The following is an 85,358-nucleotide window of genomic DNA, read 5'->3' as shown; positions in this document are numbered from 1 at the left end:
GCTATTGCAAATGCTGCAGGCTATACATGGACGCTGCCTTCAGGAGCAACGATTGCTTCGGGCTCAAATACAAATTCGATCACGGTTAATTATTCGGCATCTGCCGCTACAGGAAATATCACTGTACAGGGTACAAATACATGCGGGAACGGAACAGTTTCTGCCAATTATCCTGTTACTGTAAATCAACTCCCGACAGCTAATGTCGGTATAGTATTATCCCCGATTTGTCAAGGTGCTACATCACTAGCAATGGGCGGATCAGTAGGCGGTGGCGCAACTGGTGGAATATGGTCAGGCGGAACAGGGTCATGGACAAATCCAACAGATCTTGCAAATGCAACATATACTGCGGGGTTAACAGAATCTGGTAATATTACATTAACATTAACAACTATTGGTGGTTCATGTGGTACATTATCTGTTACTAAAACAATTAGTGTAAATCCACTTCCAATAATAAGTACACAACCAGCAGATCTAACAATATGCGAAAATGATAATGGTTCATTTTCTGTAACAACTTCTGCGACTAGTCCCACTTATTTGTGGGAATATTCCGCTGATGGCTTGACAAATTGGACAACTACAAATGGAGTAGCAGGTGTTTCTGGATATAATACTGCATCATTGAATTTGAATAATACACCTATTTCATACAGTGGAAATTATGTTCGTGTTACAATAACAAGTGGGGGTTGTTCAACTATTTCAAATACGGCTCGATTAGCGGTTAACCCACTTGCTACATTAAGCTTGACTACCGGTCCAGCAACTCAAGCAGTATGCGCAGGAACGGCCATTTCAGATATAGTTTATACTTGGGGAGGAGGAGCAACAGGCGCAAATGTAACTGGGCTTCCGACAGGATTAACTTCTACTCCGGACATTACAAATAGAACTTTAACAATTAGTGGTACACCTACAGCAAACGGAACATTCAGTGTTTCAACCACAGGTCAAACGGCACCGTGTTCCGCAGTAAGTTTAGGTGGATCGATAACAATAACCCCACTCCCAACAGTAAACCCAATCACAGGTGGAGCAACATCAGTATGTACTACATTAACAACTGCACCGTTTGCAAATACAACTCCATCAGGAATTTGGTCAATTACTAATGGTACAGGTACAGCAACGATCGATGCATCGGGAATTGTAACAGGAGGAAATGCAGGAGATGTAACAGTTGTTTATACCGTTACTAGCGGAAGCTGTTCAAATACAGCTACTATTAATTTAATAATCAAACCGAACTATCCGGCGCCAACAGTTGGAACACCTACACAACCACTTTGTTCAACAAATGGGGCAAGTGTAACATTAGGAGGTTTGCCTGCTTCGGGGAATTTATTCCAAGATAATGGAACGACTGTTGTTAGTGTAGCGTTCAATTCAAGTACACCAACAATTTCAGGATTAGCACCAGGAACGTATCGTTTTGCTTTAGATAATGGTTGTACAGCAACTTATTCAGCACCGGTGGTAGTACTTGCTAACACTTATAATGGTACTGTGTGGCCTAATGGCACTATGTGGTCGTTTGGAGTACCAACTTCAGATGATTACGTCGATTTTGCCAGCAGTACAACAATCTCAGCAGATGCAACATATTGCTCTGTTACAGTAAGTAATACTGCAGTTGTAACAGTAGATACTGGAAAAACACTAACTGTTACAAACGGAGTTCATGTTATTCCTGGAAGTAAATTAATTTTTGAGGACAGCTCAAGTTTAATGCAGACTACTACAATTAAGACTATAAATACAGGAAGTATCGAATATAGACGTAATAGTACTCCAATACGTTTGGCCGATTATGTATATTGGTCAACACCAGTTCTTAACATGACTTTGGGAGCTGTTTCGCCATTAACAGATCCAACAAAAATGTATGCTAATAATGGGGGTGGATGGATCTATAAACCGGGAAGTACTATAATGGTTCCAGGTAAAGGTTATATTATTCGCGGTCCAGAAGGAACTTCAAACACTGTGCGAAATAACTTTACAGCGCATTTTACAGGAACTCCTGTAAATGGTGATATTACAAGTGAGGTAATGACTGGTAATACATTCTATTTAATTGGAAATCCATATCCTTCCGCTTTATACGCTGACGAATTTATAAACAACAATGCAAATTTAACAGGAACACTCTATTTTTGGACTCACAATGTCCCAGTGGTTTTAGGTGGTGCTTATCAATATGGATCAGATGATTACGCTGTTTATAATTTAAGCGGAGGTACAGCACCGGCAGGATCTGGAACTATTCCTGGTTCAGGAAACAACAATAATCCACCTTCTGGCTATATTGGTGCTGGGCAAGGTTTCTTTGCTGGGATTAAGACGACGGGAACTATTACTTTTAGAAATGGAATGCGAAGAGGAGGTAGTCGAAACGGTCAGTTCTTTAAGCCAAGTAATGAAGCTAAAGCGGCAGATGTTGAAAAGAATCGTATTTGGCTGAATATGACAAATACTGAAGGTGCTTTCAAACAATTGCTTGTTGCATATGTACAAGGAGCAAGCAATTCTTATGACGATCGATACGATGGTGAAAGTTTTGACGCTAATAAATATCTAGATTTTTATAGTCTTAATGAAAACATTAAATTAGCAATTCAAGGTCGTGGTTTACCTTTTGTAGATACTGATATTGTTCCGTTAGGTTATCGTTCTGCAATTGCTGGAGATTTTACAATTGCAATTAATAATGTTGATGGTTCTATGACGACTCAAAAAATTTATATTGAGGATAAGTCTACTGGTAAAATTCATGATTTAACAGAAAGCAATTATACTTTTACGACACAAATCGGAACTTTTACAGATCGTTTAGTTCTAAGATATACCAATAAATCTTTAGGAACTGGTGATTTCGAAAATGTTGAAAAAGGTATTACGGTTTCTGTAAAAGATAAAGTAGTCAAAGTAGCTTCTTCAAACGAAGCCATTCAAGATGTTTCGATTTTTGATGTCGCAGGAAAACTGCTTTATAATAAAAAGAAAGCAGGAACATCAGAATTACTAATTTCAAATCTCCAATCAAGCAATCAGGTTTTATTAGTTGATATTACTCTTGAAAACGGATATAAAACAACAAGAAAAATTATTTTTCAATAAATAAAATTATTTTTAAATTCTAAAAAGCCATTTCTCAATATGAGAAATGGCTTTTTTTTGACTTGTAAATATCACTAAAAGTGGGTATTGTGCAAGTGTTACTGAATCTTTAAATTTCAGATTATTCTTATTTTTATTTATTAATCTGATTTTTTTGATTTTGACTAAAAAAATACTTTTAGCAGTCACTCTGACTTTATTTTTTGGAAACTTTGCGTTTTATGGACAGCAGGGAAAAGTTGATGTTACTTTTAATACCCTGGATGATGGTTCAATTGGAGACGGATTCGATAATCCTGTGCAGACTTTGTCTTTGCAGTCTGATCAGAATCTAATCGTTGGAGGTGAATATCTAAACCTTAACGGAATTCCGTCTCCTTATTTGACACGCCTAACACCAGATGGCACTATTGATGAAAATTTTCATACTGGAAACGGTTTTAATGGGAAAATCTATGCATCATGCATCCAGCCAGATGGCAAAATACTTATAGGAGGAAATTTTACTTCATACAATGGCATAAGTATAGGAAGACTCATTCGCTTAAATACAGATGGAAGTTTTGATTCGTCTTTCAATACTTCAACTGGAGCAACAACAGGAATTATATATGATATTGCACTTCAGTCTGATGGAAAAATAATTATTTGTGGCAGTTTCACAAAGTACAATAATACAGCTGCAAATTACATTGCCCGAATTTTGACGAATGGATCATTGGATACTTCTTTTGTAGGTTCAGGCGCATCGACCATAAAAAATGTTAAGGTTTTGAATGATGGCAAAATATTACTTTCAGGAAACTTTACTGCTTTTAATGGCACACAGATCAACAGAATTCTTCGCCTAAATAATGACGGTCGCATAGATGTAACTTTTAACGTAGGAACGGGTTTTGATGGTGAAGTCAGTGCGATGACAGTTCAATCAGACGGCAAAATTATTCTAGGTGGCAAGTTTACTAATTATAATGGCAGTAGTGCAAACAGAATTATCAGAATAATGCGAGACGGAAGTATAGATACCTCTTTCTTCATGGGATCTGGATTTAATTCTGGAGCTGTTCTAGCTTTAAAAATAGATTCTTTTGGAAACATTATGGTTGGTGGATCTTTTTCAGGAAATTATAACGGATCCATCGTTAATCGCGTTTGTCTTTTAGACGGTTCGGGACTTTTAAAAAACGACATAGATTTTGGATCGGGACCGGCAACAGCTTCTGTTTTGGCTTTAGAAGCTGATGTCGAAGGAGCATGGTATATTGGTGGTTCGTTTTTGGTTTTTGATGGTTTGAACCAAGGAAGATTAGCAAAGATTAATGCTGATGGTGAATATGATACAGGTTATTTAGCATCTGGAATAGGACCTGATAATTCAGTTTATAAAATTCTAGCATTAGAAAACGGAAAATCAATGGCATTGGGTAATTTTAAGAAATTTAATGGCAACACTGTTTCTAGAATTGCGAAACTTTTAGAAGATGGATCATCTGATCCTGATTTTAATATTGGGCAGACAGGAGCCAGTAATTTAGTCAAAACAGCCGTTTTACAGTCGGATAAAAAAATAATTTTAGGAGGGAATTTTACAAAATATAATGAAACAGCGATCAACCGCATTGCACGGATTTTGCCAAATGGAGCAATCGACCTCTCTTTCAATGTGACCTCTGGCTGCAACAGTCAGGTTTATGCCGTGGTAATACAACCGGACGAAAAAATAATCGTGACTGGTGGTTTTACTAAATATAATGATATAAATGTTGGTCGAATTGTGAGGCTTATGCCAAATGGTTCCATAGATGCCAGTTTTAATTGTGGAATTGGAGCAGATGCAATTATTGAAGCTGTATTACTTCAGCCTGACGGAAAGATTCTAGTTGCTGGACGATTTACTACTTTCGACCGGGTTCCGTTTGCGGATTTAGTGCGTCTTAATGAGGATGGCAGCATTGATCCATCATTTTCGATTGGTACGGGATTTAACAAAAATATTTATACTGTGGCATTGCAGTCTGATCAAAAGATAATTGTGGGTGGTTCTTTTTTAAGTTTTAACGGTGTCGCACAGAAAAGACTTTTAAGGTTAAATCCAAACGGAAGTTTAGATGCAACATTTGAGTCGGGTTCAGGTTTTAGTAAAGGAGATGTGCGAAGCATTTTAATACAGCCAGACGATCGTATTTTGGTAGGCGGTACCTTTTCAGGAAGTTATAAAACGACTCCGTCATCACGATTAATACGGTTATTAAAAAATGGAAGTGTTGATGATTCTTTCGACGCTAAACTAAATAACAAACTATTCGCAATGAGCTTTTCTTCAGATTACAAACTCTTGATTGGAGGAGATTTCAATTCAGTTTCCGGGATTTCTAAGCACAGAATTGCAAGATTGAAGCTTTGTTTGGAATCGACAGTATGGAATGGAGATTCATGGTCAAATGGTTTTCCGTCAGGCGGAAAAGAATTATTGTTTAAAGAAAATTATCCTGCATTAACAACAGCTAATGTTTGCAGCTGTACTATCGATGATGGTAAAAAAGTTACTTTGTTGAGTGGAAATACGCTTGGAATTGAGTTTTCATATTCTGGTTTAGGAACTTTAATTTTAGAGGATTCGGCAAATTTATATCAATCAGATGATGATATTGTTAATACAGGAATTATTCATTTAAAACGAAAGTCATCACCCATTATAAAATCAGATTACACTTATTGGTCTTCACCTGTAATGAACCAAAGGTTGGTTGATGTTTCGCCAAATACGATCTCAGATAGATATTATTCTTATGATCCTCTACTAACGGTTTGGAATCATGAAAATGGAACAAATACAATGTCAGCTGGTAAAGGTTATATTATTCAAGGACCTAGAGATTTCTCCAATAGTGTTCCTTCAAGTTATCAGGCAACTTTTAAAGGAGTTCCGAATAATGGAAAAATAAATGTCAATTTAAGTATTGGAAATGCAACCTTCAACTTAATTGGGAATCCTTATCCTTGTACACTTGATGCTGATATTTTTTTGAAAGAAAATGAATCAAAGATAAAAGGGACATTGTATTTCTGGACACATAATACTCCCATTTATAATAACAAATATTCATATGACGATTATGCGGTATATAATTTACTTGGTGGGGTTGGTACTCGAGGCAGTTTGGCCAATGGTGTAAATGAAAGTACTCCGGATAACACTATAGCATCAGGACAAGCTTTTTTTATTGGCTATAAAAATCCTGGTACGATTGAATTCAATAACAAGATGCGTATGAAACAACGAAATTCTACCTTTTTCAAACCTAATAAAAGCAGTAAGATTCAAAAAAATGAAATTGAAAAGCAAAGAATATGGCTGAACTTAAAGAATGAAGATGGCCTATTCAAACAAATTTTGATAGGGTATGTTGCTGATGCTTCTAATTCATATGATGAGAATTATGATGCTGAATCTTTGAATGGCAATAAGTTCGTAAATTTTTATAGTATCTCAGAAAATAAAAATTTAGTTATTCAAGGACGAGCTTTTCCATTTGAAAAAACCGATTCTGTTTTGCTTGGCTTTACAACAACAATTAGTGGAGAATTTAGTATAAGTATTGACCACATTGACAGCTCGTTTTTAGATTCAGATATCTATTTAGAAGATAAGGAAAAACAAGTAATACATAATATAAAAGAGAGCTCTTATATATTTAAAACGGAGAAAGGCACATTTGATAATAGGTTTGAATTGAAATATATGGACAAAGAATTAAACAGTACTGAGTTTAAAAATACTTTAGGAAACGTTTTTGTTTCATTACAAAATAAACAGATTCATATTTACGCCCTCAACGAATCTATTGAAGAAGTCGAAATTTATGATATGAATGGAAAGATATTGTATATAAAAACTAAAATTAACTCATCTGATTTAACTATTCAAAAAGTAATTTCAGGGAATGGTGTTTTATTGATAAAAGTAACTTTGGAAAATGGTTTTTCAACTACAAGAAAAGTGATTTTTTAAGGAACGTTTTTATTTAAAAAAAATGATCCGTTTGTGTCTTTGCAAACGGATTTTTTTTGCTTTTTTTTCACAGAATTATGATTTGTCAGACGTTTTTTTAGCCCAATTTCTGAAGTTCATTTGTAATTTCTGAAATTGATTAACAAAATTAAAAAATAGAAATTTTAGAAGTTCAGATGATTTGTAAAATTTAAAAGACCAATTGCATAAAAAAAAATAATTTGAATGAAATTACTTAAAATTTTGTGAATTGAAAAGAATTTTAAATTATAAGTACCTGTTTTTTAAATAGTTGTTAAAAATTTGTAAATTGTTTAAGGATGTTTTCAAACAAATTTACTAACAATTCGATACTTAATTTTTGTCTTTTTGAATTGAAAACAAACCAAAATCAAAATTGTTTTTCACTGCCCCTTCTTCCTAAAATTTAAAATACTGAAGTTGACATTTAAATACCATATTTAGGGAATAGAATTACTTTATTACGATTGCTTTTTTTATTACAGTCCAGGCCTTTTTACTAGTATTCCTGCTAGATGTGGTATTTAGAATTGCAGAATAATTTTTCAGTTAACGCTGAATTTAATTTTTGTTATTTAAAAAGCTACAGTATGAAAAAAACACTACTTATTTCAGTATTAGTTTGCCTTCCTGTTTTTCTTTTGGCACAAACTACAGCAACATTTACATTAGGAGGTACACAAACATTTGTTAGTCCGGCGGGAGTAACTAATATTACCGTGCAGGCATGGGGTGCCGGTGGTGCCGGAGGAAGTTCTACAAACCCGGGATTTAACGGTGCTTATGCCGGTTCTGGAGGGGGAGGTGGTGCTTTTGCCAGTGCCCCGCTCACAATTACATCAGGTCAAACATTAACCGTTAATGTTGGTATTGGTGGTAAAGGTGTTACTAGTAATAATGGTGGCGCAGGCGGATCATCTGGAATAACAGGATATTCAATTCTTGCTGAAGGCGGAAAAGGAGGTTTAGTAAATAACGGAAGTTTAGTTTTAGGTGGAGCCGCTGGTCTAGCTGCAAATTCTACAGGAACAACAAGATTTTCTGGAACTGCCGGAGGAAATGGAGAATTTGGATTTACAGATGATACAGGTTCAATTATCAGTTCAGGAGCTGGTGGAAACGGAGCCAATGGTGGCGGTCTTGGAGGAGCTGGAATTGCAACTGCTTTTACTTCTAGTGTAGGAAATGCTGGAACCGCACCTGGAGGTGGAGGAAGTGGTGGACGATCTTCTTTTTTAGCAGCTGCAAGACGCGGTGGTGATGGCGGTGATGGGAAAGTGACAATCTCCTATAATTGTCCAACTTACAGTTTAACTAGTACAACAGCATCCGCAGTTAATGTCTGTTCTGGAGATGCTTCTGAAGTAACGTTGACAGGAAACCTGCCAGTTGGTCTTTACTCTGTTTCATATCAAATTCAAGGAGTGGCACAAACTCCAGTGTCAATGAATGTTACAACTGCAGGAACTGGAAGTTTTATTGCAAGCGGTTTTACGACGGTTGGAACCAGTTCCATTAAAATAATTGCTTTATCATCGGGATCGAGTTCCATTGCTTCTGAAAATTGTTCATCAACCCTTAACATTGGTAATACAACAACAGTTATAGTAAATTCGTCTGGTACTGCACCGGTTGCTAATGCTGGTACCAATGCAACTTGTAATCAAATTACGGCAAATTGGGAGGCAGTTACCGGAGCAGTTTATTATGAACTTGATGTTTCCACAGTTAGTAATTTTTCAAGCTTTGTTGCTGGTTATAATGCTTTGAATGTAGGCAATGTATTAACCTACAATATTACTGGTTTAACAAATAGTCCTTATTATTATCGTGTTAGAGCATATAATGGAAACTGTGTTAGTGCAAATTCTAACACCATAACTTATGCAACTGCTGTTGTTCCAGGTACAGTAACTTCATCAGCAGCAACTGCTGCAATTTGTACTGAGTTTATCGCACGTTGGGTTGCACTGAATGGAGCAACGAGTTACTTGTTAGATGTATCGACTACTTCTGGTTTTAATGCGGGAACTTTTGTTGGCGCTTACAATTCTTTGGATGTTGGTAATGTAACATCATATGATGTTACGGGTCTAAATGCTAATACTCAATACTATTATAGGTTAAAAGCTAAAAATGGCTGTGGGATGAGTGTTAATTATTCAGCAGTTCAAAATATTACAACATCAAATGCTGTTCCAGGGAATGTGACATCTATGACAGCAAATAATATAAACTGTAATTCCTTTAATGCAAGATGGAATTCCGCATCACAAGCAACGAGTTATCTGTTGGATGTTTCAACATCATCAACTTTTGCTAGTTTTTTGCCAGGATATCAATCCTTAGATGTAGGTGGTAATGGGTATGTCGTTACAGGATTAAATGGAGGGACACAATATTACTACAGATTAAAAGCAAAGAATGGTTGTGGCGTAAGTGCTAATTATTCAGTAACTCGGTCACCAATGACTTCGAGTACCGCTCCTTTGGCTCCTGTAATAGCAACACCTACTTCTTTATGTAATCAAATTACCGTATCGTGGAGCGCTCCTGTCGGTACGCTTGATTATACAGTTCAAATGTCTACTGCTAATACTTTTCCTGCAACTGGAGCGACACAAACAGTTAATGGTTTAACAACAACTAATTATGTTTTTACAGGTTTGCTTTCTGGTCAAACTTATTATTTTAGAGTTTATGCTAGGAATGGTTGCTCATCGGGAAATGGTACAGTTTCTGCTGTCGTTAGCGGAATTACAGGCACTCCGCCGAATGCGCCAACAATATCAATTACAGCAGGAAGTATTCCGATGTGCCAAACAGATAGAGTTACCTTAACATCAAGCGCAGTTCCTGATGCGACATATTCGTATCTTTGGTCTACAGGTCAAACCGGTCGTTCTATTAATGTTTCTTCTGCGGGAAACTTTACAGTACAATTTATCAAGTCTGGGGGATGTAATAGTCCAATATCAGCGCCTATAGCAGTAACGATTGAAGATTTACCAACAGCAATAGCAGGTGGCTCCACAACAATTTGTTCCAATGGTTCAGCTAAGGTAACTGGTGCATCAGCATCTAATGGGACTATTAAATGGACCTTTAGTGGAGGATCTGGATCATTAGATAACGATGCTATAATTGATCCAACTTATACACCTACTCTTGGTGGCGCTGCTAGAACAGTTATTTTAACAATGACAGTCACAAGTATCAATTCCTGTGCACCTCAAATTGCAACAGCTACTTATACCGTAAATATAAATGCAGCTCCAATTGTTTCCATTACTGGATCTAAAATTATTTGTTCCAATGGTTCAGCTACTGTTGGAGCAGGAGAAGCTTCTGCAGCAAATGGGACTGTCTTATGGACACATGATGGTTTAGGTACACTTTCGAATAATACAACACTAACACCAACTTACACGGCAGCAGCGGGCGATGCCGGAAAACAAGTTACGCTGACTTTGACCGTTACAGCTTCACCAGCTTGTGCAACTGCTTATACGGTTTCAGATGTATATCCTATTGCTGTTCGACCTGAGAATACAGTAACTGCAGCTTCGTCATCGCCTACTTTATGTGTAAATACCTTGATGACAGATATAACACATACAACAACTGGAGCAACTGGTATCGGAACTCCTTCAGGTTTGCCATCGGGTGTTACGGCGGCATGGGCATCAAATACAATTACAATTAGCGGAACGCCAACAAATTCGGGAACATTTAACTATATAATTCCTTTAACCGGTGGCTGCGGAACATATAATGCAACTGGAACTATAATAGTAAATTTAAATACTGCTGGACCAGCATCTTCATCTCCAACAATTTGTAATCATACTTTAATGCCTGATATTACGCACACAACAACTAATGCAACTGGCATTGGCGTACCAACAGGTTTACCACCCGGAATTACAGCAACATGGTCAACTAATACAATTACAATTAGCGGCACGCCTACAAATACTGGAACATTCAACTATACAATTCCTTTAATTGGTGGTTGTGGTTCAGTAAGTGCTACTGGAACAATAACGGTTAATCCTTTGCCAGTCACTCCGGGTATTGGAACAATTGTTCAGCCTACTTGTATTAATCCTAAAGGGAGTATAGAATTAAACGGTCTTCTTACGGGAATAAGTTGGATAATTACCCAGTCGGGTTCCGTTTCAAAAACTTATAATACATCCGATCCAAATTTTACAGTGCCAGATTTAATTCCGGGAAATTATACTTTTACTATTCACGACGGTGTAAATTGTCCATCTTTGGCTACAGTTAATATCGAAATTAAGGCACCAATAACAAATGTATATAATGGAAGTTGGTCTAATGGAAGTCCAGTGAATACTGATATACTTGAATTTGCAGCTGATTTTAGTTCAACAGGTGATTTGGAGGGTTGCGCTTGTAAGGTAGATGCAGGAAAAAAGGTCACTATTAATACAGGGCACACTTTAACAATCGAAAATCAAGTTATCGTCGACTCAGGAAATGGAGCAGCTTTAATATTTGAAAATGCGGCCAGTCTTATTCAAATAAATAATGTTGTTAATACAGGTAATATAACTTACAAACGAAATACTTTTCCTATTCGCCAAGCCGATTACGTGTATTGGTCGACGCCAGTCAGTCCTCAAAAGCTTAAAGGTGTTTCCCCATTAACGAAAGCAGATAAAATGTATAGTAATATCGGTTATAATTGGGTACAAGAATCGCCTTCTACTATCATGATTGTTGGAAAAGGGTATATCATGCGTGGTCCTGAAACTTTTTCGAATACTGTGCGAAGTAATTTTACAGCTTCATTTATTGGAGTTCCTAATAATGGTAATATTACGGGTGAAGCTGTAGTTGCTGACAAGTATTTTTTAATAGGAAATCCATATCCATCTGCTTTAGATGCAGACGATTTTATAAATACAAATTCACCGGTTTTAGAAGGAACACTTTATTTTTGGACACATAATACACCAGTAGTTTTAGGAGGAGCTTACCAATATGGATCAGATGATTATGCAACTTATAACTTAACTGGAGGTGTTGGTACAGCGGCAGGCTCTGGTGATGATGCTGTTGGAAACAATGCAAGCGAACCAAGCGGACAAATAGGTGCAGGACAAGCTTTCTTTGCTAAAATTGCAACCTCGGGGAATATTGTTTATGATAATACTATGAGAAATGGAGGAGCAGACAATGGCCAATTTTTTAAACCAAGTAAAGAGTCAAAAACAAAAGGTATTGAAAAACATCGAATCTGGCTGAATATGACTAACTCTGGCGGCGCTTTCAAGCAATTGTTGGTTGGTTATATTGGAGGTGCGAGCAATGAATACGAGAAAAAATACGATGGTTTAAGCATGGATAGTAATAAATATATTGACTTTTATAGTGTTGTTAATGACAATAAATTGACGATTCAAGGTCGAGCATTGCCTTTTACTGATATTGATTTTGTGCCATTGGGATATAAAAGTACTATTAATGGAGATTTTACAATTGCAATAAGTAAAACAGATGAAAACATGAATATGCAGCCGATATATTTAGAAGATAAACTAACGGGAACTATCCATAATTTGAAAGAAAGCAATTATACATTTAAGACTGCAGAAGGAACATTTACAGACCGTTTTGTATTGCGTTATACAAACAAAACTTTGGGAGCCGGCGATATAGAAAATGCAGAAAGCAACGTTTTAATTTCAGTAAAAGATAAAGTAGTAAAAATAACTTCTACGATTGAAACACTTGCCAAAGTTTACATTTTTGATGTTTCTGGAAAACTTATATATGAGAAATTAAATATTGGAGAAAAAGAACTGCAGATTGTAAATCTTCAATCATCTAATCAGGTGTTGCTTATAAAAGTCGCGCTTGAAAACGGAAATTTAACGACGTCGAAAATTATTTTCTAAGCAAATAAACATTTACATTTTTCAAAATCCATTCCTTTTCGGGAGTGGATTTTTTTTGTCTTAAAGTTAATTGAAAAGACGAAGAATAGGGTTTTAACATTCTTTTCTTCGTTTAAAATAATTTGAATAAACAACTGACCTGTAATGTTAAAGTCTAGATTTTAAAGTTAAAGTTTTTTACGCATTGTAAATAAAATCGTACCTTGTTGTTGTTTTGATTCGACAAACAACATAAAAGCCCGTCATAATGCAGATTTAATGACTTCTAAAGAAAACTAATCTAGTTTTTTATTTGCCAAAATGCTGATCATTATTTTTTAAATACCACTCTTTGTAAGCAAATATTATTTTGCACGTCTATCTTAATTTGGTAAAAGTTATAGAACATTTTTTTTAAGTTCTGTATCGCTTTCAGGTATTTAAAATTAAAAATGATTCTACTATCCGCTGGAATTTTTTATTAATTTTTAAAATGCCACCGTATGAAAAAAACTTTACTCAAATCATTATTTTTTCAAATTTCGATTTCATTTTCAGATTATTTAAAATCGCTAAAAAAATCTGCTGGCGGTCAAAAGGTGCAATTGTGTGTTCTTTTAATATTCTTTTACAGTTCTTTATGGGCACAGCCACCACATACTTATACATCAGATAACACTTTATTTGTTCCAGCCGGAGTCACTTCTATGGATATTGAAGGCTGGGGTGCTGGAGGCTGGGGAGGAGAAGCTAGCGGTGCTACTGTGGATGGAAGGAGCGGCGGCGGCGGCGGCGGCGGTGCGTACGCAAAAGGAAAAATTACGGTCGTACCTGGAGTAACATTAAATATACGAGTTGCTGGAATTCCGGCCAGCGGGGCTTCGGGTGGAAACTCTACTATCTTAGGATTTGAAGGTGTTTTTTTAGCTGCCGGAGGAAAAGCAGGTACCCCAAATAACTCTGGAGGAATCCCAGCAGGAGGTAAAGGCGGATTAGCCGCTGATTCATTTGGTTCCATTACAAAAACTTCTGGAGTTAATGGTGGCGATGGAAGCACAGGACTTATTGGATTACTGCAAGGTTCTGGTGCTGGTGGTAAAGGTGGAGATACAGGTGGTGGAGCTGGAGGTGCAGGTATTACAAGTATAGCTCTAGGAAATGCTCCCGGAAAGCCAGGATCACCTCCAGGAGGTGGCGGAAGTGGTGCAATGAATTCTTTATTTGGCGCATTGCAGGCAGGTGGTGCTGGAGCTGCTGGTCAGATAAAGTTGAATTATATATGTCCTTCGTATGGTATTACTGGTGTTTCAGCTTCTCCTGTCTGCAGTACATTAGGAAATACTACGATAACACTTACAGGATCTCAAACTTCTTTACCAGTTGGAGTTTACACAGTTACTTATAATTTAACTAATCCTGTAAATAATGGATTAACAGTTGAAATGACTGTGTCAGCAGCCGGTTCAGGAAGTTTTGAGTTGTCTGGATTTAGCACAGCTGGCAGCAGAAATATTACAATTACTAAATTGACATCGGGGGCTTGTTTTGCTGATATTTCTTCTAATAATACAGCAAGTATCGTTATTTCTTCGCCATCAGTTGGGGGAACGGTTGGTGGAGGAACAACGATTTGCAGCGGTTCTACAAGTGGCGTATTGACTTTAGCAGGAAATACAGGCACTGTTTTAAATTGGGAGTCTTCAGTTAGCCCTTTTTCAGTTTGGACTCCAATTGTAAATACGGCATCAACCTATACTTCGGGTGCATTAACGCAAACAACACAGTTTAGAGCCGTTGTGCAAAACGGGGCTTGTTCTTCAATAAGTTCTGTAGCGACAACTGTTACGGTTAATCAAATTCCGACTCCCACTTTTACAGTTCAGCCGGGAGCTTCAATTTGTATTAATACAGATGTTACTTATACAACTCAATCCGGTCAGACAAATTACATTTGGTCAGTCCCTGGAACAGCTGGAAACGATTATAATATTATTTTGGGCGACCTCTCATCATCCAGCAGTACCGTGACTTTGCAGTGGCTGAGCACTGGCAATAAAACAGTTTCTGTTCAATATTCTTCTAATGGATGTCCTGCAGTTACAAGCGCGACCAATACAACAGCTGTCATAAAAACGGAACGTGGAGTTGTGAATGGCGGCCTTCATATTTGTCAGGGAAATCCAAGTCCTTTATTGACATTTAATAATTATGTTGGCACAATCGTCAGATGGGAATATGCCACTACAACGCCGTATGTTTGGCAGCCAATCAGTTATACCGGAATTACTTATCAGCCAGGAATATTGACTGAAAGTACAAGTTACAGAGCTGTTGTAAAAAATGGAACTTGTCCTGAAGAATTTGCAATTGAAACCAGAATTGATGTAGATCCTGTTCCGTCTGCGCCTAATATTTTAAGTTTTACACAGCCAAACTGTACAACACCTACTGGAAGTATTACTTTGAATGGATTATCTGGTTCAGGAAACATTTTGCAGTCTGATGGATCAGTAATTACACCACGAGCTTATTCAGGAACTTCGTTAACAATTTCTGGTTTGCCACTTGGGAAATATAAATTTGCGATAGAAAATAACTGTTCTATAACTTATTCAGCAGAAATCACCATCCAGCATAATATTTGGAACGGAAGTTCTTGGTCTTATGGAACTGCAGATCCTTCTCTTGATGATATACTAGATTTTCAAGAAGATTACGATTTGGATAAAAATATAAATGCCTGTTCCCTTACGATAAATAATGATGCAATAGTGACTATTCAGCACGGAAAAACTTTAAATGTAGTTAAAGGAGTTCATGTTGATCAGGGTTCTTTAATTTTTGAAGATGGTGCAAGTTTATTGCAGACGAGTTCAGACAATAATTTAAACACAGGCAAAATTATTTATAAACGAAGTACTTTTCCAATACGCCGGGCTGATTATGTTTATTGGTCAACGCCAGTAAGTCCACAAGCAATTATAGATGTTTCGCCATTAACCAAAACGGACAAATTGTACAGCAATAATGGCGATAATTGGGTGTCAGAAGCACCTTCTAAGATCATGGTTCCTGGAAAAGGATATATTATTCGCGGTCCTGAAACTTTCTCGAACACTATTAGAAGTAATTTCACAGCTTTGTTTATCGGGGTTCCTAATAATGGTACTATTACAGGTGAAAATGTAGTTGCAGAAAAGTTCTTCTTAATAGGAAATCCATATCCATCAGCTTTAAATGCAGACGACTTTATAAATATAAATTCCCCAATTTTAGAGGGTACTCTTTATTTTTGGACGCATAATACGCCAGTGGTATTAGGAGGTGCTTATCAATATGGATCGGATGATTATGCAACTTATAATTTAACGGGAGGTGTTGGTACAGCTGCAGGATCTGGTGATGATGCTTTGGGAAATAATAATAATCCTCCAAGCGGCAATATTGCAGCAGGACAATCATTTTTTGCAGGAATAGCAACATCCGGAACTATTGTTTTTAATAATTCCATGCGAAGAGGTGGAGCCGCAAATACCCAATTTTTTAAAACAGATCAAACATTTAAAAGTTCGGCTATTGAAAAAAATAGGATTTGGCTGAATATGACTAATACTGAAGGTGCTTTTAAACAATTGCTGGTTGGTTACATTGAAGGCGCAACAGATGAATACGACAGGAAATACGATGGTAATAGTTTTGACGGAAATAAATATCTGGATTTTTACAGCATAAATAATGACCACAAACTTGTAATTCAAGGACGAGCAATCCCATTTAAAAATACAGATGCTGTTCCGTTAGGATATCGTACAACAATTGCCGGCGAGTTTACTATTTCAATTTATCATGTAGATGGCTCATTGACTTTGATGCCTATTTATTTAGAAGATAAAATCACAAATAAAATACATGATCTCCGTGCAGGAAATTATACGTTTAATACGGAAGCTGGAACTTTTTCTGACCGATTTGTACTTCGATATACCAATAAATCTTTGGGGATTGATGATGTTTCGAATGTGGAGAATAATGTCTGGGTTTCGGTAAAATTAAAAGATATGAAAGTAATATCGAACAGAGAATCAATTCAGGAGGTAGCAGTTTTTGATCTTTCAGGAAGGCTCCTTTATGAGAAAAAAAATATTAACGCAACCGAATTGCAATTGTTGAATTTCCGCTCTGAAAGTCAGGTTTTATTGGTAAAAGTGACTTTAGAAAATGGAAATACAACAACTAAAAAGATTATATTTTGATTAGTTTTAAATAAAAGAGCTGTTAAAGAATTAAAAACTATAACGGCTCTTTTTAAATTTGTTAAATCTTGTTTAAACACTTTTTCTGAGATTTTCATAAATAGTTATCATTGCCTTTTCATTCTTATAATCAATCCATTTTGAGCTTTGAATTTTCGCATCAAAAGATCAAAAGGCGCATAATAAAAAATTGCTTATAACACAGAGGTCATAAGCAATTTTAAAGTATTTAGTCAGATAGTTAAATGCTATAAATTAAATTTTTGATTTAATCGAATGCTCAACATTTCGTTCAATTGTGTGTCCTGGTCTTGTCCATTTTGGTTTTTCGCCTAGCGGAGCAAATTGAGAATCTGCTGCTTCAACCGTTTTTGGCTGTGAAACTTTTGTAAAAGGTTTTTGTGGATTCAATCCTAAAAGCTCAAACATTTTCATGTCTTCGTGAACATCAGGGTTTGGAGTTGTAAGCAATTTGTCTCCAGCAAAAATTGAATTTGCTCCAGCAAAAAAGCACATTGCCTGTCCTTCACGACTCATATTTGTTCTTCCGGCAGACAAACGAACTTGAGTATCTGGCATTACAATTCTGGTTGTAGCAACCATACGAATCATTTCCCAGATTTCAACCGGTTTTTCATCCTCCATCGGAGTTCCTTCAACAGCAACTAATGCATTGATTGGCACTGATTCCGGTTGTGGATTTAAAGTTGAAAGCGCAACAAGCATTCCAGCTCTGTCTTCAATGCTTTCTCCCATTCCAATAATACCGCCGCTGCAAACGGTTACATTTGTTTTACGAACGTTTTCTATAGTTTCTAAACGATCTTCAAAAGCACGTGTCGAAATAACATCTTTATAATAATCTTCAGAAGTATCTAAATTGTGGTTGTAAGCATATAAACCTGCTTCTGCTAAACGCTGTGCTTGATTTTCAGTAATCATTCCCAAAGTACAGCAAACTTCCATGTCAAGTTTATTAATGGTACGAACCATTTCTAAAACCTGATCAAATTCTTCACCGTCTTTTACGTTTCTCCATGCAGCTCCCATGCATACACGAGATGATCCGCTTGATTTTGCACGCAAAGCCTGCGCTTTTACCTGACTTACGCTCATTAAATCATTTCCTTCGACACCAGTGTTGTATCTTGCCGCCTGAGGGCAATAACCACAGTCTTCTGGACAGCCTCCGGTTTTTATTGATAATAAAGTCGATACCTGAACTACGTTAGGATCGTGATTTTGCCTGTGAATGGTTGCCGCTTCATAAAGAAGATCCATTATTGGCTTGTTATATATGGCGATGATTTCGTCTTTGGTCCAATTGTGTTTTGTAATGCTCATTGATACAATGTTTTTTGAAGCTTCAAAAGTAGTTAAATTGTTCTAATCAACCAATCATGTAGTCGGTAAATGAACATTTGACAGTTATTTTCAAAAAAGAAACACTCTAAAATCATAAAAATGTATAATTCTATGATTTTAGAGTGTTAAATGTTACGATTTATTTTGAAATATTAATCGGCAGCATATTTATTGTTCCAATACAGCATCATCATTAAAGTTACGATGACTGAAGAGGCAATTCCTTCAAAAAGTAAACAGATGCAATAGGTTGGTACAGAAGGATTTCCTCCAAACATAAATGTCTCTGATAAGGTTTTTACATAAGCATCTCCACCTCTTGCATAGCTATAAACCAGTAATCCGAAAACACTCATTGACACGCCAACTACCGAAGTTGCCATGGCAGAAACTGCATTCGACACAAAATTGGTTTCTCCTTCACGCAGGTTCATTTGCATTGTTCTGTTCACGCCATAAAAGATAAAAAACACATTCAGCGTTCGTAAATAGAATAAATCTGCCAGTCCTAATACACTCATCAATAAAAAATAAATGCCTATTCCAAGGAATATCAGAAACCCGTTGGTTATTTCTTTAGGTAATTTCATAGTGGTTATTTTTAAAGAAGTTAATAGTAAATATTTGAAGAACAGTGTCCTATATCAAATTTACTAAAAAAATAACTACGATGATTTAAAAAGGCCGAAAAGTATTTATCTGAGGTTCTCTAAAGTTGATTTACAAATGCCAAAGAATTTACTTTATCTTGATTTAATTGTTCTTTTAACAAATCAACGGAACCAAATTTTTGTTCTTCGCGCAGATATTGCAGCAAAGAAACCTCAATTTGTTTTCCGTAAATGTCTTCATTAAAATCAAAAAGATTGACTTCAATGGTTTGTTTTTCACCGCTGACAGTGGGGTTGAAACCAATATTCATCATTCCAAAAACTTCTTTTTGATCTACAATTGCTTTTACGGCATAGACACCTGTTTTCGGAATTAATTTATAATCTTCTTCAATTTGGATGTTCGCTGTTGGAAAACCAATTGTTCTTCCTAATTGTTTTCCTTTTACAACTTCTCCTGTCAAAAAGTAAGCATAACCCAAGTATTCATTGGCCAAAGCCATATTTCCTTCTTGAAGTGCTTTTCTGATTTTGGTTGAACTCACAGAAACATCTTGAATTTCCTGAGCCGAAATTTGCTCTACTTCAAAACCATATTCGGCTCCAAAAGCAATTAAATCATCAATATTGGCTGTTCTGTTTCTTCCAAAACGGTGATCGTGTCCAATAATTATTTTTTGAATCTGAAATTGATCGACTAAAATAGAATGAACGAATTCTTCTGCGGTTAATCTTGAGAAACTTTCGTTAAAAGGATGAATTACAAGATTTTCAATTCCTGTTGCTTCTAGAAGTTTTGTTTTTTCAGCAATCGTATTTAAAAGTTTTATTTCCGATTTCTCTTGTAAAACCATTCTTGGATGCGGAAAAAAAGTAAGTACTAAACTTTCGTATTTGCCATTTTCTGTATTCTGAGTAATTTTTTCCAGAATTTTTTTATGACCAATATGCACGCCGTCAAAGGTGCCAAGTGTTAGTATTGTTTTCTTGGTCGAATGGAAATCGTTTATAGAATGAAAAAGATTCAAAACAAATAATTTAAGATGCTGCAAATTTATACTATCTATTTTGAATTTGATACCAAGGCGAATTGATTTTTTTGAAAGAAGATTGTTTCTTTTTGTGAAAATACGCCAACTCGTCGACTAAAAAGCGTTAAATGTCGTTTATATGTAAGAATTTGATTTAATTCACTTAATTTTGATGTATCAACGCCTCCAATATGAAAAAATATTTACTCTCTTTATTTTTTATCGTTTTCTGTACTGTTTTAAACGCCCAAAACACTGATTTGTGGCAAAAAAGCAGTGCAAATACTGTCTTGAGTAAAAGGATAAACGCCTCAGATTCTGAGAAATTATATTATAAATTAAATTCAGAGCTTCTAAAAATAAAGCTGGCATCGGCCACAGGAAAAGGATCAAAGAATAATACAGCCGAAATTACAATTCCAAATGCTGTAGGAACTTTAGAACGTTTTATTGTTTGGGAATCTTCTAATTTTGAGTCTGAACTTCAAGCTAAATATCCCGAAATAAGAGCTTATGAAGGAAGTGGTTTAGACGATAAATCTGCCAAAATACATTTCAGCGTTTCACCGCTCGGACTTCAGACAATGGTATTCCGTTCTGATAAATCGACTGAATTTATTGAGGAAAATCCAGATGATAAAACCGAATATATCTTATTTGCCAAAAATAGTTCGGCTTCTAAAAGACTTATCTGTAAAACAGATGATGCGATTTTGAATAAAAGTATTACCGGAAAAACGGCAAATACAGCATCAAGCGCTAAAATTTTTAAAACAATGCGTTTGGCTATATCATGTACAGGGGAATACACGGCTTTTTTTGGAGGTACAAAAGCATTGGCACTTGCCGGAATGAATAATACAATGACTCGTGTAAATGGCGTTTTCAATAGAGATCTGGCAGTAAAATTAGTTTTGATTGATAATAATGATGCTGTAATTTATACGGATGCCACTTCAGATCCCTATTCAAATGCGTCTGCAGGTGCAGATGGCGCGTGGAATCAAGAAGTTCAAACGACTTTGACAAATGTAATTGGGAATGCCAATTATGATATTGGACATTTATTTGGCGCTTCTGGCGGAGGAGGTAATGCCGGATGTATTGGTTGCGTTTGTACAAATCCAACAACCGGAGTCCCTTTAGGAAAAGGAAGTGCTTTCACATCCCCATCAGATGGTAAACCTCAAGGCGATACTTTTGATATTGATTTTGTGGCGCATGAATTTGGGCATCAATTAGGTGCAAATCATACTTTTTCTTATGATTCAGAAGAAAGAACAAGCGTTAATGTTGAGCCAGGAAGCGGTTCTACAATTATGGCCTATGCCGGAGTGACGGGCGATTATGATATTCAAAATGTTTCTGATGATTATTTTGCTTACGTAAGTATCAGACAGATTCAAAATGTATTGGCCAATAAAAGTTGTCCGGTAAATACAGCGATTACAAATAATCCACCGGTGGTTAGTGCTGGAAACGATTATACAATTCCGATAAGTACCGCTTTTGTTTTGACAGGAACTGGTTCAGATCCCGAAGGAGATTCGGTTACATATAATTGGGAAGAAAATGATAATGCAACAACGACTTCTGGAAGTACAAGTATAGCTTATGCAACAAAACCAGATGGACCGTTATTTCGTTCTGTAGTTCCAAATGCGAGTACAGTTCGTTATATGCCAAGTTTTAATTATGTGCTTCAAAACAGACTAACAACCACTTGGGAATCGGTTTCATCAATTGCACGTACGCTTCATTTTACATTGACAGGACGAGACAATGCCGCGCAAGGTGCCGCGCAGACATTTACTGATGATATGGTTGTTAATGTTGTTTCAACAGCGGGGCCTTTTGCAGTAACGTCGCATACAAATGATAATGTTAGTTGGTGGCAAGGCTTGAGTGAAACAGTTACTTGGAGTGTAAACAATACAAATACACTTTCGGGTGCTTCAACAGTAAATATTAAATTATCTACTGATGGAGGTGTAACATTTCCTATAATTCTGGCTTCAAATACAGCAAACGACGGTTCTGAAACTATTGTACTTCCTACAAGTGTTCCTTCGTCTAAAAACTGCAGAATTTTAATTGAACCAACAGGAAATATTTTTTATGCCATAAACAGCAAACCATTTGCAGTTGGTTATACTTCGAACTCTTCCTGCGATAGTTATAGTTTTGGAAGCTCGTTTTCGATTCCTAATACAACCACTTTTGTTACAAGAACTATAACTGTTCCAGTATCTGAAGCAACAGTTACAGATGTAGATGTTTCTGTGAATATAACACATGATAAATTTTCTGATATAGAACTTCAAATAGTGAGTCCTGCCGGAACGGTTGTTCGATTATTCAATAAAAATTGTGGATCGACAAAATCTACTTTAGCCATGCAGTTTAATGATTCAGGTGCTGCTTTAGATTGTAATGCAACGACAGAACAAATTGTTTTGCCGGTTGATGTGTTGAGTGCATTTAATGGTGAGAAAGCGCAGGGAAATTGGATTTTTAGAGTTAGAGATGCTGTGGTTGGAAACTTTGGGACATTAAATTCGGCTTCAATTAATATTTGCAGTCAAACTTATACTTTGGGAACACCAAATTTTGACAATATCGATTTTAGTCTTTATCCAAATCCGAATAAAGGGAACTTTACAATTAAGTTTCAAAGTGAATCGGCAACAGGCGTAAAAGTTTTTGTTCACGATATTTTGGGCAAAACAGTTTATTCAAAAACGTTTGAAAGTACTTCAAATTTTGATCAAAATATTCAGCTTCCAAATGCGGTGTCTGGAGTTTATCTGGTAACGGTTATTGATGGCGAAAGAAGAACAGTGAAAAAACTTATTGTGAATTAAATTCAAAACTAAAATTCCAAATTCCAAAAAGTAATCAGTTGGAGTTTGGAATTTCCTTTTTTAAGAGTTTGCCATGGCCATACAAACAATACTGATTTTTGCTCCCGGAATTTTCAGCAGTGCTTTTGCGCAGGCTTCAAGTGTTGACCCAGTTGTCAAAACATCATCAACGATTAAAAAGTGTTTGTTATGATTTTCTTCAGAGAATTTGACATCAAAAAGGCTTTCAATGTTTTCAGATCGGCCAAGAAGATTCTTTTTTGACTGTGTTTTCGAATATTTTTTTCGGTACAAAACCGCATCATCAAAAGTAAGATTTAGATTTTTTGAAATTGCTTTTGCAAAAGCAGTAACTTGATTATAACCGCGTTCTTTAAATTTTTTAGGATGAAGCGGAACAGGAATTACAACTTCAAAAGGGGTTTCTAATTTTAATTCTTTCAAATCTTCGGCATACCAATTTCCAAGAACAGTTCCAATTTCCTCATGTCCTTTGTATTTTAAATTGTGAATCAGTTCCTGAACAATTCCTTTTTTAATAAAATACAATAAAGCCGATGCATGCTCAATTTCAACTTTTCCATAAAACTTTTTTACAGCTTCATTTTCAGAATCGAGATGATATTGCGTCAGAGGTAATTCATGTCGGCAATTGGTGCATAAAACCGTTTCGTTAGTCATTAAAACAGAGCGACATCCGGAGCAAACTTTCGGGAAAAAGAGATTTATTATAGAATTAAACACAAATAGAAAGAATTTAGTTACAAAACTAACGAAATTCAAACTTCAATCTTTATTATTTTTCTTTTTTTTAAAAGTACTTTTTATATTTTTGCATCACTATGGCAAAACAAGAAGATTTATTTAAGAATGTGGTTTCGCACGCAAAAGAGTACGGATTTATTTTTCCGTCAAGCGAAGTGTACGATGGATTGAGTGCAGTGTATGATTACGCACAAAATGGTGTCGAATTAAAAAAGAATATTAGAGAATATTGGTGGAAATCAATGGTTCAAATGAATGAAAATATTGTTGGTTTAGATGCTGCAATATTGATGCATCCAACAACCTGGAAAGCTTCAGGCCACGTTGATGCGTTTAATGATCCTTTGATTGATAATAAAGATTCTAAAAAAAGATATAGAGCTGACGTTTTAGTGGAAGATTTTGCTGAAAAGATTAATCTGAAAGCTAAAAAAGAAATCGAAAAAGCAAAAGCTCGTTTTGGCGATGCATTCAATGAAGAAGAATTTGTAACTACAAATGCTCGTGTAATTGAATATTTGGCTAAAGAAAGAGAAATCAGAGAGCGTTTAGGACGTTCTTTAGGCAATGGAGATCTTGAAGATGTAAAAGCTTTGATCGAAGAGCTTGAAATTGCTGATCCTGAAACGGGTTCTAGAAACTGGACTGATGTAAAGCAGTTCAACTTGATGTTTGGAACTAAATTAGGAGCTTCTGCAGAATCTGCAATGGATCTTTATTTACGTCCAGAAACAGCGCAAGGTATTTTTGTGAACTTTTTAAATGTTCAGAAATCAGGCCGAATGAAAGTTCCTTTTGGAATTGCTCAGACTGGAAAAGCATTTAGAAATGAAATTGTTGCAAGACAATTTATTTTCCGTATGCGTGAATTCGAACAAATGGAAATGCAGTTTTTCGTGCGTCCGGGAGAAGAAATGCAATGGTACGAACACTGGAAAACAACACGTTTAAACTGGCACTTATCTTTAGGATTAGGAAAAGAAAACTATCGTTTTCATGATCACGAAAAATTAGCGCATTACGCAAATGCAGCAGCAGATATTGAATTCAACTTCCCATTTGGTTTCAAAGAATTAGAAGGAATTCACTCTCGTACTGATTTTGACTTAAAAGCACACGAACAATATTCAGGAAGAAAACTGCAATATTTTGATCCTGAATTGAATGAAAATTACGTGCCATACGTAGTAGAAACGTCTGTAGGTCTTGATCGTATGTTTTTAGCGGTTTTTGCAACATCGTTGCAAGAAGAAACTTTAGAAGATGGTTCAACAAGAACAGTGCTTAAATTGCCTGCAGTTTTAGCGCCAACAAAGGCAGCGGTTCTTCCATTGATAAAAAGAGATGGATTGCCAGAAGTTTCTAAAAAAATCATTGAAGATTTGAAATGGGATTTCAATGTGGCTTACGATGAAAAAGATGCAGTTGGACGCCGTTACAGAAGACAAGATGCTCTTGGAACACCATTCTGTATCACTGTTGATCACCAAACTCTAGAAGATGAAACAGTAACGATTCGTCATAGAGATACAATGAAACAAGATCGCGTTAAAATTTCTGAATTGAGAGCGATTATTGAAAATGAAGTATCAATGAAAAACTGGTTGATGAAAATGTAATTTTTCCCAATTAACATTATATAAATCCCAAATTCCTTTTAGGAGTTTGGGATTTTTTTAATTTTGAAAAATGCATTTCATCGAACTTTTTTGCATTTCATCTTTATGTATTAACATTTTAGTGTAATGTGTTAACAATGAATTATTTGCATAAATAAATTATGTAAATTTAATTGCGCATCATCTGCTAAAATTAGAAAATGAATCAAACGAAAAAAAGCTAAGATTCGTTTAGAAATTATTTAAAACCAAATTGAAAAAATATTCCTACATTATAATTGACAATGACGCTGAAAGTGTTTTGAAAACCAGAATCGTTGCAGAAGGTTTTTCAGAATTAACTTTTATAGCTTCGGCTACGAATTATCAGCAGGGATTAAATTTGGTTTTAGAGCACAGACCGTACTTTATTTTTCTAGAAATTGAAGCTGAAGACAGCGCGAGTAATTTATCACTCGCTTTCATTGGCGAATTGTATCGGTTTTTATCTGTGATACCAAAAATCATTATTACAACGGCTAAAAAAGAACTAGCTTTTGATGCCATTCAATACGGCGTTTTTGATTATATCTTAAAGCCTTTGACGCATGTCGATGTCGTAAAAACACTTTTAAAGCTCGAAAAAGTACTTTTAGAGCCAAAAGAGCAAAAATCTGCTGTGATTGAGACACAAGCTAATATTTTAGAAGAAAGTGCCTCAGAGATCAAAATAATGCCTTTAGAAGAGGAGAATCAAATTATAACTAAAGAAGAAGCGCCAATCGTTATTCAGGAAGTGCAAATTTCGCAAATTCCAGAAAAACCGCTTATTCTTTGTATTAAGTCATATGGCGATTATCGCTACATGAATGCGGCTGATATCTGCTATTTTCAGGCCGATAACAATTCGACAGATATTTATTTAAATTCTGGCGAAATGGTTACTGCTTTCAAGACTTTAAAGCATTTTGAAAGTATTTTAGTACATCCGTTTATCCGAATTCACAACAGTTACATCATCAATCAAAACTACATTTCGAGAATTCATAACGGAAACTCAGTTTGTTACATAAAAAATTCCCCGAAAAAGATCCCTTTTTCCAAGACTTACAAAACAAATGTCGATTTAATCATCGCTAATTTTTCTGCGGGTAATTACATAGAGATCTAAAAACTAGATAATTACACGAATTTGACGCCTAGTGACTATCATTTGGGCATGATCTACCATAAACTCCATTTTTCATGTAAATTTTTTTCGTTGATGGGTATAATTTTACCAAACCGAAACGCAAAGTGCGATCGGTCCCAAAAACAAAAAAATCAAAAACCCTCAAATACCTCAGGTCATGAAAAAAACAGCTTTAACATTCGGATTATTTTCTTTAGTAATGGTTGCAACTTCTTTTGCAGCTCCAACGACTTCTTTTGCTGAGCCAGATACAATTGTTGGACAGTCTACTGGACGTGATAGAAAAGTTGACTTTCATTCTACAACTGTTGATTTAAAAAACAATCAAACTGAAGGATTTCGTCAAGACAGACAATCTCTAGGAAACACTATAAAACTTGACTAATAAACAAGTTACATTATACAAAAAAAGGCTGTCATTTTTCGACAGCCTTTTTTTGTGTCTGTAGTTTTATTATTTTTGGTAAAATTCAAAAACAGACATTGAAAAAAACTTCACAAATAGTATTGTTTTTATTTCTCATCTTATTAGGATGCAACAAGAAAACAAACCTAGATAAAGGAATTGTTTCAACAGAAGACAGCTTGACAAGTTATTTGTCTTTAGCCAATGATATTAATTTGTCTTATGAATTGAAACAGAAATACGCAAAGAAAGCCTTTTCTATCATTATTGCTAAAAATAACGATTCTCTAAACAGAGCCAACTTGTTTAAGGTTGCTAATCGCTATTATAACATGAAGGATCTAAAATCGTATCGGGAAATATCAAAATTAGTTTTAGAACGTTCCATTAATGCAAAAGATTCTGTAAGTATTGGAAAAGCATATACCTATTTAGGAGATTTTTACGGCACACAAAGCATTCCTGACAGTGCGTTCTTGAATTTTTTTAAAGCTCAGAAAATTTATCTGAGGATTAATGATCAATACAATCTCGCGCAGACATTTTTAAGCAAAGCAAGTCTTCAGTACAATGAAGGAGATTTTTTTGAAAGCGAAATCGCAGTTTTTAAAGCCTTGAGCCTTTTAAAAAAACAAAAAAACGTAAGTGATTTGCTTTACGATTGCTACAATCTTTTAGGAATATTGTACAATGACAGGGAAGAATATGACAAGTCATTGGAATTTCATAAAAAGGCGATAGCCGTTTTGAAAGACAAAACAATTCCCTCTGAACTGCAATTAGAAGCGACGTCATTAAATAATATTGGTTTTGTTTATCTTAATTTAAATGACTACGAGCAGGCAAGACAGTATTTTCAAAAAGGATTAAATCAGAAAAATTTATTTCAGGAGAAAAATGTTTTATACGCTATGTTGCTGGATAATCTGGCGTATTCCAAATTTAAATTAAGGGATTTTAAGGGACTGCCAGATCAGTTTGAAAGGTCTTTGAATATTAGGGACAGTTTGGGATTAAAGTCTGCTGTAGTATCTAGCCGAATTCACTTGTCAGAATTTTATGCTTTTGAAAAGGATACTTTTAGAGCTATTCAGTTTTCAAAACAGGCTTTGGTATTAGCTAGAAATTTGAATATCGGAAAAAATACTTTAGAAGCACTGAAGCAAATTGCTGTTGTTGATCCAAAAAATGCATCGGTTTATTCTAAAGAGTATTTTAGATTAAATGAAAAAATGCTTAAATCAGAGCGAAAGATGGGAGAAAAATTCTCTCGAATTGAGTATGAAACCAATGAAATAAAAGATCAGAATTCAAATCTTCAGGAAAAAAACAGAACATTAGTCTACGTATTCAGTATTTGTACTTTAGTAGGATTGTTTTTTTATGTTTATAAAACACAGCAAGCAAAAAACCGAGAACTGCTTTTTAAACAGCAGCAGCAAATTGCAAACGAGGATATTTATAACTTGATGATTTCGCAGCAAAATGAAATTGAATTAACCCGAATTAAAGAAAAGAAAAAAGTTGCGCAGGAATTGCATGACGGTGTTTTAGGCCGAATGTTTGGCGTCAGAATAAGTTTAGACAGTCTTGATAAAATCGATGAAGCGCAGGCAGCAGCAAAGCGAAAGAAGTATTTAACGGAGCTGAAACATATTGAAGAAGATATTCGCGAAATTTCGCATGATTTAAATAGAGAAAAATCAGAATTAATTAATAATTTTGTCGCGATTCTGATGAAACTGTTTGAAAATCAGAGAAACACGTATAATTCAAAATTAATTACGACATTTGATTCTCACATAAAATGGGATCTTGTAAGCAATGCCGTCAAAATTAATTTGTACAGAATGATACAGGAGGCGCTTCAAAATTGCAATAAATATGCAGATGCTGATACAATTACAGTTGAGCTTAAAAGTGAAATAAATTATTTAGTTTTGTCTATTGCTGATGATGGAATTGGTTTTAATGTAAAGAGAACTAAAAACGGTATTGGATTGCACAATATTCAATACAGAGCCGCGGAATGTAAGGGAACAGTTACTATAAAATCTGCCAAAGGAGAAGGAACACTTCTCACAATTAAAGTCCCAATCGATCAAAAAATTAACCTGCATAATAATGACATTTGATTTAACAGCTCCACTTTCGCAATTAATCACGCGAAACATTTTAATTGTCGACGATCATCCCTTTATTATTGAGGGATATAAAAATGCTATAACGCGTTATAATCCAAAGCAATATGAGTTTCATATTGCCCAGGCATACGACTGCAGGTCGGCTTATGATTTATTAGAAGACGAATCAACGCCAAAATTTGATGTCGCGTTTTTAGATATCAGTATGCCGGCTTATGAGGAAAAGGAAATATTTTCTGGAGAAGATCTTGCAAAGCTGATTTTGAAGAAAATGCCAGACTGTAAAGTGATTCTGCTTACGATGTACACAGAACTCTTGAAAATAAAAACAATTATAAGGACAATTAACCCAAATGGACTAATTATAAAAAATGATCTGACTTTTGATGAATTGTTGCTTGCTTTTGATAAAGTGATGAAAAATGGAAAATATTACAGTCAGTCGGTGGTGAAAATGGTAAATCAGTCGCCGCATAATTCTATTGAGATCGATCAGTTTGATAAACAGATTTTGTTTCATTTATCAAAAGGCACAAGAACAGAGGATATGTCGCAATACATTCCAATTTCGTTAGCCGCAATTGAAAAACGTAAAGTCAATTTGAAAGAATTGCTAAAAATAAGATCAGGTTCTGATGAAGAGCTTTTAAAAGAAGCGAAAAGCAAAGGACTTTTTTAGAAAGAAATTCTAAAGAAAAGAAATTCCAAATTCCAATGTAATGACTAACAATTGGAATTTGGAATTTTTTATTTGGAATTTTTCAAATTTACTCGCTTAGCGCATCCCATCCACGTGCTTTTAAAGCAATTTTCGTGTTGGCACGGGTCACAAGATGGATTCCTTCATTTTCTTCTGCCATATGGCCAATAATTGAAAAATTCGGATTTCCTTTTATTTTGTCAAAATCATTGATGTCAATTGTAAATAAAAGCTCATAATCTTCTCCACCATTAATGGCAACAGTTGTACTGTCGATATTGAATTCTTCGCAAGTCGAAATAAACTGTGGATCCAATGGCAGTTTATCTTCATATAAGTTACAGCCCACTTTTGACTGTTTGCAGATATGAATAATTTCTGAAGATAATCCGTCAGAAATGTCAATCATTGCGGTTGGTTTTATTTCAAGTGCATGTAAAAGCGTACGAACATCTTTGCGTGCTTCTGGTTTTAATTGTCTTTCGACCAAATAGGTGTAAGGATCTAAATCTGGCTGGCTGTTTGGGTTTACTTGAAAAACCTGTTTTTCACGTTCTAAAACCTGCAAGCCCATATACGCCGCACCGATATCTCCGGTTACAACTAATAAATCAGTTTGTTTTGCACCGTTTCTGTATACGATTTCATTTTCATCGGCTTCACCAATTGCGGTAATGCTGATAATTAATCCTTTTTGAGATGAGGTTGTATCACCGCCAATAACATCCACTTTGTATTCTTTTGCAGCATGTGTAATTCCTTCGAATAATTCTTCAAGAGCTTCTAATGGAAAACGATTAGAAACAGCAACAGAAACCGTGATTTGTGTTGGTTTCGCATTCATCGCGCAAATGTCAGAGATATTTACGACAACGGCTTTGTAACCTAAATGTTTCAATGGCATGTAAGCCAAATCAAAATGTACGCCTTCGATTAATAAATCTGTTGAAACAACAACTTTCTTTTCCTTAAAATCTAAAACTGCTGCATCGTCGCCAATACTTTTTAAAGTTGATTCTTGTGTAACATCAAAGTTTCGGGTTAAATGGTCGATTAGGCCAAATTCTCCTAATTGTCCTATACTGGTGCGTTGCGGATTTTTATCTTCTATCATTTTTTCTGAGTTCCAAAATTATTTAGCTGCAAAGGTACAAAGGTTTTTTTTAAAGATGCTAAGATTCTAAGATGCTAAGGTTTTTAAGTTTTTTTCTAGCGTGTTTATTCTGTAGAGACAAACTGAAGTGTGTCTATGTCGCGTTCTTTCAGCATTGTGTACACATTTTGGTGTGTCTCTACATTTGTCAGATTATCGTTTTAGACTAAAATGAGATCTAAATACTTCGCTGATCTGATCTTGTGTGTAAAAAACCTGAAACCAATAATCTGAGGAAGGAAGCGGGTTTCCGTTATAATTTCCATCCCAGCCTGGACCTGAAGGGCGGAGCTGTTTTATGAATTTTCCATATCGGTCGAAAATATTGATTACAGCATCTGGCTGTGCACTAAGATCTATGATGTTCCAAGTATCATTGTAGCCATCGTTGTTTGGTGTGAAAAATTTGGGATATTTAAGCACATTGGCAAACAGAATCAGATTGTCGCAATTTCCTTTTGTATCTTTTATGGTTACTGCGTGTTCACCTGAATCGACGTTGGAGAATATATTATTGGTCTGAAAATCGCCGTTATCTAATTGATATTCATATGTTCCAAAACCATTAGTTACATTTACAATAATGTCGATGTTATCTTCAAAAGCATCTGTGACTGTTAAAGTAGCAATTGCCGGACTTGACTTTTCGACTTTAACTGTGGTGGAATTATAACCGCAGTCGGCGCCAACAGCCGGAGCTATTTTGTTCGGAACTGCGGTGTAAATTCCTTCTTCTTTTGCGACATAGTTTGGTCCGGTGCTTATTTTATTGCCGTTGAAAAACCAGTCAACAGTATATTCGCTGGGATTAAGTCCTGAGTTTAATTGGGCCGAACTTAGTAAAGTTCCTGTTTGAAAATCGACACAGATTACGCCATTTTTTATTGTAAAATCTTTTAAAGGATAAATCGTAATATTGAAATCATCTTGAGAAAAACAATTCGAATTTGTTGGTGCGACGGCATAAATATACATTCGCTGCGTGCTGGTAATCAAGTCGCCAGGAGCATAATGCACTCCTGTTGCATTTGGTCCGCTGTAGTATTGTCCGGCTGATAAAACAGGCAAAACATAGCTTTTGCAGATAACAACATCTGGAATACTGGTTAATTTTGGCGCAGAAGAAATATTTACCGCAAAACTTTTTTCGCTAGTACAAGTAAGCCGATTTCCTGCAATTGCATAAACATAGATGGTTTGTGAAGTGGTTAAAACTGTTCCTGCCGGAATAATGGCGCCTTTTCCTCCAGGCTGCGAATAGTAATTGCCTAATTTTAAAGGTGGCAGTGTATAGCTGTCGCAAACCGTTATGTTTTCAAAAGTGCCAACATCGATTCCGTTAATATTAATTTTGAAGAAGGTTTCATTACTGCATTTTGTAAAATCAGGCCATTCGTTGTAAATGTAAATGGTCTGAGCGGTGCTTATTACTGTTCCTTCAGTAAGCTGGGTTCCTAATCCATGAGGGCCTCCTGTTGCAGAATAATAGTGTCCGTTTTTTAACCTTGGAAGTTTAAAATTGGTACAAGTGACTACATCTGTAAAACTATCTACAAGAGGCAATGGCCTAATTTCGACAACAAAGTTAGATTCGTTGTTACATTCTGTTCCAACGGAAAAAATATAAATAGTCTTCGTTGCAGTAATAATATCTCTTGCATGAAGTGGAGTTCCGCCGCCATTTGTATCGGTAAAATAATTGCCATTTGTTAAGGGAGGCAAAATATAATTGTTACATTCCAATCGATTAACAGGCTTATCAACTAAAGGCAGCGGTTTTATGGTAATCTGATATTTTAGATCGATTGTACAATTGGGCGAAGTCGTAGTAACAGCATAATAATATACGGTCTGCGAGTTTGTAATTACTGTTCCAGCCGGAATATTTTTGCCTTGACCGCCGGGACTGTCATAATAACCGCCTATCTCAATTGCCGGCAAGGTATAGCTTCCGCATTCTGATATTGGAACAAATCGCTGTGAATTAATAATGTCTATTTTAAAAGAGTTTTCATTGGTACATCTTCCATCATTTGCAAAAACATATAAGGTTCGGCTAGTGGTTATTCGATCTCCAGCGTTTAGCCGATTGCCCAAACCTCCTGAAAGCGCATAGTAATTTCCATTCAGCAAAGGCGGTAAAATATAAGAATCACAAGTCACAATATTTTCGGGTTTATCAACTAAGGGTAAAGGATAAACATTAAAGGGAACAGCTATGTCACTGCAAACTGCTCCATTAATTACAGCATAATAATATATTGTTTGGCTCGCTGTAAACGCTGTTCCTCTCGGAATAGGATCTCCTTTTCCTCCAGCTTCAGTAAAAAATCCTCCTGCAACTACAGTAGGAACTATATATTTGCCACAGGCTTCTTTTGGAAATTCTATTTCATAAATTAAGGTAATGCTAAAAGTGTTTTCATTGGTACAATTGTTAGGTGTGGGGCCGCTGTAAATGTAATAAGCTCCAGATTTGGTAATAACGTCTCCGGCATTTAATCTTGTTCCTGTTCCATTTGGACCAGTATAATAAAAACCAAAAGTTATAGGAGGCAATGTATAGCTGTTGCAGGCAATAACATCTGGAAGATCATTTACTGGCGGAAGCGAATAAATAATAATATTGAAGTTTACAGCTTGAAAGCAAAAAGAATTCTGAAGACTTTCAACTCTAACCCAGATTGTTTGCGGTGACTGCGATAAGGAAGAAGAAAAAACTTTAGGATTTAAAATAGGATTTGTACCGCTGTTTGCTTCTGATTGGCTCAAATGATAACTGATTTTATAATTCGAAGAATTTAAACCATTCAGTATCGTACTTTCCTGAACAGTTAAATCAACCGGAACTCTTCCTGATTTATTATTACAAAAACTCAAATCAGGAGGTTTTATAATGTTGATTGGAGCGGTTACAAGCAAGTCAAATGAAATCAAATTATTGCAAAAAGTACCGTTATTATTTACTGGGACTGCTTTTATGTATATGGTCTGATTGCCAATACTTGTATAAGAATTTAATTGATTTTGAGGTATTGCGGGTCCGTTTGCATTGGCAGCGGCCAAAGTACTGAAATATAAAAGAGAATATTCTGCAGCATCGAGTCCTAAAGTTGTTAGGTTATTCTGAGTTAAATTATAACTGTATATGCCATTTGTGGTGTAACAGGCAATTAAATTTTTGGCAGGCTTAACTATTAAATCCGTAATTTTTACTTCGTCTTTTATAATACAGCCCGAAAGAGTGGCTGTAACGCCATAAGTTCCAGATTTATCAACCGTTAATGAATTGGTTGTTTGTCCAGAAATAACAGTTCCGTCAAGAGTCCATTCATAAGTGTAATTTCCTGTAAGACCAGATTGAAGTGTGATTTTTTCGCCTTCGCAAATGGTTCTGTCTCGGCCTAAATCCATGGCTGTAATAAAACTGCCTCCTTTTATAAAAACTGCCGAATCGTAACTGCTGTCATTGTAATCACCAATTGCCAGTTTTATGCTGTAAGTCCGATTTGGAATTACTGTTGAAGATGCTGTTAAAACTTTGGTTTCGCCTCTCATATTTATTGCTGATGATGGAGGATCATTCACATTATAATGATCAAATAAATTAGCATTGGCTGATAAACACGAAGAATTGTACTGACTGTCTCTAATGTTTTTTACCGAAACTGGTGTCGATGTGCCGGGAAGTACCGCAAGATTTGACGAAACTCCAGTAGTTAAATCGGTTAAGATAAAGGCAAAAACATCACTGAAACCACATTGAAATTCGCCATATTCATTTGAAGCGAAAAGAAAATCGAAACTAAAATTACTTGACAAAGGTGTAAACTCAAACTGAATATAACTCACATCAGTAATGGGAATCATTTGCCCGTTGTTGTCACTGATTGCCTGCAGATCGCTGTCACTGGCATTATTTAATTGACTGCTTTCGTTGGCGCCGGTATAGATTCCTTCCGTATAGCTTGCAATTCCGTTCCGAATAATAATACCTTCTGAAATTGGGAAATTAGGATTTGTATTGGTGAATTTACCGATGCCTTGATGTGACGAAAATTTAAAGTTGGTTTCATTTGCGCAGGCATTTTTCATTAACTCTTCCCGAACAAGCTGAGGTATACTCAAAGTTGTAGTGTCCACTATGATCCCCTGAGACAAAGATATAGTCGAGTAAAATAATAAAAATAGAAGTAGAGATTTTCTCATAGTCCTGATTTTATTAAGTAGGGGGCTTTAAAGGTACGAAGGATTTTCGTTTTAATATAATGAATGTCAATATTTTACATTCTTTCGTTTCGGGTTTAATTGTCTTTGCAAAACCTAATAACATTTTTTTTAAATTATTTTTTTTCCTGCTGACAAACTGTTGTCACCAGCCCATTTTACTTTTGATGTATAGAAAAATTAAAACCTTAAAATCATGAAAACATTAGAAGCACAAGTAATTACTTCAGAAGATTTATTGAAACACTGGCAAGGTCACCGCGCATTGACACGCCGATTGATTGAGTTATTTCCAGAGAAAGATTTCTTCGAATTCTCGATTGGCGGAATGAGACCTTTTTCAAAATTAGTCGATGAACTTTTGGCAATTGCGGCTCCGGCACTTAAAGGAATTGTAAATCGAGACAGTCAGCCTTATACAGAAGGAAGCGAAAAATTGATTTTTAAAGCGCAGTATCTTGAAAAATGGGATGAAGCGACTGAAGAAATCAATAAATATTGGGAACAATTGTCAATTGAAGATTTTAGCGAAAAGTTTAATCTTTTTGGCCAATACGAATTTCCAATTATCCAGAATATTTTATATTTTATTGATAATGAAGTACATCACCGTGGTCAGGCTTATGTATATTTAAGAGCTTTAAATATTGAACCGCCATTTTTTTGGGAAAGATAACCAGCAAATCGTTGTAACTTTATTTAAAATCTAAAATTAACTGCTATGAGTTTAAAAAAGATAATGTCAAATTATGCCGATTATAATTTATGGGTGAATCAGCAATTTGTGAATTGGCTTTCGCCGAAATCAAGCGAATTGCTTTATTCAGAAGTACCTTCCAGTTTTTCAACTATTATCAAAACATTGGATCATATTTGGTCAACAGAAGAATATTGGTTTTCTGTAATTTCTGAAAGTAATTTAGCAGAAAAGAAACCGGAAAATGAATTGTCTAAAGAAGAAATTTTTTCAGGCCTATTAAATTCATCTACAAAATTGAAGCATTTTATTAACTCATTGTCAGAAGAAGATTTGAGTAAAGAAGTTAAAATCGTAAATCCATGGTTTGAATGTGAATTGCCAATTTCGGAATATTTGATTCAGGTTATTAATCACGGCACGTACCACCGAGGCCAGATTGTAACAATGGGCCGAAATATCGGAATTACTGATGCATCAAATACGGATTATAATTTTTACAATGTTGTGAAACAGCAATAAAACAAAAAACTCCCGAAGATAATCTCTCGGGAGTTTTTTTATAAAAGTCTTTGTTTGTTTATTTCTAATAATTCTAATGCTCGAACTTTCAGTCTTTCTGGTTCCAAAATGGTGGCGTAATCGCCAAACATTAAAAACCAGCGCGGAAAACCGCTTTCGATATCACGGCACATAAAGGTCATTTCGATTTTTCCGTCAATTTCTTTCTCAGAAACATAGCCATGGTATTTTTTTTCAGATGCTAAATATCGCGCTATTTTTTTCTCGATTAGGATTCGGACTTTTGTTGTTGGACAGGTTTCTGTTTTAGTCAGATAGGTTTCTAGAGCATCATGTTCAATTGTAAAATCGGATTCCGTTTTTCGAATTCCCTGAATTCTATCGGTTCTAAACTGGCGGTAATCTTGCCGTAAATGACAATATCCCAGGAAATACCAATTGTTATTATCATGAAAAACGCCTACAGGTTCAATATTTCGCTGGGTAGTTTCGTCGGCATCAAAAGTTTTGTATTGAAGTAAAATTTGTTTTTTCTCGGCAATCCCTTCAAAAAGAACCGCTAAAGTATTTGGCGAATTATCGTTGAACATTGGCTCTGCCGTTTGCATCACGATTCTCGATTCAATATTAGAAAGATAATCTTTATCTGTACTTCTCAAAACCGATTTCAGTTTGAACATCGCCGAAGTATAATGATTTCCTAAAGACGGATCAGTGAATTTCTGCATTAATTTTTCTGCAGCAATAAAACTGCTGACTTCTTCGCGCGTGAACATTACAGGCGGTAATCTATAGCCTTCCATCAAAGCATAACCAACTCCGGCTTCGCTGTAAATAGGAACTCCCGAAGCTTCAAGGGTTCTAATATCTCTATAAATCGTTCTTAAACTGCAGTCAAAACGATCTGCCAATTCCTGTGCTTTTACAATTTTCTTGGATTGTAATTGAATCAAGATGGCAACAATTCGGTCAAATCGTTTTGGAGTTTCGTCGAGCATTTTTTTGAAAGGTTCAAAGGTTCAGAGGTTCAAAGATACAAAGGTTCAAAATTTTAGTAAATAAAAAAGCTGTCCCAAATTGAGACAGTTTTGAAATATCAGGAACTATCTTGTTAATTATTTTTATTCCCTTTAGTAGCTGATTTAAAAAAAGATGTATTTTTAATGCGACTAAAAACAAACCAAATGCAAACTGATTTTTCGTATGCGAAGCAAGAAGAAATTAAAAAAAAGCTTCGTGCTGGAACGTTTGATGCTAATCAAGAATTGATAGATTTAATTCGGTTAGGTTATGATCCTGTTACAGCAAAAGAACTTTTAATAAAAGTAATCAAAAGCCATAAAGATGATCTTTATGAAGAAACCAAAGAAGCCAAAGCATCTGAAGAAAGAGGCAATGTTGCTTTTGCTGCCGTGATTATGATTACAACTTTCTTAGGGATGTTTGGCGGAAATAATGGTTTAATAATTCTAATATCTATCGTAGTTGCTTGTTTTTGCGGGTACTATGGAAATCAGGAAAATCCAATTCCTGGAATGGTTGGTTATGCTATAGCCGCAATGATTATGCCTTTTGCCTGTGGTTTCTATTTTAAAGGAAGAAGTACTATTTTGAATTTAGAAATTCTCATTCCGTTATTGTTTTCTTTCGGCCCGGGCTTATTGATTAAATATATTTTATCCCAAATTTTACCTTCAGACTAATTTAAAAACTAAATTTATGATTGAAAATTACTCTTTTAATGAACATTATAAAAGATTTGAACCGCACGAAACCAGATGTACCTACTGCGAACGAGATGATATGAAAAGCATGAATGAGTGCTATTTTGTACCGCTTTTCGTAGAAGCCGACAGAACTAATATCGTCGTTTACCGATCGGTTAAATATTCTAAAATTTTAATCGGAATTCCAAGATGCTCTTCTTGTAAAACAATTCATGAAAAATCAACTTCGAAGTCACAGATAATAACAGGAATTGGTGTTGTGATGGCAATTTCTCTTTTGGTTTATAATTTCATGCTGCTTAACCCGTTTGTTGTAGTGGGAGGAATTTTTGCCATGATTTTTGGCGGAATTTATGGATCAAAGAAAATGACAGAGTCTTTTGTTGTCGGACATGATATTTATACGCTGGAAGATGGAGCGGAAAGAAATGAAGTAGTTCGAGACTTAATCATAGCAGGTTGGTCTTTTACGCAGCCTTCAGCATAAAAACAAAAAACCCGATAACGAAGTTATCGGGTTAAATCTATATTCTTTGTTCTTGATTCTATTTTCTAAAAACTTAGTCGTTCAATTTCAAAACAGCCATAAATGCTTCTTGAGGAATTTCAACATTTCCTACTTGACGCATACGTTTTTTACCTTTTTTCTGTTTTTCCAGCAATTTACGCTTACGCGAAATATCTCCACCGTAACATTTTGCGGTAACGTCTTTACGAAGTGCTTTAATCGTTTCACGAGCGATAATTTTTGCTCCAATTGCAGCCTGAATCGGAATGTCGAATTGCTGTCTTGGGATTAGCTCACGTAATTTTTCGGTCATTTTTTTACCGATGTTGTACGCGTTATCTTCGTGAATCAATGCAGAAAGTGCATCAACAGTCTGTGCATTTAAAAGAACGTCAAGTTTAACTAATTTCGAAGTTCTCATTCCAATAGGAGAGTAATCAAAAGAAGCATAACCTTTAGAAACTGTTTTTAAACGGTCATAAAAATCGAATACGATTTCCGCCAAAGGCATATCAAAATTCAATTCAACTCTTTCTGTAGTCAAATAGGTTTGATTCGTAATTTGACCTCGTTTTTCGATACATAAACTCATTACGTTTCCTACGAAATCAGCTTTTGTAATAATAGTTGCTTTGATAAAAGGTTCTTCAACTCGGTCTAAACGAGATGGTTCAGGTAAGTCAGAAGGATTGTTTACAACAAATGCAGTTTCAGGGTCTTTTTTAGTGTAAGCTAAATACGAAACGTTAGGAACTGTAGTAATTACAGTCATATCGAATTCACGTTCTAAACGTTCCTGAATAATTTCCATGTGAAGCATTCCTAAGAATCCGCAACGGAAACCAAATCCTAAAGCCGCAGAACTTTCAGGTGTAAAAACTAATGAAGCATCATTCAATTGCAATTTTTCCATAGAAGAACGCAAATCTTCGTAATCTTCTGTATCAACAGGATAAATTCCGGCGAAAACCATTGGTTTAACATCCTCAAAACCTGTAATCATATTCGTTGTCGGCGTTTTGGCATCAGTTAGTGTATCTCCAACTTTTACTTCTTTCGCTTCTTTAATTCCAGAAATCAAATAACCCACATCTCCGCTAGAAATCACGCTTTTAGGAACCTGATTTAATTTTAAAGTTCCAATTTCATCAGCAAAATATTCATTGCCTGTAGCCATGAATTTAATTTTTTGCCCTTTTCTGATTTCTCCGTTTACCACTCTAAAAATTACCTCAATTCCACGAAACGGATTATAAACCGAGTCAAAAATCAAAGCCTGTAATGGCTCATCAGGATTTCCTTTAGGAGCTGGAATTTTCTCGATAATAGCTGCTAAAATATTTTCAACACCAAAACCTGTTTTTCCAGAAGCGTGAATAATATCTTCTAATTTACATCCAAGTAAATCAATAATATCGTCACTAACTTCTTCAGGGTTAGCACTTGGCAAATCGACTTTATTTAAAACTGGAATAATTTCCAAGTCATTTTCTAAAGCCAAATATAAGTTCGAAATAGTTTGTGCCTGAATACTTTGAGCGGCATCAACAATCAAAAGAGCACCTTCGCAGGCAGCGATTGATCTTGAAACTTCGTATGAAAAGTCAACGTGACCAGGAGTATCAATCAAATTCAGGATATATTCTTCACCTTTATAAGTGTATTCCATTTGTATGGCGTGACTTTTTATGGTAATTCCACGCTCGCGCTCCAGGTCCATGTTGTCAAGCAATTGTGCTTTTTCTTCACGAGCTGTAACGGTTTGTGTAGCGCCCAATAATCGGTCTGCCAGTGTACTTTTACCGTGGTCAATGTGTGCAATAATGCAAAAGTTACGTATCTTCTTCATTTTAATATATCAGTTCTCTAATCGAGTTTAAGTCTTTTTTGAGGTATAAATTGCACTGCAGCAATTGCTTTAGCGCATGTTATTAAGGCGCAAAGATAGCGCAAAGTTTTGGATTCTGAAATGTAGTTGCCCGATACTTGCCTGCTGAAATTCAAAACGCACTTTAAAATTCAAAATTGAATCCTTTTTCAGTCAGTTTTTTGTAAATATCAGGGTCAAATTTATATAATTTGGCCGCTCTGTGCGAAACGTCCTGTTGTTTTTCATCGAGTGCAACAAGGAGTTTCATATGGAGAATTTTTCGTCGGAAATTCGATTTATCCAATTCAATCCCGAGAATTTCTTCATAAAGATGCATCAGCTGCAATAAAGTGAATTTCTCTGGAAGAAGATTAAAACCAATTGGCGCCTGACGTACACGGTTTCGAAGCTGCATCAAACTAAAATCCAGAATTTCATTATGATCAAAAATCAAATTTGGAATCTCATTGATTTTGTACCATTTTGCTTCAATAACCGTTAAACTCGCCTTGATATTATAATCTTCCCTATTTACTAAAGTGTAATAACCAATGGTTACAACGCGTCGTTCACTGACACGATTTGGATCTGTAAAGGCTTTTAACTGCTCTAAGTAAATGTTGTCGAGCGTAGTAAGTTCATACACAATTCGCTGTGCGGCCGCATCTGCGCTTTCGTCTTTTTTAAGATAACCACCCAGCAAACCCCATTTTCCAATACTTTCTCCTTCGGCATGCTGCACTAATAACACTTCCAGATTAGCTTTGTTGAATCCGAAAATTGCGCAGTCAATCGTAATGCCATCAACGGCTGTACTGCTGTCCGGTTTTTCGTGTTTTCTTGGAGAAGGAAATGTCATTGCGGTTTTTATAAACGGTGTTTAAAATTCGAAATTTAATCCTTTTGAGTTTAATTTATTATAAATCTTAGGTTCAAATTTATACAATTTAAAAGAAAAATAGACATGATATTTTGCCAAAACAGAAAATTAGCATTATACTTGTAGTCTATTTAACCATAAGGTATTGTTGGTTTAATTCTGATGCTTCAATGGTAAGCTTGTTGGATTAACCAAAGCATTATTGCGTTTATAAGAAATAGAAGTCCAGTTGGAAAAGATCATGTTTGGATGTTTTTCCACTATAAACCAAAGCTTTATTATTTAAATATGTCAAACTAACCGGTAGGTGATTGATACAGTCACACAATGGTATGTCTATATTTGTTTTTCAAAAATTTTCAAAAAATTATATCTAAATGAAAAATAAAAGAAAATATTTAAGCGGCAGTCTGGCATTTTTAATGCTGGCAGTAATTACATTATTTATTTCATGCAATAAAAACGAAGAGGCTTTCAGCAGCCGAAAAGTTTCTTTTAATTCAGATTGGAGTTTTCATCTTAATGATAGTATCGTTGATAAAGACACCATTGGAGCATCAACAAAATGGAGAACTTTAAATGTTCCTCATGATTGGAGTATTGAAGGGAAATTTGATGAAAAAAGCCCTGCCGGATATGGCGGAGGTTCACTAAATGGAGGTTTAGGCTGGTACAAAAAAACATTCAAAGTTGCCGCAGAAGACAGCACAAAAATAACTTCAATCACTTTTGATGGCGTTTACAAAAACAGTGAAGTCTGGGTAAACGGACATTATCTAGGAAAACGCCCAAACGGATATATTGGTTTTCAATACCAAATTTCTCAATATTTAAATTATGGAGAAAAAAACAACGAAATAATTGTTAAAGTTGACAATTCAAAACAGCCCAATTCACGCTGGTATTCTGGTTCAGGAATTTTTAGAAATGTTTGGATCGAAACCACAGATAAATTGCACGTTGCACAATGGGGAACTTATGTGACAACGCCAAAAGTTACGGCTGAAAAAGCTTCGGTAGATATCGAAACCACAATTCAGAATCAAAATGCAGCTTCAAAAAAAGCAAGCGTAACTACCACTATTTTTTATGGTGTCGGAAGTGATCTTAGAAGAATACAATCTACTAATCAATATATAACAATTGGTGCAAATGCCAAACAAACTATCAAACAACAAATCGAAGTACCGAATCCGGTTTTATGGTCAGATGATAAACCAGAATTGTATACGGCAGTTACCGAAATTTCGCTTGACGATAAAGTCGTTGATCAATACAAAACCAATTTCGGAATCAGAGATTTTAAGTTTGATCTTGAAAAAGGTTTCCTTTTAAACGGAAAACAGGTCAAAATTAAAGGAGTTTGTATGCACCATGATTTAGGGCCATTGGGTTCTGCAATCAATACAAGAGCGATTGCACGTCAATTAGAAATTCTAAAAGAAATGGGCGTAAACGGAATTAGAACTTCTCATAATCCGCCTGCGCCAGAGCTTTTAGATTTATGCGATAAAATGGGTTTCATAGTCATGGATGAAGCTTTTGATATGTGGAAAACAAATAAAACGAAATACGACTACGCAAACGACTGGGAAAAATGGCATAAAAAAGATTTGATTGACCAATTGCTTCGCGATCGTAATCATGCAAGTGTTTTTATTTGGAGCATTGGAAATGAAATTCCGGATCAATGGAGTGAAACCGGAGTAAAAATTGCAAAAGAATTGGCTGGAATTGTGCGTGCTTATGATAAAACTCGACCAGTTACAGCTGCGATGAATCCGCCAGTAAATATGAATATGGATGAGGTGACATTGCAGTTTGAAAAAAAGAACGTTCAAGTTAATCCAATTGCAGCATCTGGAGTTTTAGATTTAATTGGGTATAATTATGCGCATCAAACCTATGAGCATCACAAAGAATATTTCCCAAAGACACCTTTCATAGCAACAGAAACGACTTCAGGATTAGAGACGCGCGGTTATTATGACAATGTTTCTGATGTTGTAAAAAAATGGCCCGTAAGATGGGATCTTAAATTTACGGATGGAAATCCTGGAAATACTGTTTCGGCATACGATCAAGTTCAAGCGCCTTGGGGTTCTACACACGAAGCAACTTGGAAAGTGGTTAAAAAACACGATTATCTTTCTGGAATGTACATTTGGACTGGTTTCGATTATATCGGAGAACCAACTCCTTATGAATGGCCATCGGTAAGTTCGTATTTCGGAATTGTGGATTTAGCTGGTTTCCCGAAAGATGTTTATTATATGTACCAAAGCGAATGGACAGACAAAACCGTACTTCACATTTTTCCGCATTGGAATTGGAAAGCCGGACAAACTGTTGATGTTTGGGCTTACTATAATAAAGCTGATGAGGTTGAACTTTTCTTAAACGGAAAATCTGTCGGAATCAGAAGCAAAAAAGGAGATGATTTGCACGTAATGTGGAGAATTCCTTATCAAGCCGGAACACTAAAAGCAATTTCTCGCAAAAATGGAAAAACAGTTTTAGAAACGGAAATCAAAACAGCTGGAAATCCTGAAAATTTAAAATTGACTGCAGACAGAAGTACCATTAAAGCAGATGGAAATGATTTATCATTTATTACAGTTGATATTTTGGATGCAAACGGAACTTTGGCTCCAAATGCAAATAACGAAATCAACTTCTCTTTAAAAGGAAACGGAAAAATAATAGGCGTTTGCAGTGGAGATCCGGTAAGTCACGAATCGTATAAAAGTTCAAAACATACTGCTTTGAACGGAAAATGTTTAGTAATTGTTCAATCCGATACTAAATCGGGAAGATTAGAATTAACCGCTAAAGCAAACGGATTAAAACCCAAAACAATTGTAATTACAACAGAATAAGTTTTCAGGCTAAAATAAATAGAAGAATTTGTAGTCTTGAAGTGATGGTTCAATTATTTTAAATATATAGTTGTCTGTTTTAGAGAATAGCCAACAAAAAATAGTTTTTATTGAGTTTCTAAATCGGGCGAAAGGCTAATTTTCGTCCGATTTATTAAAAAATGAATAAAGAAAATATCATGAAAAAAGGTCTAATTCTTTCCGCTTTATTACTTTCTGTTTCGATTGGATACAGTCAAAAAACAAAAAATGCTTACGAATTGGCTTCGCCAAACGGGCAGAATAAAATCAAATTTGAGCTGGTAAAAAATGCTCCAAAATATGCTGTTTCACACGGAAAAAACGAAATAATTTCTTCGTCAGATATGGGATTTTTGCTGAAAGGAAATGAAGATTTAAGTTCAAATTTTGAAATTAAAGGAACAAAAACTTCTACGTTTGATGAAACTTGGGAACAAGTTTGGGGAGAAAAGAAAAACATCAGAAATCATTATAACCAGCTTTCGGTTCAATTACAACAAAAAAGCGGTAACAAACGCAAACTCGAAATTCAGTTTAGAGCTTTCGATGACGGAATTGCATTTCGATATGTTTACCCAAAACAAAATGTAAAAGACAGTATTTTCATCATGGATGAAAAAACAACTTTTAATTTAAAAGAAGACGGAAAAGCATGGTGGATTCCGGCAAACAGAGAAAATCGCGACGAATATCTTTTTAAAGATGCACCGGTAAGTACACTTGATACCGTTTTGACACCACTTACAATTGAAAGCAAAAGTGGTTTAGCCTTAAGTTTTCACGAAGCAAATTTGGTAAATTTTGCCAGTATGACTTTGGTAAATACAAAAGGAACCGAATTAAAATCGGATCTAGTGCCGTGGGCAGATGGCGTTAAAGTTCGTGTAAAAGATTCATTTACTTCTTCTTGGAGAACGATTCAAATTGGAGAAAATCCGGGTGAATTGATTACTTCATATTTGGTTTTAAACTTAAATGAACCAAACAAATTAAAAAACACAAATACTTATTTCAAACCTTATAAATATTTAGGAATTTGGTGGGGAATGCACATTGGAAAATATACTTTCTGGGAAAGCGATAAACAAGGTGCAACAACAAAACACGCCGAAGAATATATTGATTTTACAGCAAAAGAAGGTTTCCATCATTTATTGATCGAAGGCTGGAACAAGGGCTGGACGCCGGGCTGGTATGAAAACCGTATGCACATGTTTAGTTTCACCAAAACCGCTGACAATTTCGACTTAGAAAAAGTCGTAGAATATGGAAAGAAAAACAACATCGAATTAATTGGTTACCATGAAACGGGTTCAAACTTGATTAATTATTTGAAGGAAGTTGATGAAGGTTTTGCTTTATATAAAAGACTCGGAATTCATACCGTGAAAATTGGTCACGTAGGTTCTAAATTGAATATGAAACAAATGCATTTTGGGCAGTTTGGAGTAAATTATTTTAGATACATTTTAGAAAAAGCAGCACAATATGATTTGGCTGTTCTATACCACGAATCGATAAAAGATACCGGCGAACGAAGAACGTATCCAAACATGGTTTCAAGAGAAGCAGCGCGCGGACAAGAATATAATGCCTGGAGCGAAGGAAATCCGCCAAATCATTTAAGTATCATTCCGTTTACAAGATTACTTTCTGGACCAATGGATTTCACACCTGGAATTTTTGATGTTGAGGTAAAACAAGGTTATCCGGGAAAAAGAATTCAGGGAACAGTGGGACAGCAATTAGCATTGTATGTAACGATTTATTCTCCAATTCAAATGTTGGCTGATCTTCCAGAAAATTATGAAGGAAAGCCAGCATTGCAATTCTTAAAAGATGTTCCGACCGATTGGGAAGATACTAAAATCTTAGAAGGAAAAATTGGTGAATACATCACAACGGCAAGAAAAGACAGAAACAGTGCCGATTGGTATTTAGGAACTTTGACAAATGAAAATCCAAGAGAGGTTGAAATTTCACTTTCTTTCTTAGATTCCAATGCAAATTACGAGGCGCAGATTTATGTGGATGCTGAAAAAACTGATCAAAAACACAACCCGGAAGCCGTTGCAATTTCTAAGAAAGCAGTAAAAGCTTCAGATGTTCTTAAATTACAGTTAGGCGGAGCTGGTGGCGCCGCAGTAAGATTCAAGAAATTATAATTAATTTAGATTTTAAAAAAAACATAACTATCAAAAACTAAAAACCACAATTAATGAAAAACAAATTTATATACTTCTCGGCAGCGATGACGCTTATGTTTTTTGTTTCGTGTAAAAATGAAACACAAAATTCAGGTTCTGAAACCGTTCAGAAAGAATATCAAGGAAAAGAAATAGGATCAGAACACGATGCCGAAATAGATAAATTAGTTTCTCAAATGACACTTGAGGAGAAAATTGGAATGCTGCACGGAAATAGCATGTTCAGTACCGGAGCTGTAGAGCGTTTGGGGATTCCCGAATTAAAAATGGCCGATGGACCGCTGGGAGTTCGCGAGGAAATCTCAAGAGACAGCTGGGCGCCAGCCGGATTAACAAATGATTTTGCAACCTATTATCCTGCGGGAGGCGGTTTGGCTGCAACTTGGAATGCAGAAATGGCACACACTTTCGGAAATAGTTTAGGAGAAGAATTGCGTGCCAGAGATAAAGACATGCTGCTTTCGCCAGCAATTAATATGGTCAGAACACCGCTTGGAGGAAGAACATATGAATACATGTCAGAAGATCCATTTTTGAATAAAAAAATTGCGGTGCCTTTGATCGTTGGTTTACAGGAAAAAGATGTAATGGCGTGTGTAAAACATTATGCGGCAAACAATCAAGAAACCAATCGTGATTTTGTAGATGTTCAAATGGATGAACGTACACTGCGTGAAATTTATCTTCCGGCATTTGAAGCTGCTGTAAAAGAAGCAAAATCGTATGCCATAATGGGCGCTTACAATAAATTTAGAGGCGAATATTTATGTGAAAACGATTATATGCTGAATAAAATCCTTCGCGATGAATGGGGATTTAAAGGTATTGTAGTTTCAGATTGGGCAGCGGTACATTCAACTGTAAAATCACTAAAAAGCGGACTTGATATTGAAATGGGAACTCCAAAACCTTTCAATGAATTTTTCTTGGCAGATAAATTAATTGCAGCCGTAAAAGCGGGAGAAATTCCAGAAACTGAAATCGATCTGCATGTAAAACGTATTTTGAGAGTTTTGTTCCAAGTAAAAGCCATAGGTGGAAAAGACCGTGAGAAAGGAAGTATTTCGACAGAAGCACATTATCAAGATGCCTACAAAATTGCAGCAGAAGATATTGTGTTATTGAAAAACAGCAACAATGCTTTGCCTTTAAAATTGGATGGAGTAAAATCTATCGCCGTTATTGGAAACAATGCGATGAAGAAAAATGCTTTGGGCGGATTTGGTGCCGGAGTAAAAACAAAAAGAGAAGTTACACCGCTTGATGGTCTAAAAAACAGATTGCCTTCTTCTATAAAAATCAATTATGCCGAAGGTTATTTAGAGCGTTATGACAAAAAAAATAAAGGAAAACTGGGCGATATTACATTAAACGGTCCTGTAACTATTGATGAACTAGATTCAGCAAAAGTTCAGGAAGCGGTTGAAGCAGCTAAAAAATCGGATGTTGCGGTGATTTTTGCAGGTTCAAATCGTGATTATGAAACTGAAGCTTCTGATAGAAGAACTTTGAAATTGCCTTTTGGACAGGAAGAATTAATCAAAAAAGTATTGGCAGTAAATCCGAGAACTATTGTTGTAATGATTGCTGGAGCTCCATTTGATATTGATGAAATTACTAAAAAATCGCCCGCAGTAGTTTGGAGCTGGTTTAATGGTTCTGAAGGAGGAAATGCTTTGGCTGATGTATTGCTTGGAAAGGTAAATCCGTCAGGGAAACTGCCTTGGACAATGCCTAAAAATATTATGGATTCTCCAGCGCACGCGACAAACAGTTTTCCAGGAGGAAAATCAGTGAATTATGCAGAGGGAATTTTGATAGGTTACCGTTGGTTTGACACTAAAAATATTGCACCGTTATTTCCTTTTGGTTACGGATTATCATACACCACTTTTGCTATAGAAAATGCGAAAACAGATAAAACTTCATATGCTGAAAATGACGTAATTTCAGTTTCTGCTGAGGTAAAAAATACAGGTAAAGTTGATGGAAAGGAAGTTGTTCAGGTATATTCTTCTAAAGCAGATTCTAAAGTAACTCGTGCTTCAAAAGAATTAAAAGGGTTTAAAAAAGTATTGGTAAAATCAGGAAGTTCAGAAACGGTTACGATCCAAATTCCGGTAAAAGAATTAGCGTATTATAATGTTTCGGCAAAAAAATGGACAGTTGAACCAGGAAAATATACGTTGAAAATTGGAAACTCATCACGAGATATCAAAACTGAGATTGCGATAACAATTCAGTAAGAAGAAAACAGTAAATTTACCATATAAGGAATATAAGTGATTTAAGTGTAGCCTCAAGAGGTTAGCTTAACTTTACTTATATTCCTTATATGGTTTAATTTTTTATATTAGAAAAAATGAAAAAAATCACAGTCTTTTTTTTACTTCTATGTGGCATAATTGCAAATGCCAATGTCAAAATGCCTCTGCTATTTTCAGACGGAATGGTATTACAGCGTAATAAAACAATCCCAGTTTGGGGTTTTGCTGATGCCAATGAAAAAGTAGAAATTCATTTCAACAAACAAATCAAAAAAACACAGGCTGATAAAAACGGAAAATGGATCGTCAATTTAGGTGCTGAAAAAGCAGGCGGACCTTTCGAATTAGTTATCATCGGAAAAAATAAAATCACGATTAAAAATGTTTTAGTTGGTGAAGTATGGATTTGCAGCGGACAATCGAATATGGAATTTCAGGTTTTTAAAACCATAAACGCTGAAAAAGAAATGAACAATGCTGATTATCCAATGATTCGCCATTTTGGTGTCGAGCGAGATTTTAGCGGAAAACCAAAAGAGGATTTAAAAGCAGGAAAATGGGAAGCTTCAAGCAAAGAAACAGTTGGTAATTTCACCGCTGTCGGATTTTATTTTGCCAGAAAACTGTATGCCGAATTAAAAATCCCAATAGGAATCATCAATACTTCTTGGGGAGGAACCAATGTCGAAACTTGGACAAGCCGTGAAGCATTCGAAAAAAGCCCTGAATTTAAAAACATGATCGCCGATGTTCCCGTTATGAATGTCGATTCTATTTCAAAATTGTACGCAGAACGAATGAAAGAAAGAATCGAAAAAATTCAAGGAACCGCAGTAAGTACAGCAAATGAAGATACATTCAAAGAACTTTCTTTTGACGATACTTCATGGGGCGAATTAAATACGCCTAGTATATGGGAAAGTCAGCTTCTTGGCGATTTAGACGGCGTAGTTTGGATGCGAAAAACAATCACACTTTCGGCAGAAGATATTAAAAATAAAGCAACGCTGCGTTTAGCCAAAATCGACGATGAAGACATTACGTACGTAAATGGAATTGAAGTTGGAAAAAATTTTCAATATGATGCCAAACGTATTTATCAAATACCAGAAAATGTTTTAAAAGAAGGAAAAAACGTAATTGCCGTGAGAATTGTCGATAACGGCGGAGGCGGAGGTATTTATGGAGAATCGGAAGATTTAAAACTAACTATTGGCACCAAAGTTCTTCCGCTTGACGGAAAATGGAAATTTAGAGTAATTGCTGTAAAAACGTCATTATCGCCAAATAGTTATCCGTCATTATTGTACAATGCAATGGTAAATCCGCTAGTTCCTTATGCAATTCAAGGCGTTTTGTGGTATCAGGGCGAGACGAATGTCTGGAGAGCCAATCAATATAAAAAAGCATTCCCATTAATGATCACAGATTGGAGAACCAAGTTCAAACAAGGCGATTTTCCTTTTTACTTTGTTCAATTATCGACTTTTGATGAATATGGAGGAAACAGTAAAAAAGGAAGCCGCTGGGCAGAACTTCGCGAAGCACAGTCCGAAACTTTAAAATTAAAAAACACCGGAATGGCCGTTACCACCGATGTTGGAAACGCAAAAGACATTCACCCAACAAACAAACAAGATGTTGGATTACGTTTGGCGGCAATTGCACTTAATAGCGTTTACGGCAAAAAACAAATTTTTAGCGGACCAACTTATAAATCTCAAGAAATAAAAGGAAACCAACTTATTCTGACTTTCGATAATATTGGAAGCGGTTTAACAACTTCAAATAACGATGAATTAAGAGGATTTGAAATCGCGGGAGCCGACAAAGTTTTTCATGCCGCGAAAGCGATAATTAAAGACAACAAAATAATCGTTTCGAGCGATGAGGTTCAAAATCCCGTTGCCGTTCATTACGGCTGGGCAGACGACGACACGCAGATTAATCTTTTCAATAAAGAAAAATTCCCTGCATCTCCTTTCAGAACTGATAATTGGGAAATGATTACGGCAAACGAAATATATAAGGTTAGTAAATAGTTTCTGGGCGTGACCGCATCCTGATAAGCGGGCTAACTTTCTTTGCGCTTATTCGCCCACTTATCAGGATGCGGTCGGGCTATACGCGCTACTTCGGTAGCATGCTTCTATCCCTCACGCGCATAAAATGTCTATAAACGCAGCAGGAAATTCTAGGGGAATGATTAATATTGTAAAAAGTACACTTATAAAAATAAAAATGCGGCCATGAATTCAAACCTCATAAAAAAAACATTTCTCATTTTACTTTTCACATCTTACGCCATAAACCTTTCGGCACAATCCAAACAGGTTTTATGGTACAATCAACCCGCAGAATTCTTTGAAGAAAGCTTAGTTTTAGGAAACGGGAAAATGGGTGCGACAGTTTATGGAGGTGCAAATTTAGATAAAATCGATCTTAACGATATTACGCTTTGGTCCGGCGAACCGGTAAATGCAAATATGAATCCGGAAGCTTACAAAAACATTCCGGCTATTCGCGAAGCATTAAAAAACGAAAACTATAAACTGGCGGAAGAACTCAACAAAAAAGTTCAAGGTAAAAACTCCGAAACGTATGCGCCTTTAGGAACGCTGGAAATCAATAATTCTGAAAAAGGAAAAGCGGTAAATTACCATCGGGAACTTGATCTTTCGAATGCCATATCAAAAGTAAGTTACGAAATGGCCGGCATAAAATATACTCGTGAATATTTTGTCTCAGCGCCAGATCAAATCATGATCATCAAACTGACAGCCGATCAAAAAGGAGCGTTGAATTTTGATATCAATTTAAAAAGCCTCTTACAGTCAACTGTTGAAGTAAAAGGTAATATCTTAGTAATGACCGGTGCCGCGCCAATTCATGAAAATGCTGGATATACTGTTTTGCCAAAATATCTTAGCATAAAAGAAAGAGGGACAAAATTTACGACTTTGGTCCAAATCAAAAAAACAGACGGAAAAATTACAACTTCCAGAGAAGCTTTAACCTTAAAAGATGCAACAGAAGCCATTATTTTTGTTTCAGTTGCAACGAGTTTTAACGGCTTTGACAAAAATCCTGCAGTCGAAGGTATAGATGATATTACAAATGCATTGCAAAATTTGAACAAAGCGTATGCAAAACCATTCGACAAATTAAAAGAATCTCATATTGCCGATTATCAAAAATTCTTCAATCGTGTCAATTTAGATTTAGGAAAAACCACAGCACCAGATTTGCCAACAGATGAGCGTTTACTGCGATATTCAGAAGGAAAAGAAGATAAAAATCTAGAGATTTTGTATTTTAATTTTGGACGTTACTTATTGATCAGTTCATCAAGAACAATGGGTGTTCCAGCAAATTTGCAGGGATTATGGAATCCGTATTTAAATCCGCCTTGGAGCAGTAATTACACGATGAATATTAATCTGGAAGAAAATTATTGGCTAGCAGAAAACACCAATCTTTCAGAGATGCATTTGCCTTTGTTGAGTTTCATTAAAAACCTTTCAGTAACTGGAAAAGTTACGGCTAAAACTTTTTACGGCGTTAAAGAAGGCTGGGCAGCGGCGCACAATTCTGATATTTGGGCAATGACAAATCCAGTTGGGCAATTTGGAAAAGAAGAACCAATGTGGGCGTGCTGGCCAATAGCAGGCGCGTGGCTGAGTACGCATATCTGGGAACATTATGTTTTTAGTCAGGACAAAGCATATTTAAAGAAAGAAGGTTATCCGTTGATGAAAGGTGCTGCCGAATTTTGTCTGGGCTGGCTGACAACAGATAAAAGTGGAAATTCAATTACATCGCCGTCAACATCACCAGAAAATCAATATAAACTCGCAGACGGATTTGTGGGAGCAACACTTTATGGAGGAACTGCAGATTTAGCCATGATTCGCGAATGTTTTGATAAAACAATAAAAGCGTCAAAAGTGCTGAATGTTGATGCCGATTTCAGAGATAAACTTGAAAAAGCATTGGCTAAATTTCATCCGTATCAAATTGGCAAAAAAGGAAATTTACAGGAATGGTATTTTGACTGGGATGATTTGGAGCCAAAACACCGTCATCAATCGCATTTATTCGGACTTTTTCCCGGTAATCATATTACGCCTGAAAAAACACCAGATTTAGCCGAAGCAGCAAGGAAAACACTTGAAATAAAAGGTGACGAAACTACAGGCTGGTCAAAAGGCTGGAGAATTAATCTGTGGGCGAGACTTTGGGACGGAAATCGTGCTTATAAAATGTACCGTGAATTATTGCGTTATGTAGATCCGGATAAAAAGAAAACAGATAAACCAAGACGAGGAGGAGGAACGTATCCGAATTTATTTGATGCGCATCCGCCTTTTCAAATCGACGGAAATTTCGGAGGTGCTGCCGCCGTTGCCGAAATGCTGGTTCAATCTGACGAAAACGAAATTAGATTGCTTCCTGCTTTACCAGATGCTTGGGAAGAAGGGTCCGTTAGCGGTATTTGCGCCAGAGGCGGATTCGAAATCGAAATGAATTGGAGTAACAAAATAATTCAAAAATTGATAGTTTCTTCTAAACTTGGTGGAAACACAACGTTGATCTTCGGCGATAAAAAACAAAATATTACACTGAAAAAAGGAGAGAAGTTAGAGGTAAAATTCTAAATGTTATTTTGAAAAAGAATGTCATTCTTGACAAACTATAGTAAACCCGACAGGTTTTTAAAACCTGTCGGGTTTGATTTTTTTAATGGACTTCGACTTCGTTCAGGATGACAAACTAAATTACTCTTTTTCGGTTTCTGATGTTTCATCCGTTTTTTTGGCATTCTCTTTTTTAAAACTTTCGTACCATTTTTCAATTGAAGGATATACAAACGCCGCCACTTTTTTTACCGGATTGTAAAAAATAGATTTGTCTAAAGTTTCTTGTTTGGCAAAAGTATTATTGAAGTTTATTTTTTCGAATAAAGCAATAAAAATACTCATGATCAGGATGGTTTTTAAAACTCTGAAAAAGCCACCACCCAATTTATTTGCCCATCCGAGAAAAGCAAAATCAGCAATTCCGGTTAAAATCTTGGCTAAAAAATACACACCAATGACAACAAGAATAAAAGTTAAAATGAAAGCTGTAATCTGAATTGTATTCGGATTCCACGAAACATGTTTCATGATCATTTCTTTCATTATAGACGAAAATTTAATCGCAAGATAAATTCCTAATAACAAGGAAATAAAAGAAGCAACTTCTACAAAAAGTCCGTTTTTAATTCCTTTGTATAAACTATAACACAAGATTCCTCCAAAAATAATATCAAAAAGGCTCATAGATTTTTATCTTTTTATTGAGGCGCAAATATAGATTTTTTTTAGGTTCAAAGGTTCAGAGAGACAAAGTGAGAGCCGTTTTATATTTCTCGTGTTTAATATTTTTACGAGCATTGAATTTGAAGTGCGTATCTTTGCAAACTAAAATTTATGTTTTGAAATTTATAATTCACAATTCATAATTCACAATTATAAAAAATGTCTAGAGATACACAATTAAAAGAGCGCTGGGAAAAGCTCGTCGATATACTTTCAAATCAATTTTCGCAAGGAGAAGATTTAGATTTGGATGCCATAATTTACCTAATTGGAGTTCAGGAATTCGGGAAAATTCACCGAGAATTCAAAAAAGATGAAAAACTGAACCTAATGCACATTGCCATCTGCAGATTATTAGAGCCGTACGGTTTTTATGAATTTGAATATTTTGATGAAGACGGCTGGCCGCATTACAAAGTAAAAGAGCAATTACCGCCATTAAAAGCCGGCGAACAATCGGTTTTGATGAAAGAAGCTATTGTAAGTTATTTTTTAGAAAGAAACCTTCTTGAGTAGTTTTTAGTCACAATAACAGTCTCCGTTTACAGAATTATTGATTTGAAAACTGAAAACTGCGACTGTGACTGTACACTTTAAACTAAAAACACTAAATTTGTATTCTCAAGAACCGAATGAAAATGATAGATAAGATTAAAGATTATATTGGGGAAGCCCAATCTTTTTCAACTGAAAACAAAGAAGAGCTAGAAGCATTCCGTATAAAATTCTTAGGAAAAAAGGGAGTTTTAAACGATTTTTTCGCAGAGTTTAAAAACGTGCCAAATGATCAGAAAAAAGAATTTGGTCAAGTTATAAATGCATTAAAAAATGCGGCTGAAGAAAAAGTTAAAACTATTGTTGAGACTTTAGAAAGCAAAGAAGAGACAAAAGGTATTTTTGGTGATTTAACGCGAGCTGCAGAACCAGTAATTGTTGGTTCTCGTCATCCAATTTCGATTGTTAAAAATCAAATTATAGATATTTTTGCCAACATTGGATTCAATGTTTCTGAAGGTCCGGAAATTGAAGATGATTGGCATAACTTTACTGCGTTGAACTTGCCAGAATATCATCCGGCGCGTGATATGCAGGATACGTTTTTCATTCAGACAAATCCAGACGTGCTTTTGCGTACGCATACATCATCGGTTCAGGTGCGTTATATGGAAAATCATAAACCGCCAATTCGTACCATTTCACCGGGACGCGTTTTTCGTAATGAAGCTATTTCATCTCGTTCGCACTGTATTTTCCATCAAGTGGAAGGATTGTATATTGACAAAGATGTTTCTTTTGCCGATTTGAAGCAGACATTGCTTTATTTCACAAAAGAGATGTTCGGGAAATCTAAAATCCGTCTTCGTCCGTCTTATTTTCCGTTTACAGAACCAAGTGCCGAAATTGATATTTACTGGGGTTTAAAAACAGAAACTGATTACAGAATTACAAAAGGAACTGGCTGGCTAGAAATTGGAGGATGCGGAATGGTAGATCCAAATGTTCTTAAAAACTGCGATATTAATCCAGATGAATACAACGGTTTTGCTTTCGGGATGGGAGTGGAGCGTATTGCGATGCTTTTATACCAAATTGGCGATATCCGTATGTTTTATGAAAACGATGTTCGTTTCTTAGAGCAATTCAAAGCAAATATTTAATTTTAAGTCAAAAGTCATAAAGTCGGAAGTCAAAAGTCTCAAATTGGAACTTTATAACTTTCGACTTTATGACTTTTGACTTTATGACTTTTTAAAATGAAAAAAGATATAATAATTCCAGAAGTTGAAAACGTTTTTCTTGCAGCAGTGCAGGAATGGAGCGACGATTTTATGGAAAAAGTATGGTACGCTTACTTAGTTAACGACAGTGATTTTAATTTAGACAGCGTAATGGTGGTTTCAAAAGCATTTGGAACAATTGACGGTGAGATGAAAAAAACATCTGTTTTGCGTCATGCTTTTGTTGAAGTTCCTGCTGTTTCGGTAGTAAAAATCGAAATGATAGAAAAAAGCCTTTTGGTTATGAATAACGAATTTATGGTAACTTTCTTTATTGGAAATACTTTATACGACAAGAAATTTATCTTCAAATCGAATCTAATCAACGAAAACAATACGGAAGAAGTGCCGATTTTGTTTGTTGAAGGGATTATGGTTAAATAAAGAGGAAAGAAACAAGAAGCAAGAGAATAGACTTGCGCTGAAATAAAAAAAGAGTCAAACTGATTGTCCAGTCTTGACTCTTTTTTATTTTATTCTATTCTCAAAAATCTTGTCTCTTGCTTCTTGTTTCTTTCAACTAAAAAACTAATCCAAAGACTCCGTTAATTTCTTAAAAACAGACTTCGCATCTTTTCCTTCGTATAAAACAGCATAAACAGCGTCTATAATTGGTGTTTTTGCTCCGTAACCTTGATTTAGTTTATAAGCACTTTTTGTTGCGTAATATCCTTCGGCAACCATGCTCATTTCCATCATGGCGCTTTTTACTGTATATCCTTTTCCAATCATGTTTCCAAACATTCTGTTTCTAGAGAAAACCGAATATCCTGTAACTAATAAATCGCCCAAATAAGCCGAATCATTAATGTTACGTTTCATTTTATGGACTTTTCGGATGAATTTTTTCATCTCACGAATTCCGTTACTCATCATAACCGACTGGAAGTTGTCGCCATAACCTAAACCATGCGCGATTCCGGCAGCAATTGCGTAAATGTTTTTTAGCATTGCGGCATATTCAGTACCAATAATGTCGTCTGAAATTTTGGCTTTGATGTAATTGCCTGAAAGTGATTTGGCAACATTGCAGGCTTTTTCTGGATCACCGCAGGCAATTGTCAAGTACGAAAGACGTTCTAATGCAACTTCTTCTGCGTGGCAAGGACCTGTTATTACGCCAATATTATAATATGGAATATCATATTGAATGTGAAAATGTTCTCCAACAATTAAACTTGTTTCTGGAACAATACCTTTAATTGCCGAGAAAATAATTTTGTCCGATAAAGAAACGGTCATGTTTTTCAATTCGGCATCTAAAAAAGCAGATGGAATAGCGAAAATTAAATAATCTGCGTATTCAATTGCTTCGTTGATATTGTTAGTTAATTTAAGTTTTTTGGTATCAAATTCTACCGAACTCAAATAATTTGGATTGTGTTTGTATTTTTGAATGTGCTCGATTGCAGCGTCATTGCGCATGTACCATGCAATCTCGGATTGATTAACGCATAACATTTTTGCAATTGCCGTAGCCCAGCTTCCTCCTCCAATGACTGCAAACTTTAAATTTTCGCTCATTATTTTAATAATTTAAAACAAAAGTACTTAATAATGTAGTAATAATACAAAAACTCATTTAAGAAATTTGTGAAAAGCCTTTAAAAACCGCGGTTTTTCAAATGGTTAAAAGAAAAATAAAAAAATATTTTACCTCTTATACAATAAAATAATAAGCCTTACGTTGTAAGTGATTATAAATTAGAATTTTAATGAATTTAATAAAAATTGAGTTAGTTAGTTTTGTTTTAGTATTGTGAAAAGGCGCTCTTAAACTAGTTAAGAACGCCTTTTTTTATAAAATTCAAATTTTGAAAAATCCCAAATTCCAATAAGTATAAAATTGGAATTTGGGATTTTTTAAATTTTGGAATTTAGTCTTAATAACTAAGTTCAACGATAGATTTTACTTTATCTAAAGTTACTAATTGATTTTCGCCTAAACCTTTCCAGCCTCTTTCGTCAAAACGATTTACAATAAAATCGGCTGTTTTCGAGTAGTTATCAGTGTATTGCGAAAGTTTTGTGTCCATTCCCATTGTATGGAAAAATTCAACTGTTTTATTAATTGCTTCTTTTGCTACTTCATCATCAGAACCTGAAAGATTGAAAATACGTCTTCCGTATTGCGCCAATTTGCCTTTTTTGGTTTCAAACATTACTTTGTACAAGCTTGGGCCAATAATCGCCAAAGTTCTAGCATGGTCAATTCCGTAAAGCGCGGTCAATTCGTGTCCAATCATATGTGTTGCCCAGTCCTGTGGAACTCCTTTTTGAATTAATCCGTTTAACGCCATTGTACAGCTCCACATAAAATTCGAAGCCAAAGTATAATCTGTAGGATTTTCAACAACTCCTGGACCAACTTGAATTAAGGTCTGCAAAATTCCTTCGGCAATTCTGTCTTGAAGAAATCCTTCATGCGGATATGTTAAATATTGCTCCATTACGTGTGTATAAGCATCTACAACACCGTTTTGAATTTGTCTTTTAGGCAAAGACGCAATTACAGTTGGGTCACAAATTGAAAATTTAGGAAATAATGCACTGCCGCCAAAAGCCAGTTTCTCCTGAGTTGCATCAATCGTAACAACAGATCCTGAATTCATTTCGCTTCCTGTTGCCGGCAACGTTAAAACAGTTCCAAACGGAATTGTATTTTCCTTAATCAAAATTCTTTTTTGAAGAATATCAATCGGGTTTCCTGCAAAATTTACTGCAGCCGAAATGAATTTCACACCGTCAATTACAGATCCTCCGCCAACAGCTAGAATAAAATCAATTTTTTCTGCTTTGATGACTTCAACTGCTTTCATTAAAGTTTCGAATCTCGGATTTGGCTCAATTCCGCTAAATTCAACAATTTCAAAACCTTTTAAGTTCGCGATTACTTGATCGTAAACACCGTTTTTAAAAATACTTCCACCGCCGTAAGCCAATAAAATTTTAGCATCTTTTGGAACTAACGTCGAAAGTTTTTCAATTTGTCCTTTTCCGAAAATCAAATTTGTCGGATTGTATAATTCAAAGTTTAGCATTTTTTTAGAGTTTCTAAGATGCTGAGATACTAAGTTGCTAAGCTTTTTTAAACTTAATCTTAGAATCTCAACATCGGTTATTATTTAATTCTTTTAATTTATTTATTAAGGCAAAAGCGCTAATTTTTAAAATCTTAGAACCTTAGTAACTTAGAGCCTTAGCACCTTAGTTTAATTTCTGTAACAATTTGCCAGCTACTAGTTTAGATGATGCTGGATTTTGTCCTGTGATTAAAAGTCCGTCTTCAACTGCGTAAGGCTGCCAATTTGGTCCTTTTGAAAAAATCCCTCCATTTGAAGACAAAGCATCTTCTAATAAAAATGGAACAACTTTAGTTAAACCAACTGCTTCTTCCTCTTCATTAGTAAAACCGGTTACTTTTTTGCCTTTTACTAAATAAGCGCCGTTAACTTTTACATTTTTTAATACAGCAGGTGCATGACAAACAAAAGCAACAGGTTTATTGTGCGTGTAAAAAGATTCAATCAAAGCAATTGAGTTATTGTCTTGTACTAAATCCCAAAGCGGACCGTGACCTCCTGGATAAAAAACGGCATCATAATCTTTTTGATTTACTGTCGAAAGCTTTAAAGTGTGTTTTAATTTTTCCTGCAAAACTTTATCAGCATCAAAACGTTTTGTGTCTTCCGTAGCCGATGATGGATCAGCACTTTTTGGGTCAATTGGCGGCTGACCCCCAAGCGGTGATGCAATTGTGATTTCGACTCCCTGATCTAATAATTCATAATATGGCGCAGCAAGTTCTTCTGACCAAAATCCTGTTTTTTCTCCTGTATTGCCCAGTTTATCATTGCTGGTAACAACAAATAATACTTTTTTCATACTTTTTTTATTTGATTTTTGAGCGAAACCAGATGTACTGATAGCTGTAAATGCGACTATTGTAAACAATGCTATTTTCTTCATAATATAAAATTTTTAACAAATTTACATCTAAAGTGATATTAGTAAAAATAAAATAAACTATGTTTGTTATAAATAAATTTATATCATGGTAAATCTGGAGTGGTACAGAACATTTAAAGCGGTTTATAAAAACGGTAATTTTTCAGTTGCCGCAAAAGAGTTGTTTATGAGTCAGCCTGCCGTTAGTCAGCAAATTTCAATGTTAGAGGCTCATGTTGGCAATAAATTATTTAATCGAAAATCAAAAGGCGTAGAACCAACTGAATACGCTAAGTTACTGAATAATTTGATTATAGATGCACTGGATAGGCTCGAAAGTGTCGAGACCGGTTTCAGGGCAAAGGCAGATGATGCAAATCGATTGATTTCGATCGGAATTTCAAAACATCTTTTTGACTGTGTTGGAGCACTTTTAATTGCAAAATTTGATTTGATCGATTTTACTTTTGCAGAAAATGACGAGCTTTTTGATTTAGTAAATTCTAAAAAGCTTGATTTTGCAATTACAACAAAAAGATTTGATACGTTTGATACCATTTACGAAATTATCGGGAAAATAAAACTCATATTGGTTGCTCCAACAAGTTTAGATATAACAGAATTTCGACAAAGATTAAAAACAGACAATTTTACCGAAATTGAACAATGGTTAAACGCCCAGAAATGGTACAGTCACGATGCCCGTATTCCGCATATAAAACTATTTTGGCTTCACGCTTTTAATAAAAAAAGGCCATCGATGATTCCTAATTATATTATTCCTTCAGAATCTGAAATGCTTAGGCTATTAGCTAAAAATGAAGGAATAGCCGCAACATGGAATTGCAATGCGAGAAATTATATTAAGGAAAATAAATTGCAATTGGTTTGGAACAGTTTTCATGTTCCAGAAGAATTTGTGTATTTACTGGCTCCAAAAAACAACAATTTAAAATCGTTTTTTGATATTATTGAGAAAGAATTGAAAATGTTTTTCGGGAATAGAATGTAGTTTTATTATTGAAATACAGTTGTTTAGGTTTTATTTTTACTGGAAAAGATTTATATTTGAAAGATTAATATTCCTAAAACCATTTACTATGAAAAAGATACTATCAATTTTAATGTTGGCTTTGGTATTTTTTGCAAATAATTCTTGCAGTAAACATGATGATGAAGCAATTGTAGATTGTTTTGGAGAGTCAATTCTAACAGAACTAAAACATTCAGCAGATGCTGGCAACTCAAAAATTATTAATTATTCTATACAATATAGCGGAAGCAATTCTGTAAGCAACGTAAAATGGAATTTTGGAGATGGAACTCCAGTTCAAACCATAACGAGTGCAAATGGAGCTGTATCGCATACTTATACAGCTGCCGGAACTTTTGAAGTTAAAGCTGATGTGGCAATTTCAAAAAGTGGAGGAAGCTGTGCCGTTAGCCCAAAGAAAAGTGTTACGGTGAATTAAGAAATAAAGATTGGTAGATTTTGAGAGTCAATTTTATGATTTAAGCTTTTGTTTTAAATTATAAAATTGACTCTCATTCGTTATATTTGTTCGATATGATTTTTGATTATGGAAAAATTGCAAAATATTAGAATTGCGGTTGATGCGATTGTTTTTGGATATAAAAACAACAATTTGTATGTTTTGCTGATTGAACAGCAGTTTGGAACGAGTGAAAAATATTGGGCTTTGCCAGGTGGTTTGGTAAAGGATTCCGAATCTTTAAGTGATGCAGTTATTCGAGAGTTGCACGAAGAAACAAATGTTCAATTGAATTTTATGGAACAGCTTTACACTTTTGGAGACGATATTTTTAGAGATTCGAGAAATCGCGTTATTTCGGTTGCTTATTATGCTTTAGTAGATGCTTCAAATTTAGATATTAAAGCAAGTACAGATGCAGAAAAAGTACAATGGGTGAAAATTGATGAAATACCTTCTTTGGCATTTGATCATAATTTAATACTTGAAAAAGCAATAATGCGTTTAAAATCTAAACTTATTTATGAACCAATTGGCTTCGATTTACTTCCGGAGGAATTTTTATTTTCTGATCTTGAAAACCTTTACTGTACTATTTTAGAAAAAGAAATTGACAGACGAAATTTTAGAAAAAAAATTCTCAGCTTTGATATTTTAGAACAAACTGATAATTTTTCACCAGTTAAAACGGGTCGTCCTGCAAAACTTTTTAGGTTTAATAAATTGAAATACAATGAATTAATTCAAAAAGGTTTTCATTTCGAAATAAAGTTTGCGTAATTTTTACACAAAATAAATTGTTTGTTAAAAATTAAATTATACATTTGCGTATAATTAACGCAAACTAAAAAACTATGATACTTAATCTTGACCCAAAATTTACTCCTTTTCATAATGAGGAAGAAATCAAATTTCAGAATTTTACATTTTCTGGAGGAGAACCGCACATCAAAATCAATCCCGCTTTTGATCATAATCAAAAAGTAACAATCACACATAGATTAAACTCTTTTAACGATTTAGGTTTGTTGTGCATAACAGTTGATGCTTTGCGCAGGATGGACGTTAAAATTATAGATCTTTTTATTCCATATTTTCCTGCTGCAAGACAAGATCGTGTTATGATTCCTGGTGAACCATTATCTGTAAAAGTGTATGCTGATATTGTCAATGCAATGCAGTTCAATAAAGTTTTTGTTTTTGATGCACATTCTGAAGTTACTCCGGCTTTAGTAAATAACTGTACAGTAATTCCGAATCATACTTTTATTGAGAAAATTTTAAAAGCCATTGGTGAAAATGTAAAATTAATTTCTCCAGATGGTGGCGCTTTAAAAAAAATCTACAAAGTTTCTGAATTTTTAGGCGGAATTGATGTTGTAGAATGTAGTAAAAGCCGAGATGTGAAAACCGGAAAATTATCTGGTTTTAAAGTTTATGAAGATGATTTACAAGGCATTGATTGTTTGATTGTAGATGATATTTGTGACGGAGGCGGCACTTTTGTTGGTTTAGCCGAAGAATTGAAAAAGAAAAATGCTGGGAAATTATACTTAGCCGTAAGTCACGGAATTTTTAATAAAGGTTTTGAAGTTTTAGATTGTTTTGACAAAATATTTACTACGAATTCTTTTAAAGATTTTGAAGACAAACAAGTAGTTCAAATAAACTTAAACGAATTGATATGAAATACAGTATAGATAATATAGCGCCAGAAAGTAAATTTTTATTTTTCTGGGGACATCAGCCAAGTAAAGACGGAATAATTACCAAAACTTGTTTTAGTCAATGGTGGCTAAGTTCTTTTGAGGTTGAAAATGGGACCTATAAAACTACTGAACATTGGATGATGGCAAAGAAAGCAGCATTGTTTCAGGATAAAGAAATCTTAGAAAAAATCCTTTTAGCAGATTCTCCTGCTGAAGCCAAAAAGCTAGGTCGAGAAGTTAAAAACTATGATGATAAACTTTGGCTAGAAAATAGATACGAAATCGTAAAGCAAGGAAATTATCATAAGTTCAGCCAAAATCCTGATTTAAAAACGTTTTTATTAAATACAAAAGAGAGAATTTTAGTTGAAGCAAGTCCGGTCGATCCTATTTGGGGAATTGGAATGGCAAGTGATCATAAAGATGTTTTAAATCCTGAAAAATGGAAAGGTTTGAATCTTTTAGGTTTTGCTTTGGTGGAAGTTAGGGATGAATTGAGATAATTGAAGATTATGAAAATAGAGCTTCTAAAAGCAGATATAACAGAGATTTCCGTTGATGCCATTGTAAATGCAGCCAATACTTCTTTGTTGGGTGGAGGCGGAGTTGACGGAGCAATTCACAGAAAAGGAGGAAAAGCAATTTTAGAGGAATGTATCCAGATTCGCAATAAGCAAGGCGGATGCAAAGTTGGAGATGCCGTAATTACAACCGCTGGTAATTTACCTTCAAAATATGTAATTCATACTGTTGGTCCGTTTTGGAATGGAGGGAAAAGTCTTGAAACAGAATTGTTGGAAAACTGTTATTTGAGTGTTTTAGAATTGGCAGTCGAAAACAATATAAAAACAATTGCTTTTCCTAATATAAGTACTGGTATATATAAGTTTCCAAAAGATTTGGCAGCAGAAATTGCTCTTAAGATTATCCATAATTTTGAACAGAAAAATCAATTCGAAAAAATCATTTTTGTCTGTTTTGATGATGAGAATTTCAAAATTTATAAGGATATAATAGAAAGCGATTTTGAGTATAATATAGAATCAGGTTTATTTGGTTTAGCGATTGGCGATGCTTTAGGAGTTCCAGTTGAATTTCAATCAAGAAAATATCTAAAAGAAAATCCTGTTTCTGATATGTTTGGGTTTGGTACACATCATCAGCCGCTAGGGACTTGGAGTGATGACAGTTCCCTTTCTTTTTGCTTAGCGGAAAGTTTATGCAAAGGTTTTGATTTAAGCGATATTGCTAAAAACTTTGTCAGATGGTATAGTGAAGAATTATGGACACCACATGGAAAAGTTTTTGATATTGGGATAGCCACAAGACATGCAATTCAAAATATTGCAAAAGGACATCAGCCTGATTTATGTGGTGGTTTTTCTGAAGGCGATAATGGAAATGGGTCTTTAATGCGTATTTTACCTTTGGTCTTTTATCTTAGAAATGAAAATGATATAGAAGTTATTTATAAAAAAGTAAAAGCAGTTTCATCTATAACTCATGCTCATTTTCGTTCTGTATTTTCATGTTTTATCTATGTTGTGTATTGTTTGGAAATTTTAAAAGGGAATGATAAAATAGAAGCTTACACGAGAATGCAAGATGTTGTATCTGAATTTTTAAAGGACAAGAAATTTAACCCTGTCGAAATTCAGTTATTTGATAGGATTTTAAAGAATGATATTTCAGAATATCTTGAAGAAAATATTTATTCATCAGGATATGTGCTTCATAGTTTAGAAGCCAGTTTATGGTGTTTTTTAAATTTGAATAGCTATGAAGGTACTGTTTTAAAAGCAGTTAATTTAGGTGAAGATACTGATACTACGGGCGCCATTGCAGGTGGATTGGCAGGAATTTATTATGGAATAGATAATATCCCGCAAAAATGGATTGAACAATTAGTAAGATCCAATGATATAAAAGATTTAACAGAACGATTATCACAAAAATATAAATTTAAAAATATATGAACCCACTATTATTAACTGACGGCTACAAAGTTGACCACAGAAGGCAATATCCAGACGGAACCACATTAGTTTATTCTAATTGGACTCCTCGTAAATCAAGAATTGAAGGCCTTGATGAGGTTGTCTTTTTTGGATTGCAGTATTTTATCAAAAAATATATTATCCACGATTTTGAACAATATTTCTTCAAACAGCCAAAAGAAGAAGTCGTTAAAAAATACGCTCGAAGAATTAATAATTATTTAGGCGAAAATCAAGTCGGGACAAAACATATCGAAGATTTACACGATTTAGGATATATTCCGATGGTTTTTAAAGCTTTGCCAGAAGGAGCAAGCGTTCTATTGCGAGTGCCAATGTTTACGATGTATAATACAATTCCGGAGTTTTTCTGGCTGACAAATTATTTTGAAACTTTACTTTCGGCTGTAATCTGGCTTCCTTGTAATTCAGCAACAATCGCAAGAGAATATAGAAAAGTATTAGATAAATATGCAGATCAAACTTCTTCTGTCCCAGAATTTGTAGATTGGCAGGCACACGATTTCTCTATGCGAGGAATGGGCGGAATCGAAGCGGCGCTGACTTCTGCATCAGGTCATTTATTAAGTTTCACAGGTTCTGATACGATTCCGGCGATTGATTTCTTAGAAGAATATTATAACACCAATTCGGACGAGGAACTTGTAGCAGGTTCAGTAGCAGCAACAGAACATTCTGTTATGTGTATGGGAACTACAGAAGGTGAATATGAAACGTTCAAAAGATTAATTACAGAGGTATATCCAAAAGGAATTGTTTCTATTGTTTCGGATACTTGGGATTTATGGAAAGTTTTAACGGATTATTTACCGCGATTGAGAGAAGATATCGTTTCAAGAGAAGGTAAAGTTGTAATTCGTCCTGACAGCGGTAATCCGGTTGATATTATTTGTGGAAACCCAAACGGAAAAACAGAACAGGAAAGAAAAGGAGTTATTGAATTGCTTTGGGATGTTTTTGGCGGTACAACAAATGCTAAAGGTTTCAAAGAATTAGTGCCGCAGATCGGTGCTATTTACGGAGACAGTATTACCGTAGCTAGAGCCACTCTAATTTGCGAAAGATTAAAAGAAAAAGGATTTGCGTCTACTAATATAGTTCTTGGAATTGGTTCTTTTACGTATCAATATAATACCAGAGATACTTTTGGATTTGCGATGAAGGCAACTTACGGTGAAGTAAACGGAGAAGGAAGAGCAATCTTCAAAGATCCAATTACAGATGACGGAACTAAAAAATCGGCTAAAGGATTGATGAAAATTGATTTAATCGATGGGAAGTATCATTTGACAGATAATGTTTCTTGGGAAGAAGAAAAACAAGGTGAATTGAAAGAAGTTTTCAGAGATGGAAAACTTTTAGTAGATCAATCGCTAAGTGAAATTAGAACAAGAGTGAAAAGTGAGATAAACGTTGAAGCATAAAACAAAAAGCCTGAATTTTAAATTCAGGCTTTTTTTATTTCTTATAAAAATTATTGTGATCAATGTAATTCCAAACTTTTGGAGGCAATAAAGGCTGAATATTTTTACCTTCTTTAATGCTGTTTCTTATAAAAGTCGATGAAATCTCAACAATTGGAGCATCGATAACATGAACTTTTGGATGCGATTTTAATTCGGTATTTTCTTCTTCTTCAGAAATGCGCGGATAAACATAGATATCGTAATGGTCTAGAATTACTTCGTAGTTTTTCCATTTATGAAGCGTTTTCAGATTGTCTTCCCCCATAATCAAAGAGAAATCATGATTGGGATATTTCTCCTGTAAATGAACTAAAGTATTTACCGTATAATTGGGTTGTGGTAGCTTGAATTCAATATCTGAAGGTTTAATTTTCGGATAATCTTCTGTGGCCAGAAAAACCATCTGCAGCCTTTGATGATCATCGAGCAGAGTAGCCTTCTTTTTTAACGGATTGTGAGGTGTAACGACCATCCAAACCTGATCTAAATCGGCAAACTCAGCCATGTGATTGGCAATGATCAAATGTCCAACGTGAATAGGATTATATGTTCCGAAATAAAGGCCTATTTTCATAGTTGAAGTAACTAGTAATTAGTAAAAAGTGATTAGTCTTTTAATGTCTTAGAAAAAGCATTAATCATTTTTGATTCTTCTTCAATTTGATTTAAAATTTCTTTGTAAAGAGTTTGACTAGTTATAAAACCGAGATCATTTGCAATAAGTAATTGAGTTTCAATTTCGAATAATGAGCCTCGAGAAATATTTAAAAAATGACTAAAAGATTTACCCGTATTTCTGCCGTAACCTTCTGCTATATTAGATGGAATCGATATTGAAGCTCTTTTTAATTGACTAGTTAAAGCAAATAATTCTTCTTTGGGAAATGATTTTACTAATTGATAAGTGAGAGAGACAATTTTAATTCCTTTCTGCCAAATTAATAAATCTTTATAAGATTTTATTTCACTCATTTTATGCTCTTTACTAATTACACTTCACTAATTACTTATTAACAAACTCTTTAACCAATTGATAAGCTTCTTCCTTTGCAGTATCTAAATCGTAATTTTTGATAATAGTATCAAATTGAGGTGCAGTAGCTAATTCTACCGAAGCTTTTGCAATTCTCATGTTGATTTTGTCGTCACTTTCAGTAGAACGTTGTTTTAAGCGGCGTTTTAATTCGTCAACGCTTGGCGGTTTTACGAAAACAGCTAAAGTCTGCTCCGGAAATTTATGTTTAATACGCAGTCCTCCGGCAACATCAATATCAAAAATCACATTTTTTCCTAAAGCCCAGATTCTTTCAATTTCGGCTTTTAAAGTGCCGTAAAAGTTGTCTCTATAAACTTCTTCCCATTCCAGGAAATCTTCGGCTTTGATGTGTTTTTTGAATTGTTCCAACGAAATAAAATAATAATCCTTTCCGTGTTCTTCTTCTCCGCGTGGCTCGCGACATGCTGCTGAGATCGAAAATTCTAAGTTTAAATCTTCTTTCCCAAGTAAATGTTTTACTATAGTTGTTTTTCCTGATCCTGAAGGTGCCGAAAAAACAATTAATTTTCCTTTATTCATTATTCTATGCTTTAGGCTTTAAGCAATATGCTTAAAGCTTTAATATTTGTGCGGTATTTTTTGCTTAAAGCGTACAGCGTTTACAAAACATTCAAAACCTGCTCCTTAATCTTCTCTAATTCATCTTTCATCATCACCACCAATTTCTGCATTTGAGCGTGATTCGATTTTGAACCCATTGTATTGATTTCACGACCCATTTCCTGCGTGATAAAACCTAGTTTACGGCCATTAGCTTCCGTTCCTTTAATAGTTTCCAGGAAATAGTCTAAATGGTTCGTTAAACGTACTTTTTCTTCCGTAATATCAAGTTTCTCCAAATAATAAATCAATTCCTGTTCGAAACGATTTTCATCGACATTAACCTGCAATTCAGAAATAGCAGTTTGTAAACGGTCTTTGATAGCCTGAACGCGTTCTGGATCAAGAGCCAAAGCGTCGTCCATATATTGACGGATATTTCCAATTCTAAGGTTGAATTCTTTTTCAAGCGATTCGCCTTCGTCTTTTCTGAAACTTAAGATGTTTTGCAGCGCTTCGTCAATTATAACTTTAATCTGATCCCAGTCGTTTTCATCGATTTCCTCACGTTCTGTTTTTAATGTGTCTGGCATACGAACGGCCATTTTCATTAATTCAGTCACATCAGCGTCTGGATATACTTGTTTTAGTTGTTCAATGTAGTTTTTTACAACAGGAACATTTACTTTAGTCGAAGTTTGTTCAGCAGTGCTTTCGATATAAATCCCGAAATCAATCTTTCCTCTTTCGAGTTTTGTCGAGATTAAAGTTCGTAAACCTAATTCCATTTCGCGGTAAAGCGACGGCATTCTTACGTTTAAATCTAAACCTTTGCTGTTTAAAGATTTTACTTCAACGGTAATTTTTTTTGTAGGCAATTGCAAAGAAGCTTTGCCAAACCCTGTCATAGATTGTATCATATAATTGAGTATAAAGGCGCAAAGATAATTAAAAGTTTGCTCTGTTTATGACGTAAAATACTATTCTATCGTATAGAAAGGCTCTTTAATGATTTTTATCGACGAATTTCCCAATTTTGAAAGAAGTTAAGTGGTTGTAAAAGACAATTTGGGCGTGACCGTATTTACAAAAGGCGCTATTTAACCAGCCGCTTATTGTGCGCCTTTCGCAAATACGGTCGGGCTATCCGCGCTACTTCGGTAGCCAGCTTCTATCCCTCACGCGAGCAGTCGTATTAAACAAATCTTGTAATTTAACTCAAAACTTTTATCACCTCTGCTACATTTTTTTGGCTGTTGCCAATGTAAATTTTCTCATCAATAATAAAAACCGGACGGCTTAAAAAAGTATAATGTTCTAAAATGTATTTTTTAAAATCAGCCTCAGTCAGTGCTTTGTTTTTTAAATCCATTGATTTGTACAATTGTGCTTTCTTGCTGAATAAGGCTTCATAGCTTCCAGAAAGTTGATACATCTCTTCAAGTTGAGCTTCTGTAATTGGATCTTGTCTAATGTCTTGAAAAACTAAATTGTTTTCAGGCAAACTTTTAATGATTTTTCTGCAAGTGTCGCAAGACGCTAAATAGTATATTTTGTTCATTTTTTCTGAATTTTGTTAGACATACAAAGAAAATCCATTTAAATTTTAAAATTGCCTAATTTTAGAAAAAAAATATAATTATGAAATCTGTTTTTGAAGTTCAAAAAACCATTAGAGAAATTCTATTGAAGATTTTAGACAATCATTCATTAGAACAATTAAACAAAATTCCGGAAGGATTTAGCAATAACTTGATTTGGAATATTGCGCATTGTGTATCATCACAACAAGTTTTAATCTATAAACTATCAGGTTTGACATCGAAGGTTTCGGAGGAATTTATTAATAAATATAGAAAAGGAACTAAACCCGAAGGATTTGTTTCGCAAGATGAAGTTGATGAAATCAGAAAGTTGCTTTCAACAACTTTAGAGCAAGTGCAGCAAGATTTCGCTGCTGGTATTTTTCAAAATTATACTGAATATACCACTAGTATGGGGTATGTTTTGAAGAATGTTGAGGGAGCTTTAGAATTTAATAATTACCATGAAGGGATTCATACCGGAATTATAATGAGCATACGAAAGTTTGTTTAAAAAAAAATCCTGCTTTAAGCAGGATTTTTTTTTATTCTATAATAGTCTCGATGGTTACTTTCATAGCACCGGCACCTTTACTTTTTGTGATTTCCATAAAAGCGCGTTTTGAAAGATCTATTTCACGAGTTTTTACAAATGGACCACGATCTGTAATCTTTACAATTACAAATTTTCCATTTGCTTCATTCGTTACTTTAACGCGTGTTCCAAAAGGAAGTTTTTTGTGTGCAGCGGTATATTTGCTGTTGTTAAAACGGCTGCCATCAGCTGTTTTTTTTCCATTAAAACGATCTGCATAGTAGGAGGCATGAGCGTTTTTTTTGTAGGTTTTTAATCGTAATCCTTTATCAGTAAAGACGGAGTCTGTTGGTAAAGCGATTATACTTGGTCTTGCTGTAAGCGTATCTTGAGTTTTTGGTTCAATAACCGGTTTGGTTTGGCTTATAACGTAGGTAAAGCAACTTATAAAAGCTACTGTAAGTGTTGTGAGTATAAAGTTTTTCTTGTTTCTCATGGGTTATTTTTTTCAGACTTGGGGAGTTTGTACAAATAATATGCCATTATAAAAAAAGTCCTACAAATCTAGGACTTTTTTTTGTTTAGAACCAAAGGTTCCAAGGTATTCTGCTTAGAATTAGTAATAATCCTAAACCATAAAAGATAGCAAATGTCTTAAATTTTGCTTCGCTGTTTATTAGTTTTTTGTGTTTAGACCATCCAATAGTAATTAAAATGATGGCAATAATATTGATAAGAGGGTGTTCAAGTGAAGTAAGTCGCAGCTCAGTATTAGACATTTGCCCGAAAGCAGCTTTTCCTAAAGGAGATACAAAATAAAGAATTAAACCGATCAATAATTGAGTATGCGTTCCAATTAAGGCAAATAACGAAATTTTGCGGTCTTTGGCTGTAAACTCTTTTTTAGAGTTCAGGCCTATTAATGCATTTACAACCGCAACTAAAAGAAGCAATAATGCTAAGTAAGCCCAACCGGAGTGAAGTTCTTTTAAAAAATGATCCATAAATTGTGTTTTTTGTTTTAAACAAATATAGAAAAAAAGGCCATAAAAAAAACGGCATTAAACTAAAAGTCAATGCCGTTTTTAATATTTATTTAGATTCTAAATATTAGAATTCGTAACGTAATGTAAAGTTCCATGTTCTACCATAACCAAAGTAAACTTTATTTGCAGTTGCAAGTCCTTGGTATGTTTCTCCAAGTTCTTGGTAAGTTTTTGCAGGAGTTACTCCTGGTTTATTATCACTTGCAAAGATGTTTGTGAATGATTCGTTTATGTAGATTTTGTCGAAAAGGTTGTTTACGTTAAATCTGAAGTTTAAAGCATTTCCTTTATCTTTTCCAAATCTGAATTTATAAGAAACACCAGCATCAGTAGTTGCAAAACCAGGTAATTCTAATGCTCCTTTATTAGTAGCGCTTAAGAAGTTTACTGGAGAGATGTTTCCGTATAATTTCTCAGCATAGTTAAGGTTAGCATCAACATTTAAACCATTTAAGATTTCATAAGCAGCACCAATTGCCATTGTAGTTTGAGCATTGTTTCCAACTTTTACTCCATCTAAGTATAAAGTTTGAGCAACTCCACCAGGGAATGGGTTGTTAGATGCGTCAAAACGGTTACTTGTTGCGTTTCCATCATATTTCCAGTTACCGATAGAGATCATACCGTTAAGTTTCAATTTATCTAGTAATCTAGCGTTAACTTCTAACTCAACTCCAGTATGTGTTTCGTTTACACCTGAGAAAGTATAGTATCCTCCAATGTTGTTGGCAGCATCAGGATCAGTTCCTATTGTAAATCTGTCATTCCATTGTGTGTAGTACCCATTGAAAGTAGCATTGAAGATTGCTGAACGGAAACCGTATCCAACTTCAACAGCTTTAACTTTTTCATTAGTAAGGTTATCGTTAATAACAGAAGCATTATTAGGATAAACAGCATTGAAAAATGGTTGTTTTGAATAAAAACCAGTATTTAAATATACATTATGGTGCTCATTAATGTTGTAGTTTGCACCAGCTTTAACGTCTCCACCAACGATGTTTTTGAAAGCTGTTTCAGAAAGCGGGTCAGTAGTTAAATATTTAAAGTGGTCAATTCTTTTGTATCCTTGTTGAGAAACTGCTCCTTGTAAAAACGCAGTGAAGTTATCTTTAGAATATTCTAATTGTGTAAATGCACCATAGTAGTTCACTTCACTATCATTCCAGTAGTTGATTCTTTCTTGGTAATCAGTGCTAACAAATGGGTTTCCGCTTGGTCTTGGCGCATATGTTGTGCTGAAGTAAGCTGGATTTGGATTAGCATTTACGTTTGTAGCATCTCTATAGTTTGTAGCTCCAAATAAGTCAATTAAGTTTTGAAAGTGAATACCTTTGTACATTCTTCCTTCAACTCCAATATCCCAAGTTAAGTTATCAGTAAGCTTTTTATCTAAGTTAAGAACAGTTCCGTACCAGTTATGTGAGTTAACTGAAGCAATTTGCGTAATACCAGTGTTTGTAACTGTAGCACTTCCTGAAGCAGAACTATTTTGGTATTGACCATTAGTTTGCGTTCTTGTTCCTAATGTAGTTGGCTGTCCAGAGTTCCAGTTTTGAATCAAATCAAAATTGATTGTTCCGTCAGCATTTCTTAGTGAATTGTTTGTAGAGTAAGGGTTGTTTCCTTTGATACCTCCAGTAGAAGTAGTTCCTCCTCCACGACCCCATGAAGCGTAAACTACAGTAGATAATTTTGTAGTTTCGTTGATGTTATAATCCCAGTTAAGAGACATTACAGGTTTGTGGTAGTAGTTTGTTTTTAAGTTGTACTCTTCACCATTTCTCATACCCCAATCAGAGTTGTATTTGATGTTTGGTTTTGAACCATCGCTTCCGAATTTTAAGAAATCACTTAAAAGAGGAGAAGTTGATCTTTGATCGTGCCATTGTGGCGCTCCTGTAAATGTAAATTCTAAACTATGTTTGTCATTGATTTTGTATCCAAAAGCCATGAAATAGTTGTATCCTTCAAATTTAGTACCATCAACATATCCGTCTCCTGCAGTTCTGCTAAATAAAACAGAAGCAGAAAGTCCGTTTTTCATTAAACCTGTACTGTAAGAAGCTTGTGCTTTTATGTAGTTGTTGTTACCAAAACTAGAAGAAATATTTCCGCCTTCTTTAACATCAGAAGATTTTGTAACAATGTTGATTGTTCCTCCAACTGAAGAGATAGCCAATTTTGAAGCTCCTAAACCTCTTTGTACTTGCATTGCAGAAGTTACGTCAGAGATACCTGCCCAGTTACTCCAGAAAACAGCACTGTTTTCCATGTCGTTGATTGGTACCCCATTAACCATTACAGCAATATTTTTTTGGTCGAATCCACGAATAGCAATTCTAGAATCTCCATATCCACCTCCAGCTTTTGAAGCATAAACAGATGGCGTGCTTTTTAAGATCTCTGGAAACTCTTGAGATCCAAGTTTTTCTTGAATTTCAGCTGCTTTAATTGTAGAAACAGCAACCGGAGTTTTTCTGTCTTTAGCAACGTCAATTACACTGCTTTTTACTACAATTTCGCTTAACTCGTTTGAGTTAGACGTTAAAACAATCTCACCTAAGTTTGTAGTTGAGCCATTTGATACTGTAAATTTTACAGTTTTGTTGTCATAACCTATGAAAGAGATAACAATCTCTCCCGAACCTGTTGTTGAACTGATAGTAAATTTACCATCAAAATCTGTTGAAGTAGCTGTAGATGATCCTTTGATCGCTACGTTTGCTCCTGGTAATGTACCACCCGTTCCGTCGGTAATCGTACCAGTAACTTTTCCTTGAGAAAATACGGTTGAAACTATCATAAAAAATAGTCCAGTAAGTAACCAATTTTTCATTTTCTTCATTTGTTATTTAGTTTATTGTTTTTGGCAAAATTATAACATTAAAATCAGATAATGTTATCAAAATGTTAAGAAAAATTAGTTTTACGGTTTATGCTGCGCATTAAAATGATTTTTTATTTTTTCATTAAATTAAATAACAGTTTTTTAAATTTAAAGTATTGTTTTTTGTTAAAATGATAATGATTTGAACAGTCGTGTAGCCGTAAACCTGCAAATAGACATGTTTTATTGCTTTTTCAGAGGTAATTTATACGAAAAAACGCCTTAATTTTTATTAAATTAAGGCGCTTCAGCTTTTTATAAAATTAGGATTTATTTGTTTTTCAAAAAGTGATTTAGTAAAAACGTCGTTGAGCTGTCATGAGTCTTAACAGTTTTAGAGTTTATTTCGTCTAAAATTGAATTTGCCAATTGTTTTCCTAATTCAACACCCCATTGGTCAAAACTAAAAATATTCCAGATAATTCCTTGAACAAAAATTTTGTGTTCGTATAATGCAATTAACGAACCTAAGCTTTTTGGCGTTAATTTTTCAATCAAAATTGTGTTCGTCGGTTTGTTTCCGGTAAATACTTTGAAAGGCAATAAATAAGAAGCTTTTTCAGCAGAAAGTCCTTGTTTGTCAAATTCGGCTTGAACCTGCGCTGGAGTTTTTCCGTTCATTAAAGCTTCTGTTTGTGCAAAAAAGTTTGACATTAATTTGTCATGATGATCTTCATTTCCGTAAAGCGGTTTTATGAATCCAATAAAATCTGTTGGAATTCTTTTTGTTCCTTGGTGAATTAATTGGAAAAAAGCATGCTGAGAGTTTGTTCCTGGCTCTCCCCAAATAATAGTTCCGGTCTGATAGTTTACAGGTTTTCCGTCACGGCCAACACTTTTTCCGTTACTTTCCATAGTTGCCTGCTGTAAGTACGGAGCCAGCTTTGATAAATATTGTGTGTACGGAATTAAAGCTTCGCTTTCGGCGCCATAAAAATTATTGTACCAAACGCTTAATAAAGCTAAAATTACCGGAATGTTTTCGTCAAATTCGGTTGATTTGAAATGCTCGTCCATTTCATTTGCACCAACTAATAATTGGTTGTAATTCTCAAAACCAATTGCCAAAGCGATGCTTAAACCAACCGCGCTCCAAAGAGAAAATCTTCCTCCAACCCAGTCCCACATTGGAAAAACGTTGTCTGGATTAATTCCGAATTCCGTTACTTTTTGAATATTTGTAGAAACGGCAGCAAAGTGTTTTGCAATATCGTCTTGAGTTGCTGATTTTAAAAACCATTCTTTAATAGTTTCTGAATTCGAAAGTGTTTCTTGAGTTGTAAAAGTCTTAGAAACAATTACAAATAAAGTGGTTTCAGGGTTTAATTTTTTGATTACTTCATTTACGTGATCGCCGTCAACATTTGAAACGAAATGTAAGTTTAAGTGATTTTTGTAAAATTGTAAAGCTTCAACTGCCATAACCGGACCAAGATCTGAACCTCCAATTCCAATATTTACAACATCTGTAAATGCTTTTCCTGTATATCCTTTTCTTTGTCCAGAAATTACTTCTTCTGTAAAGTTTTTGATTTTATTTTTTACTTCATAAACTTCCGGAATTACATTTTCTCCATCAACTTTAATTACTGCCGATTCCGGTGCACGTAAAGCCGTGTGTAAAACCGCGCGGTTTTCTGTTTTATTGATTAATTCTCCTCCAAAATAAGCAGCAATTGCATTTTTTAATCCAATTGAATTTGCCAATTCTAACAAAAGAGAAATTGTTTCCTGACTGATATTGTTTTTAGAATAGTCAACTAAAAAGTCATTCCATTGTAAGTTGAATTTTGCAGCGCGGGCATTATCCTGCTGAAATAATTCTTGTATCGTAGTTTCGTGAATTGCATTATAGTGGTTTTGCAGATTTTTCCACGCCTCAGTCCCAGTTGGGTTTGTTGTGTTTAAAGCCATTTGTATTTTATTATGTGGTTTGTTTTTTTCAGAAACACAAAAATACTGAAATAACTTTTAAAAGGGTAGCGGTTCACGATTATATAACAATTAGTTACGAAAACGTTTTATGAATGTGATTTGAAAATAGTCAGTTTTTTAAATTAGTCGACACTAAGAATTCTGATTAAAAGTGCCAATGGGAAAATTATTGTGCCGAGAATAAAAATGGTTTTCCCATGATTTCGGTCGGCATCATTATAGGAATAAACACGCTCGCCGTTTGGTAAGGTTTTTTTAGAAGTCCAAAGCGAATAACCAATAACAATTCCGATTCCGCCGCCCAAAAGTGAAAATAAATATCCGGCCATTATCCAAGGTTTTTGATTCTCTTCTGGTTTTGCTAAAATTTTCAGGCGTTCTTTTTTTAAAGAAGCCAGCATATCAGGATCGATATTTTTACCGCGCTCGGTTAAAAGTTTTTGTGCCAATTTATAATCAAAAACATTCCATTCATCCGATTTTAAAAGAACATCATATAATTCTTCATTCGAAAAACTTAAAAGATAATAATCTTTGTCAACTTGATTTAGAAGGTTTTCGGTGTCTTTTTCTAAAATTTCTTGAGCTTTAGCAAAATCAGCGGGATCAATCTTTATCTCATATTGATTTTGTAAAGTACTTCCTGAAAAAGTAATATCAACAGGTGCAATATTATCTGCTAAAACGGTTTTGATATTGTTGTTATTTAGTAATATTTCAACTTCTTTGGCTTGGATTCGAGTTGGGAAATTCTTAAAAGCGATAAAATTTTCAGTCATTATTTGGGGTTGGTTTTAATGTTTTATTCTATTCTTAAAAGTTTAATTTGTTACCAAATCTTCCACCAAGGTTTTTTATTTACTTCGATCGTTTTCTTTTCGGTATCAATTTCAATTCTTTTTGAAGGTTCAATTTTAATTTTAGAATCATCAAAAAACATTTCTCCGTTTTCATTCATTCCCAAAGGAGATTTGGTTCTTTCTTTCCAATCTTCGGTTTGTAATTCGGGAATTAAAGCAATATTGATTTTATCATTGAATTTTTTTCTCGCCTTTTCAATAATTTCTTCTTCCAGATTTGAAGATGAATTTTTAAAAAGTGTCAACGAATTGTCGGGAATATTTAATAGAAAAACTTGGGTTTTATCTCCAATTTTATAAATATCCAAAACTTTAAAGTAAGTAATAGTGTCTAAAAGAAAATGACCGATTTTTGCAGAATCAGGATTGAATTTAGATAAATCTTTGGGATGAGAACTTGCAATTAAATATCTGAGATTTCCTGAAAGACCACCGCCAAGAGAAGTCATATCAGTAAATCCTTTTTCTTGAATGATCTGCCCGACTTTGTAATTCGAAATTAAATCATCCGGTAAATTGGTGTCTCTGTAAAATAGTTTTAAACCAGAAAAAGTTTCACTATAAATTGCTTTAAGTCGAGCATTTTTCATGTTTTGTTATTTTCTTTGAGTTTTCAATAAAAAATTAAAGATTACCAATGCTGTCTAATTCTCTTTTCAAAGGTTCGATTTGTTTCGCAAAACGAGTTTTGTCATTTCCGGTTAAAGATTCTCCGGTTGGCAAGTTGAGACGAAGTGCATCTACTTGAACGCCATTTTTCCAGAAACGGTAACAAACGTGTGGGCCAGAAGCTAAACCTGTACTTCCAACTAAACCAATCGTCTGGCCTTGAGTAACGCGCTGTCCGCGGCGAACCAAGATTTTTGACATATGTAAATATTGAGTAGAGTAGGTTCCGTTGTGTTTTACTTTTACAAAGTTTCCGTTTCCTGCGGTATATCCAGTTGCTTCAACAACTCCAGAAGCGGTAGTCGAAATTGGAGTTCCCGTTGGTGCTGCATAATCTGTTCCTTTATGTGCTTTCCAGGTATGCTGAACCGGATGAAATCTGTTCATCGTAAATCGAGAAGTGATTCGGCTGAATTTGATTGGCGTTTTTAGAAAGAAATTTTTAAGTGTTCTTCCTTGATCGTCATAATATTCGATTTTTCCTGAAAGTGTATCTTTTTCAAAAGGAAATGCATAAACGATTTTTCCTTTGTACTCAAAAAAAGCGGCTTCAAGTTCTTCAACGCCGTCATAGGTTTTTCCGTTAATGAATCTTTCCGTGAAAATTAATCCGTAACGATCACCTTTTTTAAGTTTGAAGAAGTCAATCGACCATGAAAAGACTTTTGTAATTCTGCTGGCAAGTGCTGTTTCTACGCTTTCGTTTCCTAAAGTTTCAGATAAAGAGCTTTTTAAAACACCACCGATAATTTTTCTTTTTAAAGTAACCGGTTTTATTTTTTTATACGCTTTTGCAATACTGTCTCTTAAATCAATAACATAATATGTCAGCGCATCTGGCTGATAAATAAAAACTTGAAGGTTATTAGTTTTGTTTTTTGCACGAAGCAAAGTAAAAGGTTTGTTGTATCGAATGGATCTAACGTTAAAAGAATCTTTTACTTGTTCTACAATATCGTGTACTTTTTTATCACCAATATTTTGACTTTGAAAGATAGATCCGAACGAATCTCCTTTTGAAATGGTGTCGTTTACAACATTAAAGTCTGCGTAATTAAAACCAAACTCTACTTTTTTAGTTTTAGGCTTAGTGATTTTGGTTTCAACTTTTTCATCTGCTTTATTGCATGAAAACACTGAGAACAAAAGGATTATAATTACAACTGCTTTTTTCAAACTTATACTTTTTTTGGGAAACTATAGTGGTTTATTCATTTCCCCAATTGGACAATTCTTCTTCGGTCCACAATTTAGGAAAAAAGATGCGTCTTTGGTATTTTGGATGCATATATTTTTGCCAGTCACTTCCTCCGGTCGCTTCACCATTGCCTTTTCCGCTTTCCAAAATATATTTTCTTGCCGTATTAAGATGCTGCATTACCCAAGTGATATTTACAGTTTTATCGTAATGACGCATTGCATCAATTAGCGCTGTATTTTGTTGATCTTCAATAGGAAGCTGGGTGAATTTTTGCCAAATATTTTTCGTTTTAAACGATGACATTTGTCTTAAAAACTGGTCTTTGTATTTTTTCTCAAATTCGTTTAATAAGTATGATTTTTCTCCAGTTTGATAATCTTTTCCGGCTGCTTGCCAATAAAGATGTTCAAAACTGGTTTCTAAATCTGTGTTTTCGTCAAAGTTTGCTTTGTATCTTCTGTCTGTTAAATTAATAACATCTGTCGATGCAAATTCGATCATACGATATTGAGCGCTTTGAAATCCGCTTGCCGGAGTCAAAGTATTTCTGAATTTCATATATTGATCTATTTCCATTCCGTTTTCCATAATACTGAACGAATTGGTCAACATGTCAAAATAACGGGTAATTCTTGAAAGTCTTTCGCTGAAAAAATCAACTTGAATATTTTGTGTTTCAGCGATTTGATCAATTTCCCACAAAATCATTTTGAAAATCAATTCATTCACCTGATGGTACATGATAAAAACCATTTCGTCAGGAAGTGTAGTACGCTGTATTTGTAAATTTAAAAGGGCATCGGTTTGGATATAATCCCAATATGTAATGGGTTTTGACCAAAGCAATCCTTCTAACTGAACATCAGTTTTTTGATTTATAGCTTGGAATTTTTGATCAATTTCTTTTAAAATTGATTCTGAATGATCAGTAAGGTTCATTATTTTTTTGCTTTAAATGGATTTTTTAATCCTTTATATTCATCAAGATCTGCTTTAAGTGATCCCACGGCAAGATCTGCTTTAATTCTAATAGGAACTTTGTTGTCGTCGTCTGTAATCCAGAGTGTTAAGCTTTCTTCTTCTTTGAAAACTCTTCCTTTCTGTACTAATGGTCTAAAAACCATCGTAGAAACGGTGCCAAATTTAGTTGTAATATCTTGACGGCCTACATATTTTAACTTAAATTTTGTGATTTCGTCATCAAAAAACATGTCAATTGTAATGGCTTCTCCTGATTTTAATTTATCAATATTCGGATGGTTTCTTAAGTAGTAAAATGAAGAAACAATATCTTGTACATTATCAGTAGTTATAATGGTTTTTTCAGATTTTCGTTTGTAATCTTTTACCAAAACTCTGTTTTCTGCCTGATTAAAAAAGCCTTCCTGATTTTTGGTATAACCGCCTTCATCAATTTTTCTAACATAACGATATGGACTTCCGGTTTCTCTATCAAAATAGCTTTCGTATAAATCTTCAACTTTAAAGAAAAATTTAGACATGCCAGTTGTGTAACCTTTACCCACCGCATGAAATACTTTTTTATTGTTTATTGTTGCATCTTTGATTTCAAGTGTGGCATATCCGGCGTTTATAATTCCGTAGTGAATTCTGAATTTAAAAAACTCTCCCGTATCGAAAGCGTCTTCTTTTTGTGTATCAAAACTAAAGGCTGTGAGGATGAATATAGTGAGGATGAATTTTTTCATAGTACTGTTTTACAAATATTTATGAGGATAATTGCAAATTCTATTCCAAATGTACCAAAACAAAAAAACTCAGTCAAGTAATGACTGAGTTTTTATGCTATTAACTAACCAAAAAACTATAAATTATGAAATTTATATCAATCCAAAAGGAAACCACCCCTTTTGTTTTGCGAGTGCAAAGATATATAGAAAGTTCAAAAAAGAAATAGCAAAAGGCAAGTTTAACATAACATTTGCATAAAAACCATCATTTTACAGAGAATTTCTCTACATAATGTAAAAATATTGCGATTTTATAATGTACCTCTCAATTCCTGCTCTCTCTCAATAGACTCAAAAAGGGCTTTAAAGTTCCCTGCACCGAATCCTTTTGCACCCATTCTTTGAATAATTTCGAAGAAAAGGGTAGGTCTGTCCTGAACTGGCTTAGTAAATATTTGTAAAAGGTAACCATCTTCATCGGCATCGACCATGATGGCTAATTTTTCAATTTCGTTTAAATCTTCTTTCATCATATCCATGTGAACACCCAATCTTTCTGGGATTGCTTGGTAGTAGGTATGTGGAGGAGCTGATAAAAAATCAACACCGCGTGCTCTTAATTGTGATACTGTCTTAATAATATCATCTGTAGCAATTGCAATATGCTGAATTCCAGGTCCGCCATAAAAATCTAAATATTCTTCAATTTGAGATTTTTTCTTTCCTTCAGCTGGTTCGTTGATTGGGAATTTGATTCTTCCGTTTCCGTTTGACATTACTTTACTCATCAATGCAGAATATTCTGTAGTGATTTGTTTGTCATCAAAAGATAAAAAGTTCACGAATCCCATTACATCTTCGTAAAATTTTACCCAAGTATTCATTTCGTTCCAGCCTACATTTCCAACCATGTGATCAATATATTTTAATCCGGTTGGTTCTGGATTGTAATCTGATTTCCATTCTTTATAACCTGGCAAGAAAACGCCGTTGTAGTTTTTTCTTTCGACAAAAATATGAACGGTTTCTCCATAAGTATAAATTCCTGAACGGATTACTTGACCAAATTCATCTTCTTCAACAGTTGGTTCCATAAAAGAACGAGCACCGCGTTTCATAGTTTCTTCGTAAGATTTTGTTGCGTCTTCCACCCAAAGTGCAGCCACTTTTACGCCGTCACCATGTTTTTGAAGATGTGCGTGAATAGGAGAATCCTGTGTTAATGGCGTAGTTAAAACAATTCTGATTTTATCTTGTTTTAAAACATACGACGCTTTGTCTCTTACCCCAGTTTCTAATCCGGCATAAGCTAATGACTGATATCCGAAAGCAGTTTTATAATAATGTGCCGATTGTTTTGCATTCCCTACATAGAATTCTACATAATCTGTTCCTAGTAATGGAAGGAAATCCTGTGCTCCTTCGAAGATTTTTTCTAATCCGTATTCTACTGATTTAACTTCTTTTGACATGATGTTTTTAATTAGAAAATGAGTTAATTAGAAAATTAGATAATGTGCGTTCCGATAAAAATTATCTAATTGACACATTGACAAATTATCTCATTATTTCATTTTTGATGTTGATATTATTTTATTTAAAATTTTTAAAATTTCTGATAATTCATTTAGTAAATCTTTGCAATCGGGATAGGCCTTGTGAGCGTCGCATAAAAACAACCAATATTCTGTTTCGTCTGCTTCCTTAATTGCTATTTTTAATTTATGAATGAAATCTGCTTTGCTTTCTGCGTTTTGTGATTCTTTTGAATTAGCTCCAATTGATGTTCCGCTTTTTAATAACTGATTTGCAATTACGAATTTCTTTTGATCCTGAAGTTCGGTTGTATAGTCAATGATGTTTAATGCGAAATGGAAAGTTTTAATTAAAAGAGCGTTGTCTTTATACTTTTCGTTAAAAGTCATTTGTTTTAATTTGATAATTAGATAATTAGATAATTTATTTTGTAGGTTTAAAGTTACAAATAATTATTTTATTTTCTAATTTCGCATTATCTAATTGACTAATTATCAAATTGGCACATTAAAACTATTCCGTCCAAGATTTATAATATTGTCCATCATCCAATCCCATTGCTTCTTCAGTAACCATTAATGGTCTGAAAGTATCAACCATAACAGCTAATTCCTGAGTTTCTTTATGACCAATACTGCGTTCCATCGCGCCTGGCGCTGGACCGTGCGGAATTCCTTTTGGATGTAAAGTGATATGTCCCTGCTCAATATTATTACGGCTCATAAAATCACCATCAACATAATATAGTACTTCGTCAGAATCTATATTGCTGTGATTGTATGGTGCCGGAATTGCTTTCGGATGATAATCGTAAAGTCTTGGGCAGAAAGAACAAACAACAAAAGTTGCTGTTTCAAAAGTTTGATGCACCGGTGGCGGTTGGTGAACGCGCCCCGTTATAGGTTCAAAATTGTGAATTGAAAATCCGTATGGGAAATTATATCCGTCCCAGCCCACAACATCAAAAGGATGTGTAGCATAAACCACTTCATGAAGCATACCTTCCTTTTTGATTTTAATTAAAAAATCACCTTTTTCGTCGTGTGTTTCCAATTCGTTTGGCAAAATAAAATCACGCTCACAAAATGGAGAATGTTCTAAATGCTGACCTGATTGGTTTTTATATCGTTTTGGAGTATAAAATGGAGAATACGATTCTACATAAAATAATCGGTTTTCTGTCGTTTCAAATTCGATTTGATAAATAATACCTCGAGGAATAATCAAATAATCACCATATTCAAACGGAATATTTCCTAACATGGTTCTTAATTTTCCTTTTCCTTTATGGATGAAAAGCATTTCATCGGCATCGGCATTTTTGTAGAAATAATTTCGAAGCGATTCTTTTGGAGCAGCTAAACCAATGATACAGTCTTTATTGACCAACATTGCTTTTCGGCTGTCTAGGAAATCATTTTCAGGTTTTAATTCAAAACCTTTAAAAAGCAGTGATTTTATGTTTTTTCCGATTGCAATTTTTGGTTCAACCGAATAAGAGTTTAAAATTTCTTTTACCTGTGTTGGTCTGTGAACATGATAAGATAATGACGAATGTCCGTGGAAACCTTCGGTACCAAACAATTGTTCGTAGTAAAAACCTCCGTTTGGCTTTTCGAATTGGGTGTGTCTTTTTTGAGGAAAATCTCCAAGTTTATGATATAATGGCATGGCTTTTCAATTAGATAATTTTTAAATTAATTAGATAATTCGAAAATTTTGAATTGTGTGAACAGATAATCAGCTCAATCTTAGTATTGACTAATTATCTCAATTCGATAGCTTCATTCAGGATTTCTCTTGATGAGGAATTGAAGATACTCTAATAAACCTGTCCATTTTGTTTTCATTATAACAAATGTCGTAATTTTTTCCGAGTAAAATTAAAAATTATATTATTTATAACTATAAAATATTTTAATTTTTTTGATATAATTTTTTGATAGCAAAAAAATAGCGTGATTTTATTGCACTATTCTCGTATAAAACTCTAAAACAAGAAGCCAATACTGAACCATGTAAAGCTTTTCGACATTTCTGGCGACCAAGATTGTTTGATTTCGATTGGGCCAATAATCGTTTCTAATCCGTAACCAAAGGCATAACCTGAATATTTTGGCATCGAAATCCAGTCAACTTTGGTGAAAATGTCATCACCCAGATTGGCAAAATTTGCAGAAAAATTGAGGTGATTTTTTTTGATGATTTCATAGTCAAGCGTAATATCTGTTTTTATATAGCTATTACCAGAGATACTCAGGAAATCATAACCGTAGAAATAATTGAAATTGTTGATTTTGTTATAACCATAACCTCCCAGAATATAATCGAAATAAGGAACGCTGTCACTGCCAATGTTAAATCCAGCATCTGCACCAACTTTAACAGTGGCCCTTCTGAATAATGTTTTGGCAAATCCAATTTCGGCCTTCGCCATTGAGAAAGGCTTAAAATTATTATTATAATCGGAAGAGGCTAAATAAGTTTGAACGTCGCTTGAGAAATATAATCCTGAACGTGGAAAGGTTTTTTTATCAAAAGAATCATATTTTAAGTATCCAAAAACGCTGAAATAATTACTTCTATCAATTGTGTTTACACTGTTTGAAAGTGTAGGCGAATCGATTTTTAAATATTTGTATTCCAAACCGCCGCCCATTAAAAATTTTTGAACAAAAATAGTCTGAAAATAAGCTTGATTGCTTAGGTCAAGAAAGTCAACATTAATAAGGTTGACATTTGGGTTTGAATCTTGAAGTTGGGTAATACTTTTAGTAACATTTCTATTAAATTGATTCAGTCTTGAACGAAATCCGAAACTGATATTAAATCCGTTTTCTACATAATAGTTCAAATCATATCTAAAATTATCTCCTAAAATAATGTCGAATGAAGTAACATCATTTTTTAGAAATGTTTTTTTATGAGTCAGGTTTAATAAAATGGCACTTTTATATAATCCGTCATAGTGAAGTCCTAGTTTTAGATAAGTCTGTGTTGGATTTTCTTTTAAAACAAGATCTAAATTATCATTTTCGCCATTTGGCTGCAGACAATATGAAATCGTGCTGAAGTTTTCAGT

61 protein-coding genes (1 of these 61 cut by a window edge) are annotated in these 85,358 nt (G+C 34.7%); 30 read left to right on the top strand and 31 right to left on the bottom strand.

Features of this window, described 5'->3' with window-relative positions; all coding sequences use genetic code 11:
• From GKZ88_RS16235 to GKZ88_RS16220, 4 genes are all read left to right on the top strand, one after another.
• On the top strand, positions 1-3,129 hold a 3,129-nt coding region (locus GKZ88_RS16235; protein WP_155103402.1), incomplete at its 5' end, for a T9SS sorting signal type C domain-containing protein.
• Between the two features lie 160 nt (positions 3,130-3,289).
• Positions 3,290-7,141, top strand: coding sequence for a T9SS sorting signal type C domain-containing protein (locus GKZ88_RS16230; protein ID WP_230392535.1), 3,852 nt, complete (start codon positions 3,290-3,292; stop codon positions 7,139-7,141).
• A gap of 611 nt (positions 7,142-7,752) precedes the next feature.
• On the top strand, positions 7,753-13,092 hold the full coding sequence (locus tag GKZ88_RS16225; RefSeq protein ID WP_196216487.1) for a fibronectin type III domain-containing protein: 5,340 nt from the start codon (positions 7,753-7,755) through the stop codon (positions 13,090-13,092).
• A 482-nt stretch (positions 13,093-13,574) separates the two neighbouring features.
• Complete coding sequence (locus GKZ88_RS16220) at positions 13,575-17,324, top strand: T9SS sorting signal type C domain-containing protein (RefSeq protein ID WP_155103399.1); 3,750 nt, start codon at positions 13,575-13,577, stop codon at positions 17,322-17,324.
• Between the two features lie 255 nt (positions 17,325-17,579).
• On the opposite strand, the gene bioB is transcribed toward GKZ88_RS16220, so the two are convergent.
• From bioB to GKZ88_RS16205, 3 genes are all read right to left on the bottom strand, one after another.
• Positions 17,580-18,668, bottom strand: coding sequence for a biotin synthase BioB (gene bioB, locus GKZ88_RS16215; protein WP_155103398.1), 1,089 nt, complete (start codon positions 18,666-18,668; stop codon positions 17,580-17,582).
• 173 nt (positions 18,669-18,841) lie between these two features.
• On the bottom strand, positions 18,842-19,279 hold the full coding sequence (locus GKZ88_RS16210; RefSeq protein WP_155103397.1) for a hypothetical protein: 438 nt from the start codon (positions 19,277-19,279) through the stop codon (positions 18,842-18,844).
• Between the two features lie 119 nt (positions 19,280-19,398).
• Positions 19,399-20,328 carry a bifunctional riboflavin kinase/FAD synthetase gene (locus tag GKZ88_RS16205; protein ID WP_155103396.1) on the bottom strand — a complete coding sequence of 310 codons (930 nt, stop codon included), beginning with the start codon at positions 20,326-20,328 and terminating at the stop codon, positions 19,399-19,401.
• A gap of 194 nt (positions 20,329-20,522) precedes the next feature.
• On the opposite strand from GKZ88_RS16205, the gene GKZ88_RS16200 reads away from it, so the two are divergent.
• Positions 20,523-23,195: a reprolysin-like metallopeptidase gene (locus tag GKZ88_RS16200; RefSeq protein ID WP_155103395.1), complete on the top strand. Its 2,673-nt coding sequence runs from the start codon at positions 20,523-20,525 to the stop codon at positions 23,193-23,195.
• A gap of 60 nt (positions 23,196-23,255) precedes the next feature.
• Here the strand turns inward: GKZ88_RS16200 and GKZ88_RS16195 are convergent, their stop codons facing one another.
• Positions 23,256-23,876 (bottom strand): phosphoribosyltransferase family protein, encoded by a 621-nt coding sequence (locus GKZ88_RS16195; protein WP_155103394.1) that lies wholly within the window; start codon positions 23,874-23,876, stop codon positions 23,256-23,258.
• A gap of 161 nt (positions 23,877-24,037) precedes the next feature.
• Here GKZ88_RS16195 and GKZ88_RS16190 point away from each other — a divergent pair, with 161 nt between their 5' ends.
• The 5 genes from GKZ88_RS16190 to GKZ88_RS16170 all read left to right on the top strand — a co-directional run bounded on the left by GKZ88_RS16190 (position 24,038) and on the right by GKZ88_RS16170 (position 29,979).
• A complete protein-coding gene (locus GKZ88_RS16190; protein ID WP_155103393.1) occupies positions 24,038-25,579 on the top strand; it encodes a glycine--tRNA ligase in 1,542 nt (513 codons plus the stop codon).
• 253 nt (positions 25,580-25,832) lie between these two features.
• Positions 25,833-26,729 carry a LytTR family DNA-binding domain-containing protein gene (locus GKZ88_RS16185; RefSeq protein ID WP_155103392.1) on the top strand — a complete coding sequence of 299 codons (897 nt, stop codon included), beginning with the start codon at positions 25,833-25,835 and terminating at the stop codon, positions 26,727-26,729.
• A gap of 178 nt (positions 26,730-26,907) precedes the next feature.
• Positions 26,908-27,135: a hypothetical protein gene (locus tag GKZ88_RS16180; protein WP_155103391.1), complete on the top strand. Its 228-nt coding sequence runs from the start codon at positions 26,908-26,910 to the stop codon at positions 27,133-27,135.
• A gap of 98 nt (positions 27,136-27,233) precedes the next feature.
• A complete protein-coding gene (locus tag GKZ88_RS16175; RefSeq protein WP_155103390.1) occupies positions 27,234-29,291 on the top strand; it encodes a tetratricopeptide repeat-containing sensor histidine kinase in 2,058 nt (685 codons plus the stop codon).
• Positions 29,281-29,979, top strand: a complete 699-nt coding sequence (locus tag GKZ88_RS16170; protein WP_155103389.1) for a response regulator — start codon at positions 29,281-29,283, stop codon at positions 29,977-29,979. The genes GKZ88_RS16175 and GKZ88_RS16170 overlap by 11 nt, the downstream gene beginning before the upstream one ends.
• A gap of 88 nt (positions 29,980-30,067) precedes the next feature.
• Here GKZ88_RS16170 and thiL read toward each other — a convergent pair whose 3' ends face one another.
• Positions 30,068-31,114, bottom strand: coding sequence for a thiamine-phosphate kinase (thiL, locus tag GKZ88_RS16165; RefSeq protein ID WP_155103388.1), 1,047 nt, complete (start codon positions 31,112-31,114; stop codon positions 30,068-30,070).
• A gap of 192 nt (positions 31,115-31,306) precedes the next feature.
• On the bottom strand, positions 31,307-35,362 hold the full coding sequence (locus GKZ88_RS16160; RefSeq protein WP_155103387.1) for a T9SS type B sorting domain-containing protein: 4,056 nt from the start codon (positions 35,360-35,362) through the stop codon (positions 31,307-31,309).
• Between the two features lie 214 nt (positions 35,363-35,576).
• Between GKZ88_RS16160 and GKZ88_RS16155 the strand changes: the two genes are divergently transcribed.
• Both GKZ88_RS16155 and GKZ88_RS16150 read left to right on the top strand, forming a co-directional pair.
• Positions 35,577-36,056 carry a DinB family protein gene (locus tag GKZ88_RS16155; protein WP_155103386.1) on the top strand — a complete coding sequence of 160 codons (480 nt, stop codon included), beginning with the start codon at positions 35,577-35,579 and terminating at the stop codon, positions 36,054-36,056.
• A gap of 45 nt (positions 36,057-36,101) precedes the next feature.
• On the top strand, positions 36,102-36,599 hold the full coding sequence (locus GKZ88_RS16150) for a DinB family protein (RefSeq protein WP_155103385.1): 498 nt from the start codon (positions 36,102-36,104) through the stop codon (positions 36,597-36,599).
• Positions 36,600-36,637: 38 nt separating this feature from the next.
• Here GKZ88_RS16150 and GKZ88_RS16145 read toward each other — a convergent pair whose 3' ends face one another.
• Complete coding sequence (locus GKZ88_RS16145; RefSeq protein ID WP_155103384.1) at positions 36,638-37,597, bottom strand: YafY family protein; 960 nt, start codon at positions 37,595-37,597, stop codon at positions 36,638-36,640.
• A 186-nt stretch (positions 37,598-37,783) separates the two neighbouring features.
• Here GKZ88_RS16145 and GKZ88_RS16140 point away from each other — a divergent pair, with 186 nt between their 5' ends.
• Positions 37,784-38,302, top strand: coding sequence for a hypothetical protein (locus GKZ88_RS16140; protein WP_155103383.1), 519 nt, complete (start codon positions 37,784-37,786; stop codon positions 38,300-38,302).
• A gap of 16 nt (positions 38,303-38,318) precedes the next feature.
• Complete coding sequence (locus tag GKZ88_RS16135; protein WP_155103382.1) at positions 38,319-38,813, top strand: hypothetical protein; 495 nt, start codon at positions 38,319-38,321, stop codon at positions 38,811-38,813.
• 73 nt (positions 38,814-38,886) lie between these two features.
• On the opposite strand, the gene lepA is transcribed toward GKZ88_RS16135, so the two are convergent.
• Together lepA and GKZ88_RS16125 are read right to left on the bottom strand one after the other, a co-directional pair.
• Positions 38,887-40,683 carry a translation elongation factor 4 gene (lepA, locus tag GKZ88_RS16130; RefSeq protein WP_155103381.1) on the bottom strand — a complete coding sequence of 599 codons (1,797 nt, stop codon included), beginning with the start codon at positions 40,681-40,683 and terminating at the stop codon, positions 38,887-38,889.
• A gap of 163 nt (positions 40,684-40,846) precedes the next feature.
• The gene (locus GKZ88_RS16125; protein ID WP_155103380.1) at positions 40,847-41,563 is read right to left on the bottom strand and encodes an NUDIX domain-containing protein; all 717 of its coding nucleotides are present in this window, start codon (positions 41,561-41,563) and stop codon (positions 40,847-40,849) included.
• Between the two features lie 443 nt (positions 41,564-42,006).
• On the opposite strand from GKZ88_RS16125, the gene GKZ88_RS16120 reads away from it, so the two are divergent.
• From GKZ88_RS16120 to GKZ88_RS16100, 5 genes are all read left to right on the top strand, one after another.
• Positions 42,007-44,463 (top strand): glycoside hydrolase family 2 TIM barrel-domain containing protein, encoded by a 2,457-nt coding sequence (locus GKZ88_RS16120; protein ID WP_230392537.1) that lies wholly within the window; start codon positions 42,007-42,009, stop codon positions 44,461-44,463.
• Positions 44,464-44,624: 161 nt separating this feature from the next.
• Positions 44,625-46,649 (top strand): glycoside hydrolase family 97 protein, encoded by a 2,025-nt coding sequence (locus tag GKZ88_RS16115; protein WP_230392534.1) that lies wholly within the window; start codon positions 44,625-44,627, stop codon positions 46,647-46,649.
• Positions 46,650-46,702: 53 nt separating this feature from the next.
• On the top strand, positions 46,703-48,937 hold the full coding sequence (locus GKZ88_RS16110) for a glycoside hydrolase family 3 C-terminal domain-containing protein (RefSeq protein ID WP_155103378.1): 2,235 nt from the start codon (positions 46,703-46,705) through the stop codon (positions 48,935-48,937).
• Between the two features lie 116 nt (positions 48,938-49,053).
• Positions 49,054-51,000, top strand: a complete 1,947-nt coding sequence (locus GKZ88_RS16105; protein ID WP_155103377.1) for a sialate O-acetylesterase — start codon at positions 49,054-49,056, stop codon at positions 50,998-51,000.
• Positions 51,001-51,207: 207 nt separating this feature from the next.
• A complete protein-coding gene (locus GKZ88_RS16100) occupies positions 51,208-53,616 on the top strand; it encodes a glycoside hydrolase family 95 protein (protein WP_155103376.1) in 2,409 nt (802 codons plus the stop codon).
• 120 nt (positions 53,617-53,736) lie between these two features.
• Here the strand turns inward: GKZ88_RS16100 and GKZ88_RS16095 are convergent, their stop codons facing one another.
• Positions 53,737-54,282 carry a CvpA family protein gene (locus GKZ88_RS16095; RefSeq protein WP_155103375.1) on the bottom strand — a complete coding sequence of 182 codons (546 nt, stop codon included), beginning with the start codon at positions 54,280-54,282 and terminating at the stop codon, positions 53,737-53,739.
• A gap of 198 nt (positions 54,283-54,480) precedes the next feature.
• Between GKZ88_RS16095 and GKZ88_RS16090 the strand changes: the two genes are divergently transcribed.
• The 3 genes from GKZ88_RS16090 to GKZ88_RS16080 all read left to right on the top strand — a co-directional run bounded on the left by GKZ88_RS16090 (position 54,481) and on the right by GKZ88_RS16080 (position 56,483).
• Positions 54,481-54,837, top strand: coding sequence for a hypothetical protein (locus GKZ88_RS16090; protein ID WP_155103374.1), 357 nt, complete (start codon positions 54,481-54,483; stop codon positions 54,835-54,837).
• Positions 54,838-54,959: 122 nt separating this feature from the next.
• Positions 54,960-55,979 (top strand): phenylalanine--tRNA ligase subunit alpha, encoded by a 1,020-nt coding sequence (gene pheS, locus GKZ88_RS16085; protein WP_133526106.1) that lies wholly within the window; start codon positions 54,960-54,962, stop codon positions 55,977-55,979.
• Positions 55,980-56,075: 96 nt separating this feature from the next.
• Positions 56,076-56,483 carry a hypothetical protein gene (locus GKZ88_RS16080; protein ID WP_155103373.1) on the top strand — a complete coding sequence of 136 codons (408 nt, stop codon included), beginning with the start codon at positions 56,076-56,078 and terminating at the stop codon, positions 56,481-56,483.
• Positions 56,484-56,627: 144 nt separating this feature from the next.
• Here GKZ88_RS16080 and GKZ88_RS16075 read toward each other — a convergent pair whose 3' ends face one another.
• The 3 genes from GKZ88_RS16075 to GKZ88_RS16065 all read right to left on the bottom strand — a co-directional run bounded on the left by GKZ88_RS16075 (position 56,628) and on the right by GKZ88_RS16065 (position 60,068).
• On the bottom strand, positions 56,628-57,623 hold the full coding sequence (locus GKZ88_RS16075) for an NAD(P)H-dependent glycerol-3-phosphate dehydrogenase (protein WP_155103372.1): 996 nt from the start codon (positions 57,621-57,623) through the stop codon (positions 56,628-56,630).
• Positions 57,624-57,982: 359 nt separating this feature from the next.
• Positions 57,983-59,140 (bottom strand): iron-containing alcohol dehydrogenase, encoded by a 1,158-nt coding sequence (locus GKZ88_RS16070; RefSeq protein ID WP_155103371.1) that lies wholly within the window; start codon positions 59,138-59,140, stop codon positions 57,983-57,985.
• A gap of 166 nt (positions 59,141-59,306) precedes the next feature.
• Positions 59,307-60,068 (bottom strand): type 1 glutamine amidotransferase domain-containing protein, encoded by a 762-nt coding sequence (locus GKZ88_RS16065; protein WP_196216486.1) that lies wholly within the window; start codon positions 60,066-60,068, stop codon positions 59,307-59,309.
• A gap of 85 nt (positions 60,069-60,153) precedes the next feature.
• Here GKZ88_RS16065 and GKZ88_RS16060 point away from each other — a divergent pair, with 85 nt between their 5' ends.
• From GKZ88_RS16060 to GKZ88_RS16030, 7 genes are all read left to right on the top strand, one after another.
• Positions 60,154-61,059 (top strand): LysR family transcriptional regulator, encoded by a 906-nt coding sequence (locus tag GKZ88_RS16060; protein WP_155103370.1) that lies wholly within the window; start codon positions 60,154-60,156, stop codon positions 61,057-61,059.
• An 88-nt stretch (positions 61,060-61,147) separates the two neighbouring features.
• Positions 61,148-61,519, top strand: a complete 372-nt coding sequence (locus tag GKZ88_RS16055; protein WP_155103369.1) for a PKD domain-containing protein — start codon at positions 61,148-61,150, stop codon at positions 61,517-61,519.
• Between the two features lie 108 nt (positions 61,520-61,627).
• On the top strand, positions 61,628-62,320 hold the full coding sequence (locus tag GKZ88_RS16050; RefSeq protein ID WP_155103368.1) for an NUDIX domain-containing protein: 693 nt from the start codon (positions 61,628-61,630) through the stop codon (positions 62,318-62,320).
• 74 nt (positions 62,321-62,394) lie between these two features.
• Positions 62,395-63,228, top strand: coding sequence for a ribose-phosphate diphosphokinase (gene prs / locus GKZ88_RS16045; protein WP_155103367.1), 834 nt, complete (start codon positions 62,395-62,397; stop codon positions 63,226-63,228).
• The gene (locus GKZ88_RS16040) at positions 63,225-63,752 is read left to right on the top strand and encodes an NADAR family protein (protein ID WP_155103366.1); all 528 of its coding nucleotides are present in this window, start codon (positions 63,225-63,227) and stop codon (positions 63,750-63,752) included. Before prs ends, GKZ88_RS16040 begins: the two co-directional genes overlap by 4 nt.
• 9 nt (positions 63,753-63,761) lie before the next feature.
• On the top strand, positions 63,762-65,225 hold the full coding sequence (locus GKZ88_RS22660) for an O-acetyl-ADP-ribose deacetylase (protein WP_347343889.1): 1,464 nt from the start codon (positions 63,762-63,764) through the stop codon (positions 65,223-65,225).
• Entirely contained in the window at positions 65,222-66,691 is a 1,470-nt protein-coding gene (locus GKZ88_RS16030) for a nicotinate phosphoribosyltransferase (RefSeq protein ID WP_155103364.1), read from the top strand. Before GKZ88_RS22660 ends, GKZ88_RS16030 begins: the two co-directional genes overlap by 4 nt.
• 34 nt (positions 66,692-66,725) lie before the next feature.
• On the opposite strand, the gene nadD is transcribed toward GKZ88_RS16030, so the two are convergent.
• The 5 genes from nadD to GKZ88_RS16005 form a co-directional block, all read right to left on the bottom strand.
• Positions 66,726-67,307: a nicotinate (nicotinamide) nucleotide adenylyltransferase gene (gene nadD / locus GKZ88_RS16025; protein WP_155103363.1), complete on the bottom strand. Its 582-nt coding sequence runs from the start codon at positions 67,305-67,307 to the stop codon at positions 66,726-66,728.
• Between the two features lie 32 nt (positions 67,308-67,339).
• Positions 67,340-67,705 (bottom strand): four helix bundle protein, encoded by a 366-nt coding sequence (locus GKZ88_RS16020; RefSeq protein ID WP_155103362.1) that lies wholly within the window; start codon positions 67,703-67,705, stop codon positions 67,340-67,342.
• A 31-nt stretch (positions 67,706-67,736) separates the two neighbouring features.
• Entirely contained in the window at positions 67,737-68,309 is a 573-nt protein-coding gene (gene gmk, locus GKZ88_RS16015; protein WP_155103361.1) for a guanylate kinase, read from the bottom strand.
• Between the two features lie 80 nt (positions 68,310-68,389).
• Complete coding sequence (locus GKZ88_RS16010) at positions 68,390-69,250, bottom strand: YicC/YloC family endoribonuclease (RefSeq protein WP_155103360.1); 861 nt, start codon at positions 69,248-69,250, stop codon at positions 68,390-68,392.
• Positions 69,251-69,543: 293 nt separating this feature from the next.
• Positions 69,544-69,891 (bottom strand): ArsC/Spx/MgsR family protein, encoded by a 348-nt coding sequence (locus GKZ88_RS16005; protein WP_155103359.1) that lies wholly within the window; start codon positions 69,889-69,891, stop codon positions 69,544-69,546.
• An 80-nt stretch (positions 69,892-69,971) separates the two neighbouring features.
• On the opposite strand from GKZ88_RS16005, the gene GKZ88_RS16000 reads away from it, so the two are divergent.
• A complete protein-coding gene (locus tag GKZ88_RS16000) occupies positions 69,972-70,427 on the top strand; it encodes a DinB family protein (protein WP_155103358.1) in 456 nt (151 codons plus the stop codon).
• 31 nt (positions 70,428-70,458) lie between these two features.
• On the opposite strand, the gene GKZ88_RS15995 is transcribed toward GKZ88_RS16000, so the two are convergent.
• From GKZ88_RS15995 to GKZ88_RS15935, 13 genes are all read right to left on the bottom strand, one after another.
• Positions 70,459-70,944, bottom strand: a complete 486-nt coding sequence (locus GKZ88_RS15995) for a septal ring lytic transglycosylase RlpA family protein (protein WP_155103357.1) — start codon at positions 70,942-70,944, stop codon at positions 70,459-70,461.
• 85 nt (positions 70,945-71,029) lie between these two features.
• Positions 71,030-71,452: a hypothetical protein gene (locus GKZ88_RS15990; RefSeq protein WP_155103356.1), complete on the bottom strand. Its 423-nt coding sequence runs from the start codon at positions 71,450-71,452 to the stop codon at positions 71,030-71,032.
• A gap of 106 nt (positions 71,453-71,558) precedes the next feature.
• The gene (locus tag GKZ88_RS15985) at positions 71,559-74,333 is read right to left on the bottom strand and encodes a TonB-dependent receptor (RefSeq protein WP_347343886.1); all 2,775 of its coding nucleotides are present in this window, start codon (positions 74,331-74,333) and stop codon (positions 71,559-71,561) included.
• A gap of 321 nt (positions 74,334-74,654) precedes the next feature.
• Entirely contained in the window at positions 74,655-76,298 is a 1,644-nt protein-coding gene (gene pgi, locus GKZ88_RS15980; protein ID WP_155103354.1) for a glucose-6-phosphate isomerase, read from the bottom strand.
• A 143-nt stretch (positions 76,299-76,441) separates the two neighbouring features.
• On the bottom strand, positions 76,442-77,098 hold the full coding sequence (locus tag GKZ88_RS15975; RefSeq protein ID WP_155103353.1) for a hypothetical protein: 657 nt from the start codon (positions 77,096-77,098) through the stop codon (positions 76,442-76,444).
• Between the two features lie 50 nt (positions 77,099-77,148).
• Positions 77,149-77,769, bottom strand: a complete 621-nt coding sequence (locus GKZ88_RS15970) for a hypothetical protein (protein ID WP_155103352.1) — start codon at positions 77,767-77,769, stop codon at positions 77,149-77,151.
• A 34-nt stretch (positions 77,770-77,803) separates the two neighbouring features.
• On the bottom strand, positions 77,804-79,024 hold the full coding sequence (locus GKZ88_RS15965) for a peptidoglycan DD-metalloendopeptidase family protein (protein ID WP_155103351.1): 1,221 nt from the start codon (positions 79,022-79,024) through the stop codon (positions 77,804-77,806).
• Positions 79,025-79,055: 31 nt separating this feature from the next.
• Complete coding sequence (locus GKZ88_RS15960) at positions 79,056-79,988, bottom strand: tryptophan 2,3-dioxygenase family protein (protein WP_155103350.1); 933 nt, start codon at positions 79,986-79,988, stop codon at positions 79,056-79,058.
• Positions 79,988-80,758, bottom strand: coding sequence for a DUF3108 domain-containing protein (locus GKZ88_RS15955; protein ID WP_155103349.1), 771 nt, complete (start codon positions 80,756-80,758; stop codon positions 79,988-79,990). The genes GKZ88_RS15960 and GKZ88_RS15955 overlap by 1 nt, the downstream gene beginning before the upstream one ends.
• A 293-nt stretch (positions 80,759-81,051) precedes the next feature.
• A complete protein-coding gene (gene hppD, locus GKZ88_RS15950) occupies positions 81,052-82,212 on the bottom strand; it encodes a 4-hydroxyphenylpyruvate dioxygenase (protein WP_155103348.1) in 1,161 nt (386 codons plus the stop codon).
• Between the two features lie 93 nt (positions 82,213-82,305).
• Complete coding sequence (locus GKZ88_RS15945) at positions 82,306-82,665, bottom strand: four helix bundle protein (RefSeq protein ID WP_155103347.1); 360 nt, start codon at positions 82,663-82,665, stop codon at positions 82,306-82,308.
• Positions 82,666-82,789: 124 nt separating this feature from the next.
• Positions 82,790-83,947, bottom strand: coding sequence for a homogentisate 1,2-dioxygenase (locus GKZ88_RS15940; RefSeq protein WP_155103346.1), 1,158 nt, complete (start codon positions 83,945-83,947; stop codon positions 82,790-82,792).
• Between the two features lie 319 nt (positions 83,948-84,266).
• Positions 84,267-85,358 carry the 3' portion of a patatin-like phospholipase family protein gene (locus GKZ88_RS15935; RefSeq protein WP_155103345.1) on the bottom strand. Its footprint extends 1,188 nt past the window's final position, so only the last 1,092 of its 2,280 coding nucleotides appear in the window; its start codon lies beyond the right edge, outside the window; it ends in the stop codon at positions 84,267-84,269.

This window comes from Flavobacterium sp. LC2016-01, from assembly GCF_009711135.1.
Classification (GTDB): Bacteria; Bacteroidota; Bacteroidia; order Flavobacteriales; family Flavobacteriaceae; genus Flavobacterium.
Note: the sequence above shows the minus strand (reverse complement) of the source record. Positions and strands in the feature narration are given on the sequence as shown.

What these genes read in the sequence shown, in the direction of transcription:
- GKZ88_RS16225 (WP_196216487.1), top strand. Translation starts at nt 7,753, where the DNA reads ATGAAAAAAACACTACTTATTTCAGTATTAGTTTGCCTTCCTGTTTTT.
- GKZ88_RS16220 (WP_155103399.1), top strand. Translation starts at nt 13,575, where the DNA reads ATGAAAAAAACTTTACTCAAATCATTATTTTTTCAAATTTCGATTTCA.
- bioB (WP_155103398.1), bottom strand. Translation starts at nt 18,668, where the DNA reads ATGAGCATTACAAAACACAATTGGACCAAAGACGAAATCATCGCCATA.
- GKZ88_RS16210 (WP_155103397.1), bottom strand. Translation starts at nt 19,279, where the DNA reads ATGAAATTACCTAAAGAAATAACCAACGGGTTTCTGATATTCCTTGGA.
- GKZ88_RS16200 (WP_155103395.1), top strand. Translation starts at nt 20,523, where the DNA reads ATGAAAAAATATTTACTCTCTTTATTTTTTATCGTTTTCTGTACTGTT.
- GKZ88_RS16195 (WP_155103394.1), bottom strand. Translation starts at nt 23,876, where the DNA reads ATGACTAACGAAACGGTTTTATGCACCAATTGCCGACATGAATTACCT.
- GKZ88_RS16190 (WP_155103393.1), top strand. Translation starts at nt 24,038, where the DNA reads ATGGCAAAACAAGAAGATTTATTTAAGAATGTGGTTTCGCACGCAAAA.
- GKZ88_RS16180 (WP_155103391.1), top strand. Translation starts at nt 26,908, where the DNA reads ATGAAAAAAACAGCTTTAACATTCGGATTATTTTCTTTAGTAATGGTT.
- GKZ88_RS16170 (WP_155103389.1), top strand. Translation starts at nt 29,281, where the DNA reads ATGACATTTGATTTAACAGCTCCACTTTCGCAATTAATCACGCGAAAC.
- thiL (WP_155103388.1), bottom strand. Translation starts at nt 31,114, where the DNA reads ATGATAGAAGATAAAAATCCGCAACGCACCAGTATAGGACAATTAGGA.
- GKZ88_RS16160 (WP_155103387.1), bottom strand. Translation starts at nt 35,362, where the DNA reads ATGAGAAAATCTCTACTTCTATTTTTATTATTTTACTCGACTATATCT.
- GKZ88_RS16155 (WP_155103386.1), top strand. Translation starts at nt 35,577, where the DNA reads ATGAAAACATTAGAAGCACAAGTAATTACTTCAGAAGATTTATTGAAA.
- GKZ88_RS16150 (WP_155103385.1), top strand. Translation starts at nt 36,102, where the DNA reads ATGAGTTTAAAAAAGATAATGTCAAATTATGCCGATTATAATTTATGG.
- GKZ88_RS16145 (WP_155103384.1), bottom strand. Translation starts at nt 37,597, where the DNA reads ATGCTCGACGAAACTCCAAAACGATTTGACCGAATTGTTGCCATCTTG.
- GKZ88_RS16140 (WP_155103383.1), top strand. Translation starts at nt 37,784, where the DNA reads ATGCAAACTGATTTTTCGTATGCGAAGCAAGAAGAAATTAAAAAAAAG.
- GKZ88_RS16135 (WP_155103382.1), top strand. Translation starts at nt 38,319, where the DNA reads ATGATTGAAAATTACTCTTTTAATGAACATTATAAAAGATTTGAACCG.
- lepA (WP_155103381.1), bottom strand. Translation starts at nt 40,683, where the DNA reads ATGAAGAAGATACGTAACTTTTGCATTATTGCACACATTGACCACGGT.
- GKZ88_RS16125 (WP_155103380.1), bottom strand. Translation starts at nt 41,563, where the DNA reads ATGACATTTCCTTCTCCAAGAAAACACGAAAAACCGGACAGCAGTACA.
- GKZ88_RS16120 (WP_230392537.1), top strand. Translation starts at nt 42,007, where the DNA reads ATGCTGGCAGTAATTACATTATTTATTTCATGCAATAAAAACGAAGAG.
- GKZ88_RS16115 (WP_230392534.1), top strand. Translation starts at nt 44,625, where the DNA reads ATGAATAAAGAAAATATCATGAAAAAAGGTCTAATTCTTTCCGCTTTA.
- GKZ88_RS16110 (WP_155103378.1), top strand. Translation starts at nt 46,703, where the DNA reads ATGAAAAACAAATTTATATACTTCTCGGCAGCGATGACGCTTATGTTT.
- GKZ88_RS16105 (WP_155103377.1), top strand. Translation starts at nt 49,054, where the DNA reads ATGAAAAAAATCACAGTCTTTTTTTTACTTCTATGTGGCATAATTGCA.
- GKZ88_RS16100 (WP_155103376.1), top strand. Translation starts at nt 51,208, where the DNA reads ATGAATTCAAACCTCATAAAAAAAACATTTCTCATTTTACTTTTCACA.
- GKZ88_RS16095 (WP_155103375.1), bottom strand. Translation starts at nt 54,282, where the DNA reads ATGAGCCTTTTTGATATTATTTTTGGAGGAATCTTGTGTTATAGTTTA.
- GKZ88_RS16090 (WP_155103374.1), top strand. Translation starts at nt 54,481, where the DNA reads ATGTCTAGAGATACACAATTAAAAGAGCGCTGGGAAAAGCTCGTCGAT.
- pheS (WP_133526106.1), top strand. Translation starts at nt 54,960, where the DNA reads ATGATAGATAAGATTAAAGATTATATTGGGGAAGCCCAATCTTTTTCA.
- GKZ88_RS16080 (WP_155103373.1), top strand. Translation starts at nt 56,076, where the DNA reads ATGAAAAAAGATATAATAATTCCAGAAGTTGAAAACGTTTTTCTTGCA.
- GKZ88_RS16075 (WP_155103372.1), bottom strand. Translation starts at nt 57,623, where the DNA reads ATGAGCGAAAATTTAAAGTTTGCAGTCATTGGAGGAGGAAGCTGGGCT.
- GKZ88_RS16070 (WP_155103371.1), bottom strand. Translation starts at nt 59,140, where the DNA reads ATGCTAAACTTTGAATTATACAATCCGACAAATTTGATTTTCGGAAAA.
- GKZ88_RS16065 (WP_196216486.1), bottom strand. Translation starts at nt 60,068, where the DNA reads ATGAAGAAAATAGCATTGTTTACAATAGTCGCATTTACAGCTATCAGT.
- GKZ88_RS16060 (WP_155103370.1), top strand. Translation starts at nt 60,154, where the DNA reads ATGGTAAATCTGGAGTGGTACAGAACATTTAAAGCGGTTTATAAAAAC.
- GKZ88_RS16055 (WP_155103369.1), top strand. Translation starts at nt 61,148, where the DNA reads ATGAAAAAGATACTATCAATTTTAATGTTGGCTTTGGTATTTTTTGCA.
- GKZ88_RS16050 (WP_155103368.1), top strand. Translation starts at nt 61,628, where the DNA reads ATGGAAAAATTGCAAAATATTAGAATTGCGGTTGATGCGATTGTTTTT.
- prs (WP_155103367.1), top strand. Translation starts at nt 62,395, where the DNA reads ATGATACTTAATCTTGACCCAAAATTTACTCCTTTTCATAATGAGGAA.
- GKZ88_RS16040 (WP_155103366.1), top strand. Translation starts at nt 63,225, where the DNA reads ATGAAATACAGTATAGATAATATAGCGCCAGAAAGTAAATTTTTATTT.
- GKZ88_RS22660 (WP_347343889.1), top strand. Translation starts at nt 63,762, where the DNA reads ATGAAAATAGAGCTTCTAAAAGCAGATATAACAGAGATTTCCGTTGAT.
- GKZ88_RS16030 (WP_155103364.1), top strand. Translation starts at nt 65,222, where the DNA reads ATGAACCCACTATTATTAACTGACGGCTACAAAGTTGACCACAGAAGG.
- nadD (WP_155103363.1), bottom strand. Translation starts at nt 67,307, where the DNA reads ATGAAAATAGGCCTTTATTTCGGAACATATAATCCTATTCACGTTGGA.
- GKZ88_RS16020 (WP_155103362.1), bottom strand. Translation starts at nt 67,705, where the DNA reads ATGAGTGAAATAAAATCTTATAAAGATTTATTAATTTGGCAGAAAGGA.
- gmk (WP_155103361.1), bottom strand. Translation starts at nt 68,309, where the DNA reads ATGAATAAAGGAAAATTAATTGTTTTTTCGGCACCTTCAGGATCAGGA.
- GKZ88_RS16010 (WP_155103360.1), bottom strand. Translation starts at nt 69,250, where the DNA reads ATGATACAATCTATGACAGGGTTTGGCAAAGCTTCTTTGCAATTGCCT.
- GKZ88_RS16005 (WP_155103359.1), bottom strand. Translation starts at nt 69,891, where the DNA reads ATGAACAAAATATACTATTTAGCGTCTTGCGACACTTGCAGAAAAATC.
- GKZ88_RS16000 (WP_155103358.1), top strand. Translation starts at nt 69,972, where the DNA reads ATGAAATCTGTTTTTGAAGTTCAAAAAACCATTAGAGAAATTCTATTG.
- GKZ88_RS15995 (WP_155103357.1), bottom strand. Translation starts at nt 70,944, where the DNA reads ATGAGAAACAAGAAAAACTTTATACTCACAACACTTACAGTAGCTTTT.
- GKZ88_RS15990 (WP_155103356.1), bottom strand. Translation starts at nt 71,452, where the DNA reads ATGGATCATTTTTTAAAAGAACTTCACTCCGGTTGGGCTTACTTAGCA.
- GKZ88_RS15985 (WP_347343886.1), bottom strand. Translation starts at nt 74,333, where the DNA reads ATGAAAAATTGGTTACTTACTGGACTATTTTTTATGATAGTTTCAACC.
- pgi (WP_155103354.1), bottom strand. Translation starts at nt 76,298, where the DNA reads ATGGCTTTAAACACAACAAACCCAACTGGGACTGAGGCGTGGAAAAAT.
- GKZ88_RS15975 (WP_155103353.1), bottom strand. Translation starts at nt 77,098, where the DNA reads ATGACTGAAAATTTTATCGCTTTTAAGAATTTCCCAACTCGAATCCAA.
- GKZ88_RS15970 (WP_155103352.1), bottom strand. Translation starts at nt 77,769, where the DNA reads ATGAAAAATGCTCGACTTAAAGCAATTTATAGTGAAACTTTTTCTGGT.
- GKZ88_RS15960 (WP_155103350.1), bottom strand. Translation starts at nt 79,988, where the DNA reads ATGAACCTTACTGATCATTCAGAATCAATTTTAAAAGAAATTGATCAA.
- GKZ88_RS15955 (WP_155103349.1), bottom strand. Translation starts at nt 80,758, where the DNA reads ATGAAAAAATTCATCCTCACTATATTCATCCTCACAGCCTTTAGTTTT.
- hppD (WP_155103348.1), bottom strand. Translation starts at nt 82,212, where the DNA reads ATGTCAAAAGAAGTTAAATCAGTAGAATACGGATTAGAAAAAATCTTC.
- GKZ88_RS15945 (WP_155103347.1), bottom strand. Translation starts at nt 82,665, where the DNA reads ATGACTTTTAACGAAAAGTATAAAGACAACGCTCTTTTAATTAAAACT.
- GKZ88_RS15940 (WP_155103346.1), bottom strand. Translation starts at nt 83,947, where the DNA reads ATGCCATTATATCATAAACTTGGAGATTTTCCTCAAAAAAGACACACC.